92 protein-coding genes, 5 tRNA genes and 1 pseudogene (2 of these 98 running past the window's edge) are annotated in these 115,343 nt (G+C 44.9%); 60 read left to right on the top strand and 38 right to left on the bottom strand.

Features of this window, described 5'->3' with window-relative positions; translation table 11 throughout:
* A protein-coding gene (locus AACT42_RS06905; RefSeq protein ID WP_094132090.1) for an ABC transporter permease crosses the window boundary here: on the top strand, positions 1-506 show its 3' portion. The gene continues 235 nt to the left of window position 1, outside the view; 506 of the gene's 741 nt are visible here — the last part of the coding sequence; its start codon lies off the left edge, out of view; it ends in the stop codon at positions 504-506.
* 2 nt (positions 507-508) lie between these two features.
* Positions 509-1,186 (top strand): ABC transporter permease, encoded by a 678-nt coding sequence (locus tag AACT42_RS06900; RefSeq protein WP_017045191.1) that lies wholly within the window; start codon positions 509-511, stop codon positions 1,184-1,186.
* 112 nt (positions 1,187-1,298) lie between these two features.
* Here the strand turns inward: AACT42_RS06900 and xthA are convergent, their stop codons facing one another.
* The gene (xthA, locus tag AACT42_RS06895) at positions 1,299-2,108 is read right to left on the bottom strand and encodes an exodeoxyribonuclease III (protein ID WP_069212014.1); all 810 of its coding nucleotides are present in this window, start codon (positions 2,106-2,108) and stop codon (positions 1,299-1,301) included.
* Positions 2,109-2,333: 225 nt separating this feature from the next.
* On the opposite strand from xthA, the gene AACT42_RS06890 reads away from it, so the two are divergent.
* Positions 2,334-4,451 (top strand): methyl-accepting chemotaxis protein, encoded by a 2,118-nt coding sequence (locus tag AACT42_RS06890; RefSeq protein ID WP_088728951.1) that lies wholly within the window; start codon positions 2,334-2,336, stop codon positions 4,449-4,451.
* 33 nt (positions 4,452-4,484) lie between these two features.
* Here the strand turns inward: AACT42_RS06890 and rsmS are convergent, their stop codons facing one another.
* Genes rsmS through dinG form a run of 4 tightly spaced genes read right to left on the bottom strand, consistent with a single transcriptional unit; the run spans position 4,485 to position 8,110 of the window.
* Complete coding sequence (gene rsmS, locus AACT42_RS06885; protein ID WP_013856554.1) at positions 4,485-4,655, bottom strand: pleiotropic regulatory protein RsmS; 171 nt, start codon at positions 4,653-4,655, stop codon at positions 4,485-4,487.
* A gap of 1 nt (position 4,656) precedes the next feature.
* Positions 4,657-5,205: a primosomal replication protein PriC gene (gene priC / locus AACT42_RS06880; protein ID WP_010319211.1), complete on the bottom strand. Its 549-nt coding sequence runs from the start codon at positions 5,203-5,205 to the stop codon at positions 4,657-4,659.
* Entirely contained in the window at positions 5,202-5,981 is a 780-nt protein-coding gene (locus AACT42_RS06875; RefSeq protein WP_094125719.1) for a sulfite exporter TauE/SafE family protein, read from the bottom strand. Before AACT42_RS06875 ends, priC begins: the two co-directional genes overlap by 4 nt.
* A 53-nt stretch (positions 5,982-6,034) precedes the next feature.
* Positions 6,035-8,110, bottom strand: coding sequence for an ATP-dependent DNA helicase DinG (gene dinG, locus AACT42_RS06870; protein WP_038172098.1), 2,076 nt, complete (start codon positions 8,108-8,110; stop codon positions 6,035-6,037).
* Positions 8,111-8,623: 513 nt separating this feature from the next.
* Between dinG and AACT42_RS06865 the strand changes: the two genes are divergently transcribed.
* Both AACT42_RS06865 and AACT42_RS06860 read left to right on the top strand, forming a co-directional pair.
* Positions 8,624-9,589, top strand: a complete 966-nt coding sequence (locus AACT42_RS06865) for a porin (RefSeq protein ID WP_094133907.1) — start codon at positions 8,624-8,626, stop codon at positions 9,587-9,589.
* A 66-nt stretch (positions 9,590-9,655) separates the two neighbouring features.
* On the top strand, positions 9,656-10,285 hold the full coding sequence (locus AACT42_RS06860; RefSeq protein ID WP_047688325.1) for a DUF2057 family protein: 630 nt from the start codon (positions 9,656-9,658) through the stop codon (positions 10,283-10,285).
* A gap of 114 nt (positions 10,286-10,399) precedes the next feature.
* On the opposite strand, the gene AACT42_RS06855 is transcribed toward AACT42_RS06860, so the two are convergent.
* The 4 genes from AACT42_RS06855 to AACT42_RS06840 all read right to left on the bottom strand — a co-directional run bounded on the left by AACT42_RS06855 (position 10,400) and on the right by AACT42_RS06840 (position 13,517).
* Positions 10,400-10,867, bottom strand: coding sequence for a YchJ family metal-binding protein (locus AACT42_RS06855; RefSeq protein WP_141192770.1), 468 nt, complete (start codon positions 10,865-10,867; stop codon positions 10,400-10,402).
* Positions 10,868-10,934: 67 nt separating this feature from the next.
* Positions 10,935-12,149 carry an EAL and HDOD domain-containing protein gene (locus tag AACT42_RS06850; protein WP_094133909.1) on the bottom strand — a complete coding sequence of 405 codons (1,215 nt, stop codon included), beginning with the start codon at positions 12,147-12,149 and terminating at the stop codon, positions 10,935-10,937.
* 102 nt (positions 12,150-12,251) lie between these two features.
* On the bottom strand, positions 12,252-12,986 hold the full coding sequence (lpxH, locus tag AACT42_RS06845) for a UDP-2,3-diacylglucosamine diphosphatase (protein ID WP_094133910.1): 735 nt from the start codon (positions 12,984-12,986) through the stop codon (positions 12,252-12,254).
* Between the two features lie 36 nt (positions 12,987-13,022).
* Entirely contained in the window at positions 13,023-13,517 is a 495-nt protein-coding gene (locus AACT42_RS06840) for a peptidylprolyl isomerase (protein WP_010319203.1), read from the bottom strand.
* A gap of 179 nt (positions 13,518-13,696) precedes the next feature.
* Here AACT42_RS06840 and cysS point away from each other — a divergent pair, with 179 nt between their 5' ends.
* The 17 genes and pseudogenes from cysS to tnpA all read left to right on the top strand — a co-directional run bounded on the left by cysS (position 13,697) and on the right by tnpA (position 28,374).
* Positions 13,697-15,079, top strand: coding sequence for a cysteine--tRNA ligase (cysS, locus tag AACT42_RS06835; RefSeq protein WP_094133911.1), 1,383 nt, complete (start codon positions 13,697-13,699; stop codon positions 15,077-15,079).
* 81 nt (positions 15,080-15,160) lie between these two features.
* Positions 15,161-15,682 (top strand): crossover junction endodeoxyribonuclease RuvC, encoded by a 522-nt coding sequence (gene ruvC / locus AACT42_RS06830; RefSeq protein WP_013856565.1) that lies wholly within the window; start codon positions 15,161-15,163, stop codon positions 15,680-15,682.
* Between the two features lie 100 nt (positions 15,683-15,782).
* On the top strand, positions 15,783-16,403 hold the full coding sequence (ruvA, locus tag AACT42_RS06825) for a Holliday junction branch migration protein RuvA (RefSeq protein ID WP_013856566.1): 621 nt from the start codon (positions 15,783-15,785) through the stop codon (positions 16,401-16,403).
* Entirely contained in the window at positions 16,400-17,404 is a 1,005-nt protein-coding gene (gene ruvB / locus AACT42_RS06820) for a Holliday junction branch migration DNA helicase RuvB (RefSeq protein WP_017042275.1), read from the top strand. The genes ruvA and ruvB overlap by 4 nt, the downstream gene beginning before the upstream one ends.
* A 472-nt stretch (positions 17,405-17,876) precedes the next feature.
* Positions 17,877-19,463, top strand: coding sequence for a cytochrome ubiquinol oxidase subunit I (gene cydA / locus AACT42_RS06815; protein WP_047688312.1), 1,587 nt, complete (start codon positions 17,877-17,879; stop codon positions 19,461-19,463).
* A gap of 17 nt (positions 19,464-19,480) precedes the next feature.
* A complete protein-coding gene (gene cydB, locus AACT42_RS06810; RefSeq protein ID WP_094133072.1) occupies positions 19,481-20,617 on the top strand; it encodes a cytochrome d ubiquinol oxidase subunit II in 1,137 nt (378 codons plus the stop codon).
* An 11-nt stretch (positions 20,618-20,628) separates the two neighbouring features.
* Positions 20,629-20,736 carry a cytochrome bd-I oxidase subunit CydX gene (cydX, locus tag AACT42_RS06805; RefSeq protein ID WP_000270284.1) on the top strand — a complete coding sequence of 36 codons (108 nt, stop codon included), beginning with the start codon at positions 20,629-20,631 and terminating at the stop codon, positions 20,734-20,736.
* Entirely contained in the window at positions 20,729-21,031 is a 303-nt protein-coding gene (ybgE, locus tag AACT42_RS06800) for a cyd operon protein YbgE (RefSeq protein WP_013856571.1), read from the top strand. Before cydX ends, ybgE begins: the two co-directional genes overlap by 8 nt.
* A gap of 179 nt (positions 21,032-21,210) precedes the next feature.
* Positions 21,211-21,630 (top strand): tol-pal system-associated acyl-CoA thioesterase, encoded by a 420-nt coding sequence (gene ybgC / locus AACT42_RS06795; RefSeq protein WP_017042272.1) that lies wholly within the window; start codon positions 21,211-21,213, stop codon positions 21,628-21,630.
* Positions 21,620-22,303, top strand: a complete 684-nt coding sequence (gene tolQ, locus AACT42_RS06790; RefSeq protein ID WP_094133071.1) for a protein TolQ — start codon at positions 21,620-21,622, stop codon at positions 22,301-22,303. The genes ybgC and tolQ overlap by 11 nt, the downstream gene beginning before the upstream one ends.
* A gap of 3 nt (positions 22,304-22,306) precedes the next feature.
* Positions 22,307-22,750, top strand: a complete 444-nt coding sequence (tolR, locus tag AACT42_RS06785) for a protein TolR (RefSeq protein ID WP_094127162.1) — start codon at positions 22,307-22,309, stop codon at positions 22,748-22,750.
* Positions 22,751-22,762: 12 nt separating this feature from the next.
* Positions 22,763-23,833 carry a cell envelope integrity protein TolA gene (gene tolA, locus AACT42_RS06780; protein ID WP_094133070.1) on the top strand — a complete coding sequence of 357 codons (1,071 nt, stop codon included), beginning with the start codon at positions 22,763-22,765 and terminating at the stop codon, positions 23,831-23,833.
* A gap of 27 nt (positions 23,834-23,860) precedes the next feature.
* On the top strand, positions 23,861-25,198 hold the full coding sequence (tolB, locus tag AACT42_RS06775; protein ID WP_088718023.1) for a Tol-Pal system beta propeller repeat protein TolB: 1,338 nt from the start codon (positions 23,861-23,863) through the stop codon (positions 25,196-25,198).
* Between the two features lie 30 nt (positions 25,199-25,228).
* Positions 25,229-25,768 (top strand): peptidoglycan-associated lipoprotein Pal, encoded by a 540-nt coding sequence (gene pal / locus AACT42_RS06770; RefSeq protein ID WP_013856577.1) that lies wholly within the window; start codon positions 25,229-25,231, stop codon positions 25,766-25,768.
* Positions 25,769-25,783: 15 nt separating this feature from the next.
* Positions 25,784-26,560, top strand: a complete 777-nt coding sequence (ybgF, locus tag AACT42_RS06765) for a tol-pal system protein YbgF (protein ID WP_094167898.1) — start codon at positions 25,784-25,786, stop codon at positions 26,558-26,560.
* A gap of 134 nt (positions 26,561-26,694) precedes the next feature.
* Complete coding sequence (gene nadA / locus AACT42_RS06760) at positions 26,695-27,756, top strand: quinolinate synthase NadA (RefSeq protein ID WP_094167897.1); 1,062 nt, start codon at positions 26,695-26,697, stop codon at positions 27,754-27,756.
* A 172-nt stretch (positions 27,757-27,928) separates the two neighbouring features.
* Positions 27,929-28,374 (top strand): annotated as a pseudogene (gene tnpA / locus AACT42_RS06755) (IS200/IS605 family transposase).
* A gap of 127 nt (positions 28,375-28,501) precedes the next feature.
* Here the strand turns inward: tnpA and AACT42_RS06750 are convergent.
* Positions 28,502-29,083 (bottom strand): UPF0149 family protein, encoded by a 582-nt coding sequence (locus AACT42_RS06750; protein ID WP_013856580.1) that lies wholly within the window; start codon positions 29,081-29,083, stop codon positions 28,502-28,504.
* A 161-nt stretch (positions 29,084-29,244) separates the two neighbouring features.
* Here AACT42_RS06750 and AACT42_RS06745 point away from each other — a divergent pair, with 161 nt between their 5' ends.
* From AACT42_RS06745 to AACT42_RS06720, 6 genes are all read left to right on the top strand, one after another.
* Positions 29,245-31,668: a hybrid sensor histidine kinase/response regulator gene (locus tag AACT42_RS06745; protein ID WP_217899647.1), complete on the top strand. Its 2,424-nt coding sequence runs from the start codon at positions 29,245-29,247 to the stop codon at positions 31,666-31,668.
* Positions 31,669-31,905: 237 nt separating this feature from the next.
* Positions 31,906-32,355, top strand: a complete 450-nt coding sequence (locus tag AACT42_RS06740; RefSeq protein WP_017042265.1) for an L-alanine exporter AlaE — start codon at positions 31,906-31,908, stop codon at positions 32,353-32,355.
* A 168-nt stretch (positions 32,356-32,523) separates the two neighbouring features.
* Positions 32,524-32,611 (top strand) — tRNA-Ser (locus AACT42_RS06735).
* A gap of 188 nt (positions 32,612-32,799) precedes the next feature.
* Positions 32,800-33,834: an ABC transporter substrate-binding protein gene (locus AACT42_RS06730; protein ID WP_094133895.1), complete on the top strand. Its 1,035-nt coding sequence runs from the start codon at positions 32,800-32,802 to the stop codon at positions 33,832-33,834.
* Positions 33,831-35,171, top strand: a complete 1,341-nt coding sequence (locus AACT42_RS06725) for a GGDEF domain-containing protein (protein WP_094133894.1) — start codon at positions 33,831-33,833, stop codon at positions 35,169-35,171. Before AACT42_RS06730 ends, AACT42_RS06725 begins: the two co-directional genes overlap by 4 nt.
* A gap of 155 nt (positions 35,172-35,326) precedes the next feature.
* Positions 35,327-36,778, top strand: coding sequence for an NAD-dependent succinate-semialdehyde dehydrogenase (locus tag AACT42_RS06720; protein ID WP_094133892.1), 1,452 nt, complete (start codon positions 35,327-35,329; stop codon positions 36,776-36,778).
* Between the two features lie 11 nt (positions 36,779-36,789).
* Here AACT42_RS06720 and AACT42_RS06715 read toward each other — a convergent pair whose 3' ends face one another.
* Both AACT42_RS06715 and AACT42_RS06710 read right to left on the bottom strand, forming a co-directional pair.
* A complete protein-coding gene (locus AACT42_RS06715) occupies positions 36,790-37,044 on the bottom strand; it encodes a DUF1496 domain-containing protein (protein WP_010319042.1) in 255 nt (84 codons plus the stop codon).
* A gap of 28 nt (positions 37,045-37,072) precedes the next feature.
* Positions 37,073-37,966 carry a pyridoxal-phosphate dependent enzyme gene (locus AACT42_RS06710; protein WP_094133891.1) on the bottom strand — a complete coding sequence of 298 codons (894 nt, stop codon included), beginning with the start codon at positions 37,964-37,966 and terminating at the stop codon, positions 37,073-37,075.
* 447 nt (positions 37,967-38,413) lie between these two features.
* Here AACT42_RS06710 and AACT42_RS06705 point away from each other — a divergent pair, with 447 nt between their 5' ends.
* The 3 genes from AACT42_RS06705 to fabV all read left to right on the top strand — a co-directional run bounded on the left by AACT42_RS06705 (position 38,414) and on the right by fabV (position 42,758).
* Complete coding sequence (locus AACT42_RS06705) at positions 38,414-39,040, top strand: TetR/AcrR family transcriptional regulator (RefSeq protein WP_038198255.1); 627 nt, start codon at positions 38,414-38,416, stop codon at positions 39,038-39,040.
* 55 nt (positions 39,041-39,095) lie between these two features.
* A complete protein-coding gene (locus tag AACT42_RS06700) occupies positions 39,096-41,378 on the top strand; it encodes an acyl-CoA dehydrogenase (protein WP_094133890.1) in 2,283 nt (760 codons plus the stop codon).
* 177 nt (positions 41,379-41,555) lie between these two features.
* Positions 41,556-42,758, top strand: coding sequence for an enoyl-ACP reductase FabV (gene fabV, locus AACT42_RS06695; protein ID WP_026028134.1), 1,203 nt, complete (start codon positions 41,556-41,558; stop codon positions 42,756-42,758).
* A 121-nt stretch (positions 42,759-42,879) separates the two neighbouring features.
* On the opposite strand, the gene AACT42_RS06690 is transcribed toward fabV, so the two are convergent.
* The 5 genes from AACT42_RS06690 to AACT42_RS06670 form a co-directional block, all read right to left on the bottom strand.
* Positions 42,880-43,278: a hypothetical protein gene (locus AACT42_RS06690; RefSeq protein ID WP_094133889.1), complete on the bottom strand. Its 399-nt coding sequence runs from the start codon at positions 43,276-43,278 to the stop codon at positions 42,880-42,882.
* Between the two features lie 328 nt (positions 43,279-43,606).
* Positions 43,607-43,789 carry a hypothetical protein gene (locus AACT42_RS06685; RefSeq protein ID WP_010319035.1) on the bottom strand — a complete coding sequence of 61 codons (183 nt, stop codon included), beginning with the start codon at positions 43,787-43,789 and terminating at the stop codon, positions 43,607-43,609.
* Positions 43,790-43,961: 172 nt separating this feature from the next.
* On the bottom strand, positions 43,962-44,939 hold the full coding sequence (locus tag AACT42_RS06680) for a J domain-containing protein (protein ID WP_094133897.1): 978 nt from the start codon (positions 44,937-44,939) through the stop codon (positions 43,962-43,964).
* Positions 44,940-45,044: 105 nt separating this feature from the next.
* Positions 45,045-45,728 carry a DUF2786 domain-containing protein gene (locus tag AACT42_RS06675; protein WP_017042255.1) on the bottom strand — a complete coding sequence of 228 codons (684 nt, stop codon included), beginning with the start codon at positions 45,726-45,728 and terminating at the stop codon, positions 45,045-45,047.
* A gap of 127 nt (positions 45,729-45,855) precedes the next feature.
* Positions 45,856-46,545, bottom strand: a complete 690-nt coding sequence (locus AACT42_RS06670) for a DUF3334 family protein (RefSeq protein ID WP_026028133.1) — start codon at positions 46,543-46,545, stop codon at positions 45,856-45,858.
* Positions 46,546-46,820: 275 nt separating this feature from the next.
* Between AACT42_RS06670 and ydiJ the strand changes: the two genes are divergently transcribed.
* Positions 46,821-49,856, top strand: coding sequence for a D-2-hydroxyglutarate dehydrogenase YdiJ (ydiJ, locus tag AACT42_RS06665; RefSeq protein ID WP_161441858.1), 3,036 nt, complete (start codon positions 46,821-46,823; stop codon positions 49,854-49,856).
* A gap of 50 nt (positions 49,857-49,906) precedes the next feature.
* The gene (locus AACT42_RS06660) at positions 49,907-50,398 is read left to right on the top strand and encodes a methyltransferase family protein (RefSeq protein ID WP_081989680.1); all 492 of its coding nucleotides are present in this window, start codon (positions 49,907-49,909) and stop codon (positions 50,396-50,398) included.
* Between the two features lie 141 nt (positions 50,399-50,539).
* On the opposite strand, the gene AACT42_RS06655 is transcribed toward AACT42_RS06660, so the two are convergent.
* From AACT42_RS06655 to hutC, 6 genes are all read right to left on the bottom strand, one after another.
* On the bottom strand, positions 50,540-51,265 hold the full coding sequence (locus AACT42_RS06655; protein WP_026027168.1) for a DUF3581 domain-containing protein: 726 nt from the start codon (positions 51,263-51,265) through the stop codon (positions 50,540-50,542).
* A gap of 109 nt (positions 51,266-51,374) precedes the next feature.
* Positions 51,375-52,907, bottom strand: a complete 1,533-nt coding sequence (gene hutH, locus AACT42_RS06650; protein ID WP_017048047.1) for a histidine ammonia-lyase — start codon at positions 52,905-52,907, stop codon at positions 51,375-51,377.
* Between the two features lie 11 nt (positions 52,908-52,918).
* Positions 52,919-54,616 (bottom strand): urocanate hydratase, encoded by a 1,698-nt coding sequence (gene hutU / locus AACT42_RS06645; RefSeq protein WP_094131994.1) that lies wholly within the window; start codon positions 54,614-54,616, stop codon positions 52,919-52,921.
* A gap of 77 nt (positions 54,617-54,693) precedes the next feature.
* Complete coding sequence (hutG, locus tag AACT42_RS06640; RefSeq protein WP_094131995.1) at positions 54,694-55,707, bottom strand: formimidoylglutamase; 1,014 nt, start codon at positions 55,705-55,707, stop codon at positions 54,694-54,696.
* Positions 55,700-56,914: an imidazolonepropionase gene (hutI, locus tag AACT42_RS06635; RefSeq protein ID WP_094131996.1), complete on the bottom strand. Its 1,215-nt coding sequence runs from the start codon at positions 56,912-56,914 to the stop codon at positions 55,700-55,702. Before hutI ends, hutG begins: the two co-directional genes overlap by 8 nt.
* A 127-nt stretch (positions 56,915-57,041) precedes the next feature.
* Complete coding sequence (hutC, locus tag AACT42_RS06630; RefSeq protein WP_038148510.1) at positions 57,042-57,755, bottom strand: histidine utilization repressor; 714 nt, start codon at positions 57,753-57,755, stop codon at positions 57,042-57,044.
* Positions 57,756-57,984: 229 nt separating this feature from the next.
* Between hutC and yqfB the strand changes: the two genes are divergently transcribed.
* Positions 57,985-58,329: a N(4)-acetylcytidine aminohydrolase gene (gene yqfB / locus AACT42_RS06625; RefSeq protein WP_010319023.1), complete on the top strand. Its 345-nt coding sequence runs from the start codon at positions 57,985-57,987 to the stop codon at positions 58,327-58,329.
* Positions 58,330-58,427: 98 nt separating this feature from the next.
* Here the strand turns inward: yqfB and AACT42_RS06620 are convergent, their stop codons facing one another.
* Both AACT42_RS06620 and yeiP read right to left on the bottom strand, forming a co-directional pair.
* A complete protein-coding gene (locus AACT42_RS06620) occupies positions 58,428-58,748 on the bottom strand; it encodes an HI1450 family dsDNA-mimic protein (protein ID WP_094131997.1) in 321 nt (106 codons plus the stop codon).
* 2 nt (positions 58,749-58,750) lie between these two features.
* Positions 58,751-59,317, bottom strand: coding sequence for an elongation factor P-like protein YeiP (gene yeiP / locus AACT42_RS06615; RefSeq protein WP_013856610.1), 567 nt, complete (start codon positions 59,315-59,317; stop codon positions 58,751-58,753).
* 134 nt (positions 59,318-59,451) lie between these two features.
* On the opposite strand from yeiP, the gene AACT42_RS06610 reads away from it, so the two are divergent.
* Positions 59,452-60,219, top strand: a complete 768-nt coding sequence (locus AACT42_RS06610; protein ID WP_013856611.1) for a nucleotidyltransferase — start codon at positions 59,452-59,454, stop codon at positions 60,217-60,219.
* Positions 60,220-60,243: 24 nt separating this feature from the next.
* Here AACT42_RS06610 and AACT42_RS06605 read toward each other — a convergent pair whose 3' ends face one another.
* Positions 60,244-62,607 (bottom strand): DNA polymerase II, encoded by a 2,364-nt coding sequence (locus AACT42_RS06605; protein WP_094132003.1) that lies wholly within the window; start codon positions 62,605-62,607, stop codon positions 60,244-60,246.
* Between the two features lie 481 nt (positions 62,608-63,088).
* Here AACT42_RS06605 and uvrY point away from each other — a divergent pair, with 481 nt between their 5' ends.
* The 8 genes from uvrY to AACT42_RS06565 all read left to right on the top strand — a co-directional run bounded on the left by uvrY (position 63,089) and on the right by AACT42_RS06565 (position 68,586).
* Entirely contained in the window at positions 63,089-63,733 is a 645-nt protein-coding gene (uvrY, locus tag AACT42_RS06600; RefSeq protein ID WP_026027477.1) for a UvrY/SirA/GacA family response regulator transcription factor, read from the top strand.
* Positions 63,733-65,565: an excinuclease ABC subunit UvrC gene (gene uvrC / locus AACT42_RS06595; RefSeq protein WP_094131998.1), complete on the top strand. Its 1,833-nt coding sequence runs from the start codon at positions 63,733-63,735 to the stop codon at positions 65,563-65,565. Before uvrY ends, uvrC begins: the two co-directional genes overlap by 1 nt.
* Before the next feature lie 46 nt (positions 65,566-65,611).
* On the top strand, positions 65,612-66,169 hold the full coding sequence (gene pgsA, locus AACT42_RS06590) for a CDP-diacylglycerol--glycerol-3-phosphate 3-phosphatidyltransferase (RefSeq protein WP_013856615.1): 558 nt from the start codon (positions 65,612-65,614) through the stop codon (positions 66,167-66,169).
* A 268-nt stretch (positions 66,170-66,437) separates the two neighbouring features.
* Positions 66,438-66,511 (top strand) — tRNA-Cys (locus AACT42_RS06585).
* A 2-nt stretch (positions 66,512-66,513) separates the two neighbouring features.
* A tRNA-Gly gene (locus AACT42_RS06580) sits at positions 66,514-66,589 on the top strand.
* An 85-nt stretch (positions 66,590-66,674) separates the two neighbouring features.
* A tRNA-Leu gene (locus AACT42_RS06575) sits at positions 66,675-66,761 on the top strand.
* Between the two features lie 23 nt (positions 66,762-66,784).
* Positions 66,785-66,860 (top strand) — tRNA-Gly (locus AACT42_RS06570).
* Between the two features lie 751 nt (positions 66,861-67,611).
* Positions 67,612-68,586 (top strand): carbohydrate porin, encoded by a 975-nt coding sequence (locus AACT42_RS06565; protein WP_094131999.1) that lies wholly within the window; start codon positions 67,612-67,614, stop codon positions 68,584-68,586.
* Between the two features lie 84 nt (positions 68,587-68,670).
* Here AACT42_RS06565 and AACT42_RS06560 read toward each other — a convergent pair whose 3' ends face one another.
* Positions 68,671-69,153 (bottom strand): GNAT family N-acetyltransferase, encoded by a 483-nt coding sequence (locus tag AACT42_RS06560; protein ID WP_094132000.1) that lies wholly within the window; start codon positions 69,151-69,153, stop codon positions 68,671-68,673.
* Positions 69,154-69,369: 216 nt separating this feature from the next.
* On the opposite strand from AACT42_RS06560, the gene pheS reads away from it, so the two are divergent.
* The 3 genes from pheS (at position 69,370) to ihfA (ending at position 73,475) form a co-directional block, all read left to right on the top strand.
* Complete coding sequence (pheS, locus tag AACT42_RS06555) at positions 69,370-70,353, top strand: phenylalanine--tRNA ligase subunit alpha (protein WP_017044058.1); 984 nt, start codon at positions 69,370-69,372, stop codon at positions 70,351-70,353.
* A gap of 16 nt (positions 70,354-70,369) precedes the next feature.
* Positions 70,370-72,757 carry a phenylalanine--tRNA ligase subunit beta gene (pheT, locus tag AACT42_RS06550; protein ID WP_094132001.1) on the top strand — a complete coding sequence of 796 codons (2,388 nt, stop codon included), beginning with the start codon at positions 70,370-70,372 and terminating at the stop codon, positions 72,755-72,757.
* Between the two features lie 421 nt (positions 72,758-73,178).
* A complete protein-coding gene (gene ihfA, locus AACT42_RS06545; RefSeq protein WP_010319630.1) occupies positions 73,179-73,475 on the top strand; it encodes an integration host factor subunit alpha in 297 nt (98 codons plus the stop codon).
* A gap of 72 nt (positions 73,476-73,547) precedes the next feature.
* On the opposite strand, the gene AACT42_RS06540 is transcribed toward ihfA, so the two are convergent.
* Positions 73,548-74,321: a RelA/SpoT domain-containing protein gene (locus tag AACT42_RS06540; protein WP_017044056.1), complete on the bottom strand. Its 774-nt coding sequence runs from the start codon at positions 74,319-74,321 to the stop codon at positions 73,548-73,550.
* A gap of 347 nt (positions 74,322-74,668) precedes the next feature.
* Between AACT42_RS06540 and AACT42_RS06535 the strand changes: the two genes are divergently transcribed.
* Positions 74,669-75,316, top strand: a complete 648-nt coding sequence (locus tag AACT42_RS06535) for a thiopurine S-methyltransferase (RefSeq protein ID WP_094132002.1) — start codon at positions 74,669-74,671, stop codon at positions 75,314-75,316.
* A gap of 121 nt (positions 75,317-75,437) precedes the next feature.
* Positions 75,438-76,736, top strand: coding sequence for a methyl-accepting chemotaxis protein (locus AACT42_RS06530; protein WP_094166424.1), 1,299 nt, complete (start codon positions 75,438-75,440; stop codon positions 76,734-76,736).
* Between the two features lie 64 nt (positions 76,737-76,800).
* Here the strand turns inward: AACT42_RS06530 and purT are convergent, their stop codons facing one another.
* Positions 76,801-77,976 carry a formate-dependent phosphoribosylglycinamide formyltransferase gene (purT, locus tag AACT42_RS06525; protein ID WP_017047011.1) on the bottom strand — a complete coding sequence of 392 codons (1,176 nt, stop codon included), beginning with the start codon at positions 77,974-77,976 and terminating at the stop codon, positions 76,801-76,803.
* Positions 77,977-78,264: 288 nt separating this feature from the next.
* Between purT and AACT42_RS06520 the strand changes: the two genes are divergently transcribed.
* Complete coding sequence (locus tag AACT42_RS06520) at positions 78,265-81,012, top strand: bifunctional diguanylate cyclase/phosphodiesterase (protein ID WP_231564163.1); 2,748 nt, start codon at positions 78,265-78,267, stop codon at positions 81,010-81,012.
* Positions 81,013-81,070: 58 nt separating this feature from the next.
* Here the strand turns inward: AACT42_RS06520 and cdd are convergent, their stop codons facing one another.
* The 6 genes from cdd to AACT42_RS06490 form a co-directional block, all read right to left on the bottom strand.
* Positions 81,071-81,958: a cytidine deaminase gene (cdd, locus tag AACT42_RS06515; RefSeq protein ID WP_094133303.1), complete on the bottom strand. Its 888-nt coding sequence runs from the start codon at positions 81,956-81,958 to the stop codon at positions 81,071-81,073.
* Between the two features lie 208 nt (positions 81,959-82,166).
* Positions 82,167-82,847 (bottom strand): CidB/LrgB family autolysis modulator, encoded by a 681-nt coding sequence (locus tag AACT42_RS06510; protein ID WP_010319624.1) that lies wholly within the window; start codon positions 82,845-82,847, stop codon positions 82,167-82,169.
* The gene (locus AACT42_RS06505) at positions 82,847-83,179 is read right to left on the bottom strand and encodes a CidA/LrgA family protein (RefSeq protein ID WP_033197434.1); all 333 of its coding nucleotides are present in this window, start codon (positions 83,177-83,179) and stop codon (positions 82,847-82,849) included. The genes AACT42_RS06510 and AACT42_RS06505 overlap by 1 nt, the downstream gene beginning before the upstream one ends.
* A 124-nt stretch (positions 83,180-83,303) precedes the next feature.
* Positions 83,304-84,728: an exodeoxyribonuclease I gene (gene sbcB, locus AACT42_RS06500; protein WP_017047014.1), complete on the bottom strand. Its 1,425-nt coding sequence runs from the start codon at positions 84,726-84,728 to the stop codon at positions 83,304-83,306.
* A 151-nt stretch (positions 84,729-84,879) separates the two neighbouring features.
* Entirely contained in the window at positions 84,880-86,247 is a 1,368-nt protein-coding gene (locus tag AACT42_RS06495; RefSeq protein ID WP_026028454.1) for an L-cystine transporter, read from the bottom strand.
* A gap of 220 nt (positions 86,248-86,467) precedes the next feature.
* A complete protein-coding gene (locus tag AACT42_RS06490; RefSeq protein ID WP_019282578.1) occupies positions 86,468-87,151 on the bottom strand; it encodes an NAD(P)H-binding protein in 684 nt (227 codons plus the stop codon).
* Between the two features lie 216 nt (positions 87,152-87,367).
* Here AACT42_RS06490 and AACT42_RS06485 point away from each other — a divergent pair, with 216 nt between their 5' ends.
* Positions 87,368-89,326, top strand: a complete 1,959-nt coding sequence (locus tag AACT42_RS06485) for a methyl-accepting chemotaxis protein (RefSeq protein ID WP_017044842.1) — start codon at positions 87,368-87,370, stop codon at positions 89,324-89,326.
* Between the two features lie 46 nt (positions 89,327-89,372).
* Here AACT42_RS06485 and AACT42_RS06480 read toward each other — a convergent pair whose 3' ends face one another.
* The 3 genes from AACT42_RS06480 to AACT42_RS06470 are packed head-to-tail and all read right to left on the bottom strand — an operon-like array spanning position 89,373 to position 94,967.
* Positions 89,373-91,508 carry a type I secretion system permease/ATPase gene (locus AACT42_RS06480; protein ID WP_094132005.1) on the bottom strand — a complete coding sequence of 712 codons (2,136 nt, stop codon included), beginning with the start codon at positions 91,506-91,508 and terminating at the stop codon, positions 89,373-89,375.
* A gap of 1 nt (position 91,509) precedes the next feature.
* Positions 91,510-92,862, bottom strand: coding sequence for an HlyD family type I secretion periplasmic adaptor subunit (locus AACT42_RS06475; protein ID WP_088728917.1), 1,353 nt, complete (start codon positions 92,860-92,862; stop codon positions 91,510-91,512).
* Positions 92,859-94,967, bottom strand: a complete 2,109-nt coding sequence (locus AACT42_RS06470; RefSeq protein ID WP_094183105.1) for a peptidase domain-containing ABC transporter — start codon at positions 94,965-94,967, stop codon at positions 92,859-92,861. The genes AACT42_RS06475 and AACT42_RS06470 overlap by 4 nt, the downstream gene beginning before the upstream one ends.
* Before the next feature lie 304 nt (positions 94,968-95,271).
* Between AACT42_RS06470 and rtxH the strand changes: the two genes are divergently transcribed.
* From rtxH to btuD, 10 genes are all read left to right on the top strand, one after another.
* A complete protein-coding gene (gene rtxH, locus AACT42_RS06465) occupies positions 95,272-95,607 on the top strand; it encodes a protein RtxH (RefSeq protein WP_088728915.1) in 336 nt (111 codons plus the stop codon).
* Positions 95,608-95,622: 15 nt separating this feature from the next.
* Positions 95,623-96,084 carry an RTX toxin-activating lysine-acyltransferase RtxC gene (rtxC, locus tag AACT42_RS06460; protein WP_017044044.1) on the top strand — a complete coding sequence of 154 codons (462 nt, stop codon included), beginning with the start codon at positions 95,623-95,625 and terminating at the stop codon, positions 96,082-96,084.
* Between the two features lie 22 nt (positions 96,085-96,106).
* Positions 96,107-109,312, top strand: coding sequence for an MARTX multifunctional-autoprocessing repeats-in-toxin holotoxin RtxA (gene rtxA, locus AACT42_RS06455; RefSeq protein WP_094133602.1), 13,206 nt, complete (start codon positions 96,107-96,109; stop codon positions 109,310-109,312).
* Between the two features lie 192 nt (positions 109,313-109,504).
* Positions 109,505-110,533: a nicotinate-nucleotide--dimethylbenzimidazole phosphoribosyltransferase gene (gene cobT, locus AACT42_RS06450; RefSeq protein ID WP_094133603.1), complete on the top strand. Its 1,029-nt coding sequence runs from the start codon at positions 109,505-109,507 to the stop codon at positions 110,531-110,533.
* Positions 110,533-111,333, top strand: a complete 801-nt coding sequence (locus tag AACT42_RS06445; protein ID WP_017048661.1) for an adenosylcobinamide-GDP ribazoletransferase — start codon at positions 110,533-110,535, stop codon at positions 111,331-111,333. The genes cobT and AACT42_RS06445 overlap by 1 nt, the downstream gene beginning before the upstream one ends.
* Positions 111,333-111,932, top strand: coding sequence for a bifunctional adenosylcobinamide kinase/adenosylcobinamide-phosphate guanylyltransferase (gene cobU, locus AACT42_RS06440; RefSeq protein WP_094133604.1), 600 nt, complete (start codon positions 111,333-111,335; stop codon positions 111,930-111,932). Before AACT42_RS06445 ends, cobU begins: the two co-directional genes overlap by 1 nt.
* Positions 111,929-112,531: a histidine phosphatase family protein gene (locus tag AACT42_RS06435; protein WP_094133605.1), complete on the top strand. Its 603-nt coding sequence runs from the start codon at positions 111,929-111,931 to the stop codon at positions 112,529-112,531. Before cobU ends, AACT42_RS06435 begins: the two co-directional genes overlap by 4 nt.
* A 222-nt stretch (positions 112,532-112,753) precedes the next feature.
* Positions 112,754-113,782, top strand: coding sequence for a succinylglutamate desuccinylase (locus tag AACT42_RS06430; RefSeq protein WP_047691738.1), 1,029 nt, complete (start codon positions 112,754-112,756; stop codon positions 113,780-113,782).
* Positions 113,783-113,921: 139 nt separating this feature from the next.
* Positions 113,922-114,917, top strand: a complete 996-nt coding sequence (gene btuC / locus AACT42_RS06425) for a vitamin B12 ABC transporter permease BtuC (protein WP_161441838.1) — start codon at positions 113,922-113,924, stop codon at positions 114,915-114,917.
* On the top strand, positions 114,904-115,343 hold the 5' portion of the coding sequence (gene btuD, locus AACT42_RS06420) for a vitamin B12 ABC transporter ATP-binding protein BtuD (protein ID WP_094133607.1). Its footprint extends 316 nt past the window's final position; only the first 440 of its 756 coding nucleotides appear in the window; the start codon lies at positions 114,904-114,906; its stop codon lies off the right edge, out of view. The genes btuC and btuD overlap by 14 nt, the downstream gene beginning before the upstream one ends.

The raw sequence follows: 115,343 nt of genomic DNA, 5'->3' as shown, positions 1-115,343 counted from the left end.
ATAATAGCCTTTATTCAATCAACGAATGGTTAAACAATTGGTTTATGGCAAGTGACCCGAGCCATGAATGGACCGCTTATCTCCCCGATTATATTGATGTTAGCCCTTTCATTGCTGGAATACTAACCATAGGTTTCATTTTCGGTGCCTATATGGCTGAAACCTTTCGTGGCGCTATTATGGCGGTTGATAAAGGAGAGATGGAAGCGGCGAAAGCGTATGGTATGAGTTCTACCTTAGCATTTAGACGCATTTTGCTTCCTCAAATGGTTCGTCATGCATTGCCAGGGTTTGGTAACAACTGGTTGGTATTGCTCAAAACGACGGCACTTGTTTCCATTATTGGATTAGAAGATATGGTCAGAGTCAGCTCACTCGCGGCGGGTTCGACAAAAATGCCATTCACCTTTTATATGGCTGTCTCAGTGATCTTCCTTTTCTTTACCAGTGTATCAACCGGTCTTCTCAAATTGGTTGAGCGCAAGTTCAGCATTCACACGAGGTAAATATGGATTTTTCCCTTATTGCTCAAAGCCTACCAATTTATTTTAGTGGGCTGTGGACAACGGTTTGGCTGGTGGGTTTGTCGTTAATCATCGGTTTGAGCCTTGCCATCCCCTTAGCAATTGCTAGAAATAGCCACAACTATTTTATTCGTACTCCAGCATGGGCTTATACCTACTTTTTTCGTGGTACACCGTTATTGGTCCAGCTTTATCTCATCTACTATGGAATGGATCAATTTTTCCCGGTGAAAGATACCTTATGGGAAAACGCTTGGTTTTGCGCGTTGGTTGCTTTTGTTCTCAATACGTCCGCCTACACGGCTGAAATTATTCGCGGCGCGATCAATGGTTTGCCGAAAGGAGAAGTTGAAGCGGCGAAGGCATACGGAATGAGTACTTGGAAAACGTATCGACGAATTATTCTACCGAGTGCGTTAAGGCGTGCACTGCCCGCTTATAGTAATGAAGTTATCTTCATGCTTCACGGTTCGGCGGTTGCTGGTATTGTTACCATTATGGATTTAACGGGGGCTGCGCGTTTAGTGAACTCTCGTTATTATGCTCCATTCGAGTCATTTTTAACCGCAGGTTTGTTCTATATGGGCTTGACCTTTATTATTTTGTTCTGCTTTAAACAGGCTGAAAAACGCTTCTTAGCTTATTTGCGCCCATTAAGCTGAAGGGCTGCGAGTAGCAATTTGCTGTACCGAGTTTGTTTCTATAATCCAGGCATAGATTAAAATAAGAAGCGCGCCGAATGCGCGCTTCTTATTGGCACGTTACTTTCTGTTCCTACAAGGAAAAACTGGACCAAATTGGCGCGTGATCAGAAGGTTTTTCTATTCCTCGAAGTTCATAGTCGATGCCGGCCTCTTGGCATTTTTTTGCTAGGTTCGGGGTCGCTAAAATGACGTCGATTCGTAGCCCGCGGTTATCATCAAAGCCGCGTGAGCGATAATCAAACCACGAAAATTGATCATTTACATCCGGATTTAACTGACGGAATGTGTCAACAAAACCCCAGTCCATTAAAGTTTGTAACCATTCGCGCTCTTCAGGTTGGAAAGAGCATTTTCCCGTTTGCAACCAGCGTTTTCTATTGGCTTCACCAATCCCAATATCCAAGTCGATAGGGCTGATGTTAATGTCTCCCATTACAATTATTTGTTCGTCAGGGGAATGATGTGTCGTTAAGTAACCCATTAGATCTTTATAAAACTGACGCTTATAGGGGTATTTTGTTTCATGGGAAATATTCTCCCCTTGAGGAAAATAGCCGTTGAGTATGGTTGTTTTTTGGCCGTTGTCATCTTCAAAAGTGGCCATAATCATGCGTTTTTGATGATCTTCATTATCGCTAGGAAAGCCTTTCTGTACTGAAATGGGTTCCTTCTTGCACAACATGGCGACGCCATAATGCGCTTTTTGACCATGGAAATAGACGTGGTAGCCCATGGCTTCAACATCCTCAAGAGGAAAAGCGTCATCGTGTACTTTGATTTCTTGAAGTCCAATGACATCAGGTTGATGCTTATCAATAATCGCTTGCAGTTGATGGAGGCGAGCTCTCAAACCGTTGATGTTAAAACTGATGACTTTCATAAGGGATCCTTAAGATGAGTTGTGCGCAAGATGTTACCATTTCAAGGCGCAAGGACAAGACGAAAAGCGAATCAATTGTAATACGTAAATTTTTTGAATAGTCAGAAAGGATATTTTTATTAACATTTATGTAAACTTACGATTGATCTCTCAAGTCAATATGCTCTAATTAAAGTCGTCACCATTTCGTCTGAAAACCCTATTAGCGCAGCATAAGGATGTAGTATGCGAACACTTTCGGTTCAATGGAAAATAACCCTTTTAGCCGGCCTTTGCCTGCTAATTACGTCATTGTCTCTCATTGGTTTTTCTGTTTATAACGCAGTGAATAACCAACAAGCAATAAAACAACAAAGTTCAGATTCTGTGATCAATAAATCGCAGCAGTTATTAGAAACTCGGGCGCTGCTCAATGCCACCGAAGTATCTGAATATCTCAGTGAAGCCATGTATCGGGCTCAAATGCTTGCTGATACGGCCTTGTTTTTCAAATCAAATACCGAAGAAAATTTTGGTGAAAGCGAAGCGTTAAGGACATCTTTAGATGAAATGGTTCGCAAGACGGTAGTCAATTATCCCAATGTTCAGGGGGCTTATCTCGTCTTTAAGCCAAATTTGCTCGATAGCGAGGATGACAACTACCAGAATGCTGACTATGTAGGCTCAAATGAAATAGGTCGATTCGCTGCATACTGGATAACGTCCTCCAATGGTGAAAATGTGGTGGCAAATGTATTAAGCGAAGTGGCATTGAAGGATGAAGGAAACAGTGAGCGTTTCGCCTGCCCGTTAACAACCGCTAGTGCATGTATCTCATCGCCTAAAATCGTGATTCAAGATAATGAAACGTTTCTTACTTCTTCTCTCTCTGTGCCCATTTTGATTGATGGCGTTGCGATTGGCTTTTTTGGCATCGATTTAAAACTTAGCCCACTGGTAGCGATTGCACTGAGTTCAGATCAAAGTCTATTTGGTGGTAGTGGTAAGGTCTTTATTGTCAGCTTAAATAACACGCTTATTGCGACTGATGAGCGTGAATTAACCTTAGGTGCGCCACTGGCTGATTCAGTTTTGACTACAAAGGAGATTGCCAATCTTCTAGCCGAGGGTAAAGTCCATTCTCAATGGAATTCAGATCGGCAATGGTTGTCTGTCTTTGCTCCCATTCAGGTGGCGAACCAGACTTGGGGCGTGGTTTTTGAAATGCCGACATCGAGTGTGCTAGCTGATGCCAATCAACTGGATCAGATCATTACTCAACAGGTAGAGAATGGCGTTAGAGCGGAGCTATTAGTCGGCGCATTGCTAGTCTTTTTAGGGCTCGCAATCATTGCGTTAGCTGCCACCCAAATTGTGAAACCTATTCGAGCGGTCGTGGAGCGGTTACAAGATATTGCTTCTGGCGAAGGGGATTTAACTCAGCGGCTTGTTATCAGTAGTCATGATGAAATCGGTGATTTGGCACGTGGCTTTAACCAGTTTTTAGACAAATTACAGGCTATTATTCAGCAGATCGTAGAAAGTGCGAACCAAGTAGCTCAAACGACTGAACAGGCACGGCAGTCTGCCGTACAAACGCGTAGCCGTAGTGAGTCTCAATTTAAAGAGATGGATATGGTGGCGACTGCCTCTGAAGAAATGACACAAACAGCAAGTCTCGTTGTGCAAAATGCCGAGGCTGCGGTGCAAGCCGCTTCGCAAGCTAATCACTCCGCACTGACTGGGCAGGATGTCATCCGTGCCTCTGAAGCTGAGATGCATAAGCTGGTGGTGCGAATGAGTGATGCGGTGCCGGTTGTTGAAGAGTTGGCTCAAAACAATATCAATATTACCGAAATTTTAACGGTCATTGAGGGAATTTCACAGCAAACCAATTTGCTCGCATTAAATGCGGCTATAGAAGCGGCTCGGGCCGGAGATCAAGGGCGAGGGTTTGCTGTTGTCGCCGATGAGGTACGTAATTTGGCCCAGCGGACTCAGAACTCTGTGGGTGAAATACGCAAAGTGATAGAAAAAGTCCAACAAGGTACTGAGGGCGTAGTTGAGGTGATCCAGCAAGGAAACGCGTTAGCAAATGGAACTGCGATGCAAGTTCAAAAGGCCGTTGCTGAATTAGAAATAGTGTTTGAATCCATCTCAGCAATTAACGATATGAATAGCCAGATTGTAAAAGCGGCCCAAGAACAGCAAGCCGTCTCTGGTGAAGTCAACCTCAACCTATCCAATATTCGTGATCTTAGCGCGCAGATATTGACACTGGTCGGTGAATCAGAATCGGTTGGTGCTCAGATAAGTCAACTCTCGGCTAAGCAGCAACAGTTGGTTGGACAATTTAAAGTCTAACGGCTGAAAGAGTAAGAAGTAGATGTTTGCTTCTTACTCTCTCGCTGTATCATCCAGTTTACGCAATAAATCCTGCTGTACGATTTTCAGCGCTTCAAGTGCGGTGTGTGGTTCAATCTGATTGGTTTCTAATAAGTAGATGAGATCGACAGCGAGCTTTATCTCTTCAGACGCGCCGTCTAGCGGTACAGTAGGATCATTCATGTTATTGGTTTTTCTCCCTGAACGTAATTTGTTTCTCAATTTTGGCTTTGGCTTCTTGGCAACGCTTGAGCCGCTGCTCTACGGTCAATAACGCTTTTTGTGCTTGCTGCTGACTAACAGCAGAAGTTTGCTTAAGTCCGAGTTCTTTTTCTCTCACCATATCCATCAGCCTCCGCTCCCATTCTTGGTGCTGGGCCAGCTCTTGATATAACGCATTGATCGGTTTGCGATAATAGCTGCGATGCTTGGGCTCACTTTTTCTGATCGATACTGTCGATATTTCGCGTTGGATTGCCGCAATTTGTGCAAGCAGTCGATCGGTTAGATATTGAGCTCGTTGACTGGTTAGCCGTTGGCTCTCTTGTTCGCGCACGATGGAGTCAAAGGTCGCTTTTGCTTCCATAACACAAGGGATTAATAAGTGCGCTTTACAGTGGAACAGGCGCTCATCAAACAGAGCCTGATGGTGTTCACCACGAGTTCGGTCAACACTGGCGGCTTGTTGTTTTAACTCTTCAATTAAGGACTTCAATTGAGAAAAATGGTTCATAAGCCTGCAAACCACGCATCATAAGTCAGCTTGATTGCAAGCACACTGACCACACTCACAAACACCGGACGAATAAATTTAGCGCCGAAACGAATCGCTGAATGTGCGCCAACAAAAGCTCCAGCCATCAAACAAACTCCCATAGTCAGTCCCAGCACCCAGTCAATATGCCCCAAAATGGCAAAGGTAACCAATGACGTTACATTACTGGTAAAATTCATCGCTTTAGCAAGGCCAGAGGCCAATAAAATGTTGAGTCGGTATAACGCCATCGAACTGACTGTCCAAAATGCGCCAGTCCCCGGCCCTGCCAGCCCGTCATAAAATCCAAGTATCAAGCCTTGCGCATACTGCTTTTTGTGAAGTACAGGGCAGGGAGGCGGGCTGACATTCTGGTGTGCATGTGGTGTTTTATGCCATATCGTATAGATAGCGGCAGCTAGAATAATGAGCGGCAGCACTTTTTGTAGCCAATCGGTGCTGATCGCATCGACAGCAAAAGTACCTATGGTTGCGCCAATTAAGGTGGTAATGAAAGCTCTGACCCAGCAACTTGGTTGAAACAACTTCTTCTGATAGTAGGTTAATGCGGCAGTTGATGAGGCAAATGTTGCCGCTAGCTTATTCGTTCCTAGTGCGATGTGCGGCGGAAGACCGATTGATAATAACGCGGGTACAGTAAGCATGCCACCGCCGCCAGCGACTGCATCGATAAAGCCAGCAATAAAAGCAACAAGCGCCAACACAATCAAAGTGGTTGGCTCAACAAATTCCATGAATAAAATCGGCCCTGAGTAATGAGATGAAAGGGCGTAGTGTTAAGCCCTAGCTAATATTCTATTGTTCTTTTAAATGGAGGAAGCGAGTCCAATAATGATTTTCCGTAGCGTTTTGAAACGATTCTGCGATCGAGAATCACGACTCTACCAGAATCACGCTCTTTGCGCAGCAATCTCCCGACGGCTTGGATCAGCTTTTTGCTGGCTTCAGGAACGGTTATTTGAATAAAAGAGTTTCCACCTCGCTTCTCTATGTATTCGGCGTGAGCTTGCTCAACTGGAGAGGTTGGTACGGCAAACGGAATTTTTGTGATCACCAGATTCTCCAAAAGTTCTCCTGGTAAGTCTAGCCCTTCCGAAAAGCTACTGGTGCCAAACATTACGCTCGTTTTACCACACTGCACTAGCATTTTATGTTTATTTAGAATTTCTGTGCGTGATATTTCACCTTGGACTTGCAGCGCCCAGCCTCGTTTAACAAAATCTGTTGATATTTTTTCAGCCACTTCGCGCATTTGCCAGTAAGAAGCAAATAGCACTAAATTAGCTTTGTTTGGCTGAATAAACTCAGCGAGACGCTCTACCAGATAATCAGTATACTCTTTCGCTTGCGGTTCAAAACGCATTGCTGGAATGAGTAACTCGGCCTGATTTTGATAATCAAACGGTGAAGCGAGTGCTAGGAAACGTGTGCCATCTTCTGCCTTTTCACTGATCCCTGCTTGCGAGCAAAAGTAGCTGAACGAGTTAAGAGCTCGCATCGTCGCAGAGACTAAGATTGCGCCTATGCAGCGGCTCCAGATCTGTTGATCAAGTTGCCAACCAATTTCTAGCGGTGAAACGTTAACAATGAAATCACCTTCACGTTCAGGGTGAATTTCAAGCCAACGTGCCAAAGGGGCTCCTTTTTCTCGCTTGGGCTCCGCCATCAGCAACCATACTTGGGCAAGGTTCTCTAAACGCTGAATATAAAAGCCTAATTCAGTCAGTGCTGGTTCTGCCAACCGAGCGGCGAGTTCGCCTTCTTTAACTCGTTCAGCAATCAAGTCCGCAATTTTAGCGACGGATTGATTGGCTTTTTGAGAGAGCCGCTTCAGGGTTTTAGACTCTTCTTCAAGCCATTGTGGCAGTTCTCCATGCTCAAAACGGTATCGCTTTTCTTCAAATTGTTCGGGTACAAACTGCTTTGTCAGTTGGCTCAAGCTTGGGATAAGTTGTTGCAGTGTCTCTTGCAGTTCGTTACGAAAACGTGCCACTCGTTTTTCTTCGGCTAAGCTTGAAAACTTGGTTACGGATTGATTGAGTTTTTCTAACCAACTAGCTGCGCCTTTCAAGCTTGCTGACGCTGAAGCGTGATCACGTGCTACATGAGGTAAGTGGTGTGCTTCATCAAAAATGTAAATGGTGTTTTCGGGCTCAGGCAGAATGACACCACCGCCAAGGTCAGCATCCGCCATGACCAAGCTGTGGTTGGCAATAATGACATCGGCTTTATCCAGTTCCGAACGCGCCTTTTGAAAAGGACAATCTCTGTGGCCAGCAAAGCTACCATTACAACTATGCTTATCACTAACAATCAGTTGCCATAACTCATCTTTAATCGCTTTTGGCCACGAGTCGCGATCACCGTTCCATTTTCCTTGAGCCAGTTTTTCATACATGGTGGTGAATAATTCAACGTCTTTTTTTTGTGGCTTTGATTCGAACAGAGCAATTTGTGATCCATCTACCCCACACGCAGCCGCGAGTTTTTCGGTGCAACAGTATCGTTGACGTCCTTTGGCAAGGATAAAAGAGAATTGACGATCAGTGATGCGTCTAAATAAAGGCAAATCTTTGCTGATCAGCTGTTCTTGAAGTGCCACCGTGGCTGTTGAAACAACAACCTTTCTGTTATTCAACACTGCAACAGGAACCGCCGCCATTAAATAGGAGAGTGATTTCCCTATTCCTGTACCCGCTTCAGCAATCAAGATTCGGTTGGACTTGTGATATGAACCGCACAATGTTTTTGCAATCTCAGCAACAAGATAATTTTGTCCTCGACGAGGAATGAAGTTTTCGAGCTGAAATTGCAGGTTTTGATAACTATCCCGAATGGATTTTTGGATTTTTGTTGTAAGCATACACAGACCTAAATAGCAGAGTGCCGAGTCTAGCACAGTTCACTAAAGGATACGCAGTTCACGAAATCGTATGCTTTTAGATCAAATCTAGATCTTGTTCACAAAAAAAAACTGAACCTTCAGGAACTTATGTTTAATTCTCATTGTGAAAAATATAAAACTATCCATTCGGTTAAATGATGACGTCAACATCCATTTAATTTTGCCAAAATAAATTTTATTAGTGTTTAATTCTGATGTTTCATGATTGTTAGTTTTTAGATTGTGTGATGTTTTTGCTTGGAAGTCGCCCGTAATTTTATGAAAATATCATGTAACTATATGTTTTTAATTATTTTTACCTTTATTTTTGTTTGTTTTTTAGGATATTTGACATGCAGGATAATCTTTTGCAATCTAATCCTTGAGATTTAATGGCGGCAACGAACCGAGTTTAAATTTGGAAGTTGCCAGCAAAAACAAAGGGAACCGGATAAGGAATTCCCATACATAAGAAAAGGCAGTGGATTAATTATGAAAAAGACTCTATTAGCACTATTGGTTGCTGGTGTTGCTACATCTGCACAAGCGAAGGTTGAATTATTCAAAGATGACGCTTCTTCTGTATCTGTGAAGGGTGAAATTGCGACCTTTCTTTATACAAGTGATACTGATGATAAAACAGCAGCAAATAACGATGTGAAAACTGACTTAGACGTTAACGCATGGGCTAAGGTTCAATTTGACTTTTCTCACAAAGTGACTGACACGTTGACTGCTGGTGGTACTTTTGAAATTCAAAGCGGTACTTGGATTGATGGAAGCAAAAACGACGCAGAGTTTGACGACGTTGCTGCTTATTTAAAAGGTGATTTCGGCCTAATTGGTATTGGTGAAATCGGTGATGTATCTGACTCTAATGATGCTGTGTCAAAAACGGACATTTTGAATGAATTAGATAACAATTACTTACCAGCTTATGCCAAGGATAGTACAGGTCACGGTATTTCTTACACTAAAGGCTTTGGTGGCTTAACATTGGTTGTTGATGCTTATACTGAAGCTGCTGAAAATACAGACAGTGTTTTTGGTTTGAGTGCAAACTATGCAGCAGAGATTTTCTCTGTTGGTGCGATGTATCAAAATTGGGGTGACAAACAAGGTTCATACCAAGATAAATCTTCTATGGCGATCGCAGCTGACGTGAATCTAGGCAAAGTAACTTTGGCTGGTTCTTATAACGTAGTGTCTGTAGATACTGTAAAAGATGTTAAAAACACGACTCTAGCTGCAACGTTTGCAGCGACTGATTCTTTCTCTATTTACGGCGTTGCGGGTATGCAAGATGACGGTAGCAAAGATGATGGTCAAGAGTTTATCCTAGGTGCGTCTTACGCTGCGTCTAGCTTACTTACTGCATTCACTGAGATCGCAACTCGCGATAATCACGGTAATGCAGATAAAACTGAAATCTTAGTAGGTGCTTACTTCGATTTCTAATTTTTGAAATTGATTACTATAAAAGCCAGTACATAGTACTGGCTTTTCCATTTCTGGAGTGCGTCTATGTTTATTTATCGACTTCTTAGCTTTCTTTGTATAGCCCTAATTACTGCCCCAACGTTATCTGCAACATTGTCTACAGATTCAAGCATTACGTTGTTAGTCGTGAATCTTGAAAAGGTTACCGAGTCACCACAGGCACTGCCTGATGGTTTAAATCAATTAGTTGTCCAATATAAAGGGCGAATTCGTGATGGAGCTAAGCGAGAGGCGATTTCATCTATCCCTTACGTTATCACTTTGATGACTAAACCTGATGATCATTTACATATCAAATTTGTTGCTAAAGATTTAAGTGACTATCAGCAGCGCTTGCAGCATGGTGATGATCTGTTTGAGTTAACCGTGAATGATTTACCTTCAGTAGCTATTATTGATATTTTGCCTGGTAAGAAGGGCTTTCTCCCATACGGTGATCCTGTATCTCTATTGCATGATTACAATCAGCAGAATGGCATAATGGTAGATTCGGGAAAAGTACGAGCATTAAAACAAGAATTGGCTGAAGTTGAAGAACAAGCTGACCCTATCCAAGGCTCGGAAAGCGAAGCTATTTTACAGCTAAAACTTTGGTATGGTCGTGCAACAGAGCAAGATAGAAAAATATTCCACCAGTGGCTAGGACAAAAGTAAGGTTGCTCATTTACAATCAATAGCCAAATATAAGAAATGGATTGTAGTCAGGATAGAAAACTAATCATATTGTAAACCCTTTTCTGCATAGAAAAGGGTTTTACTTTGAGTACCCTACCCACAACACTTCTTAAATTTCTTGCCGCTACCGCAATGACATGGGTCATTTCGTCCTAGCTTCGTTGGTGTGTTCTCCTGTGGAAATTCACCGTCAATGTAGAACCAGATACCATTTTCTCGTATAAATCGTGAACGTTCTTGCAGACAAAATTGCTGTTGATTCTGTGTGTAATAGGCTTTGAAATGAACGAAGCCTTCATTTTCGTTGTTGCGGATACTTGCGGAGATGACGTCTAGCCCACACCATTGACTGTTGATTGATTCTTCAATCGCGTCGCGTTGCTGTGGTGCATTGCAACTCGGATGATAGGTATTGATGACAAAATCAACCAAGCCTAGAACATGGGCACTATAGCGGGCTCTCATCAGTTGTTCTGGATAGATGGCTAAAGCTGAATCACTGTGGATTGGTTCACAACAGTGTTGGTAATCTAAATGGCTACCACAATAGCATTGGCTCATAAATCCTCTCAAATTGCCCATTCATATAAGACGGGGAAGTTTAAGGAGATCTAAACTCGATGTCTACTCAGGAGTGGACACCCAGTAAATCGGCTGTCCATTTCACAGCTTCGTTGTAACACTCTTTCACCACGGGCTCTTCGATATTTAACGCATTAGCAATTTTCTCAACCTTTTGCCAGTCAGCCTGTTCATAAGCTCGAGTCAATTCAAGTACCAGACCTAACTCTCCTTTCCCTTCTATTAGGGCAAGTTTAACGTATTCGTCGATAGGCATCTCTTCCATGATACTTTCTAAAGGTTGATCAAGTAGGCTATCGAGTAGCGAAAACATTCCTGTCAGGAAGGCCGAACCGGGTTCGACGTTCATTTTTGCTTTCACACCGATCAGCTCGCAATATCTTGCCCTTTGAATGGATAAACCATACAAATAATCCGGTTTAGATTCTTGCGTCGAAGCAATCGCAACCAAGGAGATAAACTTTCTCAATCGTTGTTCACCGAGATAGATCAGCGCTTGTTTAAATGAATGGATCTTTGAACTGACTGTCGCGGATGAGTTAACAAAGGTTAACAGTTTATAAGACAGGGTCAGGTCGGTGGCGACAAGCTCCTCAATGGCTTTGTAATCGAGGTTAGATTTGGCTATTTCTTTGAACAGTTGCACCACAGTAAGAAATGCAGGCTCTAACGCTTTGCGCTGTAACATCTCTGGTTTGCTAAAAAAGTAGCCTTGAAAATAGGTAAAGCCCGCCTTTTTAGCTTGCTTAAACTCTTCATAGGTTTCTACTTTCTCAGCAAGGAACTCAATTTTCGTTGCGCCAAGTTTTTGAATAAAGCGAGTGGCTTTTTCAAGAGAAATAATGCGGATATCAAATTTGATAATTGATACATAAGGGAAGAAAGCGAGCCATTCGGAACTAGGCACAAAGTCGTCAAGCGCAATTCGGTAACCAAGCTTTGCCATCTTTTTAATTGCTTCTAGTAACTCTAATGTTGGTTCGCAATCTTCCAATACCTCAACGACCAAATTTTGCGCAGGAAAAAGCGTAGGCACGAGGTTAACCAAGCTTTGATAAGGAAAATTGACAAACCCTAAATGCTTACCCAGCGTATTGTAATGAGTGGATAAAAAATGATCAGAGAGTAACCGGCTCGTTGCTAAGTCGGGGTCTATATCTGGAAAGGTGTTCTTAGGGCCGTCTCGAAATAGCAGCTCGTAGCCGATAGTTTTTCGGTCACGATTGAGTATGGGCTGTCTGGCGATATAGGAGTATTTCAAGGCAAGACTCTTATCTAATTATTGATATTATTGATTATACTTATTATAGCTTAACTTTTGATTCGACCGCTTAAACCAATAGTACCAGAGTGCGACTTGGCGTCAGTTTTTAGAACTAAAAGGTCGAGTTTGCAGTTCGTAACCATCATTAGCATAGACTAAGACTGAGCCTTGGGTGTACCAGTCACCCAAAACAATTCGCGTTGCGGTGCCATGAAGTTGATTTCTGTGATGAATCTCTGGTCGATGAGTATGGCCATGGATCATTAAATCGACCCCATACTGGGCCAGAACTCTATCCACTTCACTTTGTGTAACATCCATAATATCCATAGATTTCATTTGTTTATCATTATGGATGCCCGACTGTACTTTACCCACAATACGAACCTTTACAAAAAATGGCAGCCGATTAAATACCCATTGTAGCCAAGGCTGGTGAACCTTCTTTCGATAGGCTTGATACTTTATATCGTCAATACAGAGTGTGTCGCCATGCAACACCACGGCTTTTTTTCCGTAAAGGTCAATTACTTGTTCTTCTTGGAGAAGAGTGATTCCGGTTTTTTTCGCAAATCGTTTGCCAAGTAAGAAGTCGCGGTTTCCTTGAGTAAAATAGCAAGCAACCCCTTCGCGAGTCAGTTGTTTAAATTCCGATTTTATTTGGTTGGCGAAAGGTGAATTATCATCGTCACCTATCCAAAATTCGAAAAGATCGCCAAGCACGTACAGTGCATCGGCATGAATGGCTTCTTCGCGCATGAAACGGATAAAACACTCGGTGATATCTGGTCGAGAAGGGCTTAGGTGTAAATCAGAAATAAATAGTGTATGCATAATAAAAATAAGGAGCGCATAGCGCTCCTTTTACCGTTACTCTTCGATGGTTGTGCCAGAAATGAACACTTCTTCTAGTGGAACATCTTGATGCATGCCCATAGAGCCTGTGCTCACGGCTTTTATTTTGTTCACAATATCCATACCTTCGATCACTTCAGCGAACACGCAGTAGCCCCAGCCATCTCGGCTTTCTGAACGAAAATCTAGGAATGTGTTGTTGTTCACGTTGATGAAAAACTGAGAACTTGCAGAGTGTGGATCCATAGTGCGCGCCATGGCAAGAGTACCGATCTTATTGCTTAGTCCATTGTTGGCTTCGTTTTTAATCGTTGCGCGAGTTGTTTTTTCTTTTAGGCCAGAGGTCATGCCGCCGCCTTGAATCATGAATCCATCGATAACGCGGTGGAACAGAGTGTTATCGTAAAAACCGTCACGGCAGTACTGTAGAAAGTTTGCGCTTGTTTCTGGTGCTTTTTCTTCATTAAGTTGAATTTTAATATCACCAAAATTCGTGTGAAGGATGATCATGATAGTTACCTTTATCTATTTTTCGTTGAGGCCCGGATTTTAACTGAACTTTGGACACATTCAAATCAACAAATGTCTTTAGGGGCCGTATTATTGCGAGAGAATAAGGATGACCAAGCTAGGCTAGAGTTGTTATACTGTGAAGCCATTTTAGTTCAAACAGTTATTAGATAGAGATCATGCTGAAAATATATAACTCAATCACTAGACAAAAAGAAGAATTCAAACCAATTCATGCCAACAAAGTGGGTATGTATGTCTGTGGAGTCACCATTTATGATCTCTGTCATATTGGCCATGGTCGCACCTTCGTTTCTTTTGATGTGATTTCTCGTTACTTGCGCTACTTAGGCTATGACCTTACATTTGTGCGTAACATCACTGATATTGATGACAAAATCATTAAACGTGCTGCCGAAAATGGTGAATCTTGCGATTCGCTAACCGAGCGCTTAATCGCAGACATGCATGCAGATTTCGATGCATTGAATATGAAACGTCCAGATGTCGAGCCTCGTGCAACCGCTTATATCCAAGAAATCATAGGCTTGGTGCAACGACTGATTGAACGCGGTTTTGCTTACGTTGCTTCTAATGGTGATGTGATGTTTGAAGTCAGCAAATTTGACGAATACGGCAAGTTATCCAAACAAGATCTCGATCAGCTTCAAGCGGGCGCTCGTGTTGATGTTGATCTTGCTAAGCGTAGCCCACTTGATTTTGTGTTGTGGAAAATGTCGAAGCCGGGCGAGCCCACTTGGGAATCCCCATGGGGAGAAGGACGCCCGGGTTGGCACATCGAATGTTCGGCGATGAATTCAGCGATTTTGGGTAACCACTTTGATATTCATGGTGGAGGCTCTGATTTGCAATTTCCTCATCATGAAAATGAAATTGCTCAATCATGCTGCGCACATGACACTCCCTATGTGAACACATGGATGCACAGTGGCATGGTGATGGTGGATAGAGAAAAAATGTCTAAATCATTAGGGAATTTTTTCACAATCCGCGATGTACTTGCTCACTATGATGCGGAAACGGTGCGCTATTTCTTGATGTCGGGCCATTATCGCAGCCAATTAAATTACAGCGAAGATAACCTAAAACAAGCGCGTGCCTCGCTAGAGCGTCTATACACTGCGTTGAGAGGGTTGGATTTAACCGTAGCAGTTGCGGGCGGTGAAGAGTATGTCAGTCGCTTTTCGATAGCGATGAATGATGACTTTAATACGCCTGAGGCTTATTCCGTCTTGTTTGATATGGCACGTGATATCAACAAGCTGAAGACAGAAAATCTTCAGCAAGCCAGCGCGCTTGGCGCACTTATGCGTGAGCTTGCCGATGTGATTGGTATTTTGCATCAAGATCCAGAAGCGTTTCTTAAAGGGGACACCAATGGTGATGAGCAAGTTGCTGAAATCGAAGCTTTGATCAAACTGCGTAATGACTCACGTGCAGCAAAAGATTGGGCTAATGCTGACGTGGCACGCGATAAGTTGAACGAACTCGGCATCATTTTAGAAGATGGCCCAAGTGGAACTACTTGGCGTCGTAAATAATCAGGCAGTTAACTTGTCGATGATGGGCTTGAACTTTATTGGTTAAGCCCATTTTGTTTTTCGTCCACGATTAAGGTTTTCATGTCAATTATTTTAGGTATAGATCCCGGCTCGCGAATCACAGGTTATGGTGTGATCAGGCAGCATGGACGATATTTGTACTATCTTGGTAGTGGATGTATTCGTACCTCCGAAAAAGAGTTACCAGGGCGGCTCAAGCAAATTTACGCTGGCGTGACGGAAATCATCACACAGTTTCAGCCTGATGTTTTTGCCATCGAGCAAGTATTTATGGCAAAGAATGCGGACTCAGCACTCAAGCTCGGGCAAGCAAGGGGCAGTGCTATTGTGGCGGCGGTGAATGCGGATCTTCCAGTCTATGAATATGCCGCTCGACTGGTTAAACAATCTGTAGTTGGTACGGGTAGTGCTGATAAAGCGCAGGTACAGCATATGGTCCAGCAAATGCTCAAATTATCGGCTAAGCCACAAGCGGATGCCGCTGATGCTCTGGGTGTGGCAATTTGTCATGCGAATACCAATAAAACCTTGATTGCTTTAGCTGGGCGGGCAAGCAGTGCTAAAAAAGGCCGATACCGCTGAAAAACCGATCTTGAGCGAGGTGGTATTTTTCTACTGGCTATACATCCAGTTATTTATTATCATCCGAGTCAAATAACCTCATTTCTCTAAGGAATTTCCTGTGATTGGACGTCTTCGCGGCATTCTGATTGAAAAGCAACCTCCAGAGCTATTGATTGAAGTCGCTGGCATTGGTTATGAAGTCCAAATGCCAATGAGTTGCTTCTATGAACTCCCTAAATTGGGCGAAGAAGCGGTCATTTATACCCATTTTGTGGTCCGAGAAGATGCGCAGCTTTTATATGGTTTCAACACGGTAAAAGAGCGAGCTTTATTTCGTGAAGTGATTAAAGCGAATGGCGTCGGGCCAAAATTAGGCTTGGGTATTTTGTCCGGAATGACGGCCGGTCAATTTGTTTCATGCGTTGAGCGTGAAGATATCTCCACATTAGTTAAGCTTCCTGGTGTGGGTAAAAAAACCGCTGAACGTTTGGTTGTTGAGATGAAAGATAGGCTGAAAGGTTGGGGAGCCGGTGACCTCTTCACTCCCGCTACTGACGCTGCACCAGTCGATAACAATTCCTTGGAAGCGCTCACGAGCAATGCGGAAGAAGAAGCGATCAGTGCATTACTTTCTTTGGGTTATAAGCCTCAACAAGCTTCTAAAGTAGTGGCACAAGTAATGAAAGCTGACATGACCAGCGAAGCGCTGATTAAAGAAGCCTTGAGAGCAATGGTATGATTGAAGCTGATCGCTTAATTGCCCCTGATAGTCCTATTTTTAAAGATGAAGATATTATTGATCGCGCGATTCGTCCCAAAAAATTAGCGGACTATCGTGGCCAAGATCATGTACGCAATCAAATGGAAATCTTCATTAAAGCGGCACAAATGCGCAGCGAACCACTCGACCATCTGCTGATTTTTGGCCCTCCAGGGCTTGGAAAAACAACATTAGCCAATATCGTTGCCAATGAGATGGAAGTGAATATCCGCACAACTTCTGGTCCGGTATTGGAAAAAGCAGGCGATTTGGCGGCATTACTGACTAACCTTGAAGAGAACGACGTTCTTTTTATTGACGAAATTCATCGCTTAAGTCCGGTGGTTGAAGAAATTCTTTATCCCGCAATGGAAGATTACCAGCTCGATATAATGATTGGCGAAGGTCCAGCCGCTCGGTCCATTAAAATCGATTTACCCCCTTTTACGCTGATTGGGGCAACAACTCGCGCTGGCTCGTTAACCTCACCCTTGCGTGATCGCTTTGGTATTGTACAGCGCCTTGAGTATTACAAAATTGATGATCTACAGTACATAGTGCAAAGAAGCGCGGACTGTTTAGGATTGTCGATGGAAGCGGATGGTGCACTTGAAGTGGCTAGGAGAGCAAGGGGAACGCCTCGGATTGCCAACCGTTTATTGCGCCGAGTTCGAGATTACGCTGAAGTGAAAGGCAACGGGCACATATGTATAGAGACTGCAGATAAAGCGCTAAACATGTTGGATGTTGATAGCCAAGGTTTCGACTATATGGATAGAAAGCTATTACTAGCGATTATGGACAAATTTGGCGGTGGCCCTGTTGGTCTCGATAACCTAGCTGCTGCAATCGGCGAAGAAAAAGATACCATTGAAGATGTGTTAGAACCCTTTCTTATCCAACAAGGTTATTTACAACGGACACCAAGAGGACGAATGGCGACCGATCGCGCCTATCTTCACTTCGGAATTGAAAAATAAGTTTACACCTCATCGTCATTTTTAGGTGGTAAGCACAAAGTGTGAACTACATCTTATTTATGATAATTTCCTTATCACTAAAGAGTTAATGATGTGAAGTGTATTGTTAACTCTCTGTGTGATTCGTTGTATTAATTTCTATCCCTTTCACTAAATACTCACAACAATTTCATTCTTCCTTTGATGTGGATCATTTTGTTCTTTTTTTGTTCAGATTTGCCGCGTGAAAATTGATGTAAATCAAGGCTTTTTTCTCCCATAAATCTTTTGAAACAACCTGCATTTAGAAGTAGTATTAGTCCCAGCTATATTAGCTGATGCTTAACAATTAACTAACCATAACGGTACATGCTTGCAACAAAATTCTGATATTTTTCAACATTTGATGAGGTTATATCACTGATGAATTTTGAGGAATTTTAACCCGTTTAGCATGTCAAAAGTGTCATTCAGCCGGCACAAAGGAGTTACCATGATTGACGTCGTTGATCTATCGCGGTTGCAGTTTGCACTGACAGCGATGTATCACTTCCTGTTCGTTCCATTGACTCTAGGTATGGCTTTTCTTTTAGCCATCATGGAATCTTTGTATGTAATGACTGATAAGCAAATCTATAAGGACATGACAAAGTTCTGGGGTAAGCTTTTTGGTATTAACTTTGCCCTTGGGGTGGCCACTGGCCTCACTATGGAGTTCCAGTTCGGTACAAACTGGTCATACTATTCCCACTATGTAGGTGACATTTTTGGCGCCCCTCTTGCGATTGAAGCACTTGTAGCCTTCTTTTTAGAATCAACCTTTGTCGGTTTGTTCTTCTTTGGGTGGGATAGACTATCAAAACGCCAGCATTTGGGCGTGACTTGGTTGGTTGCTCTGGGGTCCAATTTCTCGGCACTTTGGATCTTGATTGCGAATGGTTGGATGCAAAACCCAGTTGGCGCAGAATTCAATTTTGAAACTATGCGTATGGAAATGGTCAGCTTTGCTGAAGTCGTTTTCAACCCTGTCGCTCAAGTAAAATTTGTGCATACCGTCGCTTCTGGTTACACCACTGGTGCGATGTTCATTCTTGGTATTAGTTCATATTACTTGCTGAAAGGCCGAGACGTTGCGTTTGCACGCCGCTCATTCGCTATCGCTGCATCATTCGGCATGGCCGCTATTTTGTCCGTGATTGTGCTTGGTGATGAATCAGGATATGAAGTAGGTGAAGTTCAAAAAGTGAAGCTGGCTGCGATTGAAGCTGAGTGGCACACGGAACCTGCACCGGCTGCATTTACACTGTTTGGTTTGCCTAACCAAGACGCCATGCACACCGATTATGCAGTAAAAATTCCATACGTGATGGGTATTATCGCTACACGTTCTCTCGATACTGAAGTCACAGGGTTGCGTGATTTACGTGATGATCACGTCGATCGCATCCGTAACGGTATGTATGCCTATGGTTTACTAGAAAAACTTCGTGCGGGTGAAAAATCTCAAGCGAATATGGATGCATTTGACGAAGTGAAAGGTGACTTAGGTTATGGTTTACTTCTTAAGCGCTATACCGAAAAAGTGACGGACGCAACGGAAGAGCAAATTCAAGCCGCCGCCGATGATTCAATTCCAACCGTATGGCCACTATTTTGGTCATTCCGCCTGATGGTCGGTGTCGGTTTTGTGATGTTATTTGTCTTTGGTGCAGCATTTATTCAAACTTGCCGTCAGAAAATCGAGCAAAAACAATGGGTACTTAAAGCCGCCTTGTTCAGTATTCCTCTACCGTGGATTGCAATTGAAGCGGGTTGGTTTGTTGCTGAATATGGCCGTCAACCATGGGCTGTTGGTGAAATATTGCCGACCAATGTTGCCGCTTCTGCGCTAACTCTGGGCGAATTATGGACCTCATTGTTTGCGATTCTTGCACTGTACACAGTGTTCTTGATTGCTGAAGTTTACCTGATGGTTAAATTTGCTCGTAAAGGGCCTAGCAGCCTGAAAACTGGTCGTTATCACTTTGAGCAAAACGCAAACTCTGTTGAAGACAAAGTTAGCCGTCAAGTCGAAGCATAAGGCAGGGAGATAGAATAATGTTTGATTACGAAATCTTGCGACTAATTTGGTGGGTGCTGATCGGCGTACTGCTGGTTGGTTTTGCAATCACAGATGGTTTTGACATGGGCGTTGGTGCTCTTGTTCCTGTCATTGGTAAGAATGACAGTGAGCGTCGTGTCATGATCAACTCTATTGCCCCACACTGGGATGGTAACCAAGTTTGGCTTATCACGGCAGGTGGTGCACTGTTTGCGGCTTGGCCGTTAGTCTATGCGACATCATTTTCCGGATTTTATTTGGCTATGATTGTTACATTGGCTGCATTATGGCTTCGTCCGATTGGTTTGGATTACCGTTCAAAAATTGAAGATCCAAAGTGGCGTAATGCTTGGGATATCTGTATTTCAATTAGTGGCTTTGTACCACCAGTCATCTTTGGTGTTGCCTTTGGCAACTTACTACAAGGCGTGCCATTCCAGCTCAGTGATTTCATGATGCCAACGTATCACGGTTCATTTTTTGGTCTGTTGAACCCATTTGCTCTGCTTTGTGGCTTAGTCAGCTTGTTTATGATTATTTTACAAGGTGCCGCTTGGCTACAGATGAAAACCACCGATGAGCTGCATGCACGCGCTCGTGGCGTCGCTCAACTGATGGGCTTGTTGGTTGCTGTTACTTTCGTCGCTGCAGGGTTTTGGATCCAAAACATCGATGGTTACGTGATTACCAGCGTCATTGATACACATGCCGCATCAAACCCACTCAATAAAGAAGTGATACGTGAGGCGGGGGCGTGGATGGCTAATTTCAACGCTTACCCATTACTATGGATCGCACCAGCTTTGGGTGTTGCCATGCCACTACTTGCTGTGTTGGCGTCGCGTTTTGAAAAAGGTGGTCTCGCATTCTTGGCTTCTAGCTTAGCCAATGCGGGTGTGATTTTCACCGCTGGTTTTGCGATGTTCCCATTTATCATGCCTTCAAGCTTAGTACCAAGTAACAGCTTGACCATGTGGGACTCAACATCGAGTGAATTGACGTTGAACTTAATGACAGTGGTCGCTTTTGTAATGGTACCTATCATTCTTGGTTACACCACTTGGACTTACTACAAGATGTTTGGTCGTCTTGATAGCAAGTTTATTGAAGAAAACAAAAACTCACTTTACTAAGGAGCATAGATATGTGGTATTTCGCATGGATTCTAGGTGTGCTTTTAGCTTGTGCATTTGGCATCATCAACGCTCTTTGGTTAGAGCATTCTGAAATGATGGACAAAGACAGTGAGTAAACTTGCAATGCAAGTCACTGAGTACCATAAACTGGTTGATAAGACTCTGCTCAGAGTCTTATCGCTCTTGCTTGGTTTTTATCATATCGCCATGATTATGTGGGATCCCGAGCTGTATTCTCAGAGCATTGGTGGTTTTAACGCGGTTATTTCACCACTCATGATATGGGCGCTGTGTGCAAGTATGGTTTTTGGTGTTGGTTTTAGACCACGCAAATGGTTTTGGCAATTATTGTTTAGCCCCTACATTTCATTATCGATCTTAATTTACCTAACGATTATTCGACTAGTTTGATATTTACTGTGTATGAATAACCTGTCGAAGGTTGATTAACGACCCACATTAGTGCTGCCTCTTTGAGACAGCACTAATTTTTTGTTTCAAGTTTTGTAAAAGTCCACTCAATGCTTGTACTAACGTCAATGAGTTGCGTTATAGTATCCGCCTAAATCTGTATATGTGTTGGAACCTTTGTGCAAAATACAGCCTCAGCCTTTCATTGGCCTGTAACGATTTACTATGAAGATACGGATGCTGGTGGTGTCGTCTATCACTCAAACTATCTTAAATTCTTTGAACGAGCCCGAACTGAAATGTTACGCGCAGTTGGAGTGTCTCAGCAGACGCTTTTGCAGCAGAACATTGGTTTTGTGGTCAGGCACGTTGACATCGATTTTCTACAAGCTGCACGTTTAGACGATATGCTGACGATAAATACTGTGATTTCGGCGTTGAAAAAAGCCTCACTGATCTTCTGTCAGGAGCTCGTCAATCCTGAAGGTAAAGTATTGTGTAAAGCAATAGTTAAGGTAGCATGCATCGACAATCAGAACATGAGGCCAAAAGCGATGCCTCAATCAATAATTTTGGAGTTAACCCATAGTGACTGCTGATATCTCAATTCTCGATCTGTTTTTGCAAGCCAGCTTATTGGTCAAGATAGTGATGCTAATCCTTTTGGGGATGTCTATCGTTTCGTGGGCGATGATCATCAAACGTAGTAAAGTCCTTTCCCAAGCAGAAAAGAACGCTGATGCTTTCGAAGACAAATTTTGGTCTGGTACTGACTTATCCGTTATTTATCAAGATGTTAAAAAGCGTAAAGATGAACTTTTGGGTACAGAAGAGATTTTTTATTCTGGCTTTACCGAATTTGCACGTTTACGCAAGACTAACGCCACTTCACCTGATTTCATCATGGAAGGGACGGGACGTGCGATGCGAGTTGCTGTCGCAAGGGAAGTGGACGAGTTAGAGACCAGTCTGCCATTTCTAGCGACCGTGGGTTCTATCAGCCCATACATTGGATTATTTGGTACGGTATGGGGAATCATGCAATCATTTATTGCGTTAGGTGCGGTGAAGCAAGCGACGTTAGCAATGGTGGCTCCTGGTATTGCAGAGGCGCTGATTGCGACCGCTATGGGTTTATTTGCGGCTATTCCTGCGGTGATGGCTTACAACAGGTTGAGCAATAAAGTCAGCAAATTAGAGCATAATTACGCCACCTTTTCTGAAGAATTTCATAGCATTCTTCACCGCCAAGCGATGGCTGGTAGGGAATAGACGATGGTGGGTTACCAGCGTAAAAAGCGCAAGTTGACAGCTGAGATTAACGTTGTCCCTTATATCGACGTTATGCTCGTGTTGCTGATTATTTTTATGGTGACATCGCCGTTTGTCACTCAAGGCGTTGATGTCGAGCTTCCTAAAACCACCACTTCAAAGTCAGCGGCTGATCTGAAAGGCGACAGTGATAGTAGTTTTATCATCGTGGAAATAGATAAAGAAGGTCGTCTCGGGTTGAGCGTAAATAATGAGGAAGTCGAGCGGGGTCTTTCGCTGCAAGATGTCATCATTAGAGTCAAAGCTGAATTGTCGTTGAAACCGGATTCACCGGTTGCGGTTGGCGGTGATGCTGCAACGCCTTATGCAGAAGTGATACTGGTTCTGGATGAATTGAATCGTGCGGGCATTTCAAAAGTAGGTCTGCTAACCGAAATTAAAGGATAGTTTGTACTGTTCATGAAAGATCATAAATCCAAAAAAAGCGATTACAAAAAGCCCATCATTATCTCGGCTATTTTGCATATAGTGTTGATCATTGCTTTGTTATGGGGTTCGGATTTTAACCTAATTAAGCCCGAGCCTGCAGGGCAGATGGTTCAAGCTGTGGTGATTGATCCACAACTGGTACAAAAACAAGCCCAGCAAATTCGTAACCAGCGTGAATCTGCTGCCAAAAAAGAGCAGGATCGGCTGGATAAGTTACGCCGCGAAAGTGAGCAGTTGGAAAAAAACCGCAAGGCGGAAGAAGAGAATATTCGCCAACTAAAAGAACAACAAGCTCAGGAAGCGAAAGCGGCCAGAGAAGCTGAAAAGCAACGTGCCGAAAAAGAACAAGAGCGTAAAGTGGCAGAAGAACGAGCTCGTAAAGAAAGAGAGCGAGCGGTAAAAGCGGAAACGGAACGTAAGATAAAAGAAGAAGCGGTAAAAAAAGCAGAACAGGAGCGCATCGCTAAAGAGGCTGAAATTGCGAAAGCGGAAAAAGAACGCATTGCCCGTGAAAAAGAGGCAGAACAAGCTAAAGAGAAAGCTCGTAAAGAGCGGGAAGCCGCAGAGCGAGCCGAGAAAGAGCGAATAGCCAAAGAACAAGAGGCGAAGAAAGCGGCCGAAAATGCAAAAAAAGAGAAAGCACGTCTAGAGAGATTGGAGCGTGAACGCAAAGAACAAGAAGCGGCGCTGAATAACATTTTTTCTGGGTTAGAAACAGAAGCCGAGCAAAATAGCTCAGCTCGTTCCCAATTTGTAATGAACGAAGCTCAGCGGTATGGAGCAATCTATACGCAGCTCATTCAACAAAATTTGCTGATTGAAGACAGTTTTAAAAGTAAACAGTGCAAAGTGAACCTACGGCTCATTCCAACGGGAACTGGAGCAATAGTCGGTAATCTAAGCATTATTGATGGTGACTCAAGGCTATGCGCGGCGACGAAACGTGCTGTGGCGCAGGTGGGGACGTTTCCGCTGCCCAAAGATGATCTTGATGTAGTCAATCAATTGAAAAACATTAATTTAACTGTAGAACCAAATTAAAAGGAAAAGCTTGTGTTAAAGCGATTGATGTTAGGATGCTTACTTGTCATCGCAAGTAGTGTACAGCTCGCCAACGCCGCATTGGAGCTTGTGATCACCGACGGCATTAATTCAGCAAGGCCGATTGCTATCGTACCGTTTAAGTGGGAAGGCAAAACAAAATTACCGCAGGATGTCTCTGCGGTGATCGCGTCAGATTTGCAACGTAGTGGTAAATTCAGCCCGATTGCGACCAGCAAAATGCCACAAACGCCTTACAATGAAACCGATGTGAAGTTTGATGCTTGGACCAGTATTGGTGTTGATGCTTTGCTCACAGGTAGCATTACGCAAAATGCAGAAGGTAACTATGTCATCAACTACCAACTGGTAGATGTAGTGCGTGGTCAACTGACACAAGGCCAAAGCAAAGCATTAAGTAACGATGGACAGTTGGTGCTTTCTAAAGATCATGTTTTATTCAATAAAGTTGCCACCGTACCAGCAAACCGAATGCGTGAGTATGCGCATCGAATTTCAGATTTGGTCTATCAAGAACTCACGGGTGATAAGGGTGCGTTTCTCACTCGTATTGCCTACGTGGTGGTCAACGACGATGAACAATATCCTTACCAGCTAAGGGTTGCTGACTATGACGGTTACAATGAACGTTTAGTACTTCGTTCAAAACAGCCTTTGATGTCACCGACTTGGTCACCTGATGGTAAGCAACTGGCGTATGTGAGCTTCCAAAACGGCCAAGCGGAAATATTCATCATGAATATTTATACTGGTGAAAGAGAGAAAGTGACCTCGTACCCACGCCATAATGGGGCACCGAGGTTCTCGCCAGATGGGAAAACCCTTGCTTTGGTGTTGTCTAAAACGGGCAGCTTACAGGTTTATACTCTGGACTTGGCAACCAAGAAGCTGAAACAAATAACGAGTGGCAGATCAAATAATACAGAACCGTTTTGGCATCCTGATGGTAAATCGCTAATATTTACTTCGGATCGGGGTGGTAAACCACAGATATATCAAGTAAATTTATCAGACGGTTCTACCAATCGTCTGACATGGCAAGGCAGCCAGAATTTAGGTGGACAAATAACGCCTGATGGTCGATTCCTTGTCATGGTCAACCGAAGTAATTCGGGTTTTAATCTGGCGAAACAAGATTTGGAAACTGGTTCAGTGCAAATTCTAACAAAGACTTTGCTCGATGAGTCTCCAAGTATTGCACCCAATGGTGGTATGGTCATATACAGTTCTATTTATAACAAAGCGAATGTACTTTCGATGGTGTCTATAGATGGGCGTTTCAAAGCTAGATTACCGGCAACAAATGGTCGCGTTAGGGCTCCTGCGTGGTCTCCGTTTTTATAGCAAGTAAGTATCAAAAAGTAAGGAAAAAAAATGCAACTTAATAAAGTTCTTAAAGGGCTACTGATTGCGCTACCAGTACTTGCAGTAACTGCATGTAGTTCAAGCGATGAAGCTACAAACGCTTCTGGTACTCAAACTAACCAGTCTACTTCAGGTTCAGCAAACAGCGTTGATACAACTGTAGTTTCTCCAATTGATGCGAATGGCCAACTCTCTGAACAAGAGCTAAAGGAACAAGCTCTTCGTGAAACTCAAACCATTTATTTCGCATTTGATAACGCGACAATTGCTGGTGATTACGAAGATATGCTTGCTGCACACGCAGCTTACCTAAGCAAAAATTCAGCAATGAAAGTTACCATCGAAGGCCATGCTGACGAACGTGGTACGCCTGAATATAACATCGCGCTAGGTGAGCGTCGTGCACAAGCGGTAGCGAAATATCTACAAGCGCTAGGTGTACAAGCTGACCAAATCTCGATCGTTAGCTATGGCGAAGAGAAGCCACTTCTTCTTGGTCAATCTGAAGAAGTGTATGCGAAGAACCGCCGCGCGGTTCTCGTATACTAATCGAGGAATCGCCTCATGTTCAGTAACTTAAAGCGAATTGTAACGCTTACGTTACTGGCAAGTGCAGCGGGTCAAGTACTCGCTGCACCAGCTCCAGTATCCGATCTTAGCAATAGCTCTTCAGCAAGCACATCTCGTGCTCAACAATCATTATCTGAATCTAATGTACAACGTCTTGAACGTCTGCTTGAAAACCGTAATAGCGTTCAACTCAAAATGCAGCAGCAGCTCGATGATATGGCACTTGAAATCAGCGAACTACGTGGCCAGTTAGAGCGTAATAGCTACGATATGCAGCAAATGTTGCAGCGTCAGCGTGAACTCTTTATCGAGTTAGATCGCGTACGTGGCGAAATGAAGAATACAACCGCAAGTTCGTCACAGCCGACAACGGACACTGATATTGCAGGAACGTTTAGCAGCAATGTTGATGAACAAACTGCCTATCAGAATGCGGTTGATTTGATCCTGAAGAAAAGGGATTACAGTGGTGCTATTGCAGCGTTTCAACAGTTTCAAAAAGATTATCCAGATTCTAATTTTGCGTCTAATGCCCATTATTGGTTAGGGCAGCTCTATTTTGCAAAAAAGCAGGATAAAGAAGCGACGCAAAGTTTTGCCGCCGTGCTCACTTACAGTGACTCCAATAAACGTGCTGATGCGCTGGTTAAGTTAGGTGATATTGCCAAGCGCAATAATAATACTGCGCAAGCAAATAAGTATTATCAGCAAGTTGTGGATGAATACCCTACAAGTGCGTCTGCCAAGGTTGCTAAAGAGAATTTGAATTGATAACAATTTGAGTTAATAAAAAGAGGCCTTGCGGCCTCTTTTTTCGACGGCACTATTTTATGAATCGCTTTTGATCCTTCGTTAGGTGCGGTGTACAATGCTCGGATTCTTGGAAGTTGCGTAGAGCAAGAGCAATGAGCCACATATTAGATACGATTGAAACTATTTATCCATTTCCGCCAAAGCCCATTCCACTAACGGTTGAGCAAAAACAAGCCTATACAGCAAGTATCAAACAACTCTTAAAAGAAAAAGATGCTGTATTAATTGCGCATTACTATACCGATCCTGAAATTCAAGCTCTCGCTGAAGAAACCGGCGGTTTTGTTGGTGATTCATTAGAGATGGCCAAGTTTGGTAATCGCCATCCTGCCAGTACATTGATCATCGCTGGTGTGCGATTTATGGGCGAATCAGCAAAAATCTTAACCCCTGAAAAACGCATTTTAATGCCAACCTTAAAAGCAGAATGCTCTTTGGATCTGGGGTGTCCTGCCGATAAATTCACAGAATTTTGTGATGCACACCCAGATCATACCGTTGTTGTGTATGCAAACACATCGGCGGCGGTCAAAGCTCGTGCCGATTGGGTGGTTACATCGAGCATTGCACTTGATATTGTTGAGCACTTAGATGCGGAAAATAAACCCATAATTTGGGGGCCAGATCGCCATTTAGGCTCATACATCGAGAAAAAAACGGGCGCAAAGATGTTGCTCTGGCAAGGTGAATGCGTAGTTCACGACGAGTTCTCAGCCGATGCATTGCGTAAGATGAAAGCACTGTATCCTGATGCGGCCATCCTTGTGCATCCAGAATCACCAGCCAGTGTGGTAGAACTTGCGGATGCTGTAGGCTCTACAAGCCAGTTGATTAAGGCAGCAAAATCCTTACCTCAACAGAAAATGATTGTGGCGACCGATAAAGGCATCTTTTTTAAGATGCAGCAGTTAGTCCCTGAGAAAGAATTGATTGAAGCACCGACGGCAGGGGCCGGGGCAACATGCCGAAGCTGCGCGCATTGTCCTTGGATGGCGATGAATGGTCTTCGAGCGATTGAGTCAGCTCTTATGGAAGGCGGTAAAGATCACGAAATTTTCGTCGATGAAGCTGTGAGAGTGAAATCACTCATCCCATTAAACCGTATGTTGGATTTTGCTGAACAGTTAAATTTGCAAGTCAAAGGGAATGCCTAATTCCTTTCGGCGGTAGTGGATGAAAAAAGGCTCTTATTCAGAGCCTTTTTTATTGTCATCCCTAAACCACCGCCTTGGGCGGTGGTGATTGAACCTTGGGGCTATTGCCCGAAGGAGTGCCCATGCTAGAAGTAAACCTCTTATTCACCACAAGTAAGAGGAAACTAAAAACATGGGCGATTATAGAAGTTCATCACATGTATATTGGCGTTGCAAATACCATATAGTTTGGACTCCGAAATACAGATTTAAGATCTTGAAAGGGAATGTAGGTAAGGAGCTTTATCGCTCAATCTATATTTTGTGCAATATGAAAGATTGTGAAGTTTTGGAATTAAATGTTCAGCCGGATCACGTTCACTTGGTTGTGATAGTTCCACCAAAAGTTTCGATATCAACGTTGATGGGAGTATTGAAAGGGCGTTCAGCAATCCGCTTGTTTAACAAGTTCCCACATATAAGAAAGAAACTGTGGGGTAATCATTTTTGGGCAAGGGGATACTTTGTTGACACAGTTGGTGTGAATGAAGAAATCATCAGGCGNTCAGGCGTTACGTAAGGCACCAAGACAAGAAAGATCAAGAATATGAGGCGCAGTTAGAGTTGAAGATAAACTAGCAGTGCAGGGATGCCCCCTTATAGGGGGCTATAAACCAAAGCCGCCTTCTAAGAAGGCGGATTTTTACCGCAAGCAAATTGATTTGAAATTAACGTTATTCGAAAATAAAACTATTCAAAAACACAGTTATTGCTCTAGTGCCAACTGAGCGCCGCGTTGCGTTAAGCCACACAACATCACCGGTATGGCCTGATAGATTTCTTCAAACTGGTCGAGTCCTTGCATACCTTGTTGGGAAAGTGTTGCCAAGGACGTCTCCGGATCATAAAGCATACTCAGCGAAAGGAGCACGCCCCCAAGTAGCGCATTGTCTTGGCTATCTTCAGGCATTAACGTTTCCCAATCGTCACGCGTAAGTTGCCAACCTTGAAGAAAACCTTCACAAAAATCACGGACATGTTCAGTCACTATTTCTTGTTCATCGAGTGAGCAACCTGCAGGCCAGCTCCATTGATTTTCGAGCAAAGCTGGGCGATAGTCATTCCACATTTCAACGATCAGTTGGAAATAGGTTTCTAGCTGTTTGCCTTCGCTAAATGGCGCGATCTCTTCTCCTCCCCATAGAAAAGGGAGCCATTCCTCTGGCGGGAGCAAGTTAGGCGCTGACGCCATGGATGCGACAAAACCTTGAGTTTTGGCCTCATTAAGCAATTTATCTTCTAGTTCGGGTTGGGTAAGGAGTTCTTGTAAATTCACAGCAGATCCCATCAGTTGCCGAGTGTATTTGCAGCCATTTTAACGTTAAAGCGATACAATGTGCGAATTTTGCTGATAATTTGTTGGCTTTAGTGAGGTTTTACAACAATCAACATATTGCTCGCTAAGATTGTTCACTATAATTTGCACAAAAGAAAAAATTGAAAGGATTTATGAGAGAACCTATTTCATTGAAGAAGAAGAGCATTATCGCCCTTTCTTTTTATCTCTGCTTTTTTATTGCGATCACAGGTACCGTCACTTATTGGATTGTCGAAGCGCCACTACGAGCTGAATTAAAACAGAATTTAGATCTTCGTGCAGAAGTGTTATCAGCCCAAATTCGCGAACCTCTCAACCGTTCTATTGGTGTGCTCCAAAGCATTGTCAGCCTTGGGCAAGCTGCAACCAACCAAGCTGAGCAAGACAGAATGCTCTCTTCGCTGTTCACTATACTTGATGATGTTGTCGTCAGTGGTGGGCTATGGCCGAAACCCTACAGTATTAATGCATCGCAGCGATACAGTAGCCTGTTTTATAATCGGGCCGCTGACGGTCAAGTCGACAAATTGCATTCTTGGAACAATCAAGAAGCGTATGGTTACGATAACGAAGAGTGGTACTACGCAGCAAAAGAAAAGCCTGTCGGTAGTGTGGTATGGTCAGAAGTCTATGTTGATGCCTATACGCACGTTCAGATGATCACGGCTTCATCGCCCTATTACGTTAACGGTGAATTTGCTGGAGTAGCAACAGTCGATCTGTCATTGGCGGGGTTAGCCACATTTATTGCCAGTCAAGCGGAGCTTTATAACCTTGGCGTATCCTTAAGTGATTCGGGGGGCTCCCTGATCACTGAACATAATTTTATAATACGTGAAGAAGCTAACGTAAGTCATTTCGGTTTTGGTGATTTTGAATGGCGAGTTGATGTTATTAATGCCCATCGGTTAGTGAATGACGAAGTGTTTGATCTGGTGATGGATGTCGAACGGAGTATCATTCCAATCCTTTTAGTTTGCGTTATGATCGGTTATTACTTGATCAATCAATATGTGATCAAACCGATTACCATCATCGCCAAAAAAGTGAGTGATTCTAAACAGGGCGGTATTATTGATATGCCGTATCGAAGCCAAGATGAGATACGCCAGCTTATCGATTCATTTAACCAAAAAACCGTTTATCTTGAAGCGGAAAAAGTGAAAGCTCAAGCTTCCACTCAAGCCAAAAGTGCCTTCTTAGCAACCCTGTCACACGAAATCAGAACTCCAATGAATGGTGTTTTAGGAACCGCGCAAATCTTATTGAAAACAGAGCTTTCCCCAGAACAGAGGCAACACCTTAATAGTCTGTATGAGTCTGGCGAGCACATGATGGTGCTGCTTAACGAAATTCTCGATTTCTCCAAGATTGAACAAGGGCGATTAGAACTTGATAACACCCGTTTCCCCTTGGATTCACTGATTGGTAGTATTAACAGTGTTTACCATACCTTATGCAATGAAAAAGGACTGCAGTTTAGGATTTACAGCGATATTGTTCACGATCGCTGGTATTACTCAGATAAAGCACGATTGAGACAGATTCTGTTTAATTTACTGAATAATGCGGTCAAGTTTACCTCTCACGGCTTTGTCGAAGTGACTCTAAAAGAGCAGCAGATGGAAGATAAACGGTATCTTTCTATTCGGATACGGGATTCGGGGATAGGTATAGCAAAAGAGGCTCAGGAAAAAATATTCCGCCCATTTGAACAAGCTGAATCATCGACGACAAGGCGTTTTGGTGGAACGGGGTTGGGCTTAGCGATTGTAAAACAAATTGTAGAGCTAATGGATGGGACAGTCACGGTAACCAGTGAGTTAGGAATTGGTACCAGTTTTCACGTTATGCTAGCGATAGAAACAACGACGCCCGGGACCATTGAAGTCAAGCCACGTCGCAAGCTTAATTACCAAGGACTGAAAGCTCTCATTGTGGAAGATAACCGGACCAACTCTATCATCATCGAAACCTTTATGAAGAATAAAGGGTTTACATGCGATTGTGTTGAGAATGGTGAATTGGCAATTCAAGCGGTTGTTGGCGGGAATTATGACCTGATATTGATGGATAACCATATGCCCGTAATGGATGGCGTAGAAGCGGTGTCTGCGATTCGGATCTTAGTTGGGGAGCAACGTAATGTGCTCATTTTTGGTTGTACTGCTGATGTTTTCAAAGAAACTCGTGAGCGAATGTTGTCGGCCGGCGCTGATTATATTGTCACCAAACCCATTGATGACAATGAATTAGATGATGCTCTTTTCCAATTTGTCGAAAAACTGTATCAATATCATCCAGAGTCCTCTATGCCGCTAAAGATAGGCTCAGCAGAGGAATCATTGGTGACGTTTTATATGGCCGTGGAAGATCAAAACATAGAACTTGCATTAGCCATGATTCAACGTTTGATACAACAGTTGCCGGAGATTGAAAATACTCATATTCATCAAGTGTTAATCGATACCCAAACAAGCTTAGAAAAACACCAGTTACCTACACAGCAGCAAGTCGATTTGCTAACGGTATTGCTTTCCGATTTTTGTAATTAAATAACCATTTTGAGATTTAGTAAGAATGCGTTGTAACAGGAATTTAAAGAATAGCGTTAGATTCTAGTTTCCGATTCAAAATTGGTTATAAATTTACCTAAGTTAATTAAAATTGGTCACTAAATCTACAAAATATGTGTTCTAATTCCCTCATTATCTAGCTTGTTGTTATTTTCTAGGTATCTGTATTGCTGATTGGCATATTTAATAGTTATATCTATTGTGTAGAGGGGAGTAATGAAAGCTCGTGGCCCATTTTGTATTCGTCATGCTGCGGCGGACACATTTGCAATGGTTGTTTTTTGTTTTATATCAGGCATGATCATTGAAATTTTCATCTCTGGAATGACCTTCGAACAGTCGCTAGCATCACGTACACTGTCTATCCCAGTTAATATCGCAATAGCATGGCCTTATGGCGTATTTCGTGACTTTATTCTGCGCCAGGGACGTCAATGGTCTGAGACTGGCTTAATGAAGAATGTCTCGGATTTGGTTGCTTACGTTCTATTTCAATCTCCGGTCTATGCCGCCATTCTATGGGCTGTAGGCGCATCTACAGAGCAGATCATAACCGCAGTATCAAGCAATGCCATTGTGTCGTGTGGAATGGGCGTTCTCTATGGCTATTTTTTAGATATGTGCCGCCGTTGGTTCCGTGTCCCTGGCTATCATCGTAGTGCCTAACCGTGACACTCACTGAAGAAAGGCTTGTATTGAATTTCATCAAATAAGTCAATAAGTAGTCAAACGAACCAAAGTGGTGGGCTTTTTTATTATTTTGGCTTGACCTAATCCCATAGAATCATTAAATTAGCGCCTCGTTAGCCAAATGCGCTAACCACAATATAATTTGGTGAGTTGTCCGAGTGGCTTAAGGAGCACGCCTGGAAAGTGTGTATACGGCAACGTATCGAGAGTTCGAATCTCTTGCTCACCGCCATATTCTAAACCGTAGACGATCGTCTACGGTTTTTTTGTGCGTAAAATACCATGTCAACTCAAGCTTAACTCACTGTTTAATCTAAACAATCTCAATGCATCCCCTGCTAAAAGTTATTAAATAGCCATTCACTCAAAAATAATTCCAATTCAGAGCTAAACTGTCATATATAAAACGAATTTCACTTATTGGCTATGGTTACGAAAAAGCACAAAGCTCAGACCTTTCATAAAGTTGCAGTGGCTATTGTTGTATTGGTAGTCACTATTGCTATTTTTAATAGGCAACTTGGTCATTTTTATGATGCTAGCCGTGTTGAAGAGCGTAAAGCAGTAAGAATAGCGGTTTCGCAAACGCCACTCTCTTCCTCCTTTATTATTGCCGAAAGTTTGGGTTTTTTTGAACAACAAGGGGTGAATGTCGAACTAGTGCCCTGTTCTGGAGGTGTGGCCTGTTCTCAAGCTTTGTTTAGTGGGAATGTAGACTATGCGACTGCCTCTGAGTCGGTGGTTATGTTTAAGCTTTTCCAGCGTAATGATTTTGCACTATTAACCAGTTTTGTTGAGTCAGATAACGATTTAAAGCTGCTCACGTTAGAGCGATTAGGCATTGTTAACTTGAGTGACTTGGAAGGCAAAAAAGTAGGCATCGTTAAGGCGAGTGCCAGTGAGTTTTACTTTGATTCATTGTTGATTGCCAGTGACCTGAAAGAGATGGCTGTTGAAAAAGTCTATTTACCACCAGAAGCGCTAAATGACTCATTATTCTCCTCACAAGTTGATGCTATTTCTGTTTGGGAACCTTACGGTTATAAAACTGAAACCTCTGCACCATCCGATGTATTGAACCTTGGGCTATCTGGTATTTACCATTTGTCATTTAATTTACTTTCGATGAAAGCAACCGTCGAAGAGGCGCATGACGAGATAGTGGCAATATTACGTGCATTAAAAGAGGCTAATGAATGGATTAACCTCAATCCTGAACAATCAAGAGAGGTGATTGCACAGGCCTTAAATATTCCGTTACCCCAACTCGAGTGGTCTTGGAAGGATTATGTATTTCGTTTGTCGTTAGGTAATGCACTTTTATCTAACTTACAGCTTCAAGCAAGATGGGCGATTGAGGCTGGTATGGTTACGGGCGACAAGCCGGATTTTCGGACAGTGCTTGCTTCCAAGCCGATCGAGGAAGTGCTACGTACTAAGGTATCGATAAAATGATCAGCTCGATTGTGCGTAAATTGACATTATTGTTCGCATCCACGGCATTTCTAATCCTTTTGATCACTTTTTCTCTGTGGGGCTTACTTAAAGAACAAGAGCAAACAAAAAAAGATCTAGAAGATATTATGCAGATCCAATTGAGTGTGGATTTGTTGCGTAGCCAACTTTGGATTTTCCTGCAGTATTCTGATGTATCAAGTTTGGACCAGGTTGATATTGCTCAGCAAAGCCTCTCCAAGAGACTGCTTAATCATAAGATGATGGGCAAACATATCGAAAACTTACAACGCATGAATACTAGCCTTGCCGTCTTACTGCAACAAGAAAAAAAGCTTACTCATCAAGATGCTGAAGCAAAAAGCAACTCTCTAATCAGCGCAAAAGGGCTGCTACATTCACGTTACAATATGCTCGTGCAAAATATGACTGAAGAGTTGTTTTACTTACAAAAATCAGTCTTAGCAAAAAGCATTGAGAGTCAACAAATGACCTTGATGTTGAGTGCACTGAAAATATTATTTTTTTCAATCTTAGTGAGTGGCATTGCGTGGTTGATTTTGAAACGTTTCAAAAGAGGGTTTGCGTCAATTAAACAAGGTATCCTAGCTTTGACGTATGGTGACCTTGAAAGCAAGATTGAACCAGTTAATCTGGATATTGAATTTGTAGCTTTGGCTGACTTTTTTAACCATATGAAGGTCTCACTAAAAACGACAACCGTGACAAAAGATGAATTGCAATTAGAGGTTGAGCGACAAACCTCAGAGTTAAAAATTCAAAAAGATCAGCTTCAGTTTCTATCTGAACATGATTCGTTGACGGGGCTACTTAATCGGCGAGCGTTTGAAAAATTGTTGGATAACGCCATCGTAAAAGCCAATAGGACTAAGGTGAAGTTAGCGCTGCTCTTCATTGACTTGGACAATTTCAAAACCATCAACGACACTCAAGGCCACTGCGCGGGAGATGAAATTTTAAAGCAAATCGCGATTCGCTTAGAGGCCAGTATCCGCCAATCTGATTTTTCGGCAAGGCTTGGAGGCGATGAATTTGTAGTGTGCCTCGATCTGATTGATGAGTACGATTTTGTCGCAGAGAAAGTCAAACAAATTATCAAATGCTTAGGGCTGCCCATTGAGTTTGAAGGGCAAAGCCTAACCGTTGGTGTTAGTGTTGGTATCAGCTATTTCCCCTTACAAACCAATAGCATGCACCATTTAATGGCCTTGGCTGATGAGGCGATGTATCAAGCGAAAGAGGTGGTTGGTAACACTTATTGTCAAAACATTGATCCCTTAAGGGGAGTTTTTACAGTGGAAGACGTGGTGAGTTAACGCCATTTTTCTGCATAGGAAGCGGCTGGGTCGAGGCTGATGCATGAGTAGATAGCCGCAATCCCTGAATAATACCGTTTATCAATTGAACCTGACTCAGTTTCCTTTTACCCTGTGCTTCTCCCCCCCTCTTTATTATCGCTAGGAGCATTGTCATGCAGCTTCGTGATCCTCAACTTTTTAAACAACAATGTTATCTCAATGGTCAATGGGTTTGTGCATCCAATTCGCTCACCTCAACCGTTTACAACCCTTATGACGGCACTCTGATTGGAACGGTTCCGCAGCTAGATAGTGCGCAAGTTCAACAAGCGATTGAGGGTGCAGAGCTTGCGCAGAAACTGTGGAAAAAACAGCCAGCGGCGGACAAAGCGAGAGTGCTTAGAGCTTGGTATGAATTGATTGTTGAACACAGCGATGATCTGGCACTGATTTTAACCAACGAGCAAGGCAAACCTTTAGCGGAAGCGAAAGGCGAGATCAGCTATGCTGCCAGCTTTGTCGAATGGTATGCCGAAGAGGCAAAACGAGCTTATGGTGAGCTTGTCCCGAGTCATAAAGCGGATGCAAGAATACTGGTATCGAAAGAACCTATTGGTGTGGTTGCTGCGATCACGCCTTGGAATTTCCCTGCGGCTATGGTGACTCGTAAATGTGCTCCAGCGATTGCGGCTGGGTGCGCAGTGGTACTCAAACCAGCACCAGATACGCCTTTTACTGCTCTTGCTTTGGCAGAATTGGCGCATCGTGCTGGGCTTCCCGCTGGCTTATTGCAAGTGGTGACCGGAGAGGCAATCGCAATCGGGCAGCAATTAACCAGCAGCAAAGTGGTACGCAAACTCTCATTTACTGGCTCAACAGGAGTGGGGAAAATATTAATGGCACAGTGCGCGCACAACATCAAAAAGTTGTCGCTCGAGCTGGGTGGTAATGCTCCTTTTATTGTGTTTGATGATGCCGACATTAATGCCGCCGTAGAGGGTGTGATGGTGGCGAAGTTTCGTAACGCTGGTCAAACTTGTGTCTGTGCCAATCGAATCTATGTGCAAGAGGGCGTGTACGATAAATTTGTTAAAAAATTGGTTGATAAAGTCAGCAAGCTGATTGTGGGAAATGGGTTGGAATCAGGCGTAACAATGGGGCCTTTAATCAATGATGCGGCGGTGGCTAAAGTCAAATTACATATTGCGGATGCCACCGCGCAGGGCGCTTTAGTGCAATATGGCACTCTGCCTCAAGCCGGTAGCCGCTTGTTTGAGCCTCACGTATTAACTGAGATGACAGAAGATATGTTGGTGGCTCAAGAAGAAACCTTTGGCCCACTTGCACCTTTGTTTCGTTTCACTCACGAAGAGGAAGTGATTGAACGTGCAAACCACACGGATTCTGGATTAGCGGCATACTGCTATACGCAGTCACTGGCTCGGGCTTGGCGATTGAGTGAGGCACTGGAAGTCGGTATTGTTGGTATTAACGAAGGTTTGATATCAACTACAGTCGCACCGTTTGGCGGCATCAAAGAGTCAGGTCTTGGCCGCGAGGGAGCAAAACAGGGGCTAGACGAATATTTGGAAGTGAAATACACCCTAATGGGAGGCTTAAACTAACCTTTCTCTCACTATTTTTGTTGAGTCAGTAACACCCATCTTAAGGGGCCATTGGTTTCAAAATCATTGGCCTCTTGGCAGATCATATACAGCTCACCGACTTGAATCACTGCACCGATAGAATAAGCTTGGTCCTTATAATAGCAAACACGTTGTAAAGCTTTACCTTCTGTAGCCACCACAACCGGTAGCGAAGCGGTATTGATTACTTTCGTGTAGCCAAAGCTAGGAGCAATCAATAATAACCAAACACAGTACTTCAGCATGGTGTATCTCCTATTTATAGTGAGGTAGTTAATCAAATTGCCGCTGATAGCGGGGCAGCATACTTTCATTGCCCAGTAACCCACCTTGATGAATATAAATCACCGTTTTTTCTGGATGAGCTTCCATCCAAGGTAACAAACATTGCCACATCATAGGGTCATACAACAGATCAAATTCCACATGAGTCTGCTCAAGTAGATTTTGCCACATCCGATAATCGGCTTCGTACAATCGTCCAAAGTGATGCTTTTTCTCTGTAGATATAATCGTAGGGTACTGGCGCTCTTCAAGCTCGTCAAATTGCTGGATGAGGTAGTCATTTCCCCCTACACAAGCACAGGTCAGAACCTCAATGCCGTGCGGTTTTAGATATTTTTGCAGGTAGATCGCAGTGGTTCCTGTCCCGGAGGGCAACGCAACGACGAATTGCGTTTTTGTCTCCATTCTCATCCAGTTGAGAATTTCTAGAGCCAACTGCTTAATGCCCGTTTCGGCCATCTTTGAGCGACCGCCTTCCGGTACGACTAAGCATGAAGCATCAGGCTGGCGGATCGTATCAATATACTGCTCGGGTGGCATTATATTGATGGGGCTAACTTCGATGATGTGCGCTCCTAAATCCAGTGCACCACGATAGTTGCCAATCGGCCTTTGGTGTAGCCACGTTGGAATGTGGTCTACATAAAACTCAAATTTCCACCCTTTAATGCGCGCAAGAGCCGCCAGAGAATAGAGAGCATTCGACTGCGCCGAACCATAGCTGATTAAAGTGCTGATGCCGAGGAGATCGCTATCCAATAACGCCATGAACTTACGCGCTTTATTTCCGGAAAAATGGCTGTGAAGTTGATCATCACGTTTTAAATAGAATCGGTTATTGGCAAAAGTATGTTGTGTTATGGGGGTGTCAGACAGTTTCATGATGATTTTCGAGCACAAAAGGGCCGTAGTATATACTGACCTGAGTAAAAATTGCAGTGTTGGCCGATTTTATCGCTCGTCAGTTACTGCTTTGCCTCTCATGCGGCAAAAAAAAGCCCAGAGCAAAAGGCGCTGGGCGGATACAAATAAACATAGGAGTTAATAAGAAAAAGCAGCATATCGGTAGTTACAGTAAGAAGAAAAATTTGACGGCCTGTAAAATTCTTAATGCTCTGCTAACTACACTTATTGAGACTGAGCATTTCACAATCAGTTCCATCTTAAAGCCATTTTTTTCAATTTATTTTTAAAATATTTATCTTTCATTAGCTTACTTCTATTTTACTCTTCAGCTCCGATCATTTCGTAAAAATGTGATGTTAATTGCTTGTTAATCAATTGTGTCGATAGTATATTTCAAACACCTGTTTGATACGAGTGATTGAAATGGCACCAAGAAGTAGTACCAAAGAAAAAATCCTAGATGTTGCAGAGGGATTGTTTGCTGAACATGGCTTCAACGATACATCGTTACGAGCTATCACCAGCAAAGCTGGAGTAAATCTAGCCTCGGTTAACTACCATTTTGGTGATAAGAAAACGTTAGTGCGTGCAGTGTTGAATCGTTATTTAGAAGCATTTATGCCAGCCGTTCAACAAGCGCTGCAGGAGTTAAACTCCCAAGATGAATATCAAATGTCGGAAGTGTTTGAGTCATTGCGTACACCATTACGTGCGTTGAATGATGTTAGGCCCAATGGTACCAGCCGTTTTATGTTGTTGATTGGTCGCGGCTATACCGATGTGCAAGGTCATTTGCGTTGGTTTATCACCACACGCTACAACGATGTATTGTCACTGTTTACTCAGTCAGTGATGAAGGCGAACCCAAAACTGACGCCTGAAACTCTATTCTGGCGTTTGCACTTCACGCTAGGCACGTGTGTTTTTACCATGGCGTCGAGCCAAGCATTGGCTGAGATTGCCGAAAGTGATTTTGGCAACCAAGTGGATGCCAAAGCCGTCGTCGACTTACTTATTCCTTATTTAGCCGCCGGCGTTGCGGCTGATTAACCCAATTAAATCTATTATAAGAAGTAACAATCCAAGCGAACAAAAGGATCTGATCATGAGCTCTCTACGAAGAAAATGGATAAGCGACCCCGCCTTTAAACTGTTTAAGCAAGTTTTGCCTCCGTTATCGGAGACAGAAAAAGAGGCGATGGAAGCGGGCAGCGTTTGGTGGGATGGCGAACTGTTTTCAGGTCGTCCAGACTTTACCAAGCTGCATCATTACCCAAAACCAACCTTGTCAGATGAAGAGCAATCTTTCATTGATAATGAATTGGAAACGCTGCTGTCTATGTTAGATGACCATAAAATCGTGAAAGAAGATCGCGACTTGCCAGCGGAAGTGTGGACGTTTCTGCGTAAAGAGCGTTTCTTCTCTTTGATTATTTCAAAGGCCTACGGTGGTCGTGAATTTTCCGCACTCGCCAACTCCACCATAGTGTCACGGATTGCGACGCGCAGTATCAGTACCGCTGTTACAGTGATGGTGCCAAACTCGCTTGGCCCGGGAGAGCTTCTCTCTCACTACGGTACACAACAACAGAAAGACTACTGGCTTCCTCGCTTAGCTGACGGTACGGATATCCCTTGTTTTGCGCTGACCGGGCCAGAAGCAGGCTCCGATGCTGGCGGCATTCCTGATCAAGGCGTGGTGTGTTACGGCAAGCACGAGGGCAAAGAAGTCCTTGGGATTAAACTCAGTTGGAATAAGCGTTATATCACGCTGGCTCCGGTTGCAACTGTGCTAGGCCTAGCTTTCAAACTCAGTGATCCTGAAAAACTTCTAGGCGATAAGCTCGATATCGGTATTACCTGCGCGTTGATCCCTGCTAATCACAAAGGCGTGGAAATTGGCGAGCGACACGATCCACTCGGCCTTGCGTTTATGAACGGCCCAACGCGTGGTCAAGATGTTTTCATCCCGATGGATTGGCTCATCGGTGGTGCTGACTATGCGGGTAAAGGCTGGCGCATGCTGGTGGAATGTTTGTCGGCAGGGCGTGGTATTTCATTACCCGCACTTGGTACGGCGATTGGTCACTTAACTTCGCGCACGACAGGTGCATACGCTTATGTGCGCAAGCAATTTGGCATGTCGATTGGTAAATTTGAAGGGGTAGCTGAAGCACTGGGCCGTATCGGTGGCTTAACTTATTTGCTTGAAGCGACACGAACCTTAACCACAACCTCGCTCGATTTGAAAGAAAAGCCGGGCATAGTGACTGCCATTGCCAAATATCATATGACAGAAATTGCGCGCACAATTTTAAATGATTCGATGGATATTCACTCTGGTCGAGCGATTCAAGATGGACCAATGAACTACCTCGGAACACATTATCTCGGTATCCCGGTCGCAATTACGGTTGAAGGGGCCAATATCCTAACTCGCAATTTGATGATCTTTGGCCAAGGTGCCACTCGTTGTCACCCTTATGTTTTGAAAGAGATGGAAGCGGCGGCTAATCCTGATACAGAGCAAGGCGCGAAAGATTTCGATAAGCTGTTGTTTAAGCACATTAGCCACGCGACCAAAAATACCTTTGGGGCTCTCGGTGCTGCATTAACGGGTTCGCGCTTTGTCAAAGCGCAGATGAGCGGCCCAACAAAAGCGTATTACCAACAGTTAACGCGCATTAGCCGAGCACTTGCCGTGAGTGCCGATTTCGCTATGTTGACGTTAGGTGGCGATCTTAAACGTAAAGAGATGATCTCAGCGCGTTTAGGTGATGGTTTGAGTTATCTGTACATGGCTTCAGCGACCTTGAAAAAGTATGAAGATGAAGGCCGCCAACAAACGGATTTAGATTACGTGCACTACGCAGTGCAATATTGTTTGTACCACGCGGCTAAATCTTTGCAAGAGGCGTACAGCAATTTCCCCAGCAAAGTGGTTGGGCGCTTACTTAAAGTATTGGTCTTCCCTTTGGGCAACTATTATGACAAACCTAGCGATGAGCTGTCGGTCAAACTGGCGGAAAGCTTAATGACTCCTGGAGCACATCGAGATCGTCTCACTCATCTTTGCTACATTGGGCCAGAGGAAGACGATAGCGTTGGCTTGATGGAAAAAGCGTTTTTGGCGATGTACGGTATCAGTGCACTTGAGCGCAAGCTGTTCCGCGCAGCCAAAGAGGGTAAAATTGCGCGTAAAGGTGCGCTGACTGAGCGATTGGCTCAAGCCTTAAGCGAAAATGTGTTGACTCAAACTGAAGTAGACCAAATTTTGGCCGCAGACAAACTGCGTTATAAAGCGATTCAAGTTGATCACTTTAGCCATGACTTGAGCGAGGTGATGACTAATAAGCCGGGAAAGCCAAAGCTTAATCATGTTGCTTAGTCGCGAATATCGTCACTAAAAGTGTGACTATATATCAGGGCATCCTAGTCGGGTGCCCTGATTTTTTGAGCCACGAGAGATCCAACCACTTGCAATTTCTGCCTGTTTTTAAAGAAATAGGGTGAGATCTTCGAGCGAAACTTTTATCCTAGCGGAGATTTTTGAAGGAAGTTGAATATGATCATCAAACCTAAAATTCGTGGATTTATCTGTACGACAACGCACCCTGTGGGTTGTGAAGCTAATGTAAAAGAACAAATTGCTTACACCAAAGCACAAGGCCCTATCAAAAATGCACCGAAACGTGTACTTGTTGTAGGCTCATCCAGTGGCTACGGCCTTTCGTCTCGTATTACCGCCGCTTTTGGTGGAGGTGCTGCGACCATCGGTGTTTTCTTTGAAAAACCGGGCACGGACAAAAAACCAGGCACCGCCGGTTTTTATAACGCAGCCGCGTTTGACAAGCTTGCTCACGAGGCGGGTTTGTATGCTAAAAGCCTAAATGGTGATGCATTTTCTCACCAAGCAAAACAGAAAGCGATCGAGCTAATCAAACAAGACTTAGGTCAAATTGATATGGTGGTTTACTCGCTTGCTTCACCAGTGCGTAAGTTACCTGAAACTGGCGAACTGATTCGCTCATCATTAAAACCGATTGGCCAAACATACACCGCGACAGCGGTTGATACCAATAAAGACATCATCATTGAAGCCAGTGTTGAACCTGCAACTGAGCAGGAAATTGCAGACACGGTAACGGTTATGGGTGGTCAAGATTGGGAGCTGTGGATCCATGCACTTGCTGAAGCTGGCGTATTGGCCCAAGGGTGTAAAACCGTGGCTTATAGCTATATCGGTACTGAGCTAACTTGGCCAATCTATTGGGATGGTGCGCTAGGTAAAGCGAAGATGGATTTAGACCGCGCCGCATCGGCACTGAATGAACAGCTTTCTGTATTAGGCGGTACGGCTAATGTGGCCGTTCTTAAATCGGTTGTTACTCAAGCCAGTTCAGCTATTCCTGTTATGCCTCTTTACATCGCAATGGTGTTTAAGAAAATGCGTGAGCAAGGTGTACATGAAGGATGTATTGAACAGATCTATCGCATGTTTAGCCAACGTCTTTATAAAGAAGACGGTAGTGCGCCGGAAGTAGATGAGCAAAATCGTCTGCGTCTGGATGACTGGGAACTGCGTGAAGATATTCAAAAGCATTGCCGTGAGCTTTGGCCACAGATCACTACTGAAAACCTAAAAGAGCTGACGGATTACGTTGAATACAAAGAAGAATTCTTGAAGTTATTCGGTTTTGGTGTTGATGGCGTTGATTACGAAGCCGATGTCGATACTGAAGTGGCATTCGATGTAATTGATATCTAATCTATTGGTGTCACAGTGACACAATAAGATGTTCTAATCTCAAAGGTCTAGCCACAGTGCTAGGCCTTTGCCGTTATGGAGGGTAATACAGCATTATTCACCCTCAACAGCATTTTCTCGATCAATGAAACGGTTGCTGTTTCCCTGCAACAAAAAATACATCACAGTGGTGCTCGGTCGCTAATTGCTTGAGTAGGTGTTGGTTGATAGGCTCAATAGTATTTGACGCGATTATCGCACTGGCATTTCCAGAGCGGATAGCTTTAATCACAATCTCTAATTCCGATAACGTTTGAGAGGGTTTCATGTGGATCACTCTGTCGCAATGTATATTGAAAGAAGCAAACTGTTCATACTGTGGTCGAGGACATTCAGAGGTGAATAAGATCCACTGCTGTTGGTGCTGGGATAGCTTAGCAAGCTTTGACATCATGGCTTGTTCAATCGTATTGACTGAGCGATGGGCATTAGCCAAAGGGTACTGAGCTGATAGTTGAGAAGCGAAATTTACTTGAAGCATAATACTGTCCTTTCATACATGCTGTATGTGTATACAGTATTTGAGTTGTGGATACTGATCAAGTTTTTTTTGCTGAATTTATCAGCATAACCAAGCTTGAATTCGTTAGATTTTGTTTTAATTTATTGATTAATAAATATTTTTAGCAAACAATCAAATTGTTCAAAGATAAAGCGCTGTTGCCTGTTTTGTGATCAATGTAAGTATCCTAGTAACAGTGCCTCGTCACTAATTAGATAAGTTGTCATGGTCGTTGAAATGGTTGTGCTTTAAAACAGGCAGTAAAAAAGCGCCGTTTTGGCGCTTTTTCATGTATAGCTATTGATGCCTAATGTGACAGTGACTGTCGATCTCGAAATGCTTGCTCTGCAATATTAAACTGCCTGACATCCATGCGCGCAAACTCATTGCAACTTTCACATGAGTGGTGCGATTTCCCATCAATATATTCGTGTTTTATTAATAGCTTTGGTTGTTTACACCAATCGCAAATACCTTCAATCGTAAACATGTTTTCTCCCCACCTAGAAGATTTAGGTGTAATTTTCGCGGCGCATTATCCCATATAAAAGAGAATTAAGTTAACTATTTGTTACTTTAAGTGAGATGGAGATCGATTGCGTTGTCTATCTTTAGCGAGTGTTTTAATCGCGAGCGGTAATATTTTGCATTAAAAGTAACATTTACTTAACGTGAGGCAGGATGATTTTTAACGCACCATTGAGTCGTTTCATTTCTTCTTGTGAGCCTTGAAGATCTGGGTGGTATATTTTGCACAGTTGCTTGTAGCGAAGCTTGATGCTTTTTTCATCGGGAAGTTCACTGGGTTTAAAGCCAAATAATGCACAGGCTAATAGTAATTTTTGATCCTGAGATTGAGCCACATGATTGTTTTGTAGCCTTTTGATCTCTTTGAATAAGCTTTCAAGCTGCCTTTTTTGCTGTTTGATCATAAAAGCCTGCGATTCGATTTCTTGCTGGTGTTGACTATTTTTATCGTGTTGCTGGGTCTTACGTTTTCGGCTCCAGAAGCGGAAAAGATAGATAAGCATCAAAAGGAGTACCATCAGCAACAACAGAGATAAGTAATCCGTCATGATAGAGCTTGTCGAGTCGTGCTCAACGGGTGCAGTGCTGACCACCATGTCAGCTTCATCGCTGCTGTCAAAAGCGCTGTCTAATTGGCTGATGGAGGAGACTTGTTTCGCACGTTGTTGATTGAATTTTTCTTGCAATACACGGGCATAACCCTCTTCGGCTTGGCTACTCTTACTTGCCGCAATGCGATACCACATTTCTGACAATTCTAACGCTGAGGGTGGCGAAGGGAGTGTTTCGTACGTTCTAGCGAGTTGTAATTGAGCATTCACATCGCCGCTAGTGGCTAAGTCTGTCAGCCAAAATAGAGCTTGAGGGATGTCTTTTGGGGTTCCTTGTCCCTTTAAATAGAGGTTGGCTAGCCTAGATTTGGCTAAGGGGTGTCCATTCTGCGCCGCTTGCTGAAACCAATAAAACGCATTGTTTAGGTTAACAGCAACTTTGTCCCCTTGCTGATAAGCCAGCGCCAATTGATATTGTGCATTTGAGTTTTGTTGCTGAGCTTGGGCAGTTAGCTCAGCAACAGGAGAAGCCAGTACTAATGAGGAGAAAAACAGGCACAAACTAAGGACAACTCTCAAATTTTCACCATGTTTTGTGGGGCTAATTTCTGTTCAAATAGTAGCGCATTTCTATCGAATGCACAGAGCAGAATAGCGCATTAATGGTTATCTAAGACGTTTTGGAGCAGGTGCGCCATCAATCGGTCGGTTTACAGATACTTTACGGCCTTTTTTTAACCCAGTTTCGTAATCCGCGGTAATATTTTTCATAGCATCACGCAGCTGCTGCTTGAAGGTTTCACGGTCAATATTTTGAAACTCTTTATCAATGTAATTATTGATTTTGTTATTGGATTCATCATCGGCGGTGATCACTGGAAGCTTTTCTAATGCCCCTTCAATCCAACCCGAAACGAATGAATTGACGCGCCGTGTGACTTCCATGCTGGAAGTGCCACTGCCCGCGAAACTATTTCGAAATTGGCCTGTGTGCTCGTTCATTTCTCGGTAAATGATATCAAAAGCGAATGCGGCAAAAATAGCGCGATCGGCCTCACCAATAAACTCAACACGTTTGAGTCCTTTATGATTGAGTAGCACTGCTTCTACACCAAACTTAGTATTGATACCGCGGATCACTCGTAGTAGTGATGAGGTGATGGATGCGGGTAGTAAATGGGTTGATTGGGTTTTGCCCATCTTGATAAATTCGATGTCATCTTTATCAAGCCCATACTTCAGCATCAGGCTATGCGCCATCTTGATGGCATTGGCCGCTTCATTCACATTCGCGGAATTACCAAGTTCAAGACATTTAGCGATCTTCTTTAGAGCTTTCTGTTTATCCATTAATTCGCAAATACAATTCTACAACTTCAGAAAAGTCCGACATTTTAGCGGTTTTATGCGGGAAGTGAAAGCGAAGTGGAGAATCGCTGCCCAAAATCAGGCAGCGAGTCGAGAGGAGGTTGGTGGTTTAAATACCAAGTTCATCCAATAGGTCTGTAGTCAAATCATCATCACTGTTGTTTTGCTTGTCGTTTTTTGCTTTGGCAGACAGTTTTTGCTGAGTCGCTTCTAAAATTGAATCAGGGCTTTCATCTTCTTGAACTTCAAACTCTTCAAGTTGGATGAATTCGGTTTTATCCATTGCCAGTTCAAGATAGAAAATATTATTACTTTCTGTCGAGAAGGTAACTCGGCGTGCTTGTGGACGATCTAAATTAGTATCCACCGACAAAATTACCTGTTTGTTGAGTGACAGCATCTTCGGTTGGTTTTGGGTAATGTTGGTTTGCAGTTCTTTGCGGATTTTATTTGTGAAGTCGCCTACGAGTTGATTCATCAATTCGCCCAGTACATCGCCCACCTCGTCAGAAGTGTGCAGCACGGCCAGCTCTTCTTCTGGCATTCCCATGTTGCGCATATAACTGGTGTAAATTTCCAGCGCAGCCTTGGCCGTAAAGTTGATAACAACGAGCCCAGAGAAGCCACCATCAAACAAAACGAAACAGCCGAAATCTGGCTTTAGTGACGTTTTGTTGATTTTTTGTACCATCGCTGAGTAAGCAATGTTGGTCGCCGTTGCAGAACTGAGCACTCCTGACACTGATTGACAAAGCTTAAGCAAAATATCTTCAGTGGTAACAATCTTGTTTTTTTTCATTCTGATATCCGTAATGTGCATTGCAGTTTAAAAGCGGTATTTAACTCTCTATATCAATATATAAAGCATAAAGCGTTAATTAACTATATATAGCTAAAATGTTGTGTACAGGAAAAATGTCGTACTGATGACTTTTTAGAGAGATTCATTCTTGCATTGAGATTCTGATTTGATCACCTTTTTAAATGTTGTAAAGTGACGAAATTCAAAGATTAATATCAAAATAACCATTAACCCACAGCTGATTGGATCAGCGCAGTAGGGGCAGGAAGCAAATGTTACCAAGACTTCATCACCAAACGGACGTCGATCCCGTCGTTTTGAGCTTTTTACAACAACTCGAAAACGAGGGGTTTAGCGGCGATATCGAATCACAATACTCTAGCCGACTTGCTGTTGCGACTGATAACAGTGTCTATCAGCAATTGCCTCAAGCCGTTGTGCATCCCAAATCAACTCATGACGTAGCACTTATTGGTAAGATTAGCTCAAAACCAGAGTTTGAGAGAGTCACTTTTTCACCGCGCGGTGGTGGCACTGGTACCAATGGCCAGTCGTTAACCAAAGGCATTGTGGTTGATTTATCTCGTCACATGAACCAAGTGCTTGAAATTAATGCTGATGAAGGTTGGGTAAGAGTACAAGCTGGCGTGGTGAAAGACCAATTAAATGATGCGGTCAGACCATTAGGTTATTTTTTCTCACCGGATCTTTCGACCAGTAACCGAGCCACACTTGGTGGCATGATCAATACCGATGCGTCAGGGCAGGGCTCTTTAAAATATGGCAAAACGTCGGATCATGTCTTGTCTCTGCAAGCCGTTTTTGCCGATGGCTCGGTACTTGAATCGGATCTCTCATTAGGCTTGCCTGAAAGTGGTACTTTTGCTGCAAACGCTTTGCAAGTGACCGAAGCGGTATGCCGTGACAAGCGCGAACAAATTGTGGCGAAATTTCCACCTCTTAACCGCTTTCTGACGGGCTACGATCTTAAAAATGCGCTTGATGAAGAACGTGATCACTTTAATCTCACTCGGGTACTTTGTGGTGCAGAAGGCTCTTTGGTCTTCATCACAGAAGCAACCTTGAATCTGACGCCTATCCCCCAAGCTCGCACCTTAGTCAATGTGAAGTACAACAGCTTTGATTCGGCATTGCGTAATGCTCCTTTAATGGTAGCGGCCAATGCGTTATCGGTTGAAACCGTCGATTCCAAAGTATTAAATTTAGCTAAGCAAGATATTGTTTGGCATAGCGTCAGCGAGTTATTAGCGGATGTTCCGGGCAAAGAGATGCAAGGCATCAACATGGTCGAATACGCAGGCCAAAGCGAGCAAGAGGTCGCCGCGCAGGTCGCTTCATTGACGCAGCGTCTTGATCAGATGCTTGAGCAAGAACAAGCGGGCATCATTGGCTATCAAGTGTGTAGTGATTTGGCGAGCATTAACCTGATTTACAACATGCGCAAAAAAGCGGTGGGGTTATTAGGGGCGGCCAAAGGCAAGGCTAAACCCGTTGCTTTTGCTGAAGATACTTGTGTTCCTCCTCAACACTTGGCTGATTTTATTAGCGAATTCCGTACCTTGCTGGATAGTAAAAATCTCAGTTATGGCATGTTTGGCCACGTGGATGCCGGCGTGCTGCATGTGCGTCCTGCTTTGGATTTGTGTGACCCACAGCAAGAGCTTCTGATGCATGAAGTGTCTGATGAGGTAGTCAAGCTGGTGGCAAAATATGGCGGTTTAATGTGGGGCGAACATGGCAAAGGTTATCGCTCCGAATATGGCCCCGCGTTTTTTGGTGAGGAGCTATTTACTGAATTACGACGCGTTAAAGCCGCCTTTGACCCGCACAATAAAATGAACCCCGGCAAAATATGTACGCCACTTGAGACCAATTTTGAATTGGTCAAAGTCACGGACACCAAACGCGGCTATTTTGATCGTCAAATCGATGTGAAGGTCCGTGACAGTTTCAAACAGGCGATGGAGTGTAATGGTAACGGTTTATGCTTTAACTATGACACCAGTTCGCCGATGTGCCCGTCGATGAAAGTCACGGCGGATCGTCGTCACTCACCGAAAGGCCGTGCCGGTTTGGTGCGTGAATGGTTACGCCAACTTACCGAGCAGGGTGTGGATATTCTCGACCTAGAGAAGCAAGTGTTGGAGTCAAACCCAACCATCAAAACCATGATTGATCGCGTGCGTAACTCTTTCAATAAATCGCGTGAGTACGATTTTTCACATGAAGTGTATGAAGCGATGAACGGCTGCTTGGCGTGTAAAGCGTGTGCCAGCCAATGTCCAATCAAAGTGGATGTGCCGAGTTTTCGCTCTCGTTTTTTAAATATCTACTACTCACGTTATCAGCGTCCGGCTAAGGATTATCTCGTCGCGAATATTGAAACGCTTTTGCCGGTCATGGCAAAGGCTCCGCAAGTGGTGAACGGGGTATTGGCTCAAAAATGGGTACAAAGCCTCACCGCTTCAACCGTTGGTTACGTTGATGCGCCCCTGCTTTCGGTACCGACGTTGGCAAAGCGTGTCGCAGGCCAAGTGGTGAAATTCGATATGCAGCGCCTCGCTGGGCTGTCACAGCAAGATCGCGCTGAACATGTGATTATCGTTCAAGACCCATTCACCAGTTATTATGATGCTGAGGTGGTTGAAGATTTCGTACAATTGCTGATCAAATTAGGCAAAAATCCGATACTGTTGCCATTCAAACCCAATGGTAAAGCGCAGCATATCAAAGGATTTTTAAAGCAATTCACAGCTACCGCGAAAAACACCGCTGCGTTTTTGTCACAAGTGGCTGATCTCAATATTCCAATGGTCGGTGTCGATCCAGCGTTAGTGCTTTGCTACCGTGATGAGTACAACGAAATTCTTGGCGATAAGCGTGGTGAGTTTGATGTGTTGACCGTTCATGAGTGGCTGTTGCCACGTTTGTCGGAGTTTAACCATCACCAAAACCACAGTGACGCGCCTTGGTATCTGTTTGCTCATTGCACGGAAAAGACCAAACTACCGAATGCAGAAAAAGAGTGGGGTGCGATATTTAGCCATTTTGGTTCTCAGTTAAAAACGGTGCCAGTTGGTTGTTGTGGCATGGCTGGAACCTTTGGCCACGAAAAGGATAAGCTGGAGATGTCGAAAGATATTTATGGTTTAAGCTGGAAGCCAAGTTTAGAAAAACTGCCCAAAGAGCGTTGCTTGATCACAGGGTATTCCTGCCGTAGTCAAGTGAAACGATTTGAACAGGTAAAACCAAAGCATCCGTTACAAGCTTTACTGGCATTGTTGTAAACCCTAAGCCCAGACCTTACTGGGCTTTTTACTATACTGTCGATATTGGTTTGGAGCGAAGCACAGTCAGGTGGAGCAGCATGGAAAAATTTGAACTGAAAATACCCCCAGTGGCGATATTTATTGTGGCGCTACTGTTGATGCATCGTATCTCATACAGTTTTGAGTTTGTAAGCCTCGCTTTACCTCTGCCTCGAGTGGTCTTTGCGATTTGCTTTGTTTTATCTGGCATCGTTGGTTTACTGGGGATTTACGAATTTCGTCGCAAGAAAACTACGGTCAATCCAACCAAACCAGAAACGACATCGTGTATTGTGGATAGCGGTATCTACCGCTATTCGCGTAATCCGATGTATCTGGGGCTCTTTTTCCTGTTGTTTGGCGTGGCTTATTGGCAACACAATGGGTTGAGCCTCGTGGTCGCATTTTTATTTGTGTGGTTTATGAATCGTTTTCAGATTTATCCAGAAGAGCGAGTGCTGGAAGCGCGTTTTGGCGAAGAGTATGTCGATTACAAGCAGCGTGTCAGGCGCTGGATATAGTTGAATGTCGTAAGGCATCCGAAATCAAAAGCCCCGCAAGAATAGCGGGGCGATAATCTATACAACGAACATGGTTCTAGACAACAAATATGGTTCTAGATAATGAGCAAAAGAGCTCAAATCATAGTAAAAAGAATACGGTTAGGCTGCTTTTGAAAATTGAGCTAAAAACATCTCTTTACGTTCATTGAAGCGATTAACTAAGTCATCGACTGCTTCTTGGTCATAAGGTTTCAGGCCACTAGCTACCATGCGCTTTACCCCTTTCCCTACGATTTGACCGTTTTCTTTAAAGGCAAAGTTAAGCGTGACAATGCCACGTTTACCGTCAACATCAAACGTCGCACCAGAAAACTCAACTTCAGGTGAAGTGAGGTCTAAACGTTCAAATTCCACTTCCATGCTTTCATAGATGACTAATGGGCGCTGGCAGTTAATCATCATTTGCGCTTCTTCCATCAATGGCACCATGATGTGCGGGAAGTTCATACCAGAAAACTGCACATAGTTCGTCACAACGTGTTCGATAAATGCGGTGTTGTGGCTTACTTGGCCTTCACGGCTCATGTGTAGATACTCTTTGCCCGCAGTATCGACAAGAGCGCTCTCTTTCATGCACTTATTTTCAATGTGCAGTGCAATACCATCGCTGACCATGCCTGAAAAATCAAAACGCATCTTTTGGCTAATGCCTTCTTTTTGTAGCAATACTGCAAAGAGCAAATCGCCCGGAACACAGAAACGCTTGCTGTCTTCGTCGTGGATTGGGTTGAAATCTCCCGCCACTTTTTTAGCAAAGTGACTCGCTTGTTGGCGAGTGAACTGGAATTTTTGATCTTGATGAGAGAAATAAGATGTAAGAGACATAATGCACGCTGTATAGCCAAAACTGACGCGATTATAAGTCAACTCCACTCGATGAATGGTCCAATCAGTAAAAAGAGCCTCACAGAGAGCGAGGCTCAATAGCGTAACATTATAAGCTAGGGAGAAGATTTTCCGGCATGAGCGAGTTATGTACCGCCAGTTCTAACAAGGTATTGGCTTGTTCAATGTCTGGCGAGAAGTAGCGATCCTTATCGTAAAACGAAACTTTTTTACGCAGGATTTGTTTCGCTTCTTCGACTAATGCGGAGGATTTATTGGGCGCTCTGAAATCGAGTCCCTGCGCGGCAGAAAGATACTCGACCGCTAAAATACCACGCGTGTTTTCGCTCATATCACGCAGACGACGACCAGCAAACGTTGCCATCGACACGTGATCTTCTTGGTTGGCCGAAGTGGGTAAGCTGTCTACCGAAGCTGGATGGGCGAGCGTTTTATTTTCACTGGCTAGCGCTGCCGCCGTCACTTGCGCAATCATAAAGCCAGAGTTAACGCCACCGTTGTCCACTAAAAATGGCGGAAGCTTGCTGAGCGCGCTGTCAATCAAAAGTGCCATGCGTCGTTCTGACAAACTGCCGATTTCGGCAATTGCTAGCGCCAAATTATCCGCAGCCATCGCGACGGGCTCTGCATGGAAATTACCGCCAGAGATGATGTCGCCATCGTCTGCAAACACCAGAGGGTTGTCGGAAACGGCATTGGCTTCCACTTCTAGCGTTTCAGCCGAATTGCGAATTTGCTGTAAGCACGCGCCCATCACTTGTGGTTGGCAACGCAGTGAATACGGATCTTGCACTTTTTCACATGCGGTGTGGGATTCACCAATTTCGCTGCGGCTGTCAAGTACATGGCGATAAGCGCTGGCGGCATCCATTTGCGCGCGATGGCCGCGAACGCGATGAATGCGCGGATCAAACGGGCGGCGACTGCCCAGCGCCGCTTCGACCGACATCGAACCACACACAATGGCGGAGGCAAATAAGTCTTCTGCGGCAAATAACCCCTCTAGTGCAAATGCGGTAGAAGCTTGTGTGCCATTGAGCAGCGCGAGCCCCTCTTTTGGCGCTAAAGTAATAGGAGTTAGCCCTGCGATTTTCAACGCGTCCAGCCCAGAGATGATTTCGCCGTTGTGGCGAGCTTGTCCTTCGCCGAGCAGTACCGTACTCATGTGTGCTAAAGGTGCCAAATCGCCCGATGCACCAACCGATCCTTTTTGCGGAACACAGGGGTAGACTTGGTGATTAACTAACGCCATCAAGGCGTTGATCACCTCAAGTCGAATACCAGAATACCCACGGGAAAGGCTATTAATTTTGAGTACCATCATCAAGCGAACGGTTTCATCCGCCATGAATTTACCAATGCCTGCAGCGTGTGAAAGCACGATGCTGCGCTGCAAGGTTTCTAAATCTTCAGGGGCAATTTTAGTATTGGCAAGTAGGCCAAACCCCGTGTTGATACCATAAACAGTACGATTTTCGGCAATCACTTGCTCAACGACTTGTGTGCTTGCTTCAATACCCGCTATCGCGCTGGAGTCGAGTGATACGGTGACCGGCTTTCGGCTTACTTGACGCAGTGCTTTTAAGCTCAATTGGCCCGGTTTAATAACAAGATTTAACATGTTTTTTGTCCTTACTTCAGTTGCGCGAGTTCATGGTTGAGCATTGGCAGGTCGAGCTTTTGTTCTTTAGCGCAGCGTTTCGCAATGTCATAGCCTGCATCAGCATGGCGCATGACACCTGTAGCTGGGTCGTTATGCAAAACACGTGCAATGCGTTGGGCTGCGTCATCTGAACCATCACAGCAGATCACCATGCCAGAGTGCTGAGAAAAGCCCATACCTACGCCACCGCCGTGATGAAGTGACACCCAAGTTGCGCCACCGGCTGTATTGAGCAGTGCGTTGAGCAGCGGCCAATCGGAAACAGCGTCTGAGCCATCTAGCATACCTTCAGTTTCACGGTTTGGGCTTGCTACCGAGCCGGAATCTAAATGGTCGCGACCAATCACGACTGGCGCTTTTAACTCGCCACTTTTCACCATCGCGTTAAAGGCTTGGCCTAAACGTTCGCGATCTTTCAAACCCACCCAACAGATGCGAGCTGGTAGGCCTTGGAATTGAATGCGTTCGCGCGCCATGTCTAGCCAGTTATGTAGATGGGGGTTATCAGGGATTAACTCTTTCACTTTTTGGTCGGTTTTATAAATGTCTTCGGGATCGCCAGACAGGGCGACCCAGCGAAAAGGTCCAATCCCCTCACAAAACAGTGGGCGAATGTAGGCTGGCACGAATCCTGGGAAGTCAAAAGCGTTCGCCACTCCTTCTTCGAGAGCCATTTGGCGGATATTGTTGCCGTAGTCGAGTGTGGCAGCGCCGCGTTTTTGCAGCGTTAACATCGCTTGAACTTGGACCGCCATCGATGCTTTGGCCGCCTTGACCACCTGGCTTTCATCTTGAGTGCGTATTTGAGCGGCGTGTTCCATGCTCCAATTTAAGGGTAAATAACCATTGAGTGGGTCATGGGCCGAGGTTTGGTCTGTCACCACATCGGGGGTGATATTACGCTCAACTAGCTGTGGAAAAATATCGGCGGCATTACCTAACAAACCGATAGAAATCGGTGTATCCGAGCTATCGATCATCGCCAAGGCTTCATCTAAACTGGTGGCTTTTTTATCGACATAACCAGTGCGTAAGCGGTAGTCGATGCGCGATTCATCACACTCGACCGCAATCATGGAAAACCCAGCCATGGTTGCCGCTAATGGCTGAGCGCCGCCCATGCCACCTAAGCCGCCAGTTAACACCCAGCGGCCTTTTGCGCTACCAGCAAAATGCTGTTTAGCGATGGCGACGAAGGTTTCGTAAGTACCTTGTACAATGCCTTGTGAGCCGATGTAGATCCATGAGCCAGCCGTCATTTGACCGTACATCATCAAACCTTGCTTATCGAGCTCATTAAAGTGCTCCCAGTTGGCCCAATGTGGTACAAGGTTTGAGTTGGCAATTAGCACACGTGGTGCATTTTTGTGCGTCGGGAAAACACCGACAGGTTTGCCTGATTGAACCAAGAGCGTTTGATCCTCTTCAAGGCGTTCAAGCACTTCAACAATTTTATCAAAGCACGGCCAATTTCGGGCCGCGCGGCCAATGCCACCATACACCACAAGTGCATGTGGGTGCTCTGCAACGTCTGGGTCAAGGTTGTTCATGAGCATGCGCAGTGGCGCTTCGGTTAACCACGATTTGGCTCGAAGTGTTGTACCGTGAGGGGCGCGAATGGTGCGCGTAGTATCAAGACGTTGCTCTTGAGTATGGGGTTGCGTCATGTTGAGACTCCTTGTGTTTCACAATGTGGCGCTATTGTTGTTATGGTGCCAGTATCGGGTTAAGTGAGGTGTAGCGATTAATCGTCGGTCATGGCATTGGCGATATCCCAACACAACCTTGCCGCGAGGCGAGCAGTTTGATTGTCTTGGTCAAATTGCGGGTTGTATTCGGCAATGTCGGCAATTAACAGCTTATTTTTGTGGTAGAAAATTTTGTCAAAATAAGGGGCAAGCGCTTCATAACTTACGCCACGTGCTGCTGGGGCGCTGACTCCCGGCGCCGTTGCAGCTGGAAAGACATCTAAGTCAATCGTCAAATAGAGATAGTCACACTGGTCAATGAAGTGTTGCAGTTCACGCAGATGATCAATCGGGCTTAGTGCTGAAAACTGATTATCTTGCATATACCAAACGCCCAGTTCATCAGCTCGTTGAAACAGTGCCGCCGTATTACTTGCTCGGCTCACACCTAAGCAAGCGTAATGAAATGGCCATTGGTTTTGCTCGCACCATTGATGGATTTGATTAAAAGGGGTGCCGGAGCTAGGTCGCACCGAAGCGATCTCTGACTCAAAAGCACGTAAATCGAAATGTGCGTCAAAATTGATGATCCCAATCCGTGGTTGGCTGATGGCTTGTTGACTCAGATATTGCGCTGCGCCTTGAAACGTGGCCCAAGCGACTTCATGACCGCCACCCAGTACGATAACGGGCGTTTGTTTAAGCGTATGGGCAATCACATCAGCGCACTGTTGCTGAGCCTGCTCAAGCTCATCATCAATACAACGAATATTGCCCAGATCAAAAAAGCGAGAGTGCTTATGCCAAGCCATGTTGGCCAGCGCTTGGCGAATGGCATCGGGGGCCTGTTTTGCGCCAATGCGCCCTTTGTTGCGGGCCACCCCTGCATCGCATTCAAAACCGATAATGGCAATGGCTTTCTCATCTTGGTTTTGTTGAATTGGTAGCGTATTGACGGTGCAACGTTGAGTTTGATGATGAACGCGTGTACCTAACTCGCCATCTTCGGCATCGTGACGGCCTTGCCACTCGAAGCTGTGCTGAGTGTTGCTAAAGGTAGGGTTATTCATAGGTCAATGCTCCGTCAACTACCCGTGCATGCAAACGCGGTACGCCTACTTGGTAACTTAAATCGGCTGGGTGGCTAATATTCCAAATGGCGAGGTCGGCATCATAGCCAGTGGCAATTTTGCCGCGAGAATCAGCAAAACCTAACGCTTGCGCAGCATGTTGAGTCACACCTCGTAAGGCTTCTTGGGGGGTTAAGCCAAACAGTGTGCACGCCATATTCATAATAAGAATGAGGTCAGCAAACGGCGATGTACCGGGGTTGAAATCACTTGCGATGGCCATTGGAATATTATGCTGACGCAGTAAATCAATCGGTGGGCGTTGGGTTTCACGTAAGAAATAAAAAGCACCGGGCAGCAAGGTTGCCACGGTATTGGAACGGGCGAGTGCAAACACACCTTGCTCATCTAAATATTCGATATGATCGGCAGACAAACCTTGGTAATGGGCGGTTAAAGCGCTTCCCCCTAGGTTTGATAATTGCTCGGTATGACCTTTCACTTGCAGCCCATGCGCAATTGCGGCTTGGAACACTTTTTCTGTTTGTGCCAGCGTAAAACCAATCGATTCACAAAACACATCGACGCTCGAAGCGAGTTTTTGTTCGGCCACCAGAGGGATGATTTCCTGACAAATATGCTCAACATAATCGTCTGTTCGGTGTTGATATTCTGGTGGAATGGCGTGAGCGGCGAGCAGTGTTGTGACGACTTTAATGCGGCGATGATCCTCAAGGTGCTTAGCCGCTTTGAGCATTTTTATCTCATCATGGAGCGTTAAACCGTAGCCCGATTTGATCTCAACGGATGTGACACCGGAACGCAGCAACCCCTCTAACCTTGGTAGTGCCAACTCAACCAATTGGTCAATGGATGCGGTGCGGGTGGCGTGGACGGTTGATAAAATACCGCCGCCTTGCTTGGCGATCTCTGGGTAGGGAACACCTTGCAAGCGCATTTCAAACTCATTGGCGCGGTTACCAGCATAGATAAGGTGAGTATGGCAATCTATTAACCCCGGAGTGATAAGCTTGCCTTGGCAATCTATGACTTTGTGTTCTGGCGCGGCGGCGATGGGAATGTGGCTATCAAAGTAGGCGTCAATTTTGCCCGCTTTTATCACCACAGTTTTAGGAGAGCTAGGCTGATAGCCAAGCTCTCCTTGTTCCATGCTGACGATACACGCGTTGGTCAGTATTAGATCCATCTTTATTGTCACCGTTATCGCTTAGTGCGCTGCTGATTTAAATGTATATACAAATAAATAAGGTAAAAGCGCAGGCGGTGCAAGATGAATGTTGCAAAAGTGTGATCGAATGTTGAAATGTGTAGCGTTAGTCGAGCATCACTTTAGAGGTTAATTTGTATTTCGAACCCGGGTGATAAAGCAGTGCAGAGCTGACTAACTTATCGCCACTCCAGGTACGGCGATTAAGTAGTAAACAGGGTTCATTGACGGCCAGTTGCAACAATTGTTTGATGTGATGCTCGGCAATAATGGCTTCAACAGTGTGCTCAATTGCACTCAATGGGCAGTTTTGTGAAAGATATTGATTGGGCGTCATGAACGAGAAGTTTTGTTCAAGATAGTGGGGCGCGTAGCGGCTATTGACCCAACGCACTTCCAGTTGTATCGGAGTATCATTAGCAAAGTGAATGATTTCACTATAAAAAACAGAAGATCCTAGCATGACGCCGAGTTTGATAGCGACACTTTCATCTGCTGTTAACGCAAGTTGCTTTAAGACTTTACTGCGATATTGCTTCCCTCGGCTAGCGACCTCATCAGCAATATTACGAATATCAAGTAGCGGTGATTCCGCTTTGTCTTCTACAGCGCAAACAAAAGTACCTAGCCTTGGTCGGCGTTGCAGTTTTCCATCAGCTACCAGATCCCGTATCGCTTTATTCACCGTCATCCGACTCACATTAAATTGCTCAGTCAGTTCTAGCTCGGTGCTTATGCGTTGGCCGACAGGCCAGTGTCCGGATTCAATGTTATCTAAAATAAATTGTTTTATTTGTCTATAAAGTGGTGAGCTTGACATGGGCATGATGAGTTTTATTTGAATATACAAATAATTAACGAAGTCGCTGGGAAATGCAATATTTAGATAAGGCTTTGCGATCATCATCGGCCAAAACTGTGAATTGGTGAAGCAGCTATCGACGACAAAGGGTCAGTGTCACGGTAAGATGGCGCCGTAACTTGTGTTGTAAATAGTAACCTGTGTTGTAAATGGTAACTTGTGGTTTAAATAATAAAGAGAAAATGCGATGACAGCTCCAACAGAAATGACTTTTTTCGCTCGTTTTGAAGCGGATATTTTGGCGAAAAAGAAAGTGATCACCATTCGTGATGAGAGCGAAAAGCACTACCAAGTTGGCTCTATTGTCGAGGTGAGTACGTTGGAAGAGGGACGAAAGTTCTGCCGCTTGTTAATCAATAAGGTTGAACCGATCCTATTTAGCGAATTAAGCCACTACCATGCAGAGCAAGAAAATATGTCACTCACGACACTGAAAGAGGTGATTCAAGACATTTATCCCAATATTGAACAGTTGTATGTCATTCACTATCAACTGGTTGAAGAAAAAGCTCTGGAAAAAGATCACGCTTAAAAATAATAACGCCAATCAATCACGATTGGCGTTATTGCTGTTTGCCTCAAGACAGTGTCACGACGATTTCATTATAAAACGCAGCAACAGTAATGAGGTTAGTCACGCTTCCACAGAATGTGGCAGAACTTTTGGTCTGGGTCGCGGCTGACGAGCATTCTTGCAAACACATCGTCTAGTACGTCGTCCTCTTCATTGACAAGACCGATCAATACTTCCGCGTAAGCTTCCTTATCGACGTCAAAACCCACGTGTTGAACCCAATCATCACCTACCTCAACCAGTTCAGCCGCGCCACGGTCTTCAAATTGTGCCGTAAACAGGATGACATCAACAGGTTCTAGATTATCGGGTGCCATTTCAAGAAAGATGTCGTAAGCCGCATCAATGGCATCGTCGTAAGAAATCAAATCAGACATTATTATGCTCGGCTCATGTATTTGCGTTCAGCGGTGTTGATAATAATACGGTCGCCAGTTGCGACATATTCAGGAACCTGCACAACAAGACCAGTGCTTAAACGTGCTGGTTTTGAACGCGCAGAAGCTGAAGCACCTTTGATGGAAGGATCAGTCTCTTCAATCACAAGCTCAACAGATGAAGGGACATCCAGTGCTACCGCAACACCGTCAACGACAACCACATACATACCTTGGATTTCTTCAGTGATGAACAGTAGCTCATCTTCGATATCCGCCTGTTTAAACGTAAATTGAGTGTAGTCTTCGTTATCCATGAAGATGTACTCATCGCCATCAACATAAGAAAACGAAACCGCACGGCGGTTCATGTCAACGGTGTCGACAAAGTCATCGGCTTTTAAACGCTCATCAACGCGAGCGCCAGTGTTCAAATCAGTACAACGTAGTTTGTAGATTTTAGAACCACCGCGGCCACCAGGAGTGGTCACTTCGATATCTTTGATCAATAGCGTCTTGCCACCAGAAATAATAGCAAACCCTTTTTTTAATTCATTCGCCTTTGGCATGGAATTTTTCCTTCATACTTAGTTTCGGCGCATTATACCTTGCCGTTTTCGAAAAGGAATATCTTGATTGATTGCTTTGCATAGTAGAACATGACCGCGTGTACTTTTTCTTAAATTAACTAACGCTTTTTGCTATGTATTTATCGGTTATTGACCCAAAACAACCCTTTCAGGCTGAATATCAAGCGGCTATCGATGATCTCATCAAGTTTCTGCGTGCCGGGTTAGGTGACAATCTACATAGTCTTTACCTTTATGGCAGTGTGGCGCGCAGAACTGCGCGTTATGGGCGCTCCAATTTGGATGTAGTGTTGGTGACGCACCGTGATTTCTCCGAGCAACGAGCAACTCTGCTGAATACGATAAAATGGCGATTTCAGAAAAGTTTCCCACATATCACCGAAGTCTCGATCAAAACTGCACTCGTGAGCGAGGTAGCCACTTTAGAGAGCATTTTTACGTGGGGATTTATGTTGCGCCATTGCTGCGTTTGCATCTTGGGTGATGATCTGGCGGAATGCTTTGGCGATTTCGAACCCAGTTGGGAAATAGCCAAACACTGGAATATGGACATCGCAGATTGGGTCTTTTTTTACCGTGATAAAATTGCAAAAACCAGTTCTGAAAGCGAACAGAGCAAGGCGCAAGTAGCCATTGCCAAGAAATTACTGCGCGCCAGTTATTCTTTGATTATGTATCGTGACAAAAATTGGTTTGATGATCCTATCGAATGCGGGCAGCAGTTTTTACGTTATCACCCGGAGAAAAAAATCGACATTGAGAGATTGGGTATTTTGCTCTCTGGACGAGTGATCGCCAAACGCTCAGTGATTGGAATTCTAGACAGTTATGGGCAATGGCTTGCAAAGCAGTATCAAAAAACAGAGTTTCGGATTGGTTAACCGCTGGCTAGGTCGTCGTGCTTCTTAAAATAGCCCAAGTTGTGGCTGGCTGAGCTGTTCGAAATTCAAGCCAACAAAAGGCAAAATGGCTTCTGCGACTGGCTGCAATTGTTTATCGATATAGTGCTGATAATCGATAGGACTTTTTAAATACTCTTTAGGCTCAGGGCCATTCAGTGTGATGAGGTATTCGATACGACCTCGATTTTGGTATTGCAATGGTCGGCCTAACTGCTGGTTTATCGTATCAGCAAGTCGTGCGGCTCTTACTTGTGGTGGTACGTTTTTTTGGTATTCATGTAGCTTGCGACGCAACCGTTTTTGGTACACGAGCTCATGGTCGAGTTGACCGGTTTGAGTTTGCTCAACGATTTCACGAATAAACGCCGCAGGGTCTTCACCATTAAAAATCATCGAATAAAGTTGGTGCTGAAAGCGTTGTGCGAGCGGAGTCCAGTCCGTTCTTGCACTCTCAAGCCCTTTAAAAATTAGTCGCTCGTTTTCGCCTTCACCGATCAATCCCGCATAGCGTTTTTTTGACCCCGTTTCTGAACCTCGGATGGTTGGCATCAGAAACTTTCGGTAGTGGGTCTCGTATTCCAATTCCAGCATCGATTCCAATCGGTACTCTTCACGCAAGTGGGTCGTCCACCATTGATTGATGTGTTCAACCAGTTGTTTTCCTACGCGATCCGCTTGCTGCTGTGAATATTGACCACCTAAAGAGACAAAGGTTGAGTCGGTATCACCATAAATCACCTGATAGCCTTGCGCCTCAATTAACTTTTTAGTTTGCTTCATGATCTCGTGTCCGCGCATGGTAATACTGGACGCCAAGCGAGTATCAAAAAAACGACAACCTGACGATCCAAGCACCCCGTAGAAAGAGTTCATGATGATTTTTATCGCTTGTGAAAAGGCTTTGTTATTGTTCTTTTTCGCCACATCACGCGCAGCCCATAATTTCTCGATCATTTCTGGAAGAAAATGTTTGGTGCGGTGAAATTGACCGCCACGAAATCCCGTTACTGCTTGGTTATCCTCTTTACCAAGTGGAATTTTTAGCCCTTCAATCAAGCCAAGTGGGTCAATTAAAAATGAACGAATGATCGAGGGATATAAGCTTTTAAAATCAAGAAGTAATACAGAGTCGTAGAGGTTAGGGATGGAGTCCATCACATAGCCTCCGGGGCTTGCGACCCAATTTTCGGAGTGTAAGTTAGGCGCGATGTAACCCGCGCGATGCAATTGAGGTAAATAGAGATTGGTAAAGGCGGCGACAGAACCGCCGACGCGATCTAGCTCTACACCCGTGAGACGGGAACGTTCAATGGCGAAATCCAGCAAATGGGTATGTTCAAAGATTTTATTCACTAACACACAATCTTGCAGGTTGTATTTCGCCAGTGAAGGTTTGTCTTTTTTAAACATACGGTTGATTTCATCCATCCGATCATGGGCGTTGTGAATCGCTTTTCCTTCGCCTAATAGCTCCCTTGATACTGATTCCAATGACCAAGAACGAAATTGGTAAGTGGCTGTTTTTAATGTATCAATTCCATCCAACACTACTCGCCCGGGAATGGTAATAAACCCTTGCTGACTCTGGTTTGAACTACGAAAAAAACTGTGCTGTTTGCCGCGACCAATCGCAAGTCTTAACTTATGCCACTCGGCTCTTTTATGGAGTAAGCGAAAATCAAAATCAATCACGCTCCAGCCAATTACTACATCAGGGTCGAACTCAGTGAACCAATCGATGAGAGCGTTGAGCAATGCGTATTCATCTTTCACCCATTGAATTGGGGTATCGCAAGGTTCGGGCTCACCAATCATGATGACGCGGCTGTCCATTGGGCTATCAAAACCAATCGAGTAGAGAATGCCTTTTTCAGAACACTCTAAATCCAGCGAAACCACTTTCAGATGAGGAAGATAGTTGCCCGGTCGACATTTCGCCTGTTCTATTTTTGAGTGGGAAAACGTCTGGGTAAGCCGTCCAGTGAATTCAATGCTGCCTTTAAGAAAACGCTCCATAAGAAAGCGGTCGGCAAGCTTAATATCATCTTCTAACGTCAGAATATGATGTTGCTTTAGTAGTGCCGAAAACTCAGCATGCGTTTGAATCGTTTGACAATAACAACCCGCTAGGAGGTTATGTTCAAAATCTTCCAAATCCAATGTTTTTAATTCGATAGAGAGCTGCCGCTCTAACGCTAATTTTTGCGCTTGTGGTACATCTTTCTGTGGTATGAAGAAAACGGGTTTTTCACCACGGATAACCAGTTGGGTTGGACCTTGAGGCGTACTCAACCACAACTCAATATGAGTCGAGCCATGAAGGTCTCTTGCATGGCGAGTAAGTAAAAAACCGTGTTGAATAACCAAGCGTAATAAATCCAAATAGTCGTAACCTTGGGGGAGGGCATCATATCAGAGCTACGAGGTAAATAACGAATTTCAGTGAGGTGAGTAAGCGGGCGATGGAGATCAAATAACCGTTAATTGGCATGGTGTATGCATTTTAACTTTATGATTTGTTTTGGTTTTGTATTTTTATGAGGCTGGTTGCATTTTTATGTTTAGGTTCAAATTTGGCAAAAAATCATGTAAAAGTCGTGCGGCATCTCTGCTAATATAATTAAGCTTTTGATTTGTTAATGGATTCTCATTGGATGATTAGCCGAACAAATAAGTACTTGCCAAATTTGGGGTTTGAGCACATATTCAGTGTGAGTAAAAACCAATGTTAAGTTAATTACCCGATTGTGAGTTAATTTCTAATTGTGAGCTAATTAATGTGGGCCGCGATGCTGCTATCCACGATTCAGTGGGTGCAGAGCCAATAGATGAGTGTGGAGATACAAGTTTGATAAGTGTTTTCCTTGTAGATGATCACGAGCTGGTTCGCACAGGGATACGACGTATTATTGAAGACGTCCGTGGAATGAACGTAGTAGGGGAAGCTGACAGCGGTGAAGAAGCAGTAAAATGGTGTCGCACTAATCATGTCGACGTTGTTTTAATGGATATGAACATGCCTGGTATCGGCGGTTTGGAAGCGACAAAAAAAATTCTGCGCTTTAATCCAGATGTGAAAATCATCGTGTTAACGGTTCATACGGAAAATCCATTTCCGACCAAAGTGATGCAAGCTGGAGCCGCGGGTTATTTAACCAAAGGTGCAGGTCCAGATGAAATGGTCAACGCGATTCGCATTGTGAATAGCGGGCAGCGTTATATCTCGCCTGAAATCGCACAGCAAATGGCATTAAGCCAATTCTCGCCAGCTTCTGACAATCCATTTGCTGATCTCTCGGAAAGAGAGCTGCAGATTATGATGATGATTACCAAAGGGCAAAAAGTGACGGATATTTCCGAGCAACTTAGTCTTAGCCCCAAAACAGTAAATAGCTATCGCTATCGACTGTTTAGTAAGTTAGCGATCAGCGGTGATGTTGAACTGACCCATTTAGCTATTCGACACGGAATGTTAGACACCGAGACGCTTTAGTGACTTCTTTGTTCGACTCGGTCGCTTTTCTTAAAACCGTTACCCATCAGCCCGGCGTTTATCGAATGTATAACGCCGAGGCTGATATCATCTATGTTGGCAAAGCCAAAGACCTCAAAAAACGCCTTTCTAGTTACTTTCGAAAAACAATCGACAGTGAGAAAACGCGCGCGTTAGTCAGCCATATCGATAAAATTGATGTCACCGTTACTCACACAGAAACGGAAGCGTTGATCCTTGAACACAATTACATCAAGCAATATTTGCCTAAATACAATGTGCTGCTGCGAGACGATAAATCTTACCCGTATATTTTTATTAGTGGGCATAAGCACCCTCGTTTGTCGTTGCACCGTGGCGCGAAAAAGCGCAAAGGTGAGTATTTTGGTCCATACCCTGATTCTGGTGCGGTTCGAGAGTCGTTACACCTCATCCAAAAAATATTTCCGGTAAGACAATGTGAAGATACCGTCTATAGCAACCGGACTCGTCCTTGCCTGATGTATCAAATTGGCCGCTGCGCTGCACCTTGTGTGAGTCATATCATTGCAGATGAAGAGTATGCTGAATTGGTTAATTATGTTCGATTGTTTTTGCAAGGCAAAGATAACCAAGTACTTGAAACATTAGTGCAAAAAATGGAACAAGCCAGCCAAGCACTGCAGTTTGAAAATGCCGCTAAATTTAGAGACCAGATCCAAGCCATTCGAAGAGTCCAAGAACAACAGTTTGTTTCTGAAGAGACGATGGATGACATGGATGTATTGGGATTTGCCCAAGAAAATGGCATCGCTTGCATCCATATTTTGATGATCCGCCAAGGTAAAATATTGGGTAGTCGTAGCCATTTTCCTAAAATTCCGGCTAACACGACTCAAGAAGAGGTGTTTGATGGCTTTTTAGGACAGTATTATTTAAGTCACAATGAAGCGCGTACGATCCCAAGTCGAGTGATCTTAAATGCGGGTCTGCTAGAGGATGAAAAGCCGCTGCAAGAAGCCTTACAGAGCCTGGTCGGGCGTAAAGTTTCTTTCCACATCAGCCCAACAGGTGTGCGTGCTCAATATTTAAAATTGGCTAATACCAATGCATTGAGCGCAATAACGGCTAAAATTAACCATAGAATGACGATCAACCAGCGCTTTAAAGCACTTCAAGCTGTTTTAGGGTTGGATAGCATAGAGCGTATGGAGTGTTTTGATATTTCGCACACCATGGGAGAGAGCACGATCGCCTCATGCGTGGTATTTAACCAAGAAGGGCCTGTTAAACCAGAATACCGCCGTTATAACATCACGGGAATTACTGGTGGGGATGATTACGCTGCAATGGGACAAGTGTTAGATAAGCGGTATTCCAAGCAGCTTGACGTGGAAAAAATCCCCGATGTTATTTTCATTGATGGTGGTAAAGGGCAATTGAATCGAGCTTTGCAGATCATCTCTAGCCATTGGCAAGATTGGCCGAAAAGACCGGTGATGATTGGTATCGCCAAAGGCGTTACCCGCAAACCGGGGCTAGAAACGTTGATTACAACCGATGGAGATGAATTTAACCTGCCAAGTGATGCGCCAGCTTTGCATTTGATTCAGCATATTCGCGATGAAAGTCATAATCACGCCATTGCTGGGCATAGAGCCAAACGAGGTAAAACACGGCGTACCAGTACATTGGAAGGCATAGAAGGGGTTGGGCCTAAACGCCGGCAAGCACTGCTGAAATATATGGGAGGGCTGCAAGAGCTAAAAAGAGCCACTGTTGAAGAAATCGCCAAAGTGCCCGGTATTAGCCATTCTTTAGCTGAAAACATTTATCAAGCATTGAAACAATAAGAAAAATAACGCAACATAACCGCGCAATCGATAAGAGCCTATAAATATGCGTTTGAATATTCCTAATATTTTGTCTTTATTACGACTTTTCCTTATCCCAGTATTTGTCGTTGTTTTCTATCTGCCTTACGGCTGGGGCCCTTTTGCTGCGGCAATGGTGTTTTGGGTAGCGGGTTTTACCGATTGGTTAGATGGCATGCTTGCGCGAAAACTTGGGCAAACCTCTCGCTTTGGTGCTTTTATCGACCCAGTAGCGGATAAAGTGCTCGTTGCGACGGCTCTTATCTTGATCACCGACCATTACCACAGTCTCTGGATAACGATTCCAGCCGTGACAATGATTGCACGTGAAATCATCATTTCTGCGTTGCGAGAATGGATGGCGGAAATTGGTAAAAGAGCCAGTGTGGCCGTTTCATGGGTTGGGAAGGTTAAGACGCTCACCCAAATGTTTGCATTGTGGGTACTGATTTGGCGTCATGATGATTGGATGGTGTGGGTCGGCTATGCAGCGTTATACATCGCAACCATTTTGACCTATTGGTCAATGGTTCAATACTTGGCGGCAGCTAAAGACGACCTCCTCAATGCAGAACATCATTAAGAAACGGGCTTAGGCCCGTTTTTTGTTCCTCCAATTTCTACAATCCCTTTCACAACATGCATTATTGCTTCAGTTAAAGCACAGTTATCTCGTGTAAAAGGTGGTGAATTTTGCTATCAAATTAACCAAATCTGTCCTTTTTGAATGCAAAATAGCCAAACGGTTTAAAAACTAAAAAAATAATATTGACTCATCGAATCGAATGCGTAGAATGCATCCCGTACTTGAGAGGAACGGAAGAAACAACCCAACCCCTTGATGTTACAGGGGCGCGTTGGCAGAGGGGCTATGCAGCGGATTGCAAATCCGTGGACCTCGGTTCGACTCCGGGACGCGCCTCCATTGCGACACTAGCTCAGTTGGTAGAGCGCAACCTTGCCAAGGTTGAGGTCACGAGTTCGAACCTCGTGTGTCGCTCCAAATTTTGAGGTGTTGAACTTAACGTTCAGTATCTAAAGATGGTGTTACTAAATTTTGTAAACAGCATCGCAATGCAGAATTGCGTGCCCTGGTGGTGAAATTGGTAGACACAAGGGATTTAAAATCCCTCGACTTTCGAGTCGTGCCGGTTCAAGTCCGGCCCGGGGCACCATCTTTTTACTGCTTATGCAGTATGCGACACTAGCTCAGTTGGTAGAGCGCAACCTTGCCAAGGTTGAGGTCACGAGTTCGAACCTCGTGTGTCGCTCCAAATTAAAGCCCTAGCAGAAATGCTGGGGCTTTTTCATCTCTGTCTCACAGCCAGTTTACAACCAACGATATCGTTTTAGAGCAACCTTGCCAAGGTTGAGGTCACGCTTTTAGTTCAAAAGAAAGCGAACCTCGCGTGTCGCTCCAAATTAAAGCCCTAGCAGAAATTGGGTAACCCCCCCTACGTTCACTATATTCGTTGACGGTTTCGGACGTGAAATTGAAATATTTTAAGCAAAGCCATCACCATCAAACAGCAGTGCTTCAATTTATGGTCAAATCTCGCATCGTTTTTACTCTCCACCCCCAATTATAGAATGTTAATAATTTGATAAAGCAACCTTTATCTTGAGTTGTTATTATTTTGTGAAGTGAAATTTCGGCCTACTTCACATAATTTTCGTGCCAACATTTAATTTATGGTGTGAATTATTTGCAAAAGCGTGATTTATATAAACTTATCAACAACCCATTCATGGGAACGATTCCCAATGTGACATTGATCTATTTTTACATTGATTCGGTGAATGTAAACTCCATCCCCGTCAGCAACGTTAAGGGAATACATAAGCAGTGGTTGCTGAGCAATAAAGAGATTGAGCTGTTCATGATTACCAAAGTAGCGTGCTACTTCCCCCGGTGAATTTGAACCTAACTCATTAATTTTATTGAATATATCTCAGGATGAGATTCAAGGTGCCAAGCACCAACATAATGATAATGATGACCATAAGGTCGATGGAGTATAAAAAATGAATTTTGCTACCTCTGGTAAACTTTCTCTTGCCGCAATTCTAATTTCAGCCGCACTACAAGCAAACGCAGGTATCAGTGTTGAAGGTGAACAAGGTGTTTTCTCAATCGGCGGTGATGTTGAGTTCGATATCAACCTTCGTGATAAAAATGCCACTGACAAGCAACATCTAAATCAAGATGGCCGCCTTTTGGTTCAAATCGCTGGTGAGCGCAGTGTGAGTGGTGACCGTTATATCAAAGCACAAGCACAACCTTTACTTAAAACAACGGGTGATGTTGAGCTTGATGATGCGTGGATTGCATTTGGTCAAGCAAATAACTGGGAATTGAGAGTAGGTCGTTATGAAGCATTTGATCTATTCCCTGTTGGTCAAGATACTATGCTTGAATACGCAACAGCAGAACCGTATCGAGCGAATGCGGCTCGTGGTCGTGGCGATAACGGCCAAGTCGGTTTTAGTAAGACAGCGGATAATCTTTACTTTGAACTCTCTACCAAATTTGAGAAGAATGCGACTACAGCGGATAAAAATGCTGTGTTCGTACGCCCAGTTGTTGCGTACCAAATCGTTGACTCAGTTCGTGTTGCTGCTGGTTTAGAAGCCAATCTGACTGCAGATGATAAAGATGCTGCGAATGATTTCCTTGGTTATGGCGCGACAGTTAACTATTCTGCTAACGATCTTTCTATCAACGTGAACTATGCGTTCCGTGATTTCGACAAAACTAAACAAGAAGATACGACCATCGGTGCTAACTTACTGTTTAAAGGCTTTGGTCTAGGTCATGTCTATGGTGATGTTGATAAAGGTACTAGCGAGAAGGTAAATACCACTTATGCTTCTTACCAATTTGCTAATGTGATGGATGTGGAAGATTTCTCTGTTTATCTAGGTACTTACTACTCGAAAGTAGACGACACAGAAAATAAAGATCTAGGTATGCGTATCCGTCTAAAATACTTCTTCTAAGTTTTAAAACTTAAGCATTAAATCTCAACTGCTTTTGATGCCTACCGTTCGGTAGGCATTTTTTGTATAAGCAGATGCGATGATTTACAGCTGTTTAAGCATCCACACATCGCAGCCGTTGTGCTCAGTGCCGTCCATTGGTCGATCCAAATGTATAAATCCGAGTTTTTCATATAACTGAATGGCGGATGTCATACTAGATAACGTATCCAAATAGCAAGATTGATAACCTGCATTTTGAGCAAACGATAGGCATGCTTCACTGAGCATTTTTCCTAGCCCGAAACCGCGACTTTCTGGTAATAAGAAGAGTTTTTTTAGCTCACAGATCCGTTGGCTATGATGAAAGGCTGCAATACCTGCTCCACCGACAATGATGCCGTCACGTTTGGCTACCAGATAAAGGCTGCTTCTCTCTTGCGTATAATGTTGACTCATGTTTTCTACTTCAGCATCAGATGGGCCAAAACCCTCACCGATGGCCCCAAATTCAGCGCCTACAGATTGGATAATTTTACAAATGTCCGGATCATCTTGTGGTTCGATTGGTGTTATCGTGATATTCATCGTTTCTTCTCAAAAATAGTCATGTTTTTATTATTGTTTGGGGAGAGGGAGGTAATATCAAGAGAGCGGCAAAAATAATGCCGTTTTTTTGTTCAAGAGCAAGCGTCAGTATCATTTCAATTTGGCTTTAGAGGTGGCTTTCGATACTATGTGCAGCTATCTGAAAAATACAAAAACATCCTATATGGACACTACCTACAGGTAGATGAGGAAACGATGCAACATCTAGAAGAGATTATTGCTAATGCGACCGCAGCGATTAATGCTGCCGATTCGCTAGTCGCACTTGATGAAGTGCGTGTTCAGTACTTGGGTAAAAAAGGTGAGTTAACCACTCAGCTACAGAGCCTAGGTAAATTGCCACCCGAAGAACGTCGCGCTGCAGGTCAAGAGATCAACGTTGCGAAAGAGACAGTGCAACACGCCATTGCTACGCGTAAAGATGCTTTGCAGCGAGCAGAGTTAGAAGCCAAACTAGCGGCTGAAACGATTGACGTTACTTTGCCTGGACGCCGCATTGAAAATGGTGGCTTACACCCAGTGACTCGCACAGTTGAACGCATTGAGCAGTTCTTTGGTGAGCTTGGTTTTCATGTTGAATCTGGCCCTGAAATTGAAGACGCCTTCCACAACTTTGATGCGTTGAATATCGCTGCCGATCACCCAGCACGTACTGATCACGATACCTTCTTCTTTAATCCAGATTTAATGTTGCGTACACACACGTCAGGTGTGCAAATTCGCACTATGGAAAATGGTCAACCGCCGTTTCGTTTTATTGCGCCGGGCCGCGTATATCGTAATGACTACGACCAAACACACACACCAATGTTCCACCAAGTTGAAGGTATGTTGGTTGATGAGCACGTCAATTTTGCTCAGCTTAAAGGTATTTTGAACGATTTCTTATGTAACTTCTTTGAAGAAGAAGTTGAAGTGCGTTTCCGTCCTTCTTATTTCCCATTTACAGAACCTTCTGCGGAAGTGGATGTGAAGGGTAAAAATGGTAAATGGCTTGAAGTTCTAGGCTGTGGCATGGTTCACCCGAACGTTTTGCGCAGTGTTGGTATTGACCCTGAAAAATATTCTGGCTTTGCATTTGGTATGGGTGTTGAGCGTTTAACGATGCTTCGTTATGGCGTCAACGACCTACGCGCGTTCTTTGAGAACGATCTGCGCTTCCTCAAACAATTCAAGTAATTCAAGGGTAAACACAATGAAATTCAGCGAATCATGGCTTCGTGAGTGGGTTAACCCTGCGGTTACGACTGACGAACTTACACATCAAATTACAATGGCAGGCTTGGAAGTCGATGACGTTCTTGCTGTCGCCGGTGAATTTACTGGCGTCAAAGTGGGTCACGTTGTGGAATGTGGTCAACATCCAGATGCCGACAAACTGCGTGTAACGAAAGTTGACGTGGGCGAAGAAGAACTGCTTGATATCGTTTGTGGTGCAGCAAACTGCCGCCAAGGGTTAAAAGTGGCGGTAGCGACTGTTGGTGCGGTACTGCCCGGCGATTTCAAGATTAAAAAAGCAAAATTACGTGGTCAGCCTTCTCACGGCATGCTTTGTTCATTCAGTGAGCTAGGGATTGATGTTGAATCCGCTGGCATTATGGAGCTTGCAGAAGATGCCATCGTTGGTACTGATTTCCGCGAATTCCTAAGCTTAGATGATGTGACTATTGATGTCGATTTGACCGCGAACCGCGCAGATTGCTTTAGTATTCGTGGCCTTGCCCGTGAAGTAGGTGTATTGAACCGCATTGATGTCACTGAGCCATCGGTCATCGCTATTCCTACTTCAATTGAAGATAAAGTCTCTATTGAAGTGAAAGTACCGGCCGCTTGTCCGCGTTATCTTGGTCGCGTGGTTAAAAACATTAATGTTCAAGCCCAAACACCGCTTTGGATGCAAGAGAAGTTACGCCGTTGTGGTCTACGTTCAATTGATCCAGTGGTTGATATCACTAACTATATCTTGCTTGAACAAGGCCAACCGATGCATGCCTTTGATCTTGCCAAGATCGAAGGCGGTATTGTTGTTCGTATGGCCGAGCAGGATGAAAAACTTACGCTACTTGATGGTACTGAAGCTAAGTTGAATGTTGATACGCTGGTTGTTGCCGATCACAATAAAGCATTAGCCATTGCGGGCATTTTTGGTGGTGAAGGTTCAGGCGTTAGCTCAGAAACCCAAGATGTACTGCTTGAGTGTGCTTTCTTTGCACCAGACCATATCCGCGGTCGTGCTCGTAGCTATGGCCTACATACTGATTCATCCATGCGTTTTGAGCGCGGTGTTGACTACGCGTTACAAGTCAGTGCGATGGAACGAGCGACTCAGCTGCTGGTTGATATTTGTGGCGGTGAAGTTGCACCTGTGGTTAGTGTTGAGTCTGAAACGGAGTTACCTAAACCAAATCAAGTCACACTTCGTCGCACTAAACTGGACAGTTTGCTTGGTCATCACATTGCGGATGCTGATGTGGTTGAAATCCTAAAACGTTTAGGTATGAGTGTTGAGAGCCGTGCAGACAGTTGGGTTGCTACCGCGCCAACGTGGCGTTTTGATATCGCGATTGAGCAAGACTTGATTGAGGAAATTGGCCGTATTTACGGTTACAACAATATCCCTAATCAAGCTCCCGTTGCAGCATTGAGCATGAATGACCACCAAGAAGCAAACTTGCCACTTAAGCGTGTTCGTCATTTGTTAGTTGACCGTGGTTACCATGAAGCGATCACCTACAGCTTCGTTGAGCCAGAGCAGCAGAAACTGATTGTTCCAGATGTTGAACCACTCATTCTGCCTAATCCTATTTCTGCTGATATGTCAGCGATGCGTTTGGGCTTAATCCAAGGTCTATTAAATACCGTGGTTCATAACCAGAAACGCCAGCAGCCACGCGTTCGTTTGTTTGAATATGGTTTGCGTTTTATTCCTGATGCCTCGGCAGAGAACGGTATGCGCCAAGAGCCTATGCTCGCGGGTGTAATATCCGGTACTCGTGGTGAAGAGCACTGGAACATGGACACCGCAACGGTAGATTTCTTCGATCTAAAAGGTGACTTGGAAGCCATTCTTGATTTAACCGCCAACGGCAAAGCTTACAGTTTTACTTCTGTTGCACACCCAGCGCTGCACCCTGGGCAATCGGCCGCCATCGTTGTCGATGGTGAGATTATTGGGGTGATAGGCACTGTTCATCCAGAGCTTGAGCGTAAGTTTGGCTTGAATGGCCGCACCATCGTATTTGAACTTGAATGGTCAGCGGTGAACACCCGTGTAATTCCAGAAGCTGCATCACTGTCTAAGTTCCCAGCGAACCGCCGTGATATAGCACTGGTTGTTGATGGCGCCATTGCTTCAGGTGATATTGTCGATGCATGTCGTAACGCTGGTGGTGAGCTTCTAAAAGAGGCGAAGCTGTTTGACGTTTATGTAGGCAAAGGGGTTGAAGACGGCAAGAAGAGTTTAGCGATTGCGTTGATGCTTCAATCGACTGAACGTACTTTAGAAGAAGCAGATATTGCAAGCGCTGTTGAATCGATTGTGACTTCAGTAGCGGCACAGTTTGGTGCAGCCCTGCGCGACTAATTCAGAAAGTAGCCCAAGTATATTTGAGCAGGTTCAAGTTGGGCCTGCTTTTTTATATGCAATTTAGTGACAAGTTAGTGTTAAACAAGTCTATGATTTAACAGGTTATAAATTTTTTTATCAGAAATCGATATCCATTCAAAATAGTATGAAATTCTGAAAATGTTGGCTGTTATGATATAACTAACTAAATTGTCAGTGTTTTTTCTCAATCTTCGACGTCTAATTGTATAAATGCAGCCAGTATATGCGCTTATTTTGATGAAACTATTAATATTGTTGCGAATAAAAAAGTTGGCGAAAATCAGAAGCTTGGCATACACTTTTCAGGTAAAGCCGATATCTTATTGATTGGCTAAGCGAAAATGCTTTGGCGCTGCTTAGAAGCAGCAAGGTTTAACATAGCTTTGAGGGAAGTTTTATGGCGCTCACAAAGGCCGAATTGGCTGAAAACCTGTTTGAAAAGCTTGGATACAGTAAACGGGATGCCAAGGAAACGGTTGAAGTGTTTTTCGAAGAGATTCGCAAGGCGCTTGAAAGTGGCGAACAGGTAAAACTATCTGGTTTTGGTAATTTTGATCTACGAGACAAAAACGAGCGTCCGGGTCGAAACCCAAAAACAGGTGAGGATATTCCTATCTCCGCTCGACGTGTCGTAACGTTCCGCCCAGGGCAGAAATTAAAAGCCCGAGTCGAGAACATTAATGTCGAAAAATAGACCGAGCAATAGACCACGCTATGCGTGGTCTTTTTTTTTTCTGTTTATGGTGAGTTAAGGGTTCTGAACGTATTAGGCTGCTTGAATATGAGTAGTGATATACGGCTGCCAGGCGTTTTGGTAGAGCTCGATAGATTGGCGACGAAACTGGTTAATTTGTGCCTTTTCAATATCATGTAACGCTCGCTTCTCTAATGCGGCGACACGTTCAAACTTCTGGATCTGTTCATAGAAACGATGCTCGGGGCCATTTTTCACATCGGCAATGGCTTTAAGATGTAATTGTACTTCTGCAATGATGTTGGTTTTAGGAAGTTGAACCAGTAAGTTTAAATCACGATAGCCTGATGCGGCAGGCGATTTAAAGCGGTTCTTTACTTTTACGATACTGGCTTCTCGGCTTAATACCTCATAAGCCTCGACTAAGCTTGGTACATCATTTGCCACCAGGGTTGTTCTGGCTAAATCTGTGATCCTATCAGCTCGCCCACCTAATTCATGTTCTATTTTGTTTAATGCTCGGTCACGTGATTTCACGCCAGAAAAGTGAGCCTCTGTTGATGTCAGTAAAGCAGTACTTCTGCACAATGTTTCAAGTTCACGTTGAGCTTGGTGAGCTTTACTGTAGAGAATTTCAAAATCGTTGTAGGGTTGCAAAGGCTGGTTGTTGGTGGACTGGATGCCATATAAACCGCTTAAACTATGCTTGAACAGTTTAGATGAGAGTTGATTTTTCGATTCACCAACTTTGGCATCACTTTCTGAATTGAACGGAACGGCTGCAAAGGCAGGGGCTCTGCTTAGTACTAAAAGCATCAGTGCCGTAGTACGTAAAAATAGGCTCATTCATTCTCCTTAACTTAGTCTAGGTAAAAGGTGAAACCAAAATAGACCTAAACACGTGATAACCAGAGTCGCTTGCTATGAGATCTTGGGCTAAACAAAGTGAACTCAATAGCTCGTGGAACAATTAATCCATAATTTTGCGCTTTATCACAGGTCTTATCTTCAGACGCCTCGCTAGGCTATCTGTTCAATTCGATGTGTTACCAAGTGTATCTAATGACGATGAACCAAATATGAACATCTTTATCTGTCTTTATGCTGTTTGTTTAACCCGTTGGGGATTCACTTATTAGTCAGTAGCATGTACTTTGTCTGGCTGTAGATTTTAATCGTAGAGTACGAAGATAATGAAAGATCCCGAGTTTTGGCACAAGAAATGGGCCTCCAACCAAATAGGATTTCACTTAGAAGATGTGAACCCATTGTTGATCGAATATTGGCCTCAACTCTCACCTCAACGAAATGAAAGTGTATTTGTACCATTGTGCGGAAAAAGTGAAGATTTGATATGGCTCGCTTCCCAGCATGAACAGGTTCAGGGTGTAGAGCTGAGTGAAATTGCCGTTCGTTCCTTTTTTGCCGAGCATTTTTATACGCCAACGGTCACTCGCTTAAATGGAGCGCATGAACTGTATCAGTTTGATGAACTGATGATTTATACCGGAGATGTCTTTAGTGCGCCGCTAAAAGCGGTTGAGCTTATCTACGACCGAGCGGCGTTAGTTGCGCTGCCCCCTGAAATGCGAAAGGAGTACGTTACTCGCTTGCTTTCATTGTTGAAAGAGGGCGGAAGGGTGCTGCTTGTGACGCTGGATTACGTTCAAAGTGAAATGACGGGTCCTCCATTCTGTGTCGCCAAAAATGAAGTTGAGTCGTTATTCACTGACTGCAAAGTGACGTGTCTGTTTCGTGACGATGCTGATGAAAATCACCCTAAAATCAGTCAACGAGGATTAAGCCGTTTTGCTGAAGTCGTGTGGTTAATTGAGAAGTAACAGACTATGCTTAAATCGTTTATTTATACATCCTAGACAACAATAAATAGGTAGGTTTTAGGCGTTTGATGAGAGCAAGCCATTACGTCTATATCAGCCGCTCTAATACTAAGGAAAAACTATGGGTTTGTTTAGTCGGAAGCCAAACAGCAATCAACAGTCTAAAAAGAGTAGTGATGAACTGGTGGTTGATTCAATAAAACGCACGATGGCTTATATTGAGTTTGATCCACAAGGACATATTCTGACTGCCAGCTCCTCATTCTTACAAGTGTTGGGTTATTCATTATCGGAAGTGGTGGGCCAGCATCATCGAATGTTCTGTGAAAGTGAATTTGTTAATGCGCCTCAATATAGTCAACTTTGGCAAAATTTAGCGCAAGGTAAACCTCATGCGGGTACGTTTTGCCGTTTAACTAAAAGCCATAATAAAGTCTGGATTGAAGCTACGTACATCCCAGTAAAAGATGAGCAAGGAAAAGTGGTTAAGGTGGTGAAGATTGCCAGTGATGTCACTGCTGCAAAAGAGAAATTGGATAGACAAGTGGCCGTATTTGAAGCTGTCGATAAGTCAATGGCTGTGATTTCTTTCACTCCCGATGGGACGGTTGTGGAGGCGAATCCAAACTTTCTGTCCTGTGTTGGGTACAAATTACAAGAAATCGTTGGTAAACCACATCGCCTATTCTGTGACGATGAGTTTTATAGAAAGAACCCGAATTTTTGGGCGTCGCTTGCTAGCGGCCATTTTAAAACGGGATTATTTAAACGTTTTACAAAACATGGTGATGAAATTTGGTTAGAAGCGACTTATAACCCCATCTTTAACGAAAAGCATAAAGTGATTGGTGTGACTAAGTTTGCAACTGATGTCACGCAACGAGTACTGCAAGCTCGGGCGATTAAAGATGCAGCAGAAGTGGCGCATCACACCTCACAAGAAACGGTACATATTGCTCAACTTGGGACGGGAACGCTAGCCGAAGCCGCCTCCATTGCTAAAGAGATTGATAACGCGATCACTAAGGCGAATACATCGATGACGCAACTGGCCAACCAGTCGCAGCAAATCACCAAAATTGTAACCACCATTACAGGCATAGCAGAACAGACTAATTTGCTGGCGCTCAATGCCGCTATCGAGGCTGCGCGTGCTGGGGAGTATGGCCGGGGTTTTGCTGTGGTTGCTGATGAGGTGCGCTCATTAGCCTCCAATACCACCAAAGCGACCGATGAAATTGGTAATATTGTTAAGCTCAATAGCGAACTGACCAACAGCTCGACATCGATGATGGGGGCAATTCAAGGCCAAGTCACGGCATGTAACAGCAAACTGGAAGAGACGCAAAAGCTGATTGATGAAATGAGAAAAGCCGCGGACAGTGTGGTTAGCACGGTCAGTGAACTGATTAAAGAGTAAGGCTCTGCAGCGAGTATTGTTGGTGAAGAAAATGAAAGCGAGCCTAGTGGCTCGCTTTGCGTTTTTACAGAATCACTTGCACGCTTTTGGCACATTGAATTGCGTTGTGCAAAGCCTGTTTGAGTTCTTTATCTTTCGCCAGAGCAACCCCAAGTCGACGGCGTCCATCAATGTCTGGTTTACCAAACAGACGAAGTTGAGTGTGTGGGATAGACAGTGCTTCATTTATTCCATCAAATCTAAGGTTAGTGGAGGTGCCTTGACCTAAAATAACCGCAGATGCCGATGGCCCATATTGGGTAATACTGTTGATTGGCATACCCGTGAACGCGCGCACGTGTAACGCAAATTCAGACAGCTCTTGCGAAATGAGGGTGACCATTCCCGTATCATGTGGGCGAGGGGACACTTCATTGAAGATAACATTATCGCCTTTGACAAACAGTTCAACACCAAATAAGCCGTAACCACCGAGTGCATTAACCACTTGTTCTGCTACATATTCAGCGGCTTTAATTGCGTTAGCCGACATCACTTGTGGTTGCCATGATTCGCGATAATCCCCTTCCTCTTGTCGATGGCCAATGGGAGCGCAGAAATGGACACCATCCACTGCTCGAATCGTCAAGAGAGTAATTTCGTAATCGAAATCGATAAATCCTTCGACGATCACTCTCCCAGCTCCACTGCGGCCACCTTCTTGAGCGTATGCCCAAGCGCGGCTAATATCCTCTTGCGTCTTAATCACACTTTGGCCTTTACCTGATGAACTCATCACCGGCTTAACTACGCAAGGCATACCGACATGCTCAATCGCCAGTACAAAATCATTATAGTCATCAGCAAACTGATAAGGAGAGGTAGGTAAGGCAAGAGTTTCTGCGGCTAAACGGCGAATGCCTTCACGGTTCATCGTCAATTGAGTGGCCGTTGCCGTGGGGACAACGTTTAAGCCTTGCGCTTCCAGTTCAACCAGCTTGTGAGTGGCAATTGCTTCAATTTCTGGCACCACGTAGTCTGGTTTTTCGAGTTCGATAATGGCTTGTAGCGCATCGCCATCGAGCATATCCAATACGTGGCTACGATGCGCCACCTGCATTGCTGGAGCGTTGGCGTAGCGATCACAGGCAATCACTTCTAAACCAAGGCGTTGGCATTCAATTGCCACCTCTTTGCCCAATTCTCCGGAACCAAGCAGTAAAACGCGGGTGGCATTTTCACGTGTAGCAGTACCAAACATAGTGAATCCTTACATTCAAGCAATAGGTAATAGCGAAAACAGCCAAAATCATACTAAAATTAAGAATAAAAGCAAACGTTTGCCTTTATGATGAGAGACGAGTGATTTTCTGTTCGTGCTGTCGATAGAGTGGTTTGTGTAATACGCAGTAAACGAACTCATATCTGTACAAAATTAAGGCTGAAATAGCAATTAATGTGCAGTAAACAGCATTCGAGAAACTGCGTTAAGAATATGAAGTAATTTCAGTCTAAAGTTTATGTGGGATTGACTAAGAAAAAGATACCTATGGCTATGAAAACTTTCTTACGTTTGCGTTTTATTACTCTACACACGAAAACTGCTCTGTTGTTTTCTGTCGGGTTGGTTGGGATCATTCTTAGCAGCTTATTTATTACTCGCCATTTTTTTTTATATAGTTTGAATGAGCTTGAATCAATTGAGATTCATCGAGATAGCAATCAAGCTCAGTCGGTCATTCAAGATCTTTTAGTACAGCAAGAAAAGCGTTCTTATGATTGGGCTTATTGGGATGAAACTTATCTGTTGCTGTTGAATGGCGACACTCAATTTGCTGAGCGCAACTTGTATCCTGATTCCCTCGATACTTTAGGTTTAGACGTTTTGGCTTTCATCACCGAATCCTCGCAATTGGTTGAATATTTATGTCGGGATATTGAACCTGGCACAAACTGTTCGTTAGTGGAACAGTTGATACGCTCACAAGGTGTGAGCGACCATTTAATTCAGATGCATCACACACTTGATGAGGATAAAACTAGCCGCTCTGGCCTCATCCGTGTGGAAAATAGTGTGTGGGTGGTGAGCCTAACTCCGGTGCGTAACAGTGAAGGTACGGCTGGTGTTGTGGGGTGGATGCTATGGGGACAGCACTTAACCCGTCGTTTCCCTTCTCAGTATCAGAACCTACTAACCGCTAAAAATGACATTGTAGTTACCGATGTTCCTGTGATTTTACCTGTTAGTCATAATCAAGAGGGTATTGAAAGAGATCAAAATAATATCACGCATTACACCTTACTCAGTGATATGACAGGGCAACCTATTGGTTATCTAAAAACCTGTGCTCAGCGGCTTTACTATCAAAAAGGGAACGAAACTTTTTATTATTTGATTTTGACGATCATCATTGCGGCCGGCTTTGTCGCCGTGGCTACTTTTGCTCTGTTTCGCAGCAAGGTAGCCAAACGGTTTGAGAATTTTGAGCGTGGAATCAATCAGCTGATTGAAGAGAGTGCATTCTCTTCACAATCGAGTGATAAACAAGATGAGTTTGAACGAATTACTGAACTTGTCCGTTCACTTGCTGCCTCATCCTCCTTGGCGGAAGATAGGCTTAAAGAGACGTTACAGAAATTTGATGCACTCTATCAAAGCCAAAATCTCGGAATGTTGCTGGTGGTTGATCGCTTCATTGTCGATGTGAACCAAGCCTTGTTGGATATGCTTTCTTATTCTAGAGATGAGTTGGTTGGAAAGGTTTTAGATGAGTTTTGTATTATACAAAATGATGTGGTGTGCAGCAGTGAATTACTCTACCAAAATATAGAACAAGGGATGCGTGAATTTGAGGGACATGTTGTTACAAAGAGTCAGCAGCGTTTAGAGTGTCTTATCGAAGCTACATTGATAGAACAACGTGGGCATCGCTCTATCATGCTATCGATTACTGATATCAGCGAGCAAAAGCAGCAAGAGCAGCTTATTTACGACCTTACCCATTGTGACCCAGTTTCAGGTTTACTTAATCGTCCAACGATGATGAGCCAAGTGCAGCCTTTGATTGACAATCCGACTGAATGTGGTGGGTTTTCCGTGCTCTACCTACGGGTTAAAAGACTAAAAGAAATTTCAGAAGTGTACGGACACAGTGCTTACGATATGGCCGTTAAACATTTTTCGGCTACGCTTAGAAACCGTTTCAATACGTCCATAATGGGACGAATTAGTGAATATGAATTTATGGTGTGTGAGTTGGGTAACGGGGCAACCTCTTTTTTGATTCACAGAGGCACTAAGCTTATCGATAGTTACAAGAGGAAGACTGACATTGGCGGCTTGGAACTCGATTTGAGTGTGGAAGGCGCTGTGATTGATTCACAATTGCCGATCGATTCTTTTGAAACTTTGGTTCAAAGTGGTTTTTATGCCATTCAACAAACAGAGAAAGCTGGAGCCAGCCTGGTTGTTTCAGTGACACAAGAATTGTTTGTTCATGCCCAGAAGTCGTTAGCGATCAATCGAGATCTTATCTCTGCCGTGAAAGATGGTCATATTATTGCTTACTATCAGCCGATTGTTCGTGCAGACAGTGCTGAAATCATTGGCTTTGAAGCTCTAGCTCGCTGGGAACACCCTCAACTTGGTATGGTTTCGCCAGCCGTATTTATCCCTTTGGCTGAGCAACGTAAAGTGATCATTGAATTGGGAGAGCAGATACTAGGCCAAGCCTGCCAATTTATTAACGAACTGCAAACGCGGTCGCAATTTTCGTTGGGTAAACGGCTAAGTATTCACGTCAATCTTTCTAGCCCGCATTTCTACAGTAAAAAATTGGTCGGGTACTTATCAGTATTGATTGAAAAATATCAAATTGAACCGGGACAATTAGTGCTCGAATTGACGGAAAGTATGTTGTTGGGGGCTGAAGAAGAGACGATCAAACGCATGGATGCGATAAAAAAACTCGGTATACAGTTGGCGCTTGATGATTTTGGTACGGGGTATTCCTCGTTTAGTACATTGTGTGATTTTCCATTAGATATAGTGAAGTTAGACCAGTCTTATATTTCCACATTGGAATCCAATGACAAAGCCAAAACCTTGGTGCGCAGTATTATCAATATGTCGCAAGAGCTAGGCTTAACTACCGTGGCTGAAGGGGTTGAAACTGCTTCGCAACTGCGCAAACTCAAAGTCTGGAATATTGATGAGATCCAAGGCTTCTATTTTTACAAGCCGATGAGTAAACAAGAGGTGTTCGATAATTTGTTGGGCGGAAAGGATATGCGGTAAAACCTGCGCCATCAAAAGGCAAAAATCCCCATGCGCTGGGGATTTTTCACTAGAGCGCCTAAACCACAAGATAGGAAAGAGGAATGTCTGGGCTAATTACTTCCAAGGTGGCTTGAGTATCGGCTAAATGGCTAATACTGCCATCAGACATCTCAACTAATGCGGCTGCGACAATATTATCAAAGCGTTGGCCATCCATCATTAACTGAACAAGAGCCACTTGCAGTGGTGGTAAGCTTGGGTTGAATGCGGCATTTTCAGCATACGCACCGACGTAGGTTTTACCATTCTCAATTTGCAGGGCAACACCACTGAGATTGTTGGTATAGGGTGCGTAACTGCGGTTTAGGCCATTAAGAGCTAAGCCAATGAGTGGGTCATCTTCGGTAGTTGTTTTGCCGTGGTTAGCGTCTGCCATTAGACCAGAATCAACACCTAAATCGGCAGGACCAAATGATTCTGGTAGGTACTCTTGCAGTGACTTCTCATCACGCTGTGGTAGCTGAATGGCAAGCGAGTCTGCGGTCGTAAGCTCATTCATAAACTGACGGCAGTGCCCACAAGGGCTGAAGTTGATGGTAATGTCAGCAACGCCTTGTTCACCTTTCATCCACGCATGGCTGATGGCACACTGCTCGGCGTGTACGGTTTGTCCTAACTGTGCACCGGAAAACTCCATATTCGCACCAAAGTACAAACGGCCCGATAAACCTCTGACGATGGCTCCCACGTAAAAGTTTGAAAGCGGTACATAAGCATAGGCGGCCGCAAAAGGCAGCAGTGCAACGCGCAATTCCGCATCGTCTAAGCCAGAAAGAGAAAGCAGTTGGTTGAACTGTTCTGGTGATAGGGTTGCGTCAAAATCATCGCACAGCAGAATGGGCGACAAAAATTCTGCAACGGGTTTTGGCGTATCAGCTAGCGCCTGTTCAATACGGCTTTTCATAATGAGTCCTTATCTATGTATTGACGAATATTCTAGGCGAAGAATGAAATTTTACTGAGATTTAAGTCACGTAATGCAATGTAACGTAATTTTGGTTTTCACATTTAGAGTGAGGTCACACATGAAATCGATTACAGTCAGCCTTAGAGTGAGACACGTCTACAATCAAAATCCATGAGTAGACGTATCTTTGATTTCTGTTGGCACTCTATAGTGTGGACAACCACATTGAAAAAGCAAAAAAACTTGGAGCAAGTATCGATGTGATTACGCCGCACACGACTAATGCAAGTGAACTAAATGCTGCGTCACGTGGATCTTTTTCAGCGCAGGTTGCAGTGCCCAGCGCATGAGATACGGTGCCCATGGTTAAGCCTTTAGCAATGGGATGCGTGATGTTGAGAAGGTTATAGATAGGGTAGGCGAGAATCGCGCCAAACAGCCCTACAATGACCACTAAAACGGCGGCAATGGCTGGCTCCCCACCGAGGTTACTGGAAACTTCCATCGCAATCGGTGTGGTAACTGATTTACCCAGTAGGCTGGCGATTAAATGTATATCCGTTTGAAGATAAACAGCAATTAAGCTGGCTGTGAGCATTGACATAGCACTGCCCACCCCGCAGGCGAGGGCAATGATGCGCCAATTTGAGCGGATCTGAGGCAGTTGTTCATAGAGAGGATAAGCCAGCGCCACCACGGCCGGTTGCAACAGAAAGCTAAGCCACTGGTTATCAGCATAGTAACTGGCATAAGGGATGTTAAAAAATAGCAAGATAGGAATGATGATCACAAGGCTGAGCAGTAACGGATTCATTATGGCCGTTTTGCATTTTTTGCTGATCCAACGTGTCAGGAAAAAGACCGCAATCGTGAGCAATAACCACATCACTTATTCCCCTTTTTCAAAAAACGATCCAGCCCTAAACCCAGACAAACTAATACGATCAGCGTACCGCCCACCGCGCTAGCAAGAATCGGTATGGCGTTACTCATCAATAAATCAAAATGCTCGATTAATCCGACACTGATAGGGACAAATAAAATGACCATATAACGGATAAAAAGACTGGCACTGGGTTTTACCCATTCGACAGGCACGAGCCCACTTGCCAATAAACTAAACAGAATTAGCATTCCGATAATACTGCCCGGAATGGTGATGCCAAGCCAATGTTGAAGATTGATACCTGCCATCAGGCAAAGGAAAATCAGCCCCATAGAGACCAAATATTTTGCAATGGTATTCACAATAAAAGTCGGTGCCTTGTTGTGCCTAAACTATTTTCGGAAATGGAATCGCAGCGTGTTGGTTTGAAACCTGACAGCGCGAAAACCTCGTACATTAACTCGCGATGTCTTCCACATAACGGTAAACGGATTTTAAAATAGCCATTTTCTTTTCGTCACTGCTGTGGGTGTGAACTAAGTTCTCTAAATTGAGCATGTACTCTTCAAGGTGGCTTTCGAAATAATCACGACAGTGAGTTGCCCAACGTCTTTGCTCTTCGTCACTTAATGTCAATGGGTAATGGCGAGCGCGGTAGCGAAACAGCAAGGGTTCGATGCGCTTATCGCTAAAACTAATGTCTAATGCGGCGAGATTGACTGGGTCAGCTTGGCGAATGATCTCCATCGCCGCTTTGTCGGCTGGAGAGAAGAAACCGTCGTAGAGTTGAGTATCGACATCGTCACTGTGCTTATATTCTCGCTCAATTGTGTAGAGGCCAATCAGCTTTTCTCTGATCTCAGGGTACTGCTTGATGAGCGCTAAGTGTTCAAGGCACAGGTTTCTATCGACCCCGATATGGTCTGCATTTTCGGCCGTTAATGTTTTGGCCGGCGCAAGGATAGGGCATTTATTGAGATGCACTAATTTGATGGGCACTGGCAATTCATCTTCTGCCAACTCTTCGCGTTTGGTATATAGACGTTGATGCAGTTCTTCGCTGCTTAAATCGATCAGGGGTTGAGGGTTTTTGGCAAGGTCCACCACAATAACCGCATTTTGATTGGTGGGATGCCAAGCAATCGGCACGATCCAACTGGTGTATTGGCATTCTCGGCCTAACATACCCGATACGTGCATTAAAGGTGTCATGTTGACGATATCAATCAGATCATTGAGTTTGCGTTTATGGCGCATGTTAAAAAAGTAATCAAACAACTTGGGTTGGGCGGCTTTTACTTTTTTGGCCAGCTCAATGGTGGCGATAACATCGGCCATAGCATCGTGGGCATTCGCATGTTCGATGCCATTGGCAACTGAGAGATGCTCCAGCTTAAAACTGGTAAAGCCTTCGTCATTTTCGGGCCAGTTGATGCCTTCTGGGCGTAGTGCATGGCAGGCGCGCATCACATCAAGTAAATCCCAGCGTGAATTGCCGTTTTGCCAGCTCCAAGCATACGGATCAATGAAATTACGATAGCAAGTATAACGCGTTACTTCATCATCAAAACGAATACTGTTGTAACCAAGGCTGGTGGTGTTGGGTGTGGCGAGTTGTTGATGAATTTTGGCGATAAATTCAGGCTCTGGCAAGCCTTGGGCTACCGCTTTTTGTGGTGTGATACCCGTAATAAGCGCCGCTTCTGGAGAAGGCAAATAGTCCGCTGGTGGTTGGCAATAGATAACCAGTGGTTCGCCAATAATATTAAAATCCATATCGGTGCGAACGCCCGCAAATTGGCTCGGACGATCTTTCGCAGGGTTGACTCCCCACGTCTCATAGTCGAGGAAAAAGAAAGTAGGCGGGTGCTCTTGTCGCATTCGATAGTATCCAGTCGCTGAAATTTAAGGTTTATTAGACCATTGCCCGTGTGACATAGCAATGTGCGAAGCATGCTCTGATGAGGATTTGAAATGAAAAAGCCGGCGCATTGGCACCGGCTTGGAGAAAAACGAGAATGTTCGATACTTTCTAGGCTTGCTGTTCTTGAACTTGTACCTGTTTACCGTTCAGTAAGCGGCTGGTAATGGTACCTGCCGTCATTGAGCCTGAAACGTTCAACGCGGTGCGGGCCATATCAATCAACGGTTCAATGGAGATAAGCAGTGCTGCAATCGTCACTGGTAGGCCCATCGCTGGTAGCACGATTAAGGCTGCAAAAGTGGCACCGCCACCGACGCCGGCAATACCAAATGAGCTGATTGCGATAATAGCCACTAGCGACAAAATAAAGTGCACGTCCATTGGATTAATACCGACGGTAGGAGCAACCATCACAGCGAGCATGGCTGGGTAAATACCAGCGCAGCCGTTTTGACCAATAGTGGCACCGAATGAAGCCGATAGGTTGGCAATTGCTGGTGGTACGTTCAGCTTAGTGATTTGCGCTTCTACATTGAGAGGAATGGTTGCCGCTGAGCTACGTGAGGTAAACGCGAAGGTCAACACTGGCCAAATTTTCTGAAAATACTCTTTAGGGCTAACGCCTACAAAAGAAACCAAGATACCGTGCACCACAAACATCAATGCAATGGCGACATAAGAGGCGACAATAAAACCGAGCAAACTCAGAATATCGCCCGCGCTTGATGTAGCGACAACTTTCGCCATCAACGCCGCAATACCGTAAGGGGTTAGTGCCATCACCATTTTCACGAGGCGCATCACAATCGACTGTATCGCTTCGACAAAGGTGCGGATTGGCGTTTCTAGCTCGGCTTTCTCTGACATTACTTTACGCGCCGCAATACCCGTTAGTACGCCAAAAATAACCACAGCGATGATCGAGGTTGAGCGAGCACCGGTTAAGTCGGCAAAAGGATTGGTCGGAATAAAGCTTAATAGCATTTGAGGAATAGTTAAATCACTCACAGTAGCGGCGCGGCTTTCTAGTACAGCAATACGCGCCGTTTCACGGCTGCCTTCAACGAGGCCGTCTGCTGTTAAACCAAAAGCTTGGGTGACAAAAATACCGATCAATGCCGAGACAGCGGTCGTCAGCAGTAAGATAGAAATGGTCAGGCCAGAGATTTTACCCAGCGAGCCACCTTTATCGAGCTTCACAACCGCAGCGATCATCGACACCAGCACCAAAGGCATAATCACCATTTTTAGCAAACCAACATAGCCGTTACCGACGACGTTGACCCAGCCTAATGTTTCCTTGATGGCCACATGTCCTTCACCAAGAACCACTTGTAGAGCAAGGCCAAATGCGCTGCCTAGGATCAACCCAAGTAGCACTAAGCGTGAAAGAGTGTGAGACTTTTTCTGCTGTCCGAAGAGAAAAAACAGAATGCCAATAAATACTGCGAGTGCGGCAATGGCTGCAACTGACATGATGCGACACCTTAAAAGTTGTGTACCCATGATTACGTTGATCGCCGATGAGCGATGTAGTCGATAATGCTAGGTAAAAGGGGAATAAAAGCGATGAAACGCAACAATATCTTTTAACGTAGGTTAATCCAAAGACAAAATCAGCATGATTTAGAACAAATGGTTATCAATCTTTCTATTGTGCTGGTAAATGAACCGATCGGTGAGTTATTTAAGCAAGTCATTGATACTTCTTGAGCAAGGCAAGCATGTCGCTAGAGTGCAAAATATCTATGGCGTGTGGTTGTATCTGAAAGAGGCAATAGAGCATAGCGCTTGCAACATCTTGCGCGGAAATGGGGATAAAATTGCGTAAGCGCCCTAGTAGCAGAGGGTGCAATAGAGTCAGAATCACTCGTACCCATTTTTCATCCGTTCGCTTGTTTTTCCGAATGCCAGTTAGAGGCCCAGGCCTGACGAAGGTCACTTGTTCAAAACCCATTCGGCGAATGGTTTCTTCCATTCTCCCTTTGCATTGTAAGTAATGAGATCGAGAGCGAGCTTTGGCACCTAAGCTCGAAACGATGGCAATGCGCTTGACACCCAATGTCTTCATTGTTTGAGCAACTTGACAAACCAACTCATAGTCTACTTTCTCCAGCCCCTGCTTTGAACCCGCTTGCTTACGGGTAGTCCCTAGTGCGATGAGACCAAGCTGGGGAGGGACAAAACTTTCATCCCAGTGCGTGATTTGCAGCTGCGGATGAATGATTTCTTGCAACTTTGGGTGTTGGATTTCGGTGCTTTTTCTGACTAAAGAATAGATTTGAGAGACGGCTTGCTCTTCTAGCATAATGGCTAAAGCATGCTGCCCAACGAGACCGGAAGCGCCAGCAATAATCATAGTTTTGTGTCGCTTATCCATCGTTTTCTCCTTTTTACCTTGCAGTGATTGTATGCAGTGCTGCTTACTTATGGCAGTGTATTCTTTCGCTTTCATCGTATTCAACCATTTATAAGCACCTATTTTAGAAATAATGCTTTAGTGACATTGCATCTTTATCGCTATTAACTAAATTTTTAGTGTAGGTAACTAAAAGAAATGAGCTGCTGTCAAATACAGAGATAAGGCGTAATAACAATGAAAATAAAATCTAAACTGTTGCTCAGCTTGATTTCGGCGACCATTATCCCTGTTGCTATTGTTTCAACGGTAATGGTGACGAATTTACGTTCACAAGCCGTTAGTGATTTTATTGAACAAAGTCATGGAGAAATGAGTCAGGTTGATAATGCCATTGCCATCTATTTTTCTGGCATTGAACAAAATGTGAAAATGTTAGCCAACTCACCCGCGTTGCAAAAAGTGGACAGTTCCATTACCCGTTATATCGACAAAATAGCTGAACCGATGACCCCAGATAGCAATGGAATGGTGGAGCGTGGAATTTATGAAGCGCTTTACCTTATGGGTGAGGCGCACAAAGGTTATTCGTACGTTTACATGGGAACCAAAGAGGGCGGATATATACAATGGCCGACGGGTAAGGCGTCAGACAATTATGATCCTAGAGCTCGCCCGTGGTACAAAACGGCGATGTCTAGTCCAGGCGAGATAAAACGCACTCAAGCCTATTATTGGGAGCCTGATGACGCCACGATTGTGAGCAATGTTTTGTCCTTTAATGCTGCTGGTACCCCAAATGCTGGGGTGGTTGCGATTGATGTTTCGCTAAAAACACTGACGGATATCGTGAAGAAGATAAAATTAGGCGAAACCGGATACATTATGATGGTTGAGGATAGCGGTAACGTCTTGGTGGATGCTAAGTACCCAGAGAACAATTTTCAATCCCTTGACTCCTTAGCTGCTGCATACAAAACGATAGGTCAAACATCCTCTGGTTTTATCAATATCGAAATTGGCGGTGTGGAATATATGGCTAATGTCATGAATTCCGAAAAGTTAGGTTGGAAGTTCGTTGGCCTGATTACTACCGAAGAAGTTATGGCAGAAAGCAATAGCTTGATCAAATACATTTTAGCGATTGTTTTTGTGTTGACAGTGATTTTCATCATTGGCGCACTTTTTTTAGCGGGGTTGATCGCCAAGCCGCTTAGTTTAGTTTCAAACGGCTTACAAGAGATAGCTGAAGGTGAAGGTGATTTAACCAAGGAATTGATCATTCGTTCGAACGATGAAACGGGTCAATTGGCTGTGTATTTCAACGCATTTTTGAAAGCCATTCGATTACTTGTACAGCAAATAGGCCATGCAGGAGAACAGATGGGGGAATCGGCGCAAAGAGCGGCAACAATATCGGAAGACTTGTCAGCCGTTTCTCAACGACAGAAACAAGCGGTTGAGATGGTATCAACGGCGTTTAATGAAATGGTGTCTACTGCCAATGAAGTAGCAACGCTATGCAGCTCGGCAGCCCAGGCTGCTGATGACAGTCAGCAATTAGTGAGTCAAGGCCAGCAAAATATCCACACCGCCGTCTCTAGTGTCAATCAGTTAGCCGATTATATTTCAACGTCTTCAACCACGATTCAAGAGTTAGAAAATGATAGCCAAGGTATCACTGCAATTTTAGATACCATTCGTGGCATTGCTGAACAGACCAACCTGTTGGCTTTAAACGCTGCGATTGAAGCGGCTCGTGCAGGGGAGCAGGGAAGAGGTTTTGCTGTTGTTGCGGATGAGGTTCGTGCGCTCGCAAAACGTACGCAAGATTCAACCGAAGAAATCAACGGCTTAGTGGTACGTTTGCAAAATAGGACCAAAGAAGTCGCAGAACAGATGACCGTGAGTTTAAATGCGTCACGGAAAACCGTGACAACGACTGAGTCGGTCAACGATAGCTTTACTGGCATCTATCAGTCAGTATTGTCGATTCACGATATGAATACTCAAATCGCAACGGCTGCCGAAGAGCAGCACCTAGTCGCAGAAGAAATTAATCGTAATATTCATCAAGTACAAGAAGATACTCAGAAAGTTGATGATGTATCGAGCCGAGCTCTACTGAACTCACAAAATCTCGCGAGTTCAGCTGATGATCTGAATAATTTAGTGAGTAAGTTTAAGACCCAGTAATTTCTGGGGAGATTTTTTATACCTAACCCATTTGAAGGAGAGAAAGTTAACCACTGACTTGTTGTTCCCATAAACGTGCGTAAAGTCCTGCACGTGCGAGCAACGCTTCGTGAGTACCTTGCTCGGCCACTTGCCCATCTTCGATGACGATAATGTTATCGGCATGACGAATCGTCGATAACCGATGTGCAATACTGATCACCGTTCGATCATGGCAAATGGTTTCCATGTTGCTCATGATGGCCGCCTCTGACTGATAATCGAGCGCTGAAGTCGCTTCATCAAGCAGTAAGATTTTTGGGTTAACTAACAATGCGCGAGCCAGTGCAATGCGTTGACGTTGCCCGCCAGATAAGTTGGCACCTCTTTCTCCTACTTGTTGTTCAAACCCTTGTGGCAGCGCTTCAATAAAGTTTAACGCACCAGCAAGCTTTGCAACGTTTATCAGATCTGCATCGCTTGCATCGGGTTTACAAAGACGAATATTGTCGGCAACGCTGCCTGCAAATAGCATGCTTTCTTGTAGCACCACACTCATGCTGCGCCTTAATGAGACCGGATCTGCAATGGCGAGATCCATACCATCGACCAAGACTTGCCCATGCAAAGGTACATAAAGACGCTGTAGCAGTTTCGTTAATGTACTTTTTCCAGATCCGGAAGGCCCAGTAATACCAATAAATTGCCCCGGAGCGATGGTCAACGAGAGATTCGCTAAGACTTCCGGTGCATCGATATGATAACGGAAGCGAACATTTTTAAACTCAATGCCTCCTTGAACAGAAGGGATGGAAGCAAGGCCATCTTTACTATTTTCAGCCGGTTCGTTAAGAATGTCGCCTACGCGACGCAAGGCTACTAAGGTGTGCTGGAAATCTTGCCACACTTGCGCAAGTCGCAAAACGGGTTGAGTAACATGCCCTGCTAGCATATTGAAGGCGACCAATTCACCGGGGGTGAGCTGCCCATTGAGCACTAAATTGACTCCCCACCAAAGTAAAATGGCAGCGGCTATTTTCTGCACTAAGGCAATCAATTGCCCAGCAATTAAACTGGCTTTTTGGGCTGAAAACGCGCATTCAATTTGTCGACTGAGTATTTGCTGCCACCGTTCTAAAAATCGAGCTTCCGTTGCGGTTGTCTTGATTGTTTCTATACCCGTTATAGATTCAGTCAGGAAGGTGGTTGTCTCTGCTTCTGCGTCATACTCTGTCGTTACCTTGTGACGAACCCAAGGTCCAATACCTAACCACAGCAGAAAATAAATCACTAATGAACCGATAATCAGCCCGGTGAGCGCTGGCGCATAATGAAACATCACACCAATAAAGAGGGTGATAAAAATGAGATCCAAGAGCAGCATTAAGGTTGAGCCCGTCAAAAACTGACGTATTTGCCCCATTTCCCGTACGCGGGCGATGATTTGCCCCGTTTGACGCTGCTTGAAATAACTTAATGGAAGATTAATCAAATGCCGATACAATCGCCCTGATAGTTCTGCATTGACTTGACTAGAAAGATGACCAAAAACCGTATTGCGCAAATAACTGTAAAGAGGTTCAGCAATGGCCAGCGCAAGCATAGCTAGCGCTAAAACGTGCAAACTCGACAAACTTCGCCCCACAAGAACCTTATCAATAACGGTTTCAAAAAGTTTGGGACCAAACAGGGCAAACAGTTGCAGCACAATCGAATACAGAAACACATCACGTAGCTGTTTTGACTGACGAAGTACCGAAGGCATAAACCAGCGGAGGCCAAAAGCGACATCGCTTGGCTCTATACTCTGCTCAATCAGTAATAAGACCTCATAACAGGAACTTGACGATCCTTGCGCCAACGGAAACTCGAAATAGCGCTGTTTAATGGGATCGTACAAGGTCCAACCATACTCGTTTAGCGCATGAATGACATGCCATTGCTGACGGGTTTTGACCAATGCAGGTAGCGGGATCGGCTCGCTTCCTCTGACGGTGATCATTCGGCTTTTCAGACCAATAGATTGAGCGGCTCGCTGAATGTCGAGAGCACTGAGCTCATTTTCGGCAACGCCTAGTGTATGAATCAGTTGTGATGGCGTGACTTTCTTATCAAATGAAAGGCTGGCAAACGAGAGGGCCGCTAATGCGCCATGGCTTTCTTGATCATGAACCGTTGAGACGGTGTTGGTTAAGGTATCCACTCTATTTTTCTCGCAATGCTTCAGCTTGATATTCTCGGATTGGGCTGAGTAGATAATCGATGATCCGACGTTGGTCGGTTTTAATCTCAGCCACGACAGACATACCGGGCAATAAGGCAACAGAGGCACCATCGACCTCAATTGTGTGGTTTAACAATTGCACTTGAGCGGGAAAAACCAACCCAAGTTGCTCATCCATTGTCGAGTCTCTAGATACGTGGACCAATGTTGCCGATAAGGTGCCGTAACGCGTATAGGGAAAGGCATCAATTTTCAACGTCACGGGTTGGCCAGCATAAATAAAGCCAATGTCTTTATTGAGAATTTTAACTTCGGCGACTTGTACCGAATCGTCAGGCACAATAATCATCAAATTTTGTGCTGGTTGTAAGACTGCTCCAAGGGTGTGAACGCTCAGTTGCTGTACAGTGCCAGTGACAGGAGAGCGAACCACTTGTAATCCTTCATGTTCGCGTACTTTGTCCAGTTCATGTTGCAGCGCTGAGAGTTGTAGGTGTGCTTGCTGACTTTTGTCTTGCCACTCTCTGGCTTTTTGCGCACGCAGCGCTTTTAAACGCTCTTCTAGGTTGAGATATTGCTTTTGCAGCACGTGCTGTTGTGATGTTTGCTGGGCTAACGCTCGTTCGGATTCTAATAACTCTTTTTCCTGCTCCAGATACTGCACTTGACCGATCAAACGCTGTTGCTTGAGCTTTTTTTGAGCATCAAGGCGCTGAGTAATATTACTCACTAACTGTTTTAAGCCTCTGATGTCGACTTCAAGTGAGGACTGGGAAGCAAGATTGACCTGCATTTCAGCACGCAAGTTTTCCAACACCGATGTGAATTCGTTCTTTTCAGTATCAAAGCTGTCGATGACCTCTTGCTGTGCCGAAGGTGCCAATGCCAAATACAGGGGATGTTGAGCTAGATCAGCCTTACCACGCAAAGCTTGATACTTGAGAAATTCATGGGTTTGATAGCGTATTTGATGACGCAAACGTTCAATATCTTGGCTAACGCCTAACGTGTCCAGAGTCAGTAAGGGCATTCCTTTTTCGACACGTTCGCCGTCTGCTATATGGATTTGTGCTACTCGGCTTTGCTCGTAAGACTGAATCACTTGCGAGCGCCCAGGGACTAACAGCCGCCCGTTTGCGGTCGCTTGGATATCCAATTTCCCCCAATAGGTCCAAAGTAAGGTGAGCAGCAACCCTACACTTAGCGTGATGGCAGTGATGCGAGCAAACGGAGAGGGCGGGCTCTGCTGTAGAGCAAGATGGCCGGGTAAAAACTCAAAGTAGCCGTTCGTTTTCGAGCGCTTAGAGCGAAGCTTCTTTAACTGAGAGATCATACTCGCTCATCCTCTTGTTTTAATGCTTGTTGCAGTTGCCACAGCTGGAAATATTTGCCTTGCTCTGCGAGAAGTTGTAGATGCGTGCCTTGCTCTGCAATCTCGCCTTTTTCCAGCACGATAATTCGGTCACACTCTCTTACCGTAGAGAGGCGGTGTGCGATGGTAATAACGGTACGCCCGGCGGCAATTTGCTCCATATTGGTTTGAATGATGGCTTGTGATTCATCATCTAAAGCGCTGGTGGCTTCATCAAGAATCAAAATCTTAGGGTCTGCAAGCAGCGTGCGGGCAATGGCTAAACGTTGTCGTTGTCCGCCTGAAAGTGACTGCCCCCCTTCGGCTAAAATGGTGTCGTAACCCAGTGGCAGCTTTAAAATAAACTCATGAGCGCCCGCTAGTTTTGCTGCTTGTACAATCTCATCCAAACTGGCTTGTGGCTTTGAATGGGCAATGTTGTCACTAACACTTTTACTAAAGAGAAAGTTCTCTTGTGATACCACCCCCAACTGGCGACGCAATTCATGAACACCGATCTGTTTGAGTGAGGTGTTATCGAACATGATTTGGCCTGATTCAGGGCTGTACAGCTTGAGTAAAAGCCGAGCCAAGGTGCTTTTTCCCGACCCCGAGCCACCGACCACACCAATTTTCTCACCCGCTTGGATGTTGAGTGAAAGCTGATTGATGGTCAGCGGCAAATCGGGTTGATAACGGAAACTCACTTTACTGAGAGTGATCGCACCTTGCAGTTGTAGAGGATGGCTGGCTTGCTGCTGCTCGGTGGGCAAATTGAGTAGGTCGGAAAGTTTATCGACTGCAATTTGCGCTTGTATAAATTGTCCCCACAGCTCGACGAGCCGGGCAAGAGTTTGTGCAACATGACTGGCGAGCATGTTAAAAGCGATCAGTTGACCTATGGTCATTTGTAACGCGAGCACTTCTGATGCGCCAATCCATAGTAGAAAGACGCTCGCTATTTTTTGGATGAACTGCACTGCGTGGCTAGAGCGGTTATTCCACTGCTGAACCACATAGTTGCTCGATATCATCTGTTCGGTTTGAGTATCCCAACGTCGAATAAAGCGAGGTTCAGTCGCTAAGCTTTTAATGGTATCACTCCCCGCGACGGTTTCAGTTAGAAACGAAGTGTTGTGCGCCATATGGGTAAATTGTTGTTCAATCGCTTGTTGCAGCCTTGGGGTTAGCCACCAAGCCAAAAAGAGATAACACGGCAGTGTGGCCAATACCAATAAGGTTAGCCCGCCAGAAAGTAAGCTCATCACATAGAAAAAGATCACGAGAAAAACGAGATCAATCGTAAGGGTAAACATCGAACCTGTGATGAACTCGCGTATGGTATCGAGCTCTCTTACCCGAGTCACAATCGCCCCAACTTGCCTTGATTTGAAAAACAGCAGTGGTAAACCAAACAGATGGTGAACCAATTTAATGCCAAGCTTAATATCAATGCGGTTAGCGGTATGAGCATATTGATATTCGCGTAAACCGCGTAGCAATACCTCAGCTATTCCAGAAATAACTAAGACGAACACTAAAACATCGAGTGTCGAGTGGGCTTGATGCACTAATACTTTGTCCATCACGACTTGGAAAAATAGCGGTGTAATAAGTGCAATAACTTGCAGTGCGAAAGAGAATAAAACAATCTCAGCGATTAAATGTTTATGTTGCGATAATTCAGGTAAGAACCAACGAATATCAAAAGAGGATTGCTTTTTTTTGATATCTAGCGTTTTTCCATTCCAATTCTGTTTTAAATAGCTTGTATCTACTACTTTTGGGGTATCTGAATCACATGGATGAATTAAACATTTATTCTGTTCAACTTTAGCTAAAATAAATGGGTGATTATTTTTGTTAAATAAAATAATCGGTTTCTTTATTTTAGTAATTCCAGTAAAAGACTTCGCTTTATTAGCAGTGACTAAATAATTTCTTCCTTTTAAATCTTTTATTATTGAATCAATTGCATTGGATGGCGTTTCATTAGAGATGTCTAATTTTATCTCACGAATTCCGATCAGCGGTAAGTAGACTGATAAGCAATGTAGCATGGCTTTTTTTTCATTTAAATCAGTCATATATTTGATTCTTCAAGGACCAGAAAAAGAAAGGGGGCGGATCATATCATTAATATCAATAGATGCTCAAATATTATCTGGTCTGATTAGTTAATTGCGGTTTTTAAAGGTTTTAATTATCAGTTGCTTGTATTCGGTAATATTTTGGTTTTGTTAATTTATTCATGACTTAGCGTTATTGTATGGTTGCATGCCATTGAAATGCTGTATAAAATTAAAAATCATTTTTTGGTTATCGCTACTCTTTTTATAAGTGGCTTTAATCTTTTTTTATTTTCTTTTTAAATTATGAGGTGAGTTATTTATGTCTGAGAAATTCGTTCAAACTGTATCGAGTGTTAATTATAATAAAGGTGTTTTTTCTCTCTATTTTGTTGGACAGAATCAATCCAACATGGCAAACGGTATTATGGCGGAAAGTGATACGGACTTAGAGCTAAAAGAAGTGATTCATATGCCTGCTTCTGGTTTTATGTATATGGTTTCGATGGTTAAGAATATGCTTGAAGATCCTCGTATGAACGAAGAGTTAGAAAAATTAATTGCTGCAGGTTTTCTACCATCACCGAGTGAAGCAACTCAAGAGAGCGAGAGTGGTATTGAGCCTGCTAAAAAACGCGTGACACGCACGAAAAAATAAAAGGTGGCTTAGCGTATGTTGATTCAACATCACGCGGCGAAACTGGATCGTGCAATGATGCAGAAAATGATGGGTGGGATTCTTCTGCTCAGCCAATATTCCCCTCTGCATCAGCGGTATCTTATCAGTGAATGGCAGCAACGGATTATGCCATCATTTGAGTTAAATCAGTTTTGCTATTACGAAGATGAACAAGGACGTCCAATTGCATTTTGTAATTGGGCGTTTTTGTCTGAGCAAGTGAGAGAGTTGCTATTGTCCGGTGAACGAGAAATCGAAGCCGCTGACTGGCGCTCTGGTGATCATATCTACATTCCTGAAATGCTTGCTCCTTTTGGTCACGGACGTCAAATCGTCAATGACTTACGACAGCGTGTTTTTTTGCCGTGGAAAGGGCAAAAAGTGTGTACTGTCCGCGGCAAAATCGACACGCAAAACGACCGCTGTATCCGTAAGGTACAGTGGTTTTCTATTTAAATAATAATAAGAGCCACAGTCTATGGGAAAACCATTTTGGAGAAGTGTCGAATACTTCTTCACCGGAAATTATTCCGCCGACGATGGAAATAACGACATTGTTGCCATCGGTTTTGGCGGCGAAATTCATGCTTATGGCGGAGATGATCATATTCATCTGGGGTCGATCGGAGCCACGGTATATACCGGTTCAGGTAACGATACGGTATCGGCGGGGGCCGGCTATCTAAAAGTTGAGGATACGACGGGGAACCTGAGCGTTCGAGGCGCTGCGGGTTATGCTGATATCAAGAAAAACGGAGACGGTAATCTCTCATTTTCAGGTGCTGCTGGTGGTGTAGACATTGGTCATGACGGCCAGCATGGCAACATCAGCTACGCGGGTGCTGCGGCTTACAACCACATTAAGCGTCAAGGGTTATCAGGCCATGTTTCTTTCCAAGGTGCTGGTGGCTACAACGCTATCTGGCATGAAACCAATCATGGAAACTTGAATTTCGAAGGTGCAGGTGCGGGCAATAAAATCGATCGTACTTGGTTTAATCAGTATCAAGGATCTCAAGGTGATGTGCGTTTTGTCGGCGCGGGGGTTGCTAACAGTATTAGCTCACGTGTTGAAAGCGGTAACCTGCACTTTAGTGGCGCTGGTGCGGATAACCATTTGGTTCGCAAAGGCAAAGTTGGGGATATTACCCTAGAGGGTGCCGGGGCATCCAACCGAATTGAGCGTACACACAATGCGAACGATGTGTATACCGAAACACGCGGTAATATTCGCTTCGAAGGTGTAGGTGGTTACAACAGCCTTTACTCTGATGTGGCACATGGTGATATTCATTTCTCGGGCGGCGGTGCTTATAACACCATTACTCGTAAAGGTAGTGGCGGCGATTTTGATGCTCAAGGTATGGAATATGCCAAAGCCGAAGAAATTGTCCTCACTACCGCACAGATGCACGGTATATCGATTGATAACGGCAACAAGTTTCATGCGGTTAACGCTGTAAAATCAGAGCGAGAGCCAAATACTTATTTGTTCGCTATTGCAGATGGTACTTACACCAAAATCAACAAAATCCGTCTCTATAACGATGCTGAATCCGGCAAACTCAAGTACTACTCAGAGGCATGGTTCAAGCAGGGTAATCACTTAACCGATCTTGCTCATTCCGATGTTTCTTCTTCAGGTGGCTTTGAGTCCAATCCAGTCAACGGTGGTTACACCCTTTCTAATATTGCCATTGAACATCAGCAATCAGTGACTGTTCATGCGGTTGAGAAAAGCCTGACTGAATATGAGTGGGTGACTTACGCCAATGGCGCGGTGATTGATGCAAAAGATGTGTCATTGTCGGATGCCAAAATGGGTGGTCACGCGATTTATGCTGATGGCACTAAGGTTGATGTCAAAGCGGTGAAATCAAACCGCAAACCCAACACTTATGTTTACGCTAAAGTGCTTGGGCCTTACACAAAAATTGTAGTGGTTGAGCTGGCTAACGATGCCGAAACCGGTGCGCTGAAATATCAAGCTCGCTCTTGGTATAAAGAAGGTGATCACACTGCCAATATAGCCAACCAAGATATTTCGTCTGCAACTGGGTATAACCCAATGGGCAAAGGGGGCTACTCGCTCAGCGACTTGCATTACAGCGTTAACGCGGTAAGAAGTACCAGCGAAACAGTGGCCGATATCGACGAATACACGGATCAAACCTTATTCAAACCCGTAAGTGATAGCGGCGAAAGCTCTGGCGATGTTCATTTCAATGGTGTCGGTGGCGGTAACGTTATTAAATCCAACGTAACACGCGGTCATGTTTACTTTAACGGTGGCGGTCTTGCCAACGTGATCCTGCATAGCTCTCAGTTCGGTAACACTGAATTTAACGGTGCTGGCGCGGCGAACGTGATTGTCAAAAGTGGCGAAGAAGGGGATCTCACCTTCCGCGGCGCAGGTTTGGCAAACGTATTAGTGCACCAAAGTCAGCAAGGCAAGATGGATGTTTACGCGGGTGGTGCGTTGAACGTGCTGGTTCGTGTCGGTAACGGTGACTATCTGGCTCACTTATTGGCTTACGGCAACATCTCGGTACAGAAAGGCCAAGGCAATAGTCGAGTTACTCTACTGGGCGGCTATAACACGCATACGCAAATCGGTAGTGGTGATGCACTATGGCTAGCGGCTGGCGGTTTCAATGTCATGACGCAAGTCGGTCAAGGCGATGTGGCTTCGGTACTGGCTGGTGGCGCAAACGTACTGACCAAAATGGGTGATGGTGAACTCACGGCGGGCATGCTGGGTGGTGCAAACGTGATTACCCATATCAGCAGTGATGATCAATTATCGAATACCACGGCGGTGGCACTCGGCGGCGCAAACATTCTCACCAAAAAAGGCAAAGGCAACACCCTTGCTGTGATGGGCGGAGGCGCTAACGTACTCACCCATGTCGGTGATGGCACCACAACGGGCGTAATGGTAGGCGGCGCGAACATTCTAACGAAAGTCGGGAATGGCGACACGACAGGCATTATGCTTGGTGTTGGCAACGTGCTAACGCATGTTGGTGATGGCCAAACACTTGGCGTAATGGGCGCCGCAGGCAACATCTTCACTAAAGTGGGCGATGGAACATCCATTTCAGTCATGATTGGTGCGGGCAATATATTTACCCATGTGGGCGAAGGGAATGCTTGGGCATTGATGGGCGGCCTTGGTAACGTCTTTACCAAAGTGGGCAACGGTGATGCTCTCGCGTTAATGGTGGCCGAAGCTAACGTCTTCACCCATATCGGTGATGGCATGTCGGTGGCGCTTATGTTGGCCAAAGGCAACATAGCAACTAAAGTCGGTAATGGAACCACACTTGCGGCTATGGTGGGTAACGCCAACATCTTCACTCACGTAGGCAGTGGCAGCACGTTTGCTGCAATGATCGGTCAAGCCAACATTATGACCAAAGTGGGCGATGATCTCACCGCTGCGCTGATGGTCGGTAAAGCTAACATCTACACCCATGTCGGTGATGGAACCAGCTTAGGAATATTTGCGGGCGAAGTGAACGTGATGACCAAAGTCGGTAACAGCACAACGCTGGCGGCGATGTTCGGTAAAGCGAACATCATGACGCATGTCGGCGATGGTTTAACGGGCGTGTTAGCACTGGGCGAAGCCAATATCGTCACCAAAGTGGGTGATGATTTCATGGGTGTTGTGGCCGCGGCGAAAGCCAACGTCGTGACTCATGTCGGTGATGCAACCACCGCCGCTGTATTGGCGGGTAAAGGCAATATCCTCACCAAAGTGGGCGAAGGCACCACGGTAGGTTTGTTGATTTCCGATATCGGCAACGTGATGACTCATGTCGGAGATGGCACGACCATTGGTATTGCCAAGGGCAAGGCAAACATTATTACCAAAGTCGGTGATGGTTTGGGTGTTAACGTGGCTTGGGGTCAAGCAAACGTGTTTACCCAAGTGGGCGACGGTGATCGCTATAACTTTGCCAAAGGTGAAGCCAACATCATCAGCAAAGTGGGCGATGGTCAAGAAGTCTCTGCCGTGCAAGGTCAAGCCAATATCATTACCCATGTGGGTGATGGTGATGATTATACCGGTGCTTGGGGCAAAGCCAACGTTATCACCAAAGTGGGTAATGGCCGAAATGTTGTGCTAGCCAAAGGTGAAGCCAACATCGTGACTCAAGTGGGTGATGGCGATAGCTTTAACGCACTTTGGAGTAAGGGCAACATCGTCACCAAAGTCGGTGATGGTATGCAGGTGACCGCCGCGAAAGGTAAAGCGAACGTAACGACTCGAGTGGGAGATGGCCTAAACGTCACCGCCGCTTATGGTGATGCCAATATTAACACCGTGGTTGGTGACGGTATTTCGGTCAATGTTGCTTGGGGCCAATACAACGTCAATACCAAAATCGGCGATGGTTTGAACGTCGCGGTCATGAAAGGTAAAGCCAACGCTAATATTCATGTTGGTGATGGTTTAGGGGTTAATGCTTCTTACGCTCAAAACAACGTGGCGATCAAAATCGGTAATGGTGATTTCTACAGTTTGGCGGTCGCGTCGAGCAACACCAGTAGCAACAAGCTCTCAGCCCTGTTTGATAACATCAAGCAAACCGTACTTGGTGTAGGTGGTAGCCAAGCAATCAACTACTTAGTGCAAGGCGATGAAGCATCATCATCCGGCACGCATAAAGGCCGTGGTGCGATTGCGACACCTGAAATCACCAAGCTGGATGGCTTCCAAATGGAGGCGATTGAAGAAGTGGGCTCTGATTTGGGAGACAGCCTAACAGGTAGTGTGACCAAGGTAGACGCACCTGATCTCAATCCAATGCAAAATGCGCTCAGCGTTGACGACTCTTCGGACCAAGTTCAAGGGCCAAATCTCATTGTTAATGGCGATTTTGAGCAGAGTGATTTCGGTTGGAGTTCTACGCATGGTGTCGAAGCTTATGTTTCTGCAAGTTCATATGGTTTGGAGCGGGATGGGCACGGTAACAATGTGTCTGAATTGGCAACAGATCAAAGCACGACTATCTACCAAGATATTCAGAACCTGACGGAAGGCGAGGTCATTGCTGTGAGCTTTGATTTTGCAAAACGTGCAGGCATTTCTAATAACGAAGGCATTGATGTTCTCTGGAACGGCGAAGTGGTTTTCTCATCGTCTGGTGATGAATCTGCTTGGCAGAAAAAAACCTTAAAACTGACCGCTCAAGCTGGCAGTAACCGTATCGAATTCAAAGGCACAGGCCACGATGATGGGTTGGGCTATATCTTAGATAACGTAGTTGCGAAATTAGAAACGCTACAGCAAACTAATGCGGTGAGTGAGCATGCAACGCAAAATCAAGCGTCGCAGAATGCCCTATCAGACAAAGAGCGCGCAGAAGCGGATCGCCAGCGTCTAGAACAAGAAAAGCAGAAACAGCTCGATGCCGTCGCAGGTTCGCAAAGCCAACTGGAATCTACCGACCAACAAGCGTTAGGAAATAACGGTCAAGCTCAACGTGATGCGGTGCAAGAAGAATCAGAAGCTATCACGGCTGAGTTGACAAAACTGGCGCAAGGTCTTGATGTGCTTGATAGCCAAGCAACGCATACTGGCGAGTCGGGCGACCAATGGCGTAACAATTTTGCCGGTGGCTTGCTTGATGGTGTTCAAAGCCAGCTCGACGACGCCAAGCAGCTCGCCAATGACAAAATTGCTGCGGCGAAGCAGACGCAGTCTGACAATAACAGCAAAGTTAAAGAGTCCGTTGCGAAGTCTGAAGCGGGTGTCGCAAAAGGTGAGCAAAACCTGGCGGGTGCAGAGCAAGACATTGCTGATGCTAAAATTGATGCTGAAAAACGTAAAGCTGATGCTTTGGCAAAAGGCAATAACGCGAAACAAGCCGAATCTGACGCACACAGTGCCGCAAACGACGCGCAATCGCGTGGTGATCGCGATGCGATGAACGCGGAACATAAAGCCAACCAAGTGCAGAATGATGCGAAAGGGGCTAAGCAAAACGAAAGCGATCGCCCTGATCGTCAAGGTGTTGCGGGCAGCGGCCTTGTAGGTCAAGCACATAGCGTCGAAGCCGCTGGTGCTGCGGGCCGCCATATCAACGCTGACAGTCAAACAAACGCTGATGGCCGCTTTAGCGAAGGCTTGAGCGAGCAAGAGCTAGAAGCCTTAGAAGGTGCGACCAATGCAGTCAACCGCCTGCAAATTAACGCAGGAATTCGAGCGAAAAATACGGGTAGTTCTGTCACTTCGATGTTCACTGAGACAAACGCCGACAGCATTGTTGTGCCAACAACAGCCCCTCAGGATTTGGCTCGAAAAGAGATTCGTATTTCAGGGGTGAATCTTGAAGGTCTTGGTGAGGCATCCAGTGATATAGCATTGGGTGGCAACGCCATCGACAACATGTTGCGTGAATCTCTACCATTCTATTCACTTCGTACTGAGCGCAACCTCTTAGTGCAAGAAGGCGAAGAAGGTTTTGAAGTTCGCTCGTGGCCGGGAACCGATGGAAAGAGCAAGACCATTCTGCTTGATAACCCAGAAGATGCAGCTCAACAAAAAGCCATTGAGCGTTTCATTTTGGCCAACTTCGATAATTTTGAACAAATGCCCGATGAGCTCTTTTTGGTGGATAACAAGGTTATCTCACATCATGAGGGTCGCACGCGTGTTTTGGCACAAAAAGAAGAGGGCGCTTGGAAGTACAACACCAAAGCAGAATTGATGTCTGTCACCGAATTACTCGATGCTGCCAGTGTTACAGGGAAGATCCGTGGTGAAAGTTACCAACAAGTAATCGACGCTCTGACTGAGTACCATGCGAGTACGATTGAACACGCAGACTATGAACTGGAATCTGTGGAAAAACTGCTCAACCTACGTAAACAGGTTGAAGGCTACCTACTCGGTCACCCCGATTCTGGCCGCGTTGAGGCTATGAGTTCACTGTTAAACCAAGTGAATGTGCGTTTAGAGGAAGTCTCGGTTCTTGCAGCCTCTGAGCAAAGCATCAAAACTCACGATAGCTTTAGCCGTCTGTATGACCAGCTTGATAACGCCAACTTGAAGGAGAGTAAACATCTGTATCTGGATGGAAATGGCGATTTCGTCACTAAGGGCAAAGGTAATCTTGCCAATATCGATCAGCTAGGCGGTAGCGATGCTGTACTTGACAAAGTAAAAGTAGCCGTAAGTCATGAATATGGTCAAGCTGTTGCCGATACTATCTTCGCTGGGTTTTCTGCAAACGATCTTGCAAAAGATGGTAAAGGTATTGATATCGCTGGGTTAAACAAAGTACACCAAGCGATTGAACAGCACATGTCGCCAGTGAGCGCGACCATGTACATCTGGAAGCCGAGTGATCACAGCACACTAGGTCACGCCGCATTGCAAATTGGCCAAGGTCGCACGCAGCTTGAAGGTCAAGCCGCGGCTGATTTCAACAAGCAGAATTATGTGAGTTGGTGGCCACTAGGTAGCAAGTCATCCAATATCCGTAATATCTTCAACGTTGCAACAAAAAATCAGCCTGATCTTAAATTGCGTTGGAGCGACTTCAGCCAACCAGCTCATCAAAATGACACACTTGAGCATGATATGGTGTCAGAAGAAAACGATGGCTTTGGTTTGAATGACGGCGAAACTAAGCTGAAACGCTTTATCGAAAAACTCAATGCCGCTAAAGGCATTGATGCTTCGTACAAAGACGCTTCTGAAGGTTATGCGAGTGTGCTACTGGGCAACCCGGATATACTTGAAACGACAGGCATTCCAGCACATGTATTCCAACCATTCGTTGAACAGTGGAATGACACCAGTTACGACATGATGGATGTAGCAAACCGTTTTGCGGAAGAGCTACAGAAACAAGCTCAAGCAAGTGGTGATCCTGCCCTAGTGGAAAAACGCATCGCTAATGTGGTTCGTCAGTTTGCTGAAAGAGCGCTAGAGGAGATTAAAGCGTTCAAAGCAAGCGAAGCGGATCAAGGCCGTGTATTCCGCATTAACTTAGAAGGGCTTGATACTGCGGCAATGCAGGCAGAATGGCATCGTCTAAGTAACGACCCGGATGCGCGTTATCAACTGCTCACCAAAAACTGCTCCAGCACAGTCGCTAAAGTGTTGAAAGCGGGTGGGGCAGATAAACTCATTGGTCACACATGGCTGCCTAAGTTTGGTGTTTGGACGCCGACCGAGCTTTTCAACTTTGGTCAAGCGTTACAAGAGGCCCAGTTAGAAATCGTGGCTAAGAAGCAAAGTCATCAAGTAAGCGATGTCCTTGATGCTCTATCAGGCAACGAGAAGCAGAAAGAAACCGTCGCCATCGAAAATGATGGTACGCCACCGCGCGATAAAGAATCTCTGAGCCCATTGACTCGCTTCCTCAATAACGAGTTGTATGGCGATAAAGAAGCTCGCCGTAAGATTGGCGAAATCACGCAAACCCTACTTGACCATGCGGTAGAACAAGGTGAATCGCAGAAAGTCACCTTGAAAGGGGAATCGGGCCGTCTAACGGGGTATTACCATCAGGGAGCGGCTTCAAGCGAAGGTGAAACAAGCGCGACCAGCGGCAAAGTCGTATTGTTCCTGCACGGTTCTGGTTCTTCTGCTGAAGAGCAAGCGAGCGAGATTCGCAACCACTACCAGAAACAAGGTATCGACATGCTCGCAGTCAACCTGCGTGGCTATGGTGAAAGCGACGGCGGACCAAGCGAAAAAGGCTTGTACCAAGATGCTCGCACCATGTTCAACTACCTAGTGAATGACAAGGGTATTGACCCAAGCAACATCATCATTCACGGCTACTCAATGGGTGGTCCAATTGCCGCAGATTTAGCACGTTATGCCGCGCAAAATGGCCAAGCGGTGTCTGGCTTATTGCTTGACCGTCCTATGCCAAGCATGACCAAAGCCATCACCGCTCATGAAGTGGCGAATCCAGCGGGCATTGTAGGGGCTATCGCGAAAGCGGTTAACGGTCAGTTCTCAGTGGAGAAGAACCTAAAAGGCTTGCCAAAAGAGACGCCGATTCTGCTGCTAACGGACAACGAAGGTTTAGGCGAAGAAGGCGAGAAGCTACGAGCTAAACTCGCGATTGCTGGCTACAACGTCACGGGTGAACAAACCTTCTATGGCCACGAAGCGAGCAACCGCTTGATGGGGCAGTACGCGGATCAAATTGTCTCCGGTCTGTTTAATGCAGAGCAAGCAGCGGTAGAAGCGGGCGAAGTGCTGAAAGGGCTAGAGAAAGACTTTAAACGCTATGGCGACGCGCTGAAACCTGATACGAGCGTACCGGGTAAATCGAAAGACATTCGTACCACTAAAGATTTCCTAAATGGTTACAAAAACGACCATGCGAAGGAGATCGTTGACGGCTTCCGCTCAGATATGAGCATCAAGCAACTGGTGGATCTGTTTGTTAAAGGCAACTGGAGCGCAGAGCAAAAAGGTGCGCTTGCTTGGGAAATCGAAAGTCGTGCACTGAAAGTGACGTTCCAGAACAAGTCTGAGAAGTACAACCGATTGTTCCGTGAGATTGCTTCTGCTGGCGTGGTGGATGCGAAAGCGACTGAACAGCTCGCGCCACAGTTAATGCTGTTGAACCTATCGAATGACGGTTTTGGTGGACGTTGTGATCCACTTTCTAAACTCGTTTTGGTTGCGAAACAGCTGGAAAACGATGGTCAAGTTGGCGTGGCAAGACAACTGCTGGAGAAGATGTACTCTGCGGCAGCGGTGCTGAGCAATCCAACCCTTTACTCAGACAGTGAAAAAGCCAATGCAAGCAAGTTGCTCAGCAGCTTAGCGGCCATTCATGCGAAGAACCCAATGCATGATACGTCGATGAAAGTGTGGCAGGAAAAGCTGGAAGGGAAGCAAGCGCTGACCTTAAACGGTGTGGTTGAGAAAATCACTGATGCATCGGCTAACGGCAAACCTGTGTTGTTGGAACTTGATGCTCCGGGGCATGCGATGGCAGCTTGGGCAAAAGGCTCAGGCGACGATCGTGTTTACGGCTTCTACGATCCAAATGCTGGTATTGTTGAGTTCTCATCAGCAGAGAAGTTTGGCGACTACCTAACGCGTTTCTTCGGCAAGTCCGATCTGAACATGGCTCAAAGCTATAAGCTGGGTAAAAACGACGCAGGTGAAGCAATCTTCAACCGCGTGGTGGTAATGGATGGCAACACGTTAGCAAGCTACAAGCCAACCTTTGGTGATAAGACCACCATGCAGGGGATCCTCGATTTACCTGTGTTTGACGCTACACCGATTAAAAAGCCCGGTGCTTTAGATGTCGATGGCAATGCAAAAGCTGTAGATGATACGAAAGAAGCATTGGCTGGTGGAAAGATACTTCACAACCAAAATGTGAATGACTGGGAACATGTTGTTGTGACTCCGACAGCGGACGGCGGTGAAAGCCGTTTTGATGGTCAAATCATCGTGCAAATGGAGAACGATGATGTCGTTGCAAAAGCCGCTGCGAACCTTGCGGGTAAGCACCCAGAAAGCAGTGTGGTGGTGCAGATCGATTCAGACGGCAACTATCGCGTGGTGTATGGCGATCCGTCAAAGCTGGATGGAAAGCTACGTTGGCAGTTAGTAGGTCATGGTCGAGATGACTCAGAAAGTAACAACACTCGCTTAAGTGGCTACAGTGCCGATGAACTTGCAGTGAAATTGGCGAAGTTCCAGCAGGCATTCGGCCAAGCGGAAAATATCAGCAACAAGCCTGACCATATCAGTATTGTCGGTTGCTCTTTAGTGAGTGATGACAAGCAGAAAGGCTTTGGCCATCAATTTATCAATGCCATGGATGCCAATGGTCTTCGCGTGGATGTGTCTGTTCGCAACTCTGATGTAGCGGTAGACACAACAGGGCGCAAACATACTCAAGATACCAATGGAAATTGGGTAAAAAAGGCTGCAAACAATAAAGTCTCACTGACTTGGAATACGCAAGGCGAAGTTACCGCACGTGACGAGGTCATTCGTAACGGTGTGGCGGAAGGGGATATCCATCTTTCTCGTGTTGGTGCGAGTGAGGTTAATGAGCCAGCACGTGGTGCCATCGGCGACAACAGTGAGGTGTTTGAAGCACCTGAAAAGCGTAAAACGGAAACGGATACTACGGCATCGGCGGGCAGTGACAATAAGCTCAGCTACTCGGGCAATATTCAGGTCAACGTCGGTGATGGTGAGTTCACCGCAGTTAACTGGGGTACGTCAAATGTTGGTATTAAAGTGGGTACGGGAGGCTTTAAGTCGCTGGCCTTTGGTGACAACAATGTCATGGTTCATATTGGTAATGGTGACAGCAAACATAGTGTCGACATCGCTGGTTATCAGGCGCTTGAAGGTGCTCAAATGTTTATGGGTAACCGCAACGTAAGTTTCAATATGGGTCGCAGTAATGACCTTATCGTGATGATGGATAAGTCGATCCCGACACCGCCACTGGTCAATCCATTTGATGGTGCATCACGTATTTCAGGAGTATTACAAAGCATCGCACAATCAGGAAAGGGTGCCGATTGGTTAGCGGCTCAAGAACAGCAGTGGACACTCTCTGGTGCGAAAAAATTTGTCAAAGAGATGTCTGGTCTCGATCAAACCAGCAGTGTTGACTACAGCAGTTTGGTTGATTTGGACTCTCAGAATGAGCGCAGCAGCCGTGGCTTGAAGTCTGACGCTGAAGCAACGTTGAATAAAAAGTACAACCAGTGGCTAAGTGGCAATAGTAATAATGATTCTGGCAAGATGAGCCGTGCGGATAAGTTCCGTCAAATGAACGAGAAGTTGGCCTTTAACTTCGCGGTCGGTGGTCAAGGAGCCGATATTCAGGTCACCACGGGCAACTGGAACTTTATGTTCGGAGACAACATCCAAGCGATTTTGGATACCAATCTCGGTTCATTGTTTGGCGTGTTAACCCAGCAATTCTCAGCAACGGGAATGGCTCAAACGACCTTTACCTATAATCCGCAAGACTTGCCTCGTCAGCTTAAGAATAAGCTGCTGGGTAAATTTGCTGAGGTCGGTGCAGAGACGACTTTAGGTGATATCTTCGGTGTCAATTACACCGCTGATGGCAAAATAGTCTCTCGTACTGATGAAGCGGTAGATGGCGTTGCCATTTTAAAAGAGATGCTAGAAGTGATTGGCGAGTTTGGTGGTGAGCAGCTCAGCGCATTTACTGACCCAGAAAAATTGCTAGATAGCCTCAAAGCGGGAATCGATATGGGTGCTGATGGTCTTCAATCCTTTGCTGAAAGTCATGGACTGAAAGAGAAAGCACCAGAGGAAAACGATACAGCGCAAGTGACTCTCAATGGCGCGCCTGCGGCAACGGAAAACGTATCAGCCACTGTTGAAGAAACCAAACCAGAGCGCGCATTTGGTTTTAATGCGCTCAATTTGCCCAATTTATTTGCCACCATGTTTAGCAAAGATAAGCAGGCAGAGATGGCATCATTGGTCAGTAATCTGAAGCAGAATCTCACCGCCGATTTGCTCAATATGAAGGATAAAACGTTTGATTTCCTTCGTAACAGTGGGCATTTGCAAGGGGATGGCGATATGAACGTTTCTCTGGGTAATTACAACTTCAACTGGGGTGGTGACGGTAAAGATCTCGGTGCTTATCTAGGCGACAATAATAACTTCTGGGGAGGACGTGGAGACGATGTGTTCTACGCAACGGGAGTCTCCAATATTTTCACCGGCGGTGAAGGCCACGATATGGGCGTTTTAATGGGTCGCGAGAACATGATGTTCGGCGGTGATGGTAATGATACGGCAGTTGTGGCCGGACGCATTAACCACGTCTTTATGGGCGCGGGTGATGATCAATCCTTTGTCTTTGGCGAAGGTGGTGAGATCACCATGGGGTCAGGTAATGACTATGCGGTCACTTCAGGTAACTTCAACCGTGTAGACATGGGAGACGATCAAGACTTTGCTGTAACCATCGGTAATAACAACCAACTTGATCTTGGTGCAGGCAATGACTTTGCGAGAGTCTTTGGCAATCACAACCGAATTGATGCTGGCCAAGGAAACGATGAAGTCAAACTGATGGGTTACCATGCTTCGATTAATGCTGGCGAGGGCGAGGATTACTTAATTGCCGCCGCCATCTCAAAATTCAGCACATTAAACGGTGGTGAAGGTAAGGATGTCATGGTGCTTGGGGGTTACCAAAATACGTTCAAAGGCGGTGCTGGCGTAGACAGTTTTGTGGTCAGTGGTGAGGTGATCGATAACGTGGTTGAAGATATTCGCCAAGGTGAAAACATCATCTTCAACGGTATTGATTGGAACCGTTTATGGTTTGAGCGTAGTGGTTACGATCTGAAAATCTCTATGACACGCCATACTGATACCTCTTCCGATCAAACGCTATTTGATGCGTTAGGTTGTGTGACTTTCAATGATTATTTTGCAAATAATCGAGCCAAACTTATTATCGGTTTAGGTGAAAAAGACGCTCAAGGTGAGCAGGAATATACCTGTTTGACTGATAATGCGTTAGACAACCTCATTCAAGCGATGAGTTCCTTCGCGCCTAAGGTGGGAGAAAGCAACTTTATGGATGGATTAGCTTCTCAGCCTCAGCAAGCGATTATGGCCGCATGGTCGGATGTGAATACCGGGAAGTTTAGTTTGTCGTAATCATGTCTTTCATGGGTTAAAACCAGCCTTTGTGGGCGTGTCTGTTTGACAATAGCGCCCATATAAACCTAAAAACGCCTCCTGATTTTGTAGAAAACAGGGGGTGTTTTTTTAGGCTCAAACTGGCAAAATCTGGCCGATACTGGCGAATACGAGTAAACTCTTCTCTTTTCATGGAAGAGCCCAGAAGCAATGTTAAAACAAGATCATAGCCAAGCAATACAGCAAAGAATCGATCAAAAAACTAAACCGTTAGGAGCGTTGGGCCAACTTGAGTCATTAGCACACCAGCTCGCCTTAATCCAAAGTCAAAATCAGCCTCAGCCCACTCAGCAGATCACCATTCATAAGCCTACAGTATTGGTCTTTGCTGGCGATCACGGCATTGCAGATGAAGGCATTAGCATTGCGCCAAGCGCGGTGACTCAGCAAATGGTGCTTAACTTTCTGGCGGGTGGTGCGGCCATCAACTGTTTTTGTCGCAGCAATCAAGTCGAGATGAAAGTAATAGATTGCGGGATTTTACTCCCTGTAGAAAGCGACAATCCGCACTTTCTTGTGCAGCGCTTAGGTAGCCGAACGGAGAACTTTGCTCGCCAAGCGGCGATGTCTGTAGAGCAAGTGAAACAAGGGCTATTGCTAGGCAATCAGGCCGTGCAGCAGGTGATCCGTGCGGGGTCCAATATGGTGATGTTTGGTGAAATGGGCATTGGCAATACCAGTAGCGCTTCTGCGATATTAGCGGCACTTTCTAAACATTCTGTTGAACAGTGTGTTGGCTACGGCACTGGCATTTCAACACAGCAATATCAGAAAAAAATACAGTTGGTGAAGCAAGGCGTAACACGCTGCCGTGGTTTGGATCCAGAAACGGTCCTTGCGGAAGTAGGCGGCTTTGAAATTGTGCAAATGGTCGGAGCATTTTTAGGCGCTTACCAGCAGCAAACGCCGATTCTGGTGGATGGATTTATCGTCACGGTAGCCGCGTATGTGGCCACACTTATTGAACCAGATTGCCGCGAGTTGATGATTTTTGCTCATCAGTCCCATGAATCGGGCCACCAACGCGTACTTGAACAGTTAAACGCGACACCACTGCTTAATTTAGGGTTGAGATTGGGTGAGGGAACGGGTGCTGTATTAGCCGTACCTTTGGTCAAAGCGGCTGCCGAGTTTTATAACACCATGGCCAGTTTTGCCGACGCAGGAGTGACAGTGTAATGCTGCGCGTTTTCGCTTATCAATTAGAGCTGTTCTGGTTGGCGCTGAGTTTTTTCTCGCGCCTTCCTATTCCTAACAATACGCCCTATTGCAGTGAACGAATGAACCGATCTGGGCGCTATTTTTCCTTGGTTGGTCTATTACTCGGCGCGATCTGCGGTGCCATCTACAGTGTGCTGATCCTGATTTTACCAAACGAGGTAAGCATCGCACTGACGATGGTGGCCAGTTTGCTATTAACAGGGGCGTTTCATGAAGATGGCTTAACTGACATGGCGGACGGCATTGGCGGAGGAATGACGGCTGAGCGCCGTTTGAGCATCATGAAAGATAGCCGCATTGGCACTTATGGTGCGGCCAGTTTAGTGATGGCGCTACTGTGTAAGTTTCTCTTTTTAGAGGCGCTACTTGGTTATGGCAACGTATTAATGGTGTGGGTACTAGGCTACAGTTTTAGCCGTGCGATAGCGGCATCGTTGATTTTCGACATGCCGTATGTAAGCGATCTCGATAGCAGCAAAAGTAAGCCGCTAGCCAATAAACAAACCCTTCCAGAGCTCATTTTTCTACTGCTGTGCGGCTTAGCGCCTGCGTTATGGTTTGGTTGGCAGGTAAGCTTAAGTTTGGTATTGGTTGCTGTAGTTTTTCGTATTTTCTTCAAAGCTTGGTTGATGGCGCGTATTGGTGGCTTCACGGGTGATTGCCTTGGCGCTGCACAACAGATTATGGAACTGCTGATCTATCTGCTGCTTATTGTATTCGCTGGGTTGGGTTATTTGAGCATGGGAATGATTGAATAATGGTGCATTTGATTTTGGGTGGCGCGCGTAGCGGTAAGTCTTGTTTCGCTGAACAGGCCGCAAAGCAAGAACACCAAGCCCTGCTAATGCGGCTGCCGCAGGCTCAGCTTAACTATGTTGCCACCGCGATTGCGTTTGATGATGAAATGCAGGCAAGGATTGCTCACCACCAGCAGCAAAGAACGTCGGAATGGCAAGAGCACGAATGCCCTGAACAACTGCCTGAGTTAATTGCCACTTTTTCGGCACATGATGTGGTATTGGTGGACTGCTTAACGCTGTGGCTGAATAACGTTATCTATAACCATGGCCAGCAAGCTCACGAAGCGGAGATAAAAAAGCGAGTCGAGCAACTCTGTTTTGCCGTTGAGCAAACGCCCGCCACTTTGGTTATCGTCGCTAACGAAGTGGGCCTTGGCGTGATCCCGATGGGGGAGATTTCGCGCTTATTTGTCGATAACGCGGGCTGGCTTAACCAAGCGCTAGCCAAGTTAGCAACCCGAGTGAGCTTTATTGCGGCGGGCTTACCGATTGTTTTAAAAGACATCGTTTTAAAAGACAGTGCTCTAAACGACACCGCTTTAAAAGGCTCACTATGATCAATCTCTATTTGATGCGCCACGGTAAAACCGTCGGTCGACCTGCACTCAATGGTAAAACAGATGTGCTCGTTGAAGCGCATCGGCAAGAGCAGATCGCTCACACTTTGCTGAGATCCCGTTACTCCTTCTCAAACATCATTACTTCGCCGCTACGCCGTTGCCATGATTTAGCGCAGCAACTGGTTTTACAGCAGCCGAAATTGGATTACCAAATTGAGCCTGATTTCCAAGAAATGGATTTTGGTGACGTCGATGGCGTGGCCTTTGATGAACTGCAATCGATGTGGCCAGTAGTGGAAACTTTGTGGACCAATCCGGCCCAACATCAACTACCGAATGCAGAAAACTTGGCCGATTTTCATCAGCGTGTAACTCGTGCTTGGGAGGCTCAGATTAAAGAGATTAAGCAAGACACTTTAATCATCGCTCATGGTGGAACAATCAGAATGATACTTGCCGATGTTCTAGGCACTGACTGGCAAAACCGCCATTGGTATAGTGTGTTGAATATTGACTATCAATCATTAACTCATATCCAAATAGGAAAAGATAACGCTGAGAATGTGAGTGTGAAGAGCATCGGAATTCAAATTTAGCACCGGGTGAGCATGCAGTAGAGTATGGAGTAACTATCAGATTTAATGATAGAATTCCCGGCAATTAACGCCGGCCTCTGGTTAAGCGTATTTTGTATAAGGTATTGAGACGATCGTTGATGAGTTAAGTTTACCCTTATCCATCTTGATAAGTGGGATCGCCTCAACATAAATTGCTTCTACAATTCATTAACATACCGCTGTGCAATAAAGGAGTAACGCATGACGAAGTCCCTTTTCCGCCAATCTTTCCTATTTGATAGTTTGGATTTAGACCAAGAAATGGTCACTGGCGAAATCAAAACGGCAGCTGGTATTACGCTTAAAGTGCTCTCGCGTGGAGTGCTCGAAGTGATCCCCGCTCATCTCAACGATGAGAGTAAGCACATCATTATTTCTTGCGGTATTCATGGTGACGAAACTGCGCCAATGGAATTAGTAAATAAGCTGGTGGATGATATTCAGTCAGGTTTTCAAGCGGTCCAACACCGCTGCTTATTTATTGTGGCTCATCCTCAGGCGACGAATCAACATACCCGTTTCGTGCAAGAAAATTTGAACCGTTTATTTGATGATAAAAAGGGCAATACCTCCCTAGAAAGAGAGATTGCACAGCATCTCAAACAGACAGTGAAAGACTTTTTCGAACACACCGCTGAGCAAAACCGGTGGCATCTTGATTTGCACTGTGCGATTCGTCACTCCAAACATTATTCGTTTGCCGTCAGCCCTAAATCTCGCCATCCTGTCCGCAGCCGCGCACTGATGGCATTGATTGAAAGTGCCCATATCGAAGCGGTGCTGCTTTCAAATTCCCCCTCAAGTACCTTCAGTTGGTACAGTGCAGAGAATTTTGCCGCGCAAGCTTTAACGCTTGAGCTGGGGCAAGTCGCACCTCTTGGTCAAAACAACCTAGAGCGATTAGTCGCGTTTGACTTAGCCATGCGCGATTTGGTAGCCAATGCGACACCTGAACACTTGCCAAGAAAGCCAACTATTTATCGTGTCAGCCGTACCATCGTCCGTTTGCATGACGATTTTGATTTCATGTTTGATGATAACGTCGAAAACTTCACCGCGTTTAAACATGGTGAGGTATTTGGTCATGATGGTGAAAAGCCACTCATGGCGAAAAATGAAGATGAAGCGATCGTATTTCCTAACCGAAAAGTGGCATTAGGCCAGCGCGCCGCGTTAATGGTGTGCAAAGTGGCGACACGCTATGAAGACGATCAATTGGTATACGATTAACCGATGGTACTTTTGGCTTGTTAACCTTTTGGCCTGTTGACAAGGTTAACAGGCGATTGCTTTGGTATATCACTTTCTATTTAAATGGCTTAACGGTAAGGTTAGGCCATTATTGTTTCTCTTATTTACATATAAGCGCATGACGTTCAATCAGTTACTCTTAAAAAAACAGCGTCGCTGGCATTACGCCCTCTACGCTCTGCTGGCATTGTTGATTACGATGAGTGCGTTTTATTTGATGGTGGGTGAACTCTTTATCAGCCCATTTCACACTTGGTCACCACTGGAATGGCAGTTAGTGACTGAACTTCGTGCTCCTCGTCTGCTCTCTGCCGTCATCATTGGTGCTTCACTAGCCGTATCAGGCGCGGCGCTGCAAGTGTTATTAGGGAATGTTTTGGCAGAGCCGGGCGTGCTTGGTATTTCTGGTGGCGCCAGTGTGGCGATGGTAGTGGTGCTGTTTTTCTTCCCTGCTTTGGCCTCACCTGAAATTTTCATGCTTTGTGCCGTAGCCGGTGCGATGGTGTTTACTCTTTTACTGGTCAGCATGGCTAAAGCGATGCGTTTAAGTACAACCCGCTTACTGCTGGTCGGTGTGGCGCTGGGTATTTTATCTGGTGCTGTGGTGACATGGGCGTTTTATTTCAGTAATGATCTCAGTTTAAGGCAACTGGTTTACTGGTTGATGGGCAGTATTGGTGGTGCAAGCTGGTATCAACATACGCTTTCATTAGCTGCGCTTCCGGTGATCATCTGGCTTGCTCTGCAAGGAAAAACGTTAGACAAACTGATGCTGGGCGAAACTCATGCAAAGCAGTTAGGTGTGGATGTGCATCGACTACGTTGGAAATTGATTTTTGCCGTGTCGCTGCTGGTAGGAGCTGCGGTGGCATTGGGCGGTGTGATCAGTTTTGTTGGGTTGGTTGTTCCGCATTTATTGCGTTTGGCGTTTGGTTCTGAAAACCGCTACCTTTTACCTATGTCGGCTCTGTTCGGCGCACTTTTACTGGTCTGCGCGGATACCGTTGCCAGAACGGCGCTTAATGCTGCTGAGCTTCCACTTGGTGTCGTCACTACCACCATTGGTGCGCCGATTTTTATTTGGATGTTGTTGAAAAACCATGATTCACGTTAATAGCCTGCAGGTTTCATCACGTTTATTGCCACTCTCTTTTACCTGCCAAGCGGGAGAGGTGCTGCATGTCATTGGGCCTAATGGCAGCGGAAAAAGCACTTTACTGTCGGCGTTAGCTGGCGTGACAGAGAGCCAAGGTGAGGTCTACATTGGTGATCTTCAGCTTTTAAGCGCATCGTTAGAGGCGCTGTCACTGCACCGAGCTTATCTGTCGCAAAACGACAAGCCTGTTTTTAATGTCGATGTTTATCAATATCTTGCCTTAGCGATCCCCAGTTGCGCCGATTTACATTCTCAGGCTGTTAATCAAGCCGTGGTTCATCTCACTCAACGATTGAATATTCAAGACAAATTGCATCGATCCATTCACCAACTGTCAGGCGGCGAATGGCAACGTGTCCGCTTGGCTGGTATTTGCTTGCAAAT

It is taken from the genome of Vibrio sp. V15_P4S5T153 (assembly GCF_963874485.1).
GTDB lineage: Bacteria > Pseudomonadota > Gammaproteobacteria > Enterobacterales > Vibrionaceae > Vibrio > Vibrio anguillarum.
The sequence above is the reverse complement of the archived record's forward strand: the minus strand, read 5'-3'. Positions and strand labels throughout refer to the sequence as shown.

What these genes read in the sequence shown, in the direction of transcription:
- AACT42_RS06710 (WP_094133891.1), bottom strand. Translation starts at nt 37,966, where the DNA reads ATGAAACTGTCTGACACCCCCATAACACAACATACTTTTGCCAATAAC.
- rtxH (WP_088728915.1), top strand. Translation starts at nt 95,272, where the DNA reads ATGTCTGAGAAATTCGTTCAAACTGTATCGAGTGTTAATTATAATAAA.
- hutI (WP_094131996.1), bottom strand. Translation starts at nt 56,914, where the DNA reads ATGGATCTAATACTGACCAACGCGTGTATCGTCAGCATGGAACAAGGA.
- btuC (WP_161441838.1), top strand. Translation starts at nt 113,922, where the DNA reads ATGACGTTCAATCAGTTACTCTTAAAAAAACAGCGTCGCTGGCATTAC.
- AACT42_RS06475 (WP_088728917.1), bottom strand. Translation starts at nt 92,862, where the DNA reads ATGATCTCTCAGTTAAAGAAGCTTCGCTCTAAGCGCTCGAAAACGAAC.
- pal (WP_013856577.1), top strand. Translation starts at nt 25,229, where the DNA reads ATGCAACTTAATAAAGTTCTTAAAGGGCTACTGATTGCGCTACCAGTA.
- AACT42_RS06725 (WP_094133894.1), top strand. Translation starts at nt 33,831, where the DNA reads ATGATCAGCTCGATTGTGCGTAAATTGACATTATTGTTCGCATCCACG.
- AACT42_RS06495 (WP_026028454.1), bottom strand. Translation starts at nt 86,247, where the DNA reads ATGTCAGTTGCAGCCATTGCCGCACTCGCAGTATTTATTGGCATTCTG.
- lpxH (WP_094133910.1), bottom strand. Translation starts at nt 12,986, where the DNA reads ATGCATACACTATTTATTTCTGATTTACACCTAAGCCCTTCTCGACCA.
- ydiJ (WP_161441858.1), top strand. Translation starts at nt 46,821, where the DNA reads ATGTTACCAAGACTTCATCACCAAACGGACGTCGATCCCGTCGTTTTG.
- AACT42_RS06890 (WP_088728951.1), top strand. Translation starts at nt 2,334, where the DNA reads ATGCGAACACTTTCGGTTCAATGGAAAATAACCCTTTTAGCCGGCCTT.
- AACT42_RS06715 (WP_010319042.1), bottom strand. Translation starts at nt 37,044, where the DNA reads ATGCTGAAGTACTGTGTTTGGTTATTATTGATTGCTCCTAGCTTTGGC.
- AACT42_RS06530 (WP_094166424.1), top strand. Translation starts at nt 75,438, where the DNA reads ATGGGTTTGTTTAGTCGGAAGCCAAACAGCAATCAACAGTCTAAAAAG.
- rtxA (WP_094133602.1), top strand. Translation starts at nt 96,107, where the DNA reads ATGGGAAAACCATTTTGGAGAAGTGTCGAATACTTCTTCACCGGAAAT.
- pheS (WP_017044058.1), top strand. Translation starts at nt 69,370, where the DNA reads ATGCAACATCTAGAAGAGATTATTGCTAATGCGACCGCAGCGATTAAT.
- AACT42_RS06740 (WP_017042265.1), top strand. Translation starts at nt 31,906, where the DNA reads ATGAAAGCTCGTGGCCCATTTTGTATTCGTCATGCTGCGGCGGACACA.
- AACT42_RS06430 (WP_047691738.1), top strand. Translation starts at nt 112,754, where the DNA reads ATGACGAAGTCCCTTTTCCGCCAATCTTTCCTATTTGATAGTTTGGAT.
- AACT42_RS06535 (WP_094132002.1), top strand. Translation starts at nt 74,669, where the DNA reads ATGAAAGATCCCGAGTTTTGGCACAAGAAATGGGCCTCCAACCAAATA.
- AACT42_RS06565 (WP_094131999.1), top strand. Translation starts at nt 67,612, where the DNA reads ATGAATTTTGCTACCTCTGGTAAACTTTCTCTTGCCGCAATTCTAATT.
- cydB (WP_094133072.1), top strand. Translation starts at nt 19,481, where the DNA reads ATGTTTGATTACGAAATCTTGCGACTAATTTGGTGGGTGCTGATCGGC.
- yeiP (WP_013856610.1), bottom strand. Translation starts at nt 59,317, where the DNA reads ATGCCAAAGGCGAATGAATTAAAAAAAGGGTTTGCTATTATTTCTGGT.
- AACT42_RS06620 (WP_094131997.1), bottom strand. Translation starts at nt 58,748, where the DNA reads ATGTCTGATTTGATTTCTTACGACGATGCCATTGATGCGGCTTACGAC.
- AACT42_RS06855 (WP_141192770.1), bottom strand. Translation starts at nt 10,867, where the DNA reads ATGAGCCAATGCTATTGTGGTAGCCATTTAGATTACCAACACTGTTGT.
- xthA (WP_069212014.1), bottom strand. Translation starts at nt 2,108, where the DNA reads ATGAAAGTCATCAGTTTTAACATCAACGGTTTGAGAGCTCGCCTCCAT.
- AACT42_RS06655 (WP_026027168.1), bottom strand. Translation starts at nt 51,265, where the DNA reads ATGTCTCTTACATCTTATTTCTCTCATCAAGATCAAAAATTCCAGTTC.
- hutG (WP_094131995.1), bottom strand. Translation starts at nt 55,707, where the DNA reads ATGAATAACCCTACCTTTAGCAACACTCAGCACAGCTTCGAGTGGCAA.
- AACT42_RS06900 (WP_017045191.1), top strand. Translation starts at nt 509, where the DNA reads ATGGATTTTTCCCTTATTGCTCAAAGCCTACCAATTTATTTTAGTGGG.
- yqfB (WP_010319023.1), top strand. Translation starts at nt 57,985, where the DNA reads ATGACAGCTCCAACAGAAATGACTTTTTTCGCTCGTTTTGAAGCGGAT.
- tolR (WP_094127162.1), top strand. Translation starts at nt 22,307, where the DNA reads ATGGTGGGTTACCAGCGTAAAAAGCGCAAGTTGACAGCTGAGATTAAC.
- cydX (WP_000270284.1), top strand. Translation starts at nt 20,629, where the DNA reads ATGTGGTATTTCGCATGGATTCTAGGTGTGCTTTTAGCTTGTGCATTT.
- AACT42_RS06490 (WP_019282578.1), bottom strand. Translation starts at nt 87,151, where the DNA reads ATGGATAAGCGACACAAAACTATGATTATTGCTGGCGCTTCCGGTCTC.
- hutH (WP_017048047.1), bottom strand. Translation starts at nt 52,907, where the DNA reads ATGTTAAATCTTGTTATTAAACCGGGCCAATTGAGCTTAAAAGCACTG.
- AACT42_RS06750 (WP_013856580.1), bottom strand. Translation starts at nt 29,083, where the DNA reads ATGGGATCTGCTGTGAATTTACAAGAACTCCTTACCCAACCCGAACTA.
- AACT42_RS06540 (WP_017044056.1), bottom strand. Translation starts at nt 74,321, where the DNA reads ATGAGCCTATTTTTACGTACTACGGCACTGATGCTTTTAGTACTAAGC.
- ybgF (WP_094167898.1), top strand. Translation starts at nt 25,784, where the DNA reads ATGTTCAGTAACTTAAAGCGAATTGTAACGCTTACGTTACTGGCAAGT.
- AACT42_RS06510 (WP_010319624.1), bottom strand. Translation starts at nt 82,847, where the DNA reads ATGTGGTTATTGCTCACGATTGCGGTCTTTTTCCTGACACGTTGGATC.
- AACT42_RS06505 (WP_033197434.1), bottom strand. Translation starts at nt 83,179, where the DNA reads ATGGGGCTGATTTTCCTTTGCCTGATGGCAGGTATCAATCTTCAACAT.
- AACT42_RS06435 (WP_094133605.1), top strand. Translation starts at nt 111,929, where the DNA reads ATGATCAATCTCTATTTGATGCGCCACGGTAAAACCGTCGGTCGACCT.
- AACT42_RS06610 (WP_013856611.1), top strand. Translation starts at nt 59,452, where the DNA reads ATGTATTTATCGGTTATTGACCCAAAACAACCCTTTCAGGCTGAATAT.
- purT (WP_017047011.1), bottom strand. Translation starts at nt 77,976, where the DNA reads ATGTTTGGTACTGCTACACGTGAAAATGCCACCCGCGTTTTACTGCTT.
- hutU (WP_094131994.1), bottom strand. Translation starts at nt 54,616, where the DNA reads ATGACGCAACCCCATACTCAAGAGCAACGTCTTGATACTACGCGCACC.
- sbcB (WP_017047014.1), bottom strand. Translation starts at nt 84,728, where the DNA reads ATGCGACAAGAGCACCCGCCTACTTTCTTTTTCCTCGACTATGAGACG.
- AACT42_RS06485 (WP_017044842.1), top strand. Translation starts at nt 87,368, where the DNA reads ATGAAAATAAAATCTAAACTGTTGCTCAGCTTGATTTCGGCGACCATT.
- priC (WP_010319211.1), bottom strand. Translation starts at nt 5,205, where the DNA reads ATGAACCATTTTTCTCAATTGAAGTCCTTAATTGAAGAGTTAAAACAA.
- ihfA (WP_010319630.1), top strand. Translation starts at nt 73,179, where the DNA reads ATGGCGCTCACAAAGGCCGAATTGGCTGAAAACCTGTTTGAAAAGCTT.
- AACT42_RS06470 (WP_094183105.1), bottom strand. Translation starts at nt 94,967, where the DNA reads ATGACTGATTTAAATGAAAAAAAAGCCATGCTACATTGCTTATCAGTC.
- tolB (WP_088718023.1), top strand. Translation starts at nt 23,861, where the DNA reads ATGTTAGGATGCTTACTTGTCATCGCAAGTAGTGTACAGCTCGCCAAC.
- ruvB (WP_017042275.1), top strand. Translation starts at nt 16,400, where the DNA reads ATGATTGAAGCTGATCGCTTAATTGCCCCTGATAGTCCTATTTTTAAA.
- AACT42_RS06675 (WP_017042255.1), bottom strand. Translation starts at nt 45,728, where the DNA reads ATGGATAAACAGAAAGCTCTAAAGAAGATCGCTAAATGTCTTGAACTT.
- cobT (WP_094133603.1), top strand. Translation starts at nt 109,505, where the DNA reads ATGTTAAAACAAGATCATAGCCAAGCAATACAGCAAAGAATCGATCAA.
- hutC (WP_038148510.1), bottom strand. Translation starts at nt 57,755, where the DNA reads ATGTCAAGCTCACCACTTTATAGACAAATAAAACAATTTATTTTAGAT.
- AACT42_RS06670 (WP_026028133.1), bottom strand. Translation starts at nt 46,545, where the DNA reads ATGAAAAAAAACAAGATTGTTACCACTGAAGATATTTTGCTTAAGCTT.
- rsmS (WP_013856554.1), bottom strand. Translation starts at nt 4,655, where the DNA reads ATGAATGATCCTACTGTACCGCTAGACGGCGCGTCTGAAGAGATAAAG.
- AACT42_RS06745 (WP_217899647.1), top strand. Translation starts at nt 29,245, where the DNA reads ATGAGAGAACCTATTTCATTGAAGAAGAAGAGCATTATCGCCCTTTCT.
- rtxC (WP_017044044.1), top strand. Translation starts at nt 95,623, where the DNA reads ATGTTGATTCAACATCACGCGGCGAAACTGGATCGTGCAATGATGCAG.
- AACT42_RS06520 (WP_231564163.1), top strand. Translation starts at nt 78,265, where the DNA reads ATGGCTATGAAAACTTTCTTACGTTTGCGTTTTATTACTCTACACACG.
- AACT42_RS06445 (WP_017048661.1), top strand. Translation starts at nt 110,533, where the DNA reads ATGCTGCGCGTTTTCGCTTATCAATTAGAGCTGTTCTGGTTGGCGCTG.
- cysS (WP_094133911.1), top strand. Translation starts at nt 13,697, where the DNA reads ATGCTGAAAATATATAACTCAATCACTAGACAAAAAGAAGAATTCAAA.
- AACT42_RS06560 (WP_094132000.1), bottom strand. Translation starts at nt 69,153, where the DNA reads ATGAATATCACGATAACACCAATCGAACCACAAGATGATCCGGACATT.
- AACT42_RS06865 (WP_094133907.1), top strand. Translation starts at nt 8,624, where the DNA reads ATGAAAAAGACTCTATTAGCACTATTGGTTGCTGGTGTTGCTACATCT.
- AACT42_RS06700 (WP_094133890.1), top strand. Translation starts at nt 39,096, where the DNA reads ATGAGCTCTCTACGAAGAAAATGGATAAGCGACCCCGCCTTTAAACTG.
- AACT42_RS06720 (WP_094133892.1), top strand. Translation starts at nt 35,327, where the DNA reads ATGCAGCTTCGTGATCCTCAACTTTTTAAACAACAATGTTATCTCAAT.
- AACT42_RS06685 (WP_010319035.1), bottom strand. Translation starts at nt 43,789, where the DNA reads ATGTTTACGATTGAAGGTATTTGCGATTGGTGTAAACAACCAAAGCTA.
- AACT42_RS06840 (WP_010319203.1), bottom strand. Translation starts at nt 13,517, where the DNA reads ATGATCATCCTTCACACGAATTTTGGTGATATTAAAATTCAACTTAAT.
- fabV (WP_026028134.1), top strand. Translation starts at nt 41,556, where the DNA reads ATGATCATCAAACCTAAAATTCGTGGATTTATCTGTACGACAACGCAC.
- dinG (WP_038172098.1), bottom strand. Translation starts at nt 8,110, where the DNA reads ATGCTTACAACAAAAATCCAAAAATCCATTCGGGATAGTTATCAAAAC.
- pheT (WP_094132001.1), top strand. Translation starts at nt 70,370, where the DNA reads ATGAAATTCAGCGAATCATGGCTTCGTGAGTGGGTTAACCCTGCGGTT.
- tolA (WP_094133070.1), top strand. Translation starts at nt 22,763, where the DNA reads ATGAAAGATCATAAATCCAAAAAAAGCGATTACAAAAAGCCCATCATT.
- cydA (WP_047688312.1), top strand. Translation starts at nt 17,877, where the DNA reads ATGATTGACGTCGTTGATCTATCGCGGTTGCAGTTTGCACTGACAGCG.
- cobU (WP_094133604.1), top strand. Translation starts at nt 111,333, where the DNA reads ATGGTGCATTTGATTTTGGGTGGCGCGCGTAGCGGTAAGTCTTGTTTC.
- AACT42_RS06875 (WP_094125719.1), bottom strand. Translation starts at nt 5,981, where the DNA reads ATGGAATTTGTTGAGCCAACCACTTTGATTGTGTTGGCGCTTGTTGCT.
- nadA (WP_094167897.1), top strand. Translation starts at nt 26,695, where the DNA reads ATGAGCCACATATTAGATACGATTGAAACTATTTATCCATTTCCGCCA.
- AACT42_RS06860 (WP_047688325.1), top strand. Translation starts at nt 9,656, where the DNA reads ATGTTTATTTATCGACTTCTTAGCTTTCTTTGTATAGCCCTAATTACT.
- pgsA (WP_013856615.1), top strand. Translation starts at nt 65,612, where the DNA reads ATGCGTTTGAATATTCCTAATATTTTGTCTTTATTACGACTTTTCCTT.
- ruvC (WP_013856565.1), top strand. Translation starts at nt 15,161, where the DNA reads ATGTCAATTATTTTAGGTATAGATCCCGGCTCGCGAATCACAGGTTAT.
- AACT42_RS06705 (WP_038198255.1), top strand. Translation starts at nt 38,414, where the DNA reads ATGGCACCAAGAAGTAGTACCAAAGAAAAAATCCTAGATGTTGCAGAG.
- AACT42_RS06690 (WP_094133889.1), bottom strand. Translation starts at nt 43,278, where the DNA reads ATGCTTCAAGTAAATTTCGCTTCTCAACTATCAGCTCAGTACCCTTTG.
- cdd (WP_094133303.1), bottom strand. Translation starts at nt 81,958, where the DNA reads ATGAAAAGCCGTATTGAACAGGCGCTAGCTGATACGCCAAAACCCGTT.